The sequence below is a fragment of the Tenacibaculum aquaeponti genome (assembly GCF_057221555.1).
The window spans coordinates 1,574,556-1,689,898 of sequence record NZ_CM170147.1 but is presented as its reverse complement, the minus strand read 5'-3'; the positions used below and the strand labels follow the sequence as shown (position 1 = coordinate 1,689,898).

Below are 115,343 nucleotides of genomic sequence, written 5' to 3'. Positions count from 1 at the left end.
TGTAGTTTTTTTAGGAATAGCCTTAGATAATAAAAATGCGATTAAAGAATTTATTAAAGATTATAAATTTACGTATAATCTAGTTTCAAATGGAACAAAGCTAAGTGAACTTTACGAGGTAAGTGTTTATCCTACACATTATGTAATTGATAAAAAATCTAAGATCAGTTACTTTTCTATAGGAAGTGGTAATAAAGTAATAACAGGAATAGATTCAGCAATTCAAAAATCATTGAATTAAATGTAAAAGTAAAAACCTCGTCATCGACGAGGTTTTTTGTTTTTACTAACTATTAGCAAATTCTATCATAAGTGTCTAAAACTCTATCAGCACCATCTATATTACCATTATCTAAATATCTTTCAGCTCTTCTTAATAAACGATCACATCTTCTTTCAGAAGGTCTTCCTCCATAAATTTCTAATTGTTCTGCTTTGTTTAAAGTTTTTCCTAAGTTTAAAAATTGGTTTTTCATGTTAAAATGTTTTTTCAAGTTCTATTGTTTGGTCACTCTATTGGCGCCAATAAAATATCCCAAGAATAGAAGGTTATTAAATCTATGATTATTTATTTTGAAAGTCATTCATAGCTTTATGACTTATAAAATTTATTGCAATTAATTTTACGCAATATATACAGAATTGAATGAAAATAACACCGTTTTTTGTTAAAAAAATATAAGATTTGTTAAGGTAACATGTAAATAATTGAAAGATAATTTTTAACATGAAAATTAGAAGTTAAAATAAAACTAGATAGATTTTATTACATTTATAACATTCAAATTAATTATACATGAAACCCTTCATAATTTTAAGTGTCTTTTTAATTTTTAGCTCGTGTAACTCACAGAACGATATCAAGAAAGAAGTAATTCCAAAAAAGAAAAAAGTAAAAGTGCTCGATTTACCCAAATTGAATTTGCAACAAGCAAATAAACTAGCAACATTACCAGTTCACTGTATAAATGTTGAATATCCCAATAAATTGAATCAAACTATTGGAAGTGGTAGAGATTTACAATCACCAAAAGAATTGCATCCAGCTTTTTATGGATGTTTCGATTGGCATTCTTCGGTTCATGGACACTGGAGTTTGGTTTCTTTGTTAAAACAATTTCCGGATTTAGATAATGCAGCATCTATCAAACAACAATTACTTCAGAATATTTCAAAAGAAAATATAGAAAGAGAAGTGGCTTATTTCGATGGGAAATACAATAAGAGTTACGAACGAACTTATGGCTGGGCTTGGTTACTTAAACTTGCAGAAGAATTATATACATGGAACGATCCGGTAGCCAAAAAACTAGAACAAAATTTACAACCGTTAACTAATTTAATGGTGAAAAAATATATGGAGTTTTTACCAAAATTAAGATATCCGATTCGAGTAGGAGAGCATACAAATACGGCATTCGGTTTAACTTTTGCTTGGGATTATGCGAATACAGTAAATAATACTGAGTTAAAATTACTAATTGAAACCAGAGCAAAAGAATTTTATTTAAAAGATCAAAATTGTCCGATCTCTTGGGAACCTAGCGGATTTGATTTTTTGTCGCCATGTTTACAAGAAGCGGCAATCATGAAACGAGTTTTATCTAAAGACTTATTTAAAGACTGGTTGAATAAATTTTTACCTCAATTATCAGATGAGAATTTTAAATTTCCAGTTGGAGAAGTTTCAGATAGAAAGGACGGAAAATTAGTGCATTTAGATGGAGTGAATTTCTCAAGAGCTTGGGCATTGTCTACTATAATTAGAGATTTATCAGAATACAATCACTTAAAAGTATTAATTAAAGAGCACATTGATTATTCATTGCCAAACCTTGTAGGTGATAGTTATGAAGGCGGACATTGGTTAGGTAGCTTCGCTATTTATGCTTTAAACTCCGTAAATCATGATTAAAAAATGGTTTAAGAATATTGGTCCTGGTACTTTAGTTGCTGCAGCTTTCATTGGCCCAGGAACAGTTACTTTATGCAGCATAGCTGGAGCAAATTTTGGGTTCAGCTTATTATGGGCCATGGTAATTTCTATTCTAGCAACTATTTTTTTACAAGAAATGGCAGCTCGTTTAGGAATCATTTCTCAAAAAGGATTATCTGAAGTTATTAGAAATGAAATTGAAAATCCTGTTGTAAAAAATATTCTTATAGTTTTAATTCTTGTGGCTATTGTTATAGGGAATTCATTATATGAAGCTGGAAATATTAGTGGAGGCGTACTTGGATTAGAAACAGTTTTAGGGCAATGGAGGTTTTCTAGCGGAACTTTTTCTATTAATTTTATAAGTGTTTTAATTGGTGTAATAGCGTTTATATTGTTATATATTGGAAACTATAAGTTTTTAGAAAAAGCTTTGGTAAGTCTCGTGATATTAATGAGTATTTCTTTTGTTACAACAGCAATAATTACCAAACCTAATGTACTTGAAATTATAAAGGGAATGTTTCTTTTTAAGGTTCCAGACAAAGGTTTACTTACAGTTATAGGTTTAATTGGCACAACTGTAGTTCCTTATAATATTTTTTTACATGCTTCTTTGGTAAAAGAAAAATGGAAAAACAAAGAAGATATTAGAGCTGCTAAAAAAGACACTGTGATTTCTATTTTTTTAGGCGGCTTAGTGTCTATAGCTATTATTATTTCTGCTGCGGCAATTCAATCTAATACAATTACTAATGCTGCTGATTTAGCTAAAGGTTTAGAACCTTTATATGGTAGTTTGGCCAAATACTTTTTAGCGATTGGCTTGTTTGCTGCCGGAATTACTTCTGCAATTACAGCTCCTTTGGCCGCAGCGTATGTAACTAAAGGTTGTTTAGGTTGGAATGTAAATTTAAAATCGAAAGAGTTTAGAGGAGTTTGGATTTTCATTCTAGTATTAGGGATTTTATTTTCTTCTTTAGGGGTAAAACCAATTCAAATTATTAAAGTAGCTCAAGTAGCAAATGGCTTGTTGTTACCGTTAATAGCAGGAATCTTATTATGGGTAATGAATAAAGAAAATATTTTAGGAAAGTTTAAAAACACGAAATTCCAGAATTTTATTGGACTGTGTATTTTAGCTTTTACTATTTTCTTAGGATTGAAGAGTATTTTAAAAGTATTTCAGGTATTTTAAAATGATAGATATTAATTGTGATGTAGGTGAAGGTGTAAATAATGAGGATAAATTAATGCCGTTAATTTCTTCATGTAACATCGCTTGTAATGCTCATGCGGGAAGTATTGAAATTATAGATCATGTAATTGCTTTAGCAAAAAAATATAAAGTAAAAGTTGGAGCACATCCTTCATTTCCTGATAGGGAAAACTTCGGAAGAAAGTTAATGGATATTTCCGAGGAAAAACTTCAAAAAAGTATAGAAGATCAACTTGAATTATTAATTGAAAGATCAAAAAAACAAAGTGTAAAAATTCATCATGTGAAGCCTCATGGAGCTTTATATAATATCGCAGCTAAAGATGAATACTATGCTAATATTGTTTTAAATGCTATAGAAAAAAAATTACCTAAAGCATTTTTGTACGCACCATACAATTCTGTAATTTCAAACTTAGCCGAAGAAAGAAATATTAAGGTAAAATTCGAAGCATTTTTAGATAGAGCTTATAATAACGATTTATCGTTAGTGTCTAGAAATTTACCAGGAGCTTTAATTTCAAACGAACATAAAGCTTGGGAACAGCTACAAAGAATGATTCAAAAAGAGGAGGTAATTTCAATTCAAGAAGAAGTGGTAAATATTAAAGCAGATACTTTTTGTGTGCATGGAGATAACGATCATGCAATTCAAATGTTGATATACATAAATGCTATGTTGAATGAGTTTGAAAGATAATTTAATATTTAAACGACTAGGAGAAAAAGCAATTTTAATTGAATGGAATAGCGAAGTGCAACCTTCTTTGATAGATGAAATCACAAGTTTTAAAAATGAAATTCTCGATAAAAAAATAGATCAAATTCAAGATTTTATCATAGGCTATACTTCTTTAGTTATTAAATACAAAGAAGAAATTATAGGTTTTTCAGATGAAATAGTAGCACTCCAAAAAATCTATTCTGAAAAAGAGGAAGTAAGAAAAGAAACTAAATTTATATGGGAAATTCCCGTGTGTTATCATGTCGATTTCGGATTTGATTTACCAGAAATGAGTAAACAATTAAATGTATCGATTAAAGAATTAATCGATATTCATAGCACAACATTGTATACCGTGCATTTTATTGGTTTTTTACCTGGTTTCTTATATTTAGGAGGATTGAATACTAAACTTTTCATACAACGAAAAGCAACACCTTTACTAAAAGTCCCAAAAGGAGCAGTTGCAATTGGCGGAAAACAAACAGGGATATATCCTGAAGAAAGTGCTGGAGGTTGGCAAATTATAGGAAAAACTCCGATTAACTTTTTTAATGCAAATAAAACGATTCCTTGTTTTGCAAAAGCGGGAGATAAAATTCGTTTTAAATCTATAACGAAAGAAGAATTTATTTCGTTAGCGCAAAGCATATCAGAAGGAAGTTACGAATTACATAAAACCGAATGGTATGCTTAAAGTTTTACATCCAGGTTTTTTTTCTACAATTCAAGATCAAGGAAGATTTGGTTATGCACATTATGGAGTTCCAACTTCTGGAGCAATGGATTTATATGCACATCAATTAGCTAATGCAATTCTAAATAATAATCAGAATGCAAGTACTATTGAAATTACCTTCGGAGGTGCGAAATTTCAATTTTTAAAACGAACTCAAATAAGTATTACAGGAGCAGATTTTAATCCAAAAATCAATGGAAGCTCTATTGAAACAAATAAAAGAATTACAGTTAATGTAGGTGATGTTTTATCTTTCGGAAAAAGAGAATACGGATTGAGAACATATCTTGCTGTTTTAAATGGTTTTGAAGTTGATACAGTTTTGGGAAGTAAAAGTTTTTATAAAGGAATAACCGCGGAAAACGTGTTAAGAAAAGGAAATGAAATTCCATTTTTTGAAAGTGATGAAGGAAACTATGAGACTCATGCCAGAATACATGTAAATACAGCTCATTTTACAAGTCCAATATTGAATTGCTATAAAGGACCTGAATTCGATTTGCTTTCATTAAAACAAAGAGAAAAGCTCTTAGAAAAAGACTTTAAAATATCAGTTAATAATAGTAGAATGGGTTATTTCTTAGAAGAAACAATAGAAAATAATTTTCCACCGATGTTGTCTTCAGGTGTTGTACCAGGAACAGTACAATTAACACCTTCAGGAAAATTAATTGTATTAATGCGCGATTGTCAAGTTACAGGTGGGTATCCGAGAGTTTTACAATTAACATCAGAGGCAATAAACCAACTAGCACAGAAAACTACTCAAGATACAATACGTTTTAAAATAAAAACACCCCATTAAAAATGGAGTGTCAATATTGTATATTTATTAATTGATTAAATTCCGTTCTCAGTAAATAAATCTTTAAGAGCAGGGTCAGAAGGCCTTGGAGCATCAGGACTTACAATATTTCCTTCTGGATCAATTAAGATAAAACGAGGAATATCGTTAATGCGATAAGCATTTGTAAAATCTTTATTCTCATTGGCAAATAATTGAACACCACCTAAGTTTTTCTCTTCAATCATATCACTCCAAGTAAAATAATCGTCTCTTTTATCAACAGAAATACTAACAAACTCAATATTTTTATCTTTATATTCTTCTTCAATTTTGTGTAAAAAAGGAATTTGAGCTAAACAAGGAGGACACCAAGTTGCCCAAACATCTATGTATACATATTTTCCTTTAAAATCATCTAAAGATTTTGGAGTTCTATCAGGTGTTTCATAACCAGTAAATTTAGGTGAAGGTTGTCCTTTTCCTAAAGTTGTTTTAAAATATAGTTTATCACTGTGTATTTTCACAAGTTGTGCTTCTAAATTTTCAATGTTCTTTTTTTGAATACTAACAAAAGCTGTATCTAAAATTTTATTTTCTAATCTAGTATTAAATGCAGAAACGTAAGTATTCAATTTAGAATCAAACTCATTCTTTGGTAATTCTATCATTTCTTTTACTCCTGCATTAAACTCAATCTGATTTTGAGCTGTTATAGATAAGAAGTTACTTTCAGCTGCTCCTTTACCAGCAAATAAAATTGATTTTCTAGGCTCGGCAGCATTAATATTCATTGTGATTTCATCTCCATTTCTAAAATATGCAGTAGCATAATTTGTTCCATCGTAAAGAGAAAAGAAACCGTTGCTTATTTTTAAAGTATCTTTAAAAGTTCCGTCTTCATTTACTTTTATTGTTTTTTGATATCCTTTTTGAGGATTTGCTACTACTAATGAATCAGAGTTTTTATTTTCTATTTTTCCAGAAAAACTAACAAAATCGTTGTTCTTACAAGAAAAAAATAAAGTTGCTGAACACAGTAAGTAAATAACTTTTTTCATGAGATTAGGGCTATAAGTATTTTGGAGTAGTAAAAATAAGAGAAAAACTTTACATATAAGATTTCTTTCAAATCATAGTGAATAAAAATAAAAACCTATTGCTAAAATAAATCGTAAATTTACACTCTAAAAATCACATCAATTTTACGGAATGTATTTAATCTTTGATACAGAAACTACTGGTTTACCTAAGAGTTGGAATGCTCCAATTACAGATACTGATAACTGGCCTAGAGCAATACAAATTGCTTGGCAGTTGCATGATGAAATGGGAAGGTTAATTGAGCACAACGATTTCTTAATTAAAGCAGATGGATTTAATATTCCGTTTGATGCTGAACGTATACATGGTATTTCTACAGAGTTAGCTAATGAACAAGGAATTGGTCTTGCTGAAGGATTAGATTTATTTAATAAAGCCTTAAAAAAGACAAAGTTTGTTGTTGGTCAGAATGTAGGATTCGATGTGAATATTATGGGATGTGAATTCCATCGATTAGGTATTGAAAATAATTTAACAGAATTACCAGTTTTAGATACCTGTACGGAGCTAACAGCTTCCATGTGTCAAATTCCTGGAGGTAGAGGAGGTAAATTTAAATTACCAACCTTAACAGAGTTACATCAACATTTATTTGGTGTCGGATTTAACGAAGCGCACAACGCAACGGCCGATGTTGAGGCAACAACACGTTGTTTCTTAGAATTATTACGTTTAAAACATTATCCGTTAGAAGTATTAGATGTTCCAGAAGATTACTACGCAAAGTATTCTGAAACGAATCCAATGCCAATTCAGCTAATAGGTTTAAAACATTTAAACTTAAAGGCAGAAAGTGATAAAATTAGAAAGCGTCAAGCTGCTGCTTCAAGTGAAGGAAATGCACAATCAACTTCAGAAGGTTTAGCTCAATTAGAAGGAGTTCAGTTTGCGCATTTACATAACCACTCTCAATTCTCTGTATTACAATCTACCATTCAAATTAATGGATTAGTTGCTGCGGCTGCAAAAGATAATATGAGTGCAGTTGCTTTAACAGATACAGGAAATATGATGGCGGCATTCCATTTTACCTCTGCAGTTGCCAATCATAATAAATCTGCTGAAACACCATTAAAGCCTATTGTAGGTTGTGAGTTCTTTATTTGTGAAGATCATAAAGACAAAACAAGAAAAGACAACGGTTATCAGGTTGTTTTATTAGCGAAAAATAAACGAGGGTATCATAACTTAGCTAAAATGTCATCAACGGCTTTCGTCGATGGATTTTATTATGTGCCTAGAATTGATAAAGAGATTGTAAAACAATACAAAGAAGATGTTATTGTTTTAACAGGAAACTTATACGGTGAAGTTCCAAGTAAGATTTTAAATGTTGGTGAAAAACAAGCTGAGGAAGCTTTGTTATGGTGGAAAGAAGAGTTTGGAGATGATCTGTACATAGAGTTAATGCGACACGGACAAGAAGATGAAGATGCCGTGAACCGTACGTTATTAGAGTTTGCTAAAAAACATGAGATTAAAATTGTAGCAACCAATAACACTTATTATTTAGGAAAAGAAGAAGCGAATGCACATGATATTTTATTGTGTGTAAAAGACGGAGAAAAACAAGCAACTCCAAAAGGTAGAGGTAGAGGTTATCGTTATGGTTTGCCTAACGATGAATATTATTTCAAATCTACAGAAGAAATGAAAAAGCTTTTTGCTGATATTCCTGAAGCAATTAGCAACATTCAAGAAATTGTAGATAAAGTAGAAGCATTCACTTTAGCACGTGATGTATTATTACCAGCCTTTGAAATTGGTGAAGAATTTCAAGATGCACAAGATGAAGTCGATGGTGGTAAACGAGGAGAGAATAACTATCTACGTCATTTAACTTACGAAGGAGCTAAAATTCGTTATGGTGAACTTACTGAAAAGATTACAGAACGACTAGATTTTGAGTTAGATGTAATTGCAAAAACAGGATATCCTGGATATTTCTTAATTGTAGAAGATTTTATTCGTGCAGCTCGTGAAATGGGAGTTTCCGTAGGTCCAGGTCGTGGATCTGCTGCCGGTTCCGTAGTTGCATATTGTTTATGGATTACCAATATAGATCCTATTAAGTATGATTTACTTTTTGAGCGTTTCTTAAATCCTGAACGTGTATCCATGCCCGATATCGATATTGATTTTGATGATGAAGGTCGTGGTCGTGTAATGGATTATGTAATCGAAAAGTATGGAGCCAATCAGGTAGCACAAATTATTACTTATGGTACCATGGCGGCGAAATCTTCGTTACGTGATACAGCCAGAGTGTTAGATTTACCATTATTTGAAGCTGATAGAATTGCAAAACTTGTCCCAGGAATTAAGCTGAAAAACATTTTCGGTGAAGATGAAAAAAGTAAAGGAAAAGTAGCAGGTTTACGTGCAGAAGAGAAAGAGAATGTAAATGAGCTAAAAGCCATAGCACAAGGAACAGGATTAGAAGCTAATACAATTAATCAAGCAGTTGTATTAGAAGGTTCGGTTCGTAATACAGGTATTCACGCCTGTGGGGTAATTATTACTCCAGATGATATCACGAAATTCGTTCCAGTATCCTTAGCTAAAGACTCTGATATGTATGTAACACAATTCGATAACTCGGTTGTGGAAAGTGCAGGATTACTAAAAATGGATTTCTTGGGGTTAAAAACATTAACCCTAATTAAAGACACAGTTAAGATTGTAAAAGCACGTCATGGAGTAGAACTCGATCCAGAGAATTTTCCTATTGATGATGAAGAAACATATGCGTTATTCCAAAGAGGAGAAACCGTTGGTATTTTCCAGTACGAATCTCCTGGAATGCAAAAATACATGCGTGAATTAAAGCCTACAGTATTTGCCGATCTTATTGCCATGAATGCATTATATCGTCCAGGGCCGTTAGAATATATTCCTTCTTTTATCCGAAGAAAGCACGGAGATGAAGAAATTGAATATGATCTTCCTGCGATGGAAGAATATTTAGCAGAGACTTACGGAATTACGGTATATCAGGAGCAAGTAATGCTACTGTCGCAAAAACTAGCAGATTTTACCAAAGGTGAAGCCGATGTACTTCGTAAGGCGATGGGTAAAAAGCAGGCGGCGGTTCTAGCGAAGATGAAACCAAAATTTGTAGATCAGGCAAAAGCAAATGGACACGATGAAAAAGCTTTAGAGAAGATTTGGAAAGACTGGGAAGCATTTGCATCGTATGCCTTTAACAAATCGCACTCTACATGTTATGCTTGGATTGCCTATCAAACTGCATATTTAAAAGCACATTATCCTGCAGAATATATGGCTGCGGTACTTTCCAACAATATGAATGATATTAAAACAGTATCGTTTTTTATGGAAGAGTGTAAGCGTATGGGATTAGAAGTATTGGGGCCAGATGTAAATGAATCGTATTCTAAATTCTCTGTAAATAAAGAAGGCGCAGTTCGTTTTGGAATGGCTGCTATTAAAGGAGTAGGAGCTTCAGCGGTAAAAGCAATTATCGATGAACGAAAAGAAAACGGACATTATAATTCAATCTTTGATGTTGCCAAACGAGTAGATTTACGTGTAGCGAATAAAAAAGCATTCGAAGGTTTGGTGTTAGCAGGAGGATTCGATTCGTTTACAAATACACATAGAGCTCAGTATTATGTTAAAGATGAAAAAGAACAAACGTTTTTAGAAAAAGCGATTCGTTTCGGAAATAAATATCAAGAAAATCAGAATTCTTCTCAAGTATCTTTATTTGGAGAAGCAAGTGAAGTAGATTTGCCGGAACCAATTATTCCTGAGTGCGACACTTGGGGAACTATGGAGTTATTAGCGAGAGAAAAAGAAGTTGTAGGAATGTATATTTCTGCACATCCGTTAGATGATTTTAAAAACGAATTAAAGTTTTGCAATGGAAATGTGAGTTACTTTAAAGACTTAGCAAAATATGAAGGTATGGCAATAACCTTCGGTGGTATTCTTACAGATGTTCAGCATCGTATTTCTAAAGCAGGAAAAGGTTGGGCTTCATTTATTATTGAAGATTATAACGATAGTTTTGAGTTTAGAATCTTTGGAGAAGAATATCTACGTTTCAAACACTTTTTAGTACCAAATTCTTTCTTATATGTAAAAACTATGGTAAAGCCAGGTTGGGTGAATAAAGAAGGTGTAAAAGGTGATCCTAGAGTCGGATTTACAGAGTTCTTACTCTTACACGATATCATGGAAAAGATGTGTAAGAAGTTAACCATAAAATTGGCACTGAAAGATGTTAAAGAAGATTTTATAAAAGATTTCCAACATCTATGTGTATTAAATTCTGGTTCACATTCTTTACGTTTTGTAATTTATGATGTAGAAGAAAAATTAGAAATAGATATACCTAGTAGAACTACCAAGATTAACATTACCAGTGAGTTTTTAGCAAAGTTAGATGAAGAGCATATTGATTATAAGTTGAATTAAATGTCTCAAAATTATCAAAATAGTTTAGCCTTATTAAATCAAGTTGTTGATAAGAAGTTATACGAACAATTGATATATCAATTAAATAAAGACTTCCAGCTTGTTGGTTTAGATGTGGTTTTTCATAAAGAAAGTACACCTCTAGCGTTAAAAACTAAACTGCAAGAAACTGTAAAGTATTTATTATTGAATGATTCCGATGGGTATTACAATTTACTGTATCGTATCGATGTTTCTGAAGCTTCATTAAAAGGTATAAACATATCAGAAATTGATTATTATTCAGAAGAAGTAGCTTTTTTAATCCTAAAAAGAGTTAGGAAAAAAGTTTATTTTAAGAATAAATATTCTCACTAAATACTGTTGTTAAATACAAGTAAAAGAATCCGTCAACCTGAACTGTTTCAGGTTCTCATGATATCTATTGTCACTTCGAGTGCGCGTAAGAATGGAGCGTGTATCGGGAAGTGCTTAGGAGTTCTAAATTCGTTCTTGATACAAAATTGTTTTCCTCTTTGTTCTAATCAATTTCACTCGAACTGACAGGTAGGTTTTTTATTGTCACTTCGAGTGCGCGTAAGAATGAAGTGTGTATCGAGAAGTGCTTGGGAGTTCTAAATTCGTTCTCGATACTAATTTGATCTCATTAACATTCATAAATTCACTCGAACTGACAAGTAGGTTTTCTATTGTCACTTCGAGTAAAATAAATCAAAGCATAGCGAAGGATTTGTTTTGTATCGAGAAGTAGTTATAATAAATAGTTCTCGATACTAATTTTACCTCATTAATATTCGTCAAATTCACTCGAACTGACATTTGACGTCTATTTTGAAACAAGCTAAGGACAGGTGAACACAAAGTATTATGTCAATAGCACTATAGAAAATACAAATCATAAAGAATTAAATGTCCTTTAGTTTACAGTATTTTTGCAAACTAAAATGTAAACATTGTATTTTATTATTTTTTAATGTTCATGAAACAAAATAAAAATGGAGTTTGGGTTAGTTGGAATGAAAACTTAAAGTACAACTATAAATCGTTATACACGATTAAAACAGAAGAGGAATTACAAGAGGTTATTGCTAAAAGTGAAAAGATACGTTTTTTTGGAAGTAAACAATCTTCTGCAGATATCGCAGCAGGAACAGAAACCTTAATTGATATTACTGCCTACAACAAGATATTAGAATTTAATGATACTGATAAAACTATCACGGTACAATCTGGAGTATTATTAAAAGATTTATTAGAAGCTGTTGAGGCCAAAGGTTGGTGTATTCCTTGTTTGCCAGATATTAATACTGTAACTGTTGGTGGAGCTTTAGCTACAGGAACACATGGCACAAGCGGAAAATTATTAAGTGAATATGTTACGCAATGTAGATTAATATTAGCTGATGGTTCTGTAAAAGAAATTCATGAAGGAGAAGAGTTAATGGATGCTGTTCGTGTTTCATTAGGAGTTTTAGGCGTATTTTCTACGGTAACTTTTTCTTGTGAAGAAATTTATACGCTTCATGTAAAAGAACATCCAGAAAGTGATGCAGAGTGGTTGCCAAAAATTAAAGAACGTTTAAAACAACACGACTTTTTAAGAGTATTATGGTTACCGCATACAGATAAAGGTTATGTGATTACTGGAGATAAAATCGATCCAAATACAGAAGTACAAGAAGATTTAGGTCCAAAATATTTAAAGCACAGAAGAAAAGCTTCTAAAATTTTATACAAATACACACATCTTTTCCCTTGGTTTACTGCTGTAGCAAATAAACTGTTGTATAGAGGTTTTTTCAGAGCGACAAAAGAACATAAAGGATCGTTGTATCAAGCAACGGTTACTAAATCTCGAGGTTCTACGTTAGAGTTAGCAGAATGGACAATCAGTTTAGATGTTTTTCCAAAGGTATTCGAAGAGTTAAAAAGAGAAATCAATAAATGGTCGAACAAATCTTTTATTCATATTCCTATGGATGTTCGTTTTGTATATAAAGACAAATCTTGGTTGAGTTATGCCTACGGACAAGATACGGTGACTATGGGATGTGTTTCTAGAAATGCAGCCACTGCAGATTCTTACGAAGCGTTTAGAAGTGTAGAAAGAATTTTCTTAAAATATGGAGGAAGACCACATTGGGGAAAGCGTTTTAAAGCAAAAGATACCGAACTTTCTCAAGTGTATGAAAAATGGGATGATTTTAAAACACTACGCAAATCATTTGACCCAACTAATAAATTTTTAAATTCGTATTTAACAGAATTATTTAACGAAAAAGAAGTTGAACATGCCTACGCCTAAAGGAATTTTATTTGATTTTGATGGAGTAGTGGTAGATAGTTTTGAAAGCCATTATTCTGCTTGGTCATCAGCGTTTAAAGAGTTGTTTAATGAAGAAATAGCTCCTTATCCGAAAAGTCATGTTGGTAAATCACCAAAAAAAATAGCGAGATATTTTTGTGAACAAATAGGTAAAGGAGAACAGTTTGAAGATTTGTTTTTTCTGAAGGATAAACATTTAGAACTGTATTTTAAAGTTCCGAATTTATTACCAGGAGTTACTGAGTTTACAGATTATTTATCTACGAATAAAGTGCCTTATGGAATTGCGAGTAATGCAACAAAATTATTCTTGAAACAATCGATAAAACATTTAGATTTAAATTTTCCTGTAGTTTTTGGAGTAGAAGATTATAAGAAACCAAAACCAGCACCAGAAGCTTATATAACTTTAGCTACAGCTTTAGAATTTTCTGAAGAAGAATTTAAAGATTTATGGGTTTTTGAAGATAGTTTAACAGGAATATCAGCAGCAAAATCCGCTGGAATGCAACCGATTGGAATATTATCTAAATATACAGCAGAAGAAATGAAAGCGGCAGGTAGTATACAAGTCTTTAAAAATTTAAAGGAAGCTTTTGATAGTTTGATTTAATGTTTTTAAAGTAGTTTAGCTATGGTGTTTTTATAACTCTCTCCAATAGGAATTTCAAAAACTCCAATTTCTACATCTTGTTTTGTATAAGCTGTAATTTTATCTTTATTAACTATATAAGAACGATGTGTGCGTAAAAAACGGTTATCTAATTGTTTTTCAAAAGCAGTTAAGCTATATTTTACTATATGGCTTTCGTTTTCAGAATGAATTTTAATGTAATCTTTTACACTTTCAATGTATAAAATACGATCAAAAAAAACTTTTACTTGTTTACGATTTTTTCTCACATAAATATAGTTTGGAGAAGAATTGATTGAAGTTAAAGTTGTGTTTGATTTGTGTGTAGCATTATTATGTTGATCTAAAAACTTTTCTACAGCCCTAAAAAATCGTTCAAAAGTAATTGGTTTTAAAAGGTAATCTATAGCATTTAAATCAAAGCCATCTATAGCATAATCTCTATGGGCTGTTGTAAAAATTACTTTAGGTTTTTCAATTAAATTTTTAAAAAAATCTGTGCCTCGTAATACAGGCATTTCTATATCTAAAAAGAGCAGATCAACTTGTTGTTGTTTCAAAACTTTGCTGGCTTCTATGGCATTTTCACATATAGCAACAATTTTAAAATCATTTAATTGATTTAAATGATTTTTAATTAAGTTTCTTGCAAATTCTTCATCGTCAACTATTACGCAGGTATACATGTTATGATTTTAATAGTAAAGTTACAGAATAAAGATTTGGTGTATCTGAGATTTTTATATCGTAATCTTCAGTGTACAATAAATCTAATTGTTTTCTAATATTTATTAAACCTAATTTCTTTTGGTTTGATTTTAGAACTGCATCGGGTTTCGTGTTTTCGACCTTAAATTTAAGAATATCGTTGTTTGCGTATAATTCAATTATAATTTTAGCTTGATGTAATTCTTGTTTAACACCATGTTTAAAAGCATTTTCAATAAAAGTTAAAAAGATTAAAGGAGCTACTTTTGTTGAGGTACTTATTTCTTTGTTAAATGTTATTTCTACTCGTTTTCCATAGCGTAATTTTTCTAAAGCGAGGTAGTTTTCTATGAGTTCAATTTCTTTTTCTAAAGAAACGTATTTGTCATTACATCGATACAAGATATAATCTAAAATATCCGATAGTTTTTCAATAACTAATGGTGTTTTGTCTGATTTTTCAAGAGCAAGCGAATATAAATTATTTAATGTGTTGAATAAAAAATGAGGGTTCAACTGATTTTTTAAAGCATTAAGTTCCGCAATTTTTTTTTGTTCGTTTGAAATAGAAAGTTTCAAATTTTTATCATACCACAGAAAAGGAATTAAAAAAAATGTAGGCTGTATAAATAACCATGTAAGTATAATAAAATCTTTTTTCCAACTTAATACTTGTTCGAAAAAAGAGAGGTGCCCATATTTTGATTTAAACCGAGTATAACAAGTATCACTATCCATAGTATCTATAACTGCATGCCATGTAACATAAATGCTATTAAGAAAAACAAATAGAAGACTTATGAGTATTGCAAATTCTAAAATGTTTTTTCTTTTTTTATATAAAGGGTATATCCCGTAAATTATGGAGTAGGCCGTTATTATTTGAAATAAAAGGTAAACAAATTTAATTTCAAGTAATTTTTGAGTAGAGTTATAATATACTCTGTCAATTGCTAAGTAGAAAGAGAATACAGCTAACCAGAATAAGACGTGTTTGTAAATTGGTTTGTTTAAATATGTAAAAAGTGTATTCATCATAGGCCTTAAAATTACTACTTCTAAGTTTTTAAAAATATTTTTATCTACCAATATCTGTTTTTCGTCTATGAACCCTTAATAATTCTTATTTGGCGAAAAATTTAGTGTACACCTTCTAAAAAAACTAGTTCGTCTACTTTCTATAAATAGCTTTTTAATCTCAGTTACATTCGTGGTAAATATAAAATGAATTATGATGAGAACTTTTGTTTTAAGTTGTTTTGCAGTCTTGTTTTCACTAAGTGGATTAGCTCAAAAAAAAGGAATGCCTAAACTTACATTTCTGTGGGAAACAGAAGCTGTACTTAATGATTTAGAATCTGTGATTTATGATGCAAAACGGAAAGTGTTTTATGTAACTAATATTAATGGGCATTGGCTAAAACCTAATGGAAAAGGATTTATTAGTAAACTAGCTTTAAACGGTGAAATTATTGAACGGAAATGGATTGAAAACATTGATGGTCCTACTGGTACAGCAATGTATAATGATAAGTTATTTGTTGCAGATTTCAATGTGATTTTAGAAATTGATTTAAATGAAGAGAAAATAAAAAAGGTTCATAATATTAAAGGAGCTACACGTATAAATGATTTATGTGTTAGTAAAGAAGGGATTGTTTTTGGAAGTGGAACTAAAAGTGGGAAATTATTTGCTATAGAAAAAGATAAAGTAAGTGTTGTAAAAGAAAATTTAGATTGGCCTAATGGATTGTTATATGAAGAGAATAAGGTGATAATTGGCTTAGGCGATAAAACCGTAAAAAGCTATGATTTAAAAAGTAAAAAACTAACTACTATAACATCTAATATTTCAAATCCAGATGGAATTGTAGCACTTGATAATGGAAGTTATTTAATTTCTAGTTGGGAAGGAATGATTCATTATGTTACTGCTAATGGAGATAAAAAAGTGCTGTTAGATACTAGAAAAGAAAAAATAAATGCTGCGGATATTACATACATTCCAAGTTTACAAATGGTATTGGTACCAGCAATGTTACAACATAAGTTAATGGCATATAAATTAGAGTTGTAGGATGAAAGGTGTTGTTTTCTTATTGTTTTTTTCCATAGTGATACAGGCGCAAGAGTATACCATTCCGTTTTTGAATACTTCTGTAAAAGTAGATGGAAATTTAAAGGAATCTGTTTGGAAGCTAGCTCCTAGTTATTCTGGATTTCATAATTTTTATCCAGATGATGTTGGAAAAGCTAAAAATCAAACAACAGTAAAACTATATCATAATGGAGAGTTTTTGTATGTGGCGGTAGCGTATAAAGAAGAGGAGGATAAAGCTGTTATTAGTTCATTAAAACGAGATGATTATGGAGGGGTAATTGTAGAAAGTGAATGTTTTCAGTTAATAATTGATACCTACAATAAGAAAACGAACGGATATTTATTTGGTGTGAATTCAAGCAACGCACAGTTTGATGCTTTAGTTGGATTTAACGGGAATGGTTTTTCTTTTAATGAAAGTTGGAATACAATATGGAAATCTGCTCAAACTAAGAAAAATGGGATGCAATTTTTTGAAATAGCAATTCCTTTAAAAGCATTCGCATATACTATTAATGATGCCGTTTGGGGAATTAATTTTGTGTATAGAGATATGAATCCAAATAACTGGATGTCTTTCACAGATATGTCTAGAAATTTTATTCAATACGATTTACGAAATACAGTTCCTTTTAAATTAGAAAAATTACCAAAACAAAATAATGCTAAGTTTATTGTAATCCCATCAACGACTTATAACCATCAAAAAAATGTGATGGATAATAAAACAACATCAGAGTTTGTACCAAGCTTAGATGCGCAATATAGTATTACTTCATCATTAAAGTTAGATGCAACTATTCATCCTGATTTTTCACAAGTAGACGTAGATCAGCAAGTAACGAATCTGACTAGATTTGCTGTTAATTTTCCAGAACGTCGTAATTTCTTTATTGAGAATAGTGATCTTTTTTCAAACTTAGGAACTAATGAAGTAAACCCATTTTACTCTAGAAGAATTGGAGCTTCTGGAAATATGCAGTTTGGATTAAAATTATCAGGAAATATTACACCAAAAACTAGATTAGGTTTTTTAAACGTGCAAACCAATAAGAGAGAAGAAAATAAAGCCCAGAATTATGGAGCTTTAGTGATACAGAATCAGTTGACTAAAAGTTTTACGAGCACAGTTTTTATGTTAAATAGACAAGAAACAGATCGATTTAATTTTACAGATAATTTTAATAGAGTTGCAGGAGTAAACATAAATTATAAATCTCAAAATAATAAATGGACAGGAGTCGTTAATTTAGGTAAGAGTTTTACCTCTGACGTTAAAAACAAAAATCAGTTTTATAATTTGGGAGTAGATTATACAACTAAAAAAATTGAAGGTAGTTTTTCTATATCAAAAGTTGATGAGAATTATATTACAGATATAGGTTTTGTGCCTAGATTGTATAATTACGATGCTGTAAATAATGAGGTAATTAGAGAAGGATATTGGTCTGCTAAATCTGAGGTTAGCTTATTAGCTTTTCCCGAAAAATCAAAAAAAATACAAACCATTCGTTATTTCTTTCCTAGTAATACTACTTATTGGAATGAAAAAGGAGAAATAACCCAATCTTTAACATTTGTGAATCAGGCGTTGTTCTTTAGGAATACAGCTTCTGTATTTGTTGATTTTAGCCATCAGTATGTTGATTTACAATATGGTTTTGATCCTCTTAATAATGGAAATTCTATTCAGCCAGATGAGTATAGTTTTGGAGCATTACAATTAGGATACAATTCACCGTTTAACAAACAAGTTTCTTATAGTGTAGGAGTACAATATGGAGATTATTATCAAGGAACAAGAACTCGGTTTTATACTTTTTCTACATTTCGATTGTTGCCTTTCGCTAAAATTGGTGCAGATTATGAGATAAATTATCTTAATTTAAAAGAACTAGGTATTAAACCCTTCCATTTAGCAAGATTTACAGGAGAAGTCTTTTTTAACAATCGATTGAATTGGACTACATATATACAGTATAATACTCAGCAAAATAATTTTAATGTGAATAGTAGAGTTCAATGGGAATATAAGCCATTATCGTATTTCTATTTTGTAATCACCGATAACTTTAATCAATATATCTCTAGAAATAACTGGGGAATTTCTTTAAAAATAAACCATCGATTCGATTTTTAATTAATTATGAAATTAAGAAAGATAATTAGTATAAGTATAGCTATAAGTTTTATGGTGTTATGTATTACTGGGATTTTAATGTATACAAAACCATTTTATAAAATCACAGCATCTATACATACGGTATTTGGATTTTTATTTACCCTAATGGCTATAATTCATATGCGTAATAATATAAAACCATTAAAAATGTATAGTGTAAATAAGAAAAATAATTTTTTAAGTATACCTTTAATTACATCTTTAGTAGTTATGGGAGTTTTAATTACTGGAATACTACTTAATATTTCGGGGTTTAATACAGTTTATGAGTATGGCAATGAATATCGCAATAGTTTAGAAGGCAAAAAGATATTGGCAGATGGAACCGAAAGTATAACTGTAAATGAGGATATAAGTAATGTAAATATTGAGATTGATGTAAAAATAGGAGAAGCCTTTCGATATGCAATGATGGTTATTTGGGTAGAAGATATGGATGGAAATTACATAGAGAGTTTATTTGTACCAAAATCAATAGCAACAAGCGAATATCACAATGGTAAACCTGATAAAAATGGTATTTGGAAACCAGCAATTGTTAGGCGTCCAGAATCATTACCATATTGGGCACATAAAAGAGGTATAAAAGCTTCAGATGGGTTGTATATTCCGTTAGGAAAAGCATACGATATAGATGCGGTATCTGGCGCAACTCCTTCAGATGACTTTATTATTCATTCTAAAGCTAAAAATGTAAATTTAAAGCAGTTTAGAATTTTAATGGAAGTAAATCAATCTTTTAATTGGAATACTTATTATAATAAGAATCGTTTTCCTAATGATAGTATTTATAATGGTTCAGGTAGGGTAGGGCAACCAGCTATTGTATATGCAGTTACTATAGATTTAAAAAAAATAAGAAACTCTAAAAACTATTTATTTGAAGTTATAGGGCATAGTCATCATTCTGGACAAACAGGAGAATTATTTACAGATCTATCTAATATTACAACAGCATTAGATATTATTGATAGAGGAATAGTAAAGGTGAAAAAATAAAAAGCAAATGATAATATTTAAGCTATTGTTTTTCTGTTCTTTTAACTATTATTAGTAACTTTATTGAGTTAACACTTTTGAATATTTATAGTTATGAATGAATTAAAAGTAGTATCTGATATTAATATTGAGAAACTTTCAGAATCACATCAAAATCAATTAGAAGAAATTTTAAATCTTTTTAAAGAAATGAATGCTTCAATAATTGAACCTCATATAGATGAAGATCTAAATGAAGATTATAAAAATGAAGATGGAGAAAAGCTTGGTAAATATGCTGCATTAGCTATTTTAAGAGATTTGTTTTTAGATTTTAAAAAGAGTAATGATACTGCAATTAATTTGGAAGTAGGTAAATGTAAGACAAATTGCTATCCTGATTGTTGTGTGTTTAATTTATCAGGGAATATTTCTAAGAAGAATTTTGCGTTTGTTTTAGATAAACAAGATGGAATTATTAAAACATTGCATTATTGTGGTATGTTTTCAACCAAAGATAATGTTAGAAGAATAGTTGATGTTGATATGTATCTTAATGCTTCTAAAAAGGAAGCTGAATTAAGAGGTAAAGATGTTCAAAACTACAATGATCCAGAGATAAGACAAATAATGAAACAAATTTTAGAAAATTACTAAGACGTTAGTTCTCTAAATAGTGTTTCTAAATTTTTATTTTCAGAATTCAATTCCAAGATTTTTAAACCATATTCTTGAGCAAAATCAAATAATTTTGGACGCATATCTTCTTCTGTTTCAAATGTAAGTGTCCAAGAATTGTCGTAATTATTTTTAATCGTTGTAATATTAGCTAAACGCTGTAAAAATTGCTCTTCAATTTTATAATCGAAACCAACTTTAATAGTTTGTTTGTTACCTTCTTTTAAGTCAACTAGTTTTTTATCAATTACAATTTTTCCATTATTAATAATAACGACACGATCGCAAACAGCTTCTACTTCTTGCATAATATGCGTAGAGAGTAATACAGTTTTATCTTTGCCTAATTCTTTAATTAAAGCTCTAATTTCAATTAATTGATTAGGATCTAAACCTGTTGTAGGTTCATCTAAAATTAATACAGATGGACTGTGTAAAATTGCTGCTGCTAATCCTACACGTTGACGATAACCTTTAGATAATTGACCTATTTTCTTATGTGATTCTTTATCTAATCCAACTTTTGAGATACAATCTGGAATATCATCTTTTGAAATATTATGAATATTTGCATGAAACTGTAAATATTCTTTCACATACATATCCAAATACAGTGGATTATGTTCTGGTAGGTATCCAACTTTTTTTTGAGCATCAATAGGGTTTTTAATTACATCAATATCGTCAACCAAAACCGTTCCTCCATCAGGCTGTAAAAAACCTGTTAAAACTTTCATTGTAGTAGATTTTCCGGCTCCATTAGGCCCCAAAAAACCAACGATTTCTCCTTTTTTTGCTGAAAAAGAAATGTTATCTACTGCTTTTTGTGTTCCGTATGTTTTAGTTATTTCTGAAAGTTGAATTGACATAATTAACTTTTTAATTGAATTTTAATAGCTTTCAATCCTGAAGAATCTAATGTAATATCTTCACAAAAAGTAAAGCCTAATTTTTTATAGAAACCTACTGGAGATTTATATAAAGTACCGTCTATTTTTTTATAATTGTTATTGGTAACCACCCAGCCATTTAAAATTGAATGATCTTGTTTGATCATAGAAATCAGTTTTCTTCCAATTCCTTTTCCTTGAGATTTCTGACTGAGAATCATTAAGAACCAACGTTCTTTTTCTCGTTCGAAATCAGCAAACCAACCAATAATGGTATTGCTATCTTTAATTAGAATATGATTAGCTTTATCTAGTGTGCCTAGATAATTATTAAATTCACTTATAGAATCATGTTGAATACAGCTAGGATATTCAGCATTCCATAATTCTCTTAAAGATTGTATTTCGTTGTATTGTAAAGTGGTAACTTTTATAATTTCCATTACTTTCTTTCGTAAGAAACGAAACTATAATCGTATTTATTTTTTTCGTCTGCTTTAAAATCTTCACGAGATACTTCTTTCCAAATAGAAAGATCTATCTCAGGGAAATAAACATCTGCTTCAAATGTTTCATGAACAATGGTAATATCTAAGCGATCAGCTAATTTTTGCTGTAAAGTCTGTTCATAAATTTGAGCCCCACCAATAATAAAAGCGTCTTTACCTTCGGTTAATTCAATAGCTTTTTCAATACTATCAGCAATTAAACAACCATCTTTAAAATAATCGTTGTTTCTAGTAATAATTACACTAGTTCGGTTAGGAAGAGGTTTTCCAATACTTTCAAAGGTATTTCTACCCATTAAAATATGATGGCCAGAAGTAACTTTTTTAAAACGTTTTAAATCGGCAGGTAAATGCCAAATTAAATCGTTATCTTTTCCTAATTCGTTGTTTTGGCCAATGGCCGCAATTATGGTGATCATAAATGTATAAAGGGTTTACATGTTTTTAACCCATTCTTTAATATAACCAACTAAATCTCTTTTGTCGGTTACATCATTATCTTTTGTATTCGAGTGTATGTTTTGAATGATGGTTTTAATAGCTAATAATACATTTTCATCATCAATTTCTGCCACTATATCGTAAATGTCTTCTTTTATCGTATCGATTTCTGCTATCATTTTTAATAAAACTTAATAGGTTTAGGTTACTAATTTAATCAGATTTTAGAAATCTGAAAGCTTTACACAAATAAAAGAACGTTAAAAAAACTAAACTGCTACAGTTCCTTTAATATGTGGATGAGGATTATAATCTAGTAATTCGAAATCCTCAAATGTAAAGTCTTCTATATTTTTAATAGAAGGATTTAATTTCATTTTAGGTAACGGTCTTGGTTCTCTAGTTAATTGTAATTCTACTTGTTCTCTATGGTTGTTATAAATATGAGCATCTCCAAAAGTGTGAATGAATTCTCCTGCTTCATAACCACAAACTTGTGCCATCATCATAGTGAATAAAGCATAACTAGCAATGTTGAAAGGTACACCCAGAAAAATATCTGCACTTCTTTGGTATAGTTGACAAGAGAGTTTTCCGTCAGCAACATAAAATTGAAAGAAAGCATGACATGGTGGTAAAGCAGCTTTACCATTAGCTACATTTTCTGAAAAAGGAATAGATGTATCTGGCATTACACTAGGATTCCATGCAGAAACTAACATTCTCCTACTATTAGGGTTCTTTTTTAAAGTGTTTATAACTTCTTTAAGTTGATCTATCTCTTCGCTATTCCAGTTTCGCCATTGATGTCCATAAACCGGGCCTAAATCTCCATTTTCATCTGCCCATTCATTCCAAATGCGTACTCCGTTTTCTTGTAGGTATTTTACATTTGTGTCTCCTTTTATAAACCATAATAATTCATAAATGATAGATTTAAGGTGAAGTTTTTTAGTTGTTACCATTGGAAAACCTTCACTTAAATCGAAACGCATTTGATAGCCAAAAACACTTTTAGTTCCTGTTCCTGTTCTATCTCCCTTTTCATTTCCGTTTTCTAAAACGTGTTTAACTAAATCTAAATATTGTTGCATTTATTATATGAATTATACAAGCAAAAATAAAAAAGCATCAACAAAACATGTTGATGCTTTAAAAATTGTTTTCAGCAAGTTATTAACCAACTTAAGAAAGGATTATTGATTAATTTTTTAATTTATTATCGTGGTAAATTATTTTTATCAGAATTAGACTCTATAGAATAATAATTTACTTGTTTAAAGGGATGATAATATATTGAGAGGTTGAATAAATTAAATACATGCCAATGTACAGTGTATATTGTTATGCCCAAATGCATCCACCGCGAACGCAGTACCCGTAGTCACAGAATTCGAAACCATTAACCATAACACAACATTGTCTATTACCTTTGCAATAAGGTCTGTTGTAATTAGCACCACCGATTTCACTTAATTCTTTTTTTGATAATACTTTTAATCCTTTAAGGTTCTTTAAGTTTTTCATAATAAAATGTTTTTGTAAACCTATATCCCATATAAGAATGAAATTTAGGTTTAAAGGTTAATAAAATTGTGTTTGAAAAAAGATTAGAATATATGTTAGTAGAACATACAACCGTAAATGGTACAACGACCTGGCTCACAAAACTCTGTTCCATTAATTATAAAGCAACATCTGTTTGAACCTTTACAGTAAGTTCTTATTGATCCTTTGATTTGTTTTAGTTGTTCTTTGTTTAAAACTTGAACACCATCTAAGTTTAGTAAATTTTTCATTATTTATTTAATTTTTGGTTAATACTCAAAATTGATATATACCTCAGTGATTAAATAAAATAGAAAGAAAAGGGGATAAGATAGATATTACACCAAATTAACTAGTTTGATCTTCGATAAATAAAATGATTAGTTACGAATTATCATAACTTTAAATAGAAAATTTCTAGAGGTAATAATTGAAGTGATTATATCATAAGTTTTGAATAAGTTTTTCTTTTTATTTATTTGATTAATATAGAGGTTGTTTGTAAATATAATAAAAAAACTTATTGTTTTTTGCTTTTTTTGAGGTAAAATAGTTTTTTTTGTGGGGTTAGTTTAAAATCCGGTTGTGAATAAATTTCTAGCTGCTTTCAATCCGCATTTTTGATATTTATGATAAGCTTTGGCTGCATGTTCTTTTATACTGTTTTGACTTGATGAGTTTAGCCAGGCGTTTATAGAAGCGTCTAAAGTATATGCCTCCGGAGCCATTAAATTTGTTGTCCACAGTATTGGATTTGCATTAGCTTTTTGAATGTGTTCTGAAAAATAATTTTTACTAAAACAAGCTAAAATGATAACATCATTTTTAATTTTTGAAGTTTTTTTATAATTAACATCAATCTGAAAATCCATTAACCCATCGTGCCCAATGTAGACTTGTAAATCAGATGCTCCGCCAAAATTCAAAGTTTCATTTTTGAACTTTAAATTTATTTTATTTTGTTGGTTTGAAGCTAATAGAAAATCTTTGATACAGTTTAATATTTTTTCTCCATCGTAAGCATCCGCTAAAAGGTATACATCTTTTGTTTTATGTTTAAAAAGAATTCTTTCAAGAATGTTTGATTGATCCGTTTCTATTTTAGAGATAAATTTCCATTCCTTTGTTTTGTATTTGAAGAAAGATTTTATTCCATAAGCTGCTCCCCAATATAAATTGTTTCTTGGATCTTTTCCATTTCCTAGTATTTTAGGAACAGGAACAATACCTTGAAATTCATTATCACATAAAGCCACAAATACATGAATTGTTTTTGTTTGTGAGTAGGTTTTAAAAACGAATACAGAAAATAATAGTAAGAAAATAACCTTTTTCATAAAGCACACAATATTATAGTTATTATTATAACGATAATTACTTCTGAAAATTTTAAAAGAAAACTAACTATATTATATAAAAGCAATTATTGAAATGGCTCCAACAATTGAAGCTATTACTCCCATTTGAAGTATTAACATGGGAGTGATTTTAACTAGCTCTTTATCTTGATCTGAAATTTTTGCTTTAAAAAGGCGTGCAATTGTAAGTCCTACTGTAGTGTCAAATACACCGATAATAAAACAGCCGATAATTGCGCTAACAAAATTTCCTTGAAGTTTTAAATAGATCGCTATTATTCCATAAATAATAAATGAACCAAAAGCAAACCATACATATTCAAAGTTTAATACTCTAGATAGTACAGAGCAAATGATGTCATAAAAAATAATGACAGCAAATCCAATCAATATTATAAATAGTGATTCCAAACGAGGATTATAAAGGTTAATTTATTACGTTTATCCTATTATCATTCCTGCAATTGTTGCAGACATCAAAGAAGCAATAGTACCTCCAATTAAAGCTTTAATACCAAATTCAGATAGTGTTTTTCTTTGTCCAGGTGCAAGAGAGCCTATTCCACCAATTTGAATACCAATAGAAGCGAAATTTGCAAAACCACATAACATATATGTAGCCATTATAACAGATTTGTTATATGTTAAGTGTGTAGCGTTACTTGCATTTTTTAGTTCAGCTAATTGAATGTAACCGACAAATTCACTAGCCGCTAATTTTATACCTAATAATTGTCCCATTAAAGCAGTGTCTTCACTAGCAACACCAATTAACCACATTAAGGGAGCAAAAATATATCCCAGAATAAATTCAAGAGAAAAGTTTTCATAAGAAGTATTACCTGCAATCCACTCATTTAAACCAGTTATTCCTCCTAAAAGGTATAATCCGTGATTTAACATGGCTATAAAAGCTATAAAAACTAATAACATAGCGGCCACGTTCATCGCTAAATTTAAACCTTCAGTTGTTCCGTTTGCGATAGCATCTAAAATGTTAGAACCTATTTTTTCAGAAGATACTTTTACATCCGTATTAACTTCCTCTGTTTGTGGATATAAAATCTTAGAAATAATAATAGCTCCAGGCGCAGCCATTACAGAAGCTGCTAATAAATGTTTAGCATATAATAAACGTAAAGTTTCGTCATCACCTCCTAAGAAACCAATGTAAGCAGCTAAAACTGCTCCAGCTACAGTAGCCATTCCACCGATCATAACTAATAAAATTTCTGATCGGTTCATTTTCTCTAAATAAGCTTTTATTAATAAAGGGGCTTCTGTTTGTCCTAGAAAAATATTTCCAGCTACAGATAAGCTTTCTGCTCCTGATATTTTTAATACTTTAGAGAGTAACCAAGCTAATCCTTTTACAATCCATTGAATAACACCAAGGTAGAATAATAAAGAAGTTAAAGCTGAAAAGAATATTATTGTTGGTAATACCTGAAAGGCAAAAATAAATCCAAAAGAACTCATGTCAGATACTAATCCGCTAAATAGGAATTCACTACCAGCTCTCGTAAAGTCAAGCACTTTAACAAAAATAGCACCTACAAATTCGAAAGCTTTTTGTACGAAAGATACTTTTAAAACTCCTATTGCTATTATTAATTGAAAAGATAGACCTAAACTAACGGTTTTCCAATCAATAGCTTTACGATTAGAACTAAATAAAAAAGCGATAATAAGTAAAACAATCATACCTAATACTCCTCTCCATAAGCTATTCATAGAAAATCCTTGGCTAGGAATAATTTTACTTTCTTCATCTGTAGAAGTAAGATTTACAGTCTCTAGAGTTTGATTTGGTACTAAAGATTTGGTAGAAAAGTTATATAAAATATCTTTTTCAGAAATCGTTAGTATAGAGTCATTGTGTTTTACAATATTATAATAACGTACAGTATCTTTAGGTGTTTTATAATTAAAGATTAGTAAATTATTCTGATGGATATAGTTTCCATTGGCAACTAAACTATCTTTAGCTGTTAAAAAGTAAGTGAACTCACCATTATTTAATGTGAAATAATCATTTTCATTTATTTCAACTAATGATGTTCCAGAATTGTTTTCTATAGACTTGAACTTCCATGTTTTATTAATATTTTGCGAAAACAACGCAAAAGAAAACACACACAGAAGTAGTGTGATCAATTTTTTCATTCAAAGAATATTATGTTTTTATGAACGCTTGCTAATTTCGTCTCTTATTTTAGCAGCTAATTCGTAATCTTCATTATTTACAGCTTCTTGTAATTGTTCCTCTAATTCACTTAAAGAAAGGTCAGAAAAATCAGCTGTGCTTGTAAACTCAATTTCAGAAGTTAGTTCTATTTCACTAGTGTCATGTTCGTTTGCATCACCTAATTCTTCTTCAGACTTTAAATATATACCTGCTTTATCTAGTATGTTTTCGTAAGTGAAAATTGGTGCTTGAAAGCGTACAGCTAATGCAATAGCATCTGAGGTTCTGGTGTCAATGATTTCTTCTGTACCATCTCTTTCACAAATTAAACTAGAGAAAAAAACTCCATCAACTAATTTATGAATAATTATTTGTTTTACAGTTATGCTGAATCGTTCTGCAAAAGATTTAAATAAATCGTGTGTAAGTGGTCTTGGAGGTCGAATCTCTTTTTCTAATGCTATGGCAATTGATTGTGCTTCGAATGCTCCAATAATAATTGGTAAAGTTCTAGTTCCTTCCATTTCGCTAAGCACTAAAGCATAAGCTCCGCTCTGTGTTTGGCTATATGAAATTCCTTTAATAGTTAGTCTTACTAGGCTCATGTATCTATCTTCATACAAAAAAAGCGGTCTTTAATTAGACAGCCTTTAGGGTGCCACAATTTAATAAAAAATATGACTACGGAAAGATTAAATTTTAAAAAATAAAAACTCTAGAAAAACATTTGATTTCTAGAGTTTTTAAAAATGTATTTTAATGAATTAAGCTTGTTTAAAAGCTTTTAATTTTTCAATTAATTGTGGAACTACTTCAAAAGCATCTCCTACAATACCATAATCAGCAGCTTTAAAGAAAGGAGCTTCAGGGTCGTTATTAATAACTACTTTTACTTTAGAAGCATTAACTCCAGCTAAATGTTGAATAGCTCCAGAGATTCCGATAGCGATATATAAATTAGAGGCTACCGGTTTACCAGTTTGTCCAACGTGTTCGCTATGAGGTCTCCATCCTAAATCAGAAACTGGTTTAGAACAAGCAGTAGCAGCACCTAAAACATCAGCTAACTCTTCTACCATTCCCCAGTTTTCAGGTCCTTTTAAACCACGACCAGCTGATACTACAACATCAGCATCAGCAATAGTAACAGTTCCACTCGCTTTGTCAATAGAAACAGATGATACACCTAATTCAGGTAAAGTAGCGTCAAAACTTTCAGTAGCACCTGAAACTGAACTTTCATGAGCACCATAAGAGTTCTTAGCTACACCTATTACTTTTTTATCTGTTAATATTTCAGTGTTATTAAATCCTTTATTAGAAAAAGCTTTACGTTTAACAACAAATGAACTTGAAGTATCAGGTAAAGCAACTGCATTAGATGCATAACCAGCTTCTAATCCTACAGCTACTAATGGTGCAAGTGTTAAACCATCAACACTAGAATCTATTACAACAACATCTGAAGATTGTGCTTCAGCTACTTGTTTAACCACAGCTGCATAACCTTTAGCGTTAAATGAACTTAAATCGTTCTTAACCTCTATTACTTTATCTGCTCCGTAAGTATATAATTCACTTGCATCTCCACCGTTAATAGTTAAAGTTACAAGATTTGTTCCTAATTGTTCAGCTACTTTTTTTCCGTATGAAACAACTTCAAAAGCTGTTTTTTTAAATTTTCCTTCCGAAGAATCGGCAAAAACTAATACAGACATAATTTTTAATTTTTTAAGTTTTTAAATGGGTGTATGTTTCAACACCCATTAAAAAGATTTGATTTTAAATTTAAATTGCTTTAGCCTCGTTGTGTAAAAGATTAATTAAATCATCTACGTTATCAACTAATTTTACCTCTCCTTTAGGAGCAGGTTTCTCGAAATTCTTTGTGCTTGTAGAGGCATTGCTACCTGTTGCTTCAACAACATTTAAAGGCTTTTTACGAGCCATCATAATACCTCTCATGTTAGGTATTCTTAAATCTTTCTCTTCAACAATACCTTTTTGTCCTGCTACAACTAAAGGTAAAGTAGAGGTTACTTTCTCTTCTCCACCGTCAATCTCTCTTTCTAAAGTGGTATTGTTTCCATCAACTTCTATTCCTACACATCCGTTAACGAAATTGAAATCTAATAACGATGCTAACATACCAGGAACCATTTGTCCATTATAATCAGCAGATTCTTTTCCTGCTAATACTAAATCGAAACCTCCAGATTTTACAACTTCAGCTAATTCTTTAGCTACTAATAAACCATCAGTTGGTTCTACATTAACACGGATTGCCTCATCTGCTCCTATAGCTAATGCTTTACGTAAAGTAGGTTCAGTTTCTGGTCCTCCTACATTTACTACGGTTACAGACGCTCCTTGTTTTTCTTTAAACCACATTGCACGAGTTAAACTGAATTCATCATATGGGTTTATAACAAACTGAACTCCATTTTTGTCAAACTTAGTATCGTTATCAGTGAAGTTAATTTTTGAAGTGGTATCAGGTACATGACTGATACAAACTAATATTTTCATATGGATTGTTTTTTTGTACGCTTATTTTGTGCCACGAATTTACATATTTTTTTTGATTTATTATGCGTGCATAGTAAATTTTATTATTAAAATGTATACATTTTAACATAGTATTAATTTCTTTAGTAAAGAATTTCATACTTTTGCAAATCAATAAACAACAACTACTTAATAAAACACATGAAAACAGTTCAATTTAGAGAAGCAATCTGCGAAGCAATGAGTGAAGAGATGCGTCGTGATGAGAGCATCTATTTAATGGGGGAGGAAGTAGCAGAATATAATGGAGCTTACAAAGCAAGTAAAGGAATGCTAGATGAATTTGGCGCTAAGAGAGTCATAGACACTCCTATTGCAGAATTAGGATTCGGTGGTATTGCTGTAGGTTCTGCGATGAATGGGAACAGGCCTATTGTAGAATATATGACATTTAATTTCTCTTTAGTTGGAATTGATCAAATAATCAATAATGCGGCGAAGATTCGTCAAATGAGTGGAGGTCAGTTTAATTGTCCTATTGTATTTAGAGGACCAACTGCATCTGCAGGTCAATTAGCAGCTACGCATTCACAAGCTTTTGAAAGTTGGTATGCTAACTGTCCAGGATTAAAAGTAATTGTACCATCTAACCCATATGATGCAAAAGGTTTATTAAAAGCTGCTATTAGAGATGATGATCCGGTAATTTTCATGGAATCTGAGCAGATGTATGGAGATAAAATGGAAATTCCTGAAGGAGAATATGTTTTACCAATTGGAGTTGCAGATATTAAAAGAGAAGGTACTGATGTAACTGTTGTTTCTTTTGGGAAAATAATAAAAGAAGCATATAAAGCAGCAGATCAATTAGCAGAAGAAGGAATTTCTGTAGAAGTAATTGATTTGAGAACTGTACGACCAATGGATCACAAAACGATCTTAGAATCGGTTAAAAAAACTAATAGATTAGTAATTTTAGAAGAAGCATGGCCTTTTGGAAGTGTATCTTCCGAAATTACATTCAGAGTACAAGATGAGGCATTTGATTATTTAGATGCTCCAATTAAGAGAATTACAACAGCAGATACACCTGCTCCGTATTCTCCTGTATTATTAGAGAAGTGGTTGCCTAACTCGGGGGATGTTGTGCAGGCAGTTAAAGAAGTATTATACATAAAATAATAATAAACTATATTACAGTTAATTAAATCCTTTCAATACTTAGTGTTGAAAGGATTTTGATGTGTAAAAAAGCCTATGAGATTTAAGTTTTTTATACTATCTATTTTGTTTGGAATAGTCGCAAATGCACAATTGATAGTGAAAGGAAAAGTAGTAGATGAGTTTAATAATCCTATGCCGTTTGTAAATGTATATATTCAAGGTACAACAACAGGAACTACTACCGATGATGAAGGAAGATTTGCTTTTCAAACTAAGAAAAGAAAAGGGGTGTTAGAAATATCTTTTGTAGGTTTTCAAACTCAAACTATTACAATTACTTCTAAAACAAAATATTTAAACATTGTTTTAAAAGAAGGTTCAGATGTTTTAGACGAAGTAATCTTGGTGACTCGTCCTAAAAAGAGATTAAAGAAAAAGGAAAATCCAGCTTATAGGATTTTAAAAGAAGTATGGAAGCGTAAACGACAAAATGGTATTGATTTAGTTGATCATTATCAATATAAAAAGCATACAACCATTGAAATAGGGTTAAATAATTTAGATACGGCTTTTATTAAGCAAATCTTTAAAAAAGATTATGATCAGACGATAAAAGAAGTTGAGTATGATACGGATGGTATTAATTATTATATTCCTATATATATAAATGAACAGATAGCTAAGGTTTATGGTAATAATGAAAGTAATGATGAGCGTGAAGATATAGAAGCTGAAAAATCTGAAGGTTTAGGAGCTCAAGGTTTTGTTTTTGATCGTATGTCTAGAACATTTCAAAATATAGATGTTTTTAAAAATAATATTACTTTATTAAGAAAATCATTTGTAAGTCCGTTATCTACAGATGGTTTTGCTACTTACGATTATGTTTTATACGATAGTGTTGTACAAAATAATACAAAGTTATATAACATATATTTCTTTCCAATTCGAGATCAAGATTTAGCTTTTAAAGGGAATTTTTGGGTTGCTGATAAAGCTTTTACACTTAAAAAGCTTCGAATGGAAGTAGTTAAAGGAGCGAATTTAAATTTTGTAAGAGGATTAACTTTTGAGAAAGAGTTTGAAGTAAGAAATGATAGTATATATATTCCTACAAAAAATGCATATGAGGGCGATTTTACCTTTTTAGATAAAAATGAAGCAAATAAAGGTTTAACGATAAAAAAAACTATAAACTATAGTAATTACGTTTTAGATAAACCACTGGCAGATGAGTTTTATAAAAATCAAATCCAAAAAATTAGACCAGATCAATATTTTCGTTCTGATGAATATTGGAACAAACAGAATATTGAAGATAATAAAAGTACATATAAATTAATAAGTTCAGTTAAAGGTAAAAAACAAATAAAGAGATTAACTGGCTTCATCAACACAATTTCAAGTGGTTATATAAATATGCCATTTTTTAATATGCAAGCTGGGCCTTTTTGGACAGCTTTTGCAAGTAATGAAGTTGAAGGTTTTAGAACTCGATTAGGTTTTAGAACTTTTAACACTAAAGATGATCGATTTAGATTATCTGGACATTTGGCGTATGGATTTCAAGATAAAGAATTAAAATATGGTTTAGAAGCGCAATATTTGTTGTCTTATGAACCTCGAATTTCAACTAGTGTTGCTTATCAAAATGATATTGAGCAATTAGGAAGTGCTTTACTAAATACCACACAATTATTAGGAAGAACTTTTGGTTCTACTGCATTATTTTCAAGAGGGAATAATTTCTTTTTATCTAAAGTTGAAAAATATGCAACAAATTTCGATTATGCAGTACATAATAATTTTCATGTCGGATTTAATTTTTCTCATTCTCGAATAGAGTCAGCTAGTCCTGAAAATTTTTCAGCTAGTTATTTGGATGATCTAGGAAATTTACAATCTAAAGTTGTAGATGTTGCTTCTGATATTTATGTAACTTTTACTCCAGGTCGTTTTGTTTACGGTTTGGGTGTAGAACAGCGTTTTGGAAGAAATGTTTTTCCATCTATAGTGTTGAATTACAGACATGGTTATAAAGGATTTTTGAATGGTACTCATGAGTATGATAAAATTCAAATAAAATATAATCAACCAATTTTATTAGGTAAATTTGGATTATTAGATACTACAATTGAAGGAGGGAAAATTTTTGGAACTGTTCCATCATCTTTATTAAGTGCAATTCCGGCTAATCAATCATTTTCATTGGTGCCTAATACTTTTTCATTATTAAACTATTATGATTTTGTAACTGATGAATATGTTTCTACACATTTTGAACATCATTTTAATGGCTTTATTTTAAATCGTATTCCATTACTTAGGAAATTAAAGTTAAGAAGTTTAGCTACTTTTAGAGCAGCATACGGAACAATTTCAGATGAAAATAAAGCAATTAATGACGGATTGCGTAATACTAGCGGAAATAGAACAGAAAATATCCTCTATAATGCACCAAACCAAGTGTATTATGAGTATGGTTTTGGTATAGAGAATATAGGTTATGGAAATTTACGTTTTCTTAGGATTGATGCGATTTGGAGAAGTGATTACACACCACCATCAAACAGTATAGCTGTACCTACACCAAAGTTTGCAATTAGAATAGGTATACGCCCTGATTTATAAAAGATTATTTAACCTAAAAATAACTTCTAAAATTCGTGCACAAACTGCATTTTATATGTAGTTTTGCTTTCCGATTTTTGAAACGAAGTAAAAGATATGACAGCAAAAGAGAAACAAACTGTTGATGTATTAATTGAAATACCAAAAGGAAGCAGAAATAAATACGAATACGATTTTGATTTAAAGAAAATACGTTTCGATAGAATGTTATTTTCATCAATGATGTATCCAGGGGATTACGGTTTTATACCAGAAACATTAGCTTTAGATGGAGATCCATTAGATGTACTAGTTTTAGGAGCTGAGCCATGTTTTCCAATGTGTATGATGGAAGTAAGACCAATTGGTGTTTTCCATATGGCAGATGAGAAAGGTCCAGATGAAAAAATCGTATGTGTGCCAATTTCAGATCCTATTTGGAACAAATACAAAGATATTTCAGATTTAAATCCTCATAGAAAAGAAGAAATTACACATTTTTTCCAGGTTTATAAAGATTTAGAAAAGAAACAAGTTGATGTTGGAGGATGGGGAAATGCTGATGAAGCATATACAATTCTTGATAAATGTATTGAGCGTTATGAGAACAGTGATCATAAGGCTAACGGAGATTTTAAAGTCTAGTCTTTATATTAAAAATAATTCAAGCTCATTACTTATGTAGTGAGCTTTTTTTATTTAGAGTTTGATTTTGTTATATTTAAGCCAATAAACTAATCAATTAATTAAATATTATGGAATCAAACACAGTGTTTTTACCAGTCATATTGGCTGTGGTAGGCTTGATTTTTATGTTCATTAAAATGTCTTGGGTTAAAAAACAAGATGCAGGTGATGAAAAAATGAAATCAATATCAAAAAGTATAAAAGAAGGAGCTTTAGCATTTTTAAATGCAGAATATAAGCTTCTTTTAATATTTTCGATAATAGCCTCAGTAGCACTTTTTATTATATCACAACTTGTTGATACTACACATTGGATTATCGTCGTAGCATTTATTATTGGAGCTATTTTTTCTGCTTTAGCGGGTAATATAGGTATGCGAATTGCGACTGATGCAAATGCAAGAACTACAGAAGCAGCAAAAACAAGTTTGCCTAAAGCCTTGCAGGTTTCTTTTGGAGGAGGAACTGTTATGGGACTTGGAGTAGCAGGATTAGCGGTTTTGGGTTTAAGTCTTTTCTTTTTCCTTTTCGTTAATATGTTTGTTACAGGTGAAGGTAGTTTTTATAAAGAAATGACAATAGCTTTAGAGGCTTTAGCAGGTTTTTCATTAGGAGCAGAAAGTATTGCTTTATTCGCAAGAGTAGGTGGAGGTATCTATACAAAAGCAGCAGATGTAGGAGCTGATTTAGTGGGGAAGGTTGAAGCTGGTATTCCAGAAGATGATCCTAGAAATCCTGCAACAATTGCAGATAATGTAGGAGATAATGTGGGAGATGTTGCAGGAATGGGAGCAGATTTATTTGGTAGTTATGTAGCTACAGTTTTAGCAGCAATGGTCCTAGGAAACTATGTAGTACGAGATATGTCTACAACTACACAGTTTACAGATGATTTTAATGGAATGGGACCTATTTTATTACCATTAGTAATTGCGGGTGTTGGTATCATAGCTTCTATTATTGGAACTTTCTTAGTAAAAATTAAAGATAATTCTGCAAAAGAAGCAGAAGTACAGAAAGCTTTAGATTTAGGAAATTGGGCATCTATATTTATTACTTTAGTCGCAAGTTGGTTCTTAATTAAATGGATGTTACCTGAAACATTAAAAATGAGTTTTTTTGGAGAAGGAATCCAAGAAATACCTTCTCGTCATGTATTTTATTCAGGAATGATTGGTTTAGCCGTAGGGGCTTTAATTTCTACAGTAACGGCATATTATACTAGTTTAGGTAAAAAACCAGTTTTAGATATAGTTCAAAACAGCTCTACAGGAGCAGCAACAAATATTATTGCTGGTTTAGCTGTAGGTATGAAATCTACTTTTTTATCGGTGATTTTATTTGCTGCCGCAATTTATGGATCTTATGCTTTAGCAGGTTTTTATGGTGTTGCTTTAGCTGCTTCAGCAATGATGGCGACTACAGCAATGCAATTAGCAATTGATGCTTTTGGTCCAATTGCAGATAATGCTGGAGGTGTTGCTGAAATGAGTGAATTAGAAGATCATGTTCGTGAGCGTACAGATATTTTAGATTCTGTAGGAAATACTACTGCAGCAGTAGGGAAAGGTTTTGCAATTGCTTCTGCAGCATTAACGGCTCTAGCTTTATTCGCAGCTTATGTTACGTTTACGGGAATAGATGGGATTAATATTTTTAAGGCAGATGTTTTAGCAATGCTATTTGTTGGTGGAATGATTCCTGTAATTTTTTCTGCGTTAGCAATGGAATCTGTTGGAAAAGCGGCGATGGAAATGGTACAAGAAGTGCGTCGCCAGTTTAAAGAAATTCCAGGAATTATGGAAGGAACTGGAACTCCAGATTATGCGAAGTGTGTTGATATTTCTACAAAAGCTGCATTGAAAGAAATGATTCTTCCTGGTTTAATAACAATTATTACTCCTATTATTATTGGTTTATTATTCGGAGCTGAGCCTTTAGGAGGTTACATGGCAGGAGTTTGTGTAAGTGGTGTAATGTGGGCAATTTTCCAGAATAATGCTGGAGGAGCTTGGGATAATGCAAAAAAGTCTTTTGAGGCTGGTGTAGAAATTAATGGAGAAATGACTTTTAAAGGTTCAGATGCACATAAAGCAGCGGTTACAGGAGATACAGTTGGAGATCCATTTAAAGATACTTCTGGACCGTCAATGAATATTTTAATTAAACTTACATGTTTAGTAGGTTTGGTTATTGCTCCAATTTTAGGCGGACATTCATCCGAATCTCATGCTCAAAATGAAGTTAGAAAAGAAATTAAAGTTAAAAAAGAAATCAAAGAAGATAAACAAGCTGTTGCAACAATAACTACTACAGTTGTTAAAGATGGTAAGAAAGAATCTGAAATAATTAAAGTTGAAGGAACAAAAGAAGAAGTAGAAAAAGAAATTAAAAAATATGAGAAATAACTTTATTCTTATAAGTTTTGAGTCGTCCTAAAATTGGTTGACAGATTTATAATTTTTTTTTAAAAAAAACCTTTGAAGTTAACTTCAAAGGTTTTTTGTTGTGTTTAAAATTAGGTGTTTTATATCGATATTTTAGAAGAATTCTTTATAGCTCCAATAGTAAAAGAGCTTTGTGTACTACCAATATGTTTTATAGATGTAAGTTTGTTTACCATAAATTCACGATATTCTTCCATGTCTTTTACATAAATTTTTAAAATATAATCGTAATCACCACTAATATGAAAACATTCGGCAACTTCATCTAATTTTAATATTTCACTTTCAAAAATTGATAAATATTCTCTAGAATGCTGGATTAGTTTTACTTGACAGAAAACCAAGAATGATTTGTCAATTTTTTTAGGATCAATTCTAGCTACATAGTTCGTTATAATTAGTTCTTTTTCTAGTTTTTTTATCCTTTCATATACAGCAGTAACAGATAAATTTAATAATAAAGAAAGTTTTTTATTTGTACGTTTACTATCTTCTTGTAATAGATTAATCAGTTTAATGTCGATATGATCTAATTTCATTTTGAAAAAATTTCTATAAATTTAAGATATTTCAAGGTATCTTAGATTATTTTGTTGTAATTATTGTTATTAAGTGAATTTTAATCTTAAATTTTTAAAAACTATTGAATATTGTTATGGTTTTGTTTTTTTTTGAGTAAATAAAAACAAACAACATGAAATTTAAACCAGCTAATAAAATTCAAGATTTACAATATTTCGGAGAATTTGGAGGAGTAAATCCGTCTATTTCAGATTCATCAACATATACGTTTCTTTCTGCAAAAACAATGTTCGATACATTCGAAGGAAATGCAGATGGATGTTATTTGTACTCAAGGCATACATCACCATCAAATTTATATTTAGGTGAAGCATTAGCAGAAATGGAAGGAACAGAAACTGCTACAGTAACAGCTTCTGGAATGGGAGCAATTACTCCAGTTTTATTGCAGTTATGTAGTGCAGGAGATCATGTAGTGTCGAGTAGAACTATTTATGGAGGTACATATGCATTCTTAAAGAATTTTACACCAAAATTAAATATTCAAACAACATTTGTAGATATCACTAAATTAGATGTTGTTGAAGCAGCTATTACAGATAACACTAAAGTTTTATACTGTGAAACAGTGAGTAATCCGTTGTTAGAAGTCGCAGATATAGAAGGTTTGGCAGCTTTAGCTAAAAAATATAATTTAAAGTTAGTGGTAGATAATACATTTTCACCATTATCAGTGTCACCAGCACAGTTAGGAGCAGACGTTGTAATTCACAGTTTAACTAAATTTATTAATGGATCTTCTGACACAGTAGGAGGAGTAATTTGTGGAACACAAGAGTTTATTGATAACTTAAGAAACGTAAATGATGGGGCTTGTATGTTACTAGGTTCTACTATGGACAGTTTAAGAGCTTCTTCAATATTAAAAAATTTAAGAACCTTACATATTCGTATTCAACAGCATAGCAAAAATGCAATGTATTTAGCGAATAAGTTTGAAGCAGACGGATTAAAAACTGTATATCCAGGATTAGCTTCCCATCCTTCTCATGAATTATTTTCTTCAATGTTAAATAAAGAATATGGTTTCGGAGGAATGTTAACTATAGATGTTGGTTCATTGGAAAAAGCAAATCAATTAATGGAATTAATGCAACATAAAAACTTAGGATACTTAGCCGTAAGTTTAGGTTTTTATAAAACATTATTCTCTGCTCCTGGAACATCAACATCTTCGGAAATCCCAGAAGACGAACAAGCAGAAATGGGCTTAACAGACGGATTAATTCGTTTCTCTATTGGTTTAGATAATGACATCGAAAGAACTTATCAAATGATGTCTGAGTGTATGAAAGAAGTAGGGGTTCTATAAGTTGATATAAATGAATGAAGTAGTGTCTTTTGGTATTTTATCTTTTACATCATTTTTTACATTGATAAATCCTTTGGGTACAATGCCTATTTTTATGACTATGACTGCAGATTTAGATTCTATTCATAGAACTAAAACAGCACAAAAAGCATCAGTTGTAAGCTTTGTAACGATTATCATTTTTGCTTTTTCTGGTCAGTTATTATTTAATTTTTTTGGAATCTCAGTTAATAGTTTTAGAGTTGTAGGAGGTGTGATTTTCTTTTTAATGGGAATGGATATGTTACAAGCTAGATTAGGAAAAGTTAAATTGAAAGATTCAGAAGTGAAATCCTATGTAAATGACATCTCTGTTACTCCTTTAGCTATTCCAATGATTTGCGGTCCAGGAGCGTTAACAAATGCTATTGTAATGATGGAAGATGCTAATTCATTGAATAAGAAAATAGTTTTAATTATTGCTGTTTTTGTAGTGCTAATTATAACTTATATAATACTTTATAGTTCTTCAAGAATAATTAAAATTCTAGGAGAAACAGGTATTAATGTAATGATGAGACTTATGGGATTAATAGTAATGGTTATTGCTGTTGAATTCTTTTTTAGCGGTTTAAAACCAATACTTCTAGATATTTTGAACTCTTAATAGGAAAAACTCGCTTAATGCGAGTTTTTTTATTTTCCTTTCATTCGTTTCCAAATATCTTTAATTATTTCTATAAACGAGGTGTTTTTAAAGCGTTCAGGATCATCTTTATATTCCCAACGGTTTCCATTTTGATATAAACGAAATTCAAAAATATAATTATAAGTGCCATTTTTTTCAATAACAGGATAACGCATGTCATAATATTTAATAATTCCATTTTCATCTCGAGATAAAGAGTAGAAATCATTACTAAACCAGACAAGCTTTTTTAAATCACTATTGTTATTGAGAGATAATACCTGATGATTTTTTGGGAAACTTATAAAGTTATTTGTAGGTTTTTTTTTATCAAAATGAGAATAAAAACTCACTTTATAATCTTCTTTAGTTTCTACTATAGCATACCAAAGTATATTATTGAAAATTGTTGGTTGAGCAGAATATCTCTGATACTCAATTTTAGATTCTGAAAGTGCATTTTTAAAAATACGATCGATGTATATTTTATTTCCAACAGTAAAAATTAAATATGTAGAACTTAAATATATACCAGTTTTTAACCAAAAATTACGTTTAGGGTTTGTTCTCTTATAGAACATTAAAAGGATCAATGAGATTAAAAATGGGACTGTATATAATGGATCTACGACAGCAATTGTGTTAAAAGCTACGCGGTAATTAGAAAAAGGTAAGAACAGTTGTGTTCCATAAGGTGTAAAACTATCTAGTAATGGATGAGTGAAAATTGATAAAAAAAATAACCAAATCCAATCTCTAGAGATTGTTGTTCCAATTCTTTTTTTTGTGTTATATAATTTGAAAGCTCCGTATCCAAACACATAAGCTCCTAAAAATGCAAACACAATAGAGTGCATAAAGCCTCTGTGAAAAATAAGCTTGTCAATTGAATTTGAATAGAATAAACTTCCTATAAAAACATCTAAATCAGGAATTGTACCTCCAATAGCTCCAAATAATAAAGCTTTATTTCCAATCTTTTTACCTAGTGCAATTTCACCACATGCAGCACCTAAAACTATTTGTGTTAACGAGTCCATATGTTAGCAAATGTAGTAAACGCTTTTTACTTGCGTAAGTCTTAACAAAATCGTAACATTACAAACCAAAAAAATCTACCAATGCAAGAAACTAACAACGGTTCAGAGATAAAAATCCAAGATCAAAAATTACAACAAAATAAAGAATTGAATATATGGGAAGCTTTAATTCCTGTAGTTGTTTTAATGTTGTTATTAGCTTATAATATCTTTTTTAAAGATGGAGCTTGGTTAGGAGATTATTCTAATCAATATATTTTGTTGATGGGAGGTTTGGTTGCCTCAATAGTTGGTTTTTTGAATAAAACAACTATAAAAAAAATGTACCTTGAAGTGTGGGAGAATTGGAAAAGTGTTTTTGTTCCGATATTAATTTTATTATTAGTTGGAGCTCTAGCTGGTACTTGGTTGATTAGTGGAATAATTCCAGCAATGGTATATTATGGCCTACAGGTATTGAGTCCTGCAATTTTTTTGCCTGCGTCAGTTATAATTGCAGCTATTATTTCGATAGCAACTGGTAGTTCTTGGACAACTTCTGCTACTGTTGGTATTGCTTTGGTAGGTATTGGAACAGCTTTAGGAATCCCAACAGGAATGATAGCAGGAGCTGTAATTTCTGGAGCGTATTTTGGAGATAAAATGTCACCATTGTCTGATACTACTAATTTGGCACCAGCAATGGCTGGAACAGACTTATTTACACATATTAAATATATGGCCTACACTACAGTGCCAACAATAATTGTAACATTAATTGTTTTTACAATACTAAGTTTTACTATAGATACTTCAGGAAATTCAGATGTAACTAGTTTATTAAGTTCAATTGATAAGTCATTTAATATTACACCGTGGTTGTTTATTGTACCATTGGTTGTAGTGGCTTTAATTTTATTAAAAACAAAACCATTAATAGCGCTTGGAACAGGAATTGTTTTAGCAGCTATTTTCGCATTTATTTTTCAAACAGATGTTTTGATAAGTTTATCTGATTCGAAATTTCAGTCAGTTGTAAATGCTGTACTCTTTGATACTCAAATTACAACTGATAATGATAAGTTAACGGAATTATTTAGTGCTGGAGGAATGAATGGAATGAAGTGGACAATTTTATTGATTATTTGTGCTATGGTTTTTGGAGGGATTATGGATGGAATTGGAGCATTAGCAAAAATTACTAAAGAGTTGTTGTCTTTGGCTAAATCAACTTTCAGTTTATTTTTGACTACAGTTTTTGGATGTTTAGGATTAAATATAGCAGCATCAGATCAGTATTTAGCAATAGTTATTCCAGGAAAAATGTTTAAAGATGCTTTTAGTGATAAAGGTTTGGCTCCTGAAAACTTAAGTAGAACTTTAGAGGATTCTGGAACAGTTACATCTGTGTTAATTCCATGGAATACTTGTGGAGCTTATCAAAGTACGGTTTTAGGAGTAGGAGTTGGTGAATATTTTTTATTCGCTATTTTTAACTGGTTAAGCCCGATTATGACATTAATCTTTGCTGCTTTTAGAATTAAAATAAGACAGCTAGCCAGCAAATAATTAAGCTTATTTTTTTGAGAAATGTTTTTTATCTTTAAAATTAAGATATTAACCTCACAATTTTAATCATGAAAAAACAGATTTCAAACTTAGGAACAACATTAAAAAATGATCAATTAAAAAATATAACAGGAGGACTTTCTCGTTTAGAATTTTGTAGAGAAGTATGTTCTCGAAATAGATATTATCCAGATCATTATTTTGTAAGATGTGGATGCGCTTAAGCAAAAAGAATAAAAAATAGCCTTATTGAAAAATAAGGCTATTTTTTAATGATTTTTTATATTATATAAACCAGTTCCAAACTAATCCGAAACGGATAGACATGTCTCTATATGGGTAATTTGGAGCAGAGAAAAAGTTTCTACTTGGTAAAAAGTTAGAACTGATATTGTCTATTTTAAAGAAAATACGTGTCCTTTTAACTCGTGCGTTAAAAAATAAATCTAAAGAAGGGAAACCAATTTCTGAATCATTTTGAACAGTAAATTCATTAATCACGGGATTAAATGCATTGGCTTTGTATTTGGTAAAGAAATTAAAAGTTCCACCAATTTGAACTTTTATTGGTTTTCCTTTAAACCATTCTCCGGTGTAATATAATGTGTTTCTTGTTACAAATTCTGGAACTCTAAAAACAGCATTACCACTAGATACGTTTTGATACATTAAAGTATTATCAAAAGCAAAATTTCTAAAGAATTTAAACTCTTTATTTACCTTTACTTTTAAATAGGTTATCGATTCGTCAAATTGTTTCGGTAAATTATCTGAATCAAAATAAACATAATCTTCAATATTCGTAAAATCTAAACTAGCATTTCCCCATTTAGAATTAAAAGAAAAACCAATATTTCTAGTATCAATATTCTTAAAATTATTATCCCAATTATAATCATTGTATGTGCTTTGAAATAATTGAGTGTTAAATCTTGGAGCTTTAGAAACTAAAAGTAAACTTCCTTTAACGGTAAACAAACTATCTTTTTTATACATTGCTTCTCCGCTAAAATGATTACCAGCTAAGTAACCACTTCCGGGAGTAAGATTTGCACTAGCATTTACTTTAAAGTTTTTTATACGGCCATTCCAATCTGCACCAAGTGTAACAGCATCACCATTTAATCGACTTCTGTTTATTAATATATTACCATTGTATATGGTATCATAGCCATAATTAACTGTTGTATAATTTGCTTTTACTTTAAATTTTCCTAGAATGTATTTTGAATTAAATTCTAAATAACCTTGGTTGTTAATTAATTTATAATCTACTCTTTCATCTATTCCTCCTGATGCTTTACTAGCTTCTCCTAAAAAGTCGGTAGTTAAACTAGATTGCCCAAATCTATATTCTTTATTTTCATAATGCAGAATATGTCCAACTTTTAAGTTTGTGAAGTTTTTGGTATTGGTAGAGTCTTTTTTGCTAGAAAAAAGCTTAAAGTTTTGATCAGCATAAATACGAACACCTTCAAAATTACTTTCAGCATCATTTAAATTAACATCTAGTCGAGATCTGTTACTAAAGTTTGGATCTTCAGATATATAGTTTTCTAAAGCTTGAGTTGTTAATCCTCCGTTTTCTTGATTAACAAAGTCTTGTGTTGTTACTTGAGCGCGGATACGATATTGATCTTTTCTGGTTCGATACGATAAAGTTGATCTAAAATTACCGGAACTAGAAAGTGAACGTCTGTACTGACCTAAGGAACGTAATCCTCGGTAAGCAAAACTTAAATTTAAACGTTTAGAAAGGTTAAATGTAAATAAAGCATCTAGAACTTGACCCTGTTCTTGTCCAGTTCTATACATAATAATTGTAGTTGGAGTAGGAACTTGATAGTAATCAATATCCTCAATTTTCATGTAGTTAAATTGCTTTGCGTTAAAACCAATATCAGGATATTGAGAAATACTTCTAAATGAATAGCCTAGGTTATTGAAAGTTTGTCCTTGATTTTGAAAAGGTAATAACTCGAAATTATCTTTTCTTCTGAAATTAAATTTATATTCTTTTCTTATCGTTAATGTAGTATCTACATAACTTGTGTCTTTTTTAAAACTAATAATTTTATAATCTGTGAATTTTGTTTTCCCACTTAATTTCACATTGATTTCATCGTTAGAAATTGTGTCTAATCGATTAATTCCCCTATTAACTCCTCCTAAACCACTTCCTAATGATCTTATTTGAGCATTTATAGTAAAAGAACTAATAACGAAAAGAATACCAATGATATATTTCATAAGGGCAAATGTAAAATAATTAAACGAAAATTTATGTGAATAATATCTATGAAAACTGTTAATTTGTTTTATGTTACAAATGAATTTTAGTGGTTTTGTTTTAGAAGCAGGAACAGATGAAGCGGGTAGAGGTTGTTTGGCTGGACCTGTTGTAGCAGCTGCAGTTATTTTACCAGAAGATTTTCATCATGAATTATTAAATGATTCAAAACAGATTTCTGAGAAAAAGAGAAATATTTTACGTCCTTTTATAGAAGAGAATGCAATTGCTTATGCTGTTTGTTTTATCGATAACGAAGAGGTAGATAAATTAAATGTTTTACAATCTTCTATTGTTGGAATGCATCGATCTTTAGAGAGATTAAAAACACAGCCGGAGTTTATTATTATCGATGGAAATAAATTCAAACCTTACAAAGAGATTCCTTATGAAACTATTGTAAAAGGTGATGCTAAATTTATGAGTATAGCGGCAGCTTCTGTGTTAGCTAAAACTTATCGTGACGATTTTATGGAGAAAATTCATAAAGAATTTCCAGAGTATAATTGGAAGAAGAATAAAGGATATCCTACTAAAGAACACCGAGAAGCAATAAGGAATTTTGGAGCAACAAAGTACCATAGAAAATCATTTCGTTTGTTACCAGAGCAAATAAAAATTGATTTTGAAAAGTAACTTTTTGTTAACCTAAAATAATTATATTGATTACTTATAGTAGTTAGTTTTACGTTGTAATTGGTCCATAAGTTAAGTCCCCTTTTTTCCTCAAAAAGTGCGAAGAATTAAATAAATTCAATCGCACTTTTTTGTTTTTATTTAGATTTTACACCAACAAAATTGTCTGATTTTAATTTAAATAACACATTAAAAGTGGTTAAACTTCCATAGATTCTTGTAATGTATTGCTGTAAATCAATTTTATCTTGATCGTCTAATGTTTTACTAGAGTTAATCTTTTGTTCCATAACACGAATTCTATCACGTACCATTACGATTTTATGAAAAAAAGTATCGATTGGAATTTCTTTAGAAGCCAAGTTAGCGTCAGCAGGTTCAATAATAAGTTTACCACCTTTAAACTTATCAGCAATAGGCACTACTTCAGAAACATCACTCCATTTTTTTAAAATGTCTCTAAGTGTACTTTCTACCTCATAAAAACTTATGGTATCTACTTCGTCTTCTACGGCTTCAATAACTTCAAAATCTGAGTCTAATTCTATAGTTTCTAATCCATTTTCCTGAAAAGTTACCCAATATTGTTTACTGTCTACATTAGTAACAACTCCAAAACCGTATTCAGAATGGTTAATTCTAGATCCAATTCCTAATAATTTCATATTTCAATTATTTTAAACGACACTAAAATACGTATTTTTGTGATCTAATTTTTTTGAAAAATGATTAAAAGAACTCGTGCAGAACTAACAAAATGTATTATTCACAAGGTGGCTAATAAATACAATAGTGGTAAAAACTCATTATCAGAAAGTTTAGTTCGTTTTGATGAAGAAAGTTATGAATTGTTAATGCCTTTTTTATTAAAACCTTTTGGAACTGTAACACAGAGTTATCGTTTTAATCATCATGCAGATGTTCGATTAAATGAAATTAACAACTATGTTTCTAAGATTTTCGAAGACGAAGAAACTTTTATAGAGCATTCAAAAAACATTGTTAATCATTTGTACGAGCAGTCAAATTCAGCACAAATTAAAACAGGAGATGTTTTAGTGGTATTATTTGAAGGTTTAGAATATAAAGATGTATTAACAGAAGCTGTTGGAGTTTTTAAAATTGAAAATAAAGTTGATTTCTTTCAAACGTATTTAGATGATGATAGTTTTGATGTGGTTGTACAGAAAGGAATTTCTACTAAAAAATTAGATAAAGGTTGTTTAATCTTAAATTCTTCAGATACAGAAGGAACAGTCGTGTTATCTGTAGATAATAATAATTATGATGCACAATATTGGATTAAGAATTTCTTGAATGTAAAATATGCCGATGATAGAAATTTACATACACAGCATTATTTAGAGTTATGTAGAGATTTTTCTGAGGAGATAATAAAACCTGAATATGGTAAACATGAACAAGGAAACTTTTTAGCCAATACAGTCGATTATTTTAAAGAACATGAAAGTGTAGATTATCACACTTTTAAAGATGAAGTTTTCGAAGATGAAAAGCATAAAGATATGTTCGAAGATTATAAAAAACACTTCGAGAAATTAAATGATGTATTAGTAAGAAATAACTTCGAAGTTTCTGATATTGTATTAAAGAAAGAAAAAGGAAAGCTTAAAACAGAAATTAAGTTAGATACTAATATTCAAATTAAAATAGATATTGATGCGCCAGATGCAGCTTCAGAATATTTAGAAAGAGGTTACGATGAGGATAAAAAAATGAAGTTTTACAAAGTATATTATAACGCAGAGAAATAATAAAAAAAAACAGCTGTTAAAGCTGTTTTTTTATGAGTTATATTCTTTTATTTCGTTTTCTAATTCTGTTTTTAAATCACTTAACTTTTTTAATTCTTTGTTGTTTTGATATTTTGAGTTAAAATGAAATAATAAAAAAAAAGACAGTGTATACTAAAGCACAAATTATTACCAATGTGATGTAATTATAATCTCCTTTTTCTAAAAGAGAATCTTTTCTTCTGTGTAAAGCATCACTTCCTCCATATGTTGGAGCCCAGAAAGAAAATACAATTCCTAAAACAATTATTTTCCACAAGTGTTTTAATATAAAGTTCTGTTCTCTTTTTACGTTTTCAATTTTGTAAATTGTTGCTTGTAAGTGTTTTTCTTTTTGATGTTTAGACATTTTATAGCTTTTTCACATACTTAGTTACGATTACAATATTTTGTCCGTCAACTTTTCCTTCAATATATTCTGCGTTTTCAACATCAAGAGAAATTCTTCTAACGGCAGTACCTTGTTTACAAACCATACTAGATCCTTTAACTTTTAAATCTTTAATTAATACTACAGAATCTCCAGCTTGTAAAATTGCTCCATTACTATCTCTATGAATTACCTTTTCACTTTCATCTAAATGCTCGCCAGTCGCTTCGGCGAATCGAAGTTCATCAGCTTCTAAATACATCATGTCAAGTAAATCTTGAGGCCAACCTTCTTTTTTTAGACGATTTAACATTCTCCAAGCGACAACTTTTACAGCAGAAAATTCACTCCACATACTATCGTTTAAACAGCGCCAATGATCTGGGTTAGTTGTTTCTGGATTGTTAATTTGAGATATGCAGTGTGAACAAGCCAAAATACTTCCATCTACACCACCAGTAGAAATTGGTGGAACCTCATAAATATTTAAATCAGTTGTAGTCGCGCATAATTCACATTTATGTTCGCTTCTATCTTGTAATTCTTGTAGTAAACTCATCGATTTGCTTTATGTTTGCGAAAGTAAACTTTAATTTGAATAAGTTAGCATGAAGTATCAGCAATAATCTTCCATTCTCCTTTTATTTTTTTGAAAATTACCATAAATATTCCGTCTAATTTTCCTGTTTCTCGAGTTAAATTATATTCGCCCATTACATAGTAGCTATTACTTTCAATCTTAGAAATAGTTCTAATTTTAAATTTCAACTTACCTGAATCTTCTGCATATGGATAACTTTTTTTATACTTTTCCAATGTTTTTTTCCAGCCGTAAGTGATTCCATTTCTACCTTGAAACTTTAAAGAATCTGACTTCCAGTATCCTAACATGAAACAATCTAAATCATGCCTCGACCAATCTGATGCTTGATGTTTCATAAGAGCTCTAATCTCTTTTTTATCTTGTTCTTCATTAGAAGTAGTACAAGAACAAATAATTACGGTAAAAATTAGGAGTAGTTTTTTCATGGTAAAAATATTAGATCTATAAGATATAACCTTTTTTTAAAATCGTAATATTGAAAAAAATAAAAAAATGATATTAGAAAGTGAACGATTAATTATTAAAGAAGTTGAAGTAAGTGAAGCTCCATTTTATTTTGAACTATTTAACGATCCTGATTGGATTAAGTATATTAATGATAAAGGATTAAAATCTGTAGAAGAAACTGAAATATACTTGAAAGATATTTTAGTAAAGAACGAAAAATTAAATGGATTAGGTTTCTTTTCAGTATTGTTGAAAGAAACGAATGAATTCATTGGAATGTCTTCTGCTTTACAGCGAGAAAAATTAGATTTTGTTGATGTAGGTTATGCATTTTTACCTAAAGCAAGAGGAAAGGGATATGCTAGTGAAGCTACTTTGTTAATGATGGATTATATAAAGGAAAAGTTTCAACAAGAAAAAGTACTAGCTTTTACCGTTCCAGAGAATGAAAAATCACAACAATTATTAAAGAGGTTAGGTTTTAAATATGTTGGATTAGAAACTGTTTTTGAAGGAGAGAAAGATTGTGTTTATGAATATAAATTTTGATTATGAAAATTGAGCGTTTACATCATATAGCTATTATTTGTTCTGATTATGAGGTGTCTAAGCATTTTTACACAGAGGTATTAGGTTTTACAATTCAGCAAGAAATATATAGAGAAGAACGAAAATCATATAAATTAGATTTAGCTCTAAATAGTGTATACTTGATAGAGTTATTTTCTTTTCCAGATCCTCCGAGTCGACCTTCATTTCCTGAGGCAACCGGACTACGACATATCGCATTTGCGGTAAAAGATTTAGAAAATTGGAAGTTGTATTTAGAAAACAAAAACATAAATGTTCAAGATATACGAGTAGATGAGTTTACAGGAAAACACTTTCTCTTTTTTAATGATCCTGATTATTTACCTATTGAATTGTATGAAGTTTAAATAAAAAGACGATGAAAATAAGCGAAAATTTTATTCTTGGAGTAATAATATCATGTGTTTTATTATTCTTCATTTTTTGGATGGTAGAAATACAAACAAAAAAAGAAAAGGAAGATATAACGGATAAAGTGATTTCTGAAAAAGTGTTGAAAAGATCTATATCTAGAGGTAGAACTTTGTTTATTCAAGAAGATTGTTATAGTTGCCATAAACCAGATAAAAAAGATGGTTTTTTTCGTGTGGTTATTGATAGAGTTTCAAAGGAATGGCTGTATAAATTTATTAGAGATGAAAAAAGTTTAATAGAAGATAAGGATTCGGTAGTATTGTATTTGAGACAACGATTTAATCAGTCCAATGGAAGGCATGACAAAAAACATTTAACTGATGATCAGTTAAATGATATTTTAAGTTACTTAAATAGTTTTAAAGTGAATTAATTCATAAAGTTGTGAAATATGAAGTTATCTGGGAATATAATTTTAGGTAGTATAATATCAGTTGTCTTAGTATTAATGATCGCTTGGGTAGTACAAATTGAAACAGCGATTGATGATAGTAATATAAACAATTTTACCTCTAAAAAAGAAGAAGTAGTTAGTGTTTCTAATTCTTTAAAACAATCAAAGGAAAAAGGGAAGAAATTATGGAGGGAAAATAGTTGTACTAATTGTCATAAAATCCATGCTCGTGATGGTCATCCTTTACCAGGGGTAAAAGACAGATATCCAAAAGAATGGTTAATTCAGTATATAAAAGATGAACAAGTATTAATTGAACAAAAAGATCCGGATGTTTTAGCTTTAAATGCTGAATGGAATTCTAACAAATCAGAGCATAAAAATTCTCATCTTGACGAACAAGATATATTAGATATTTTAAATTATATAAATAGAAGAAAATAAAAGGAAAACTAAATTGAATTAATAGTTATTCAGCTAAATACAAATCAATAAGTCCTTCTGGAGTTTCTACTGCTATAGTTTTATTTTCGCGATCTACTTTAATAATAAAATCGTCAATCATTGGAATAAATATTTCTATTCCATCTCTGTCAATTTCAAATAAAGGCTGTGCAGCTGAATCATTAATGTTTGTAATTGTTCCTACGTCACCGAAATTTTTATCGGTAATAGTAAAACCAATCACTTCATGATAATAAAATTTATTTCCAGTAAGTTTTGGAAGTAAAGTTAGAGGTAAATAAATCCCAGCTTTCATAATCGCATCTGCATCAGCTTCAGAATCTACATCTTCAAATTTTACACGAAACATCGTGCTTTTACTTAAAGATGATTTTTCTATAAAAAAAGGAACCAGATTATTGCCTAATTCGACAAAAACTGATTCCAAATTTTTATAAAGATGAGGTTCATCAGTATCTAACTTTATAATCACCTCGCCTTTAAAACTGTGTTTTTTAACGATTCTACCAAGATAAAAACAATCTTTAGTTTGCATTATCGTTATACTTTTTTACTCTTCGCTATCTCCACCTTCTTCAGTAGCAGCATCTTCGCTATCTACTACAGGAGCTTTTGCAGCAATACGAGCTTCGTTAACAGCTTTTTCAGCTTCTAAAGCTTTAGCTTTAGCATCTTCTTTAGCTTTCGCTAAACCATCAGCTTTACCAGCAATTTTACCAGATTTTTCCTCTAACCAAGCGTTATACTTAGCTTCAGCTTGCTCTTCTGTTAAAGCACCTTTTCTAACACCTCCAGCTAAGTGGTTCTTTAATAAAGCACCTTTGTAAGATAAAAGAGCTTTTGCAGTGTCAGTTGGTTGAGCTCCATTTTGTAACCACTTTACAGCAGCATCAACATCTAAGTTAATTGTTGCAGGGTTAGTGTTTGGGTTGTAAGTTCCAATCTTTTCTAAGAAACGACCGTCTCTTTTTGCTCTAGAATCAGCAGCTACTACCCAATAAAATGGCTTTCCTTTTTTACCATGTCTTTGTAAACGAATTTTTACAGGCATACTTGTTAAATTTTAAGGTACACGACCTTGATTATTAAACTATTAATTTTTAACTCGAAGATATTTCGAATTTTAAGTGTGCAAATTTATAAAACTTATTTGAATAAAATGCTCATTCACAGTTTTATTTACACAAAAAAGCACCTGAAAAAACAGATGCTTTTTAAAAATTAAATGTTGTTATATATTAAATTACTCTAACACTTACAGCGTTTAATCCTTTTTTTCCTTCTTTAAGTTCGAACTCAACTTCATCACCTTGTCTGATTTCATCTATTAGTCCTGAGATATGTACAAAATACTCTGTTCCTGAATTTGACTCTGTAATAAATCCAAAACCTTTAGATTCATTAAAGAACTTTACCGTTCCTTGTTTCATTATAAAAAAATGTATTAAATATTAAAGCCGCAATTTAAGATTTAATTCTCAGTAAATCAGAGTTTTTTTGACTTTATTTTTTAACTATCTTACAATAAACGTTTTTGGTTTTCAAAAAAGGAATCTGCTTGCAATTTCATTAGGTTTTGAGCCATTTTTTGTTTGTAGTTGTAAAGTTCTTCTTCCGATTTTAAATCGTTATAAATTTCGGTGTTGATATGTGTATCAGTATCCATTATTTTTTGTCTCTGATCTATCTGCTGTTGAATCCAAGTTCTTATCTCTGAAGTTCTATTTTCTAATTTATAATCATATTCACTTTTGCTACTGATAAGTTTTGTGAAAATCGGAGATGTTTCTATAGCTAAAAACAATAAGAAAATAAATAAAGAAGGCATCCATGGAAGTTGATCTAAAGCATTTACTCGAGCCATTAATCCATCATAATTTGCAATAATTGGCTGAGAATTTGTTTCAGAGTCTTTTTGTTTTTGAATTAAAGAAGCGATTTCTGATTCTTTAGTATTGATTTTTTCTTGGTTATTCTTTTTCAATTCAGAAAGTTGTGCCAATGAAGCATCATGTTTTTCTCTTTTTTCTTTATATACAGGACCTTTACCTTTTAGTTTGGTTCCCTTTCTTCCTTCAGCTTCAGCTATATATGTTTCGTAAAGTTGATTGGTTTCTTGTTCTTTTAAATTAATTTCTTCTTTTAAATCAGAAATTTCAGTTTGAAGCTTTGTTATTTCAGGAGTAAACTGAGCTGCAATTTGATTTTTATTATCTAAGGTCATTTGATTCTTTTCTGTCAATAATACCTGATTGATTTCTTTTTCAAAAATCTTTAACTCCAGAGGTTTAGAAATTACAATTGCAATTATTACAGCTAATAAAAGTCTTGGGAAAGCTTGTGCGAATTCTTTAATAAAACTGTCTTTTTTTATCAGTGTAGAAACAATGTATCGATCTAAATTAAAGATGAGCAATCCCCAAATGATTCCGAAGAATACGGAAGTATACATATTGTTAAATACGGTATATAAGGCATAACTACTAGCTATTGTAGCCATTAAAGCAGTAAAAAATACTGTAGCTCCAATACCAGCATATTTATTTTGTTCACCATTAGAGCAATTTTGTATCAGGTCGAGATCTACACCTGAACATAAAAGAAAGAAACGTTTCATACTATTAATAACGATCTAGCTTGGTGTTTGTTACAAAAAAAAGCCTCTTTTAAGAGGCTTTTAACAAGAATTATTTTTTGCTTACTACGTAAATGGATCTATTACTATTGTTGTTTTTTACGACATGTAATGTTTCAATTTGAGTATGTTTTATGGAGAAAAAGTCTTCTTTACTAATCTCTTTTTTATCTAAATAATACTTTGTTATTTCACCATTATCTTTTAAAGGTGAATTATCTGAGTTAAAAAGATTTTTAATTTGTTCGCTAGATAATTTATTTTTTGTTTTTACTGTTCTTCTTGCTACATAATTTCCATTTGTTGGTTTTGGTGGTGGAGGAATATTGCTTTTTTCACCTTTTTTAACTTTAGGATATGTTCTTTTTGGAGGAGGTGGAATATTGGTTGAATCACCTTTTCTAACTACTGCACCATGAGGTGATGAACTCTTTTCCGATGTAATTAATTCTCCAGATTTAGTTACTTCTTGTCCGAAACGATTATAGTATTTTATTCCGTTCTCGTTTTTTACAAAAAACAATTTTTCTCCGTTAGCATCATAAACTTCTTCTTTCTTTTTTGGTTTAGGAGGAGGTGGAATATTTGTTTGATCTCCTTTTCTTACAGTTGGGTAATTTTTAGTGTTCCCTTTAGTAATTAAATAGAATTGATACGGCTGAGGAAATTTTTTATTTCTAGCGTTTTTCTTTATGTAACCTCCTGAATAATGTTTGAAATCTGTTGATTTATAGTTTTTTAATACCGAGTTTTCAGCAACTTTCCCATCTATCCAAATAGCATATTTCTTAGTGTTTTGTAATTCTTTTAGCAATTTAGTACTCACTTTGTTTTTCGAAATTTTCATCGGAGGTGGAGGAGGTGGTAACATTTTTCTCTCTTCTGGAGTTAACTCTGAAAATTTTTTAGTTATTCGTTTTCCTTCTTTAGTTGAGTAGGTAAGTGTCTTCTTTTTTTGATTAACAATTCGTTTTTTTGGGATAGAATCTTTGTCTTCCCATATTTTTATAGTTTCTCCATTAGGAAGTTTACCATGTAATGTATCGTTTTTTTGCTCTTTGAAATCAAGATTAAGATCATTAATTTTTTTTAATTCTTTATCAAGATGTTTTTCAACAGAAGCTTCATCGTAAGGAATTATTCCGTTTTGATTTAGGTATTGTTTTTTACCGTTCAGCAGTGGAAATTTAAGGTTTATCCAAGCAGTGTTTTTCAATCCAGAAAATGTAATATCATTCTCAGTTGCTTTTATAGAAAAAGCATATTCACTTCCTGATACGCGGTTTTTATTTGTAAAACCGAAATCAGTAATAATATGTTCTTCATTTAAAGGTATAGCTAGTTTTGCCCATCTTTCACAGTTATAGCATTTTAGTTTAATTTCATTGCCATTTTTTTCAACGGAAGCAAGAAAAAGTTCTGAGTTTGTTTTCTCTTTTGTTTCAATTTCAGTAGGGTTGTTATAAGCTTCAGCCCGTTCAGCAAGTGAAAATAAAAGTCCGCATAGCAATGGAATAACACTCATCTTTTTTAGCAAAATTGCTTTGCCAGATTTTTGTTTAGTCATCATAAGTAATCTTTTTTTAGTTAAAATAAAATTCAAATTACTGGCCAAGTAATATTCTTTTGAATCAGAACTTCTCTTTAATAAAAGCTCTTGATATGTAATAGTATTGTTGTAAGTATCGATAACAGATGCGTCTGCTAAAAACTCATGATTTAATCTTATGGCTTTTTTTAGGTAAATAAAAAGCGGATTAAACCAAAAAATAGCATGTAAAAGTTCTATAAGAATAATATCGAAAGTGTGATTTTGTGTAACATGAGTAAGCTCATGCGTAAAAAGTTCTTTTTCTATAGTTTCATTATGGTATTCGTCTTTATTAATGAAAATGTAGTTCCAAAAAGTATGCGGAGCTATTTCATCTTCAACCAATACAAGTTTGGCATTGTAATAGCTAATGATTTTGTTGTTTTTAATTCGGCTAAAAATATTATAAAGATTCTTTGAGAATCGAAATAGCAAAACACCAACTATAATAATGTATATCGTTTGTAAAAGTAAATTGAAATCAAAGTAATTAGTTTCTGTATCAATTTTACTTGTGGTAGCACTAACTGATTCTTCGAATGTTTGAGGAATTATAAGTTCAGTAGTTAATGTAGGCTCTACATAAATTGTATACTCAGGAACCAGAAAAGAAAACAATAAACCTCCAATTAAAAAGAAACGATTGAAGTTGTGCATCTTTTCTTTTTGTAATACAAAATGATAAAAGATCAAAAGTATTCCAAGACAAATCGTAAACTTTAGAAGGTAATTAATCATTGTTTTGTTCTTTAATTTGATGATCTATAATCTTTCTCAATTCTTTTAATTCATCAACAGACAAATCGGTTTCTTTAGTGAAAAATGAAGCAAACTGACTGGCAGAATCATTAAAAAAGTTTTTAATCAAACCATTTACATGTTTAGAGAAATAATCTGTTTTCTTTACCAAAGGAAAATATTCTCTAGATTTTCCATAAAGCTTATAATCAATAAAACCTTTGTCTTTCATACGCTTTAAAAGCGTAGCTAAAGTCGTGTTTGCAGGTTTTGGATCAGGAAATTCCAATAACAAATCTTTCATAAAAGCTTTGTTTAGTTTCCATAAATATTGCATTACTTGCTCTTCAGATTTTGATAATTTCATTTCTACAGAATTAGAACTTGTTCTACAAATGTAGAAAATAAATTTTATTCTACAAGTGTAGAATGTGTTTTTTTGTAACAACTTTCTATTTTTGCAATATGAAATTAGTTGTTTTAATAAGCTTGTTTACTTGTTTTATAATGAGTTCTCAGTATAAATATGAGCGAGAATTTAGGTTAAATGTAGAAGAAGTTCCAATATCTGCTGTTCAATTTCTTAAGCAGTTTCAGTTTGAAAAGAAAGTAAAATGGTATGGAGAAGAAAGTCAAGACGGAAAAACTTTTGAGGCAAAAACGTATTACAATGCTAAAAAATATAGTTTAGAGTTTGATGCTAAAGGGAAAATATTAGATGTTGAAATAAAAGTAAGGTTAAATAGTTTGAGCAAACCTGACCAAGAAATGATTAAAAAGGGATTACAAACGGTTTTTTCAAAATATAAGATTAAGAAATTGCAACTTCAGTTTTCAGGAAAAGAGTTATTATCAAGAATTAAAGCGTTTGAAACAAAAGGGAATTACAGTACTTGTTTTTTTGAACTTGTGGTTTCTGGTAAAATAGGAAAGGAGCGAAAACTATTCGAAATCTTAATGAATGGCAAAGGAGAGATTGTTAAAAAACTTGAATTTAAAGTTTTGAATTCAGATAATTTAGAATTTTAATGCGTAGTATTTTTATTTTCTTTTTTGTCTTGTTTGTAGGGGAGATTACGAGTCAAACTAATTTTTCTGCGGGAGTTTTACCTAAAGTTGTTACTTCATTTAAAATGTCGCCTAAAATAAAATGGGTGAATAGTATAGAATCTAGAGAGTTTTTTTATGATAAAGAATTTGAACTGACGCATAGTTTGGTTGATGTCTCAACTATTTTTTCACTAAAAACAGAAATGAATAACAAGTTAAATTTTGGATTCATTTTTCGATTTAAAGATGGTGAAGTTGAGTACAGATCGTTACAACATTATAATATTATTCATGGTCTTGAGCAATTTCAAATGGGACATCGATTTGCTTTTGAACAGTTTTACGATGATGTGATTAATTTAAGAGGACGATATCGATTTACAATCCAACGCGCTTTGAATGGAGATAAAATTGATGTTTTTGAATGGTATTTAAAACTGTCTAATGAATATTTATGGCAATTTAATGGTGAGAATTTAGAAATAAGATTAGCGCCAAATTTAGGGTATCGATTAAGCAAACGTAATAAGATAGAATTTGGAGTAGAGTATAGAGCTGCAGATTTTGTCAGAGAATTAAATAAAAATCAATTATGGATGCGTTGTACAATGTACATTTCATTATAAAAAAAATCCGCTTTTCAGCGGATTTTTAATTTCTTTTTAACTCGATGTAACTTCCATGAATATTAATAATATTGTTATAGAATTCTTTTAAATAATGATATTCTTGTTGATTGTAAATAGCTTTGTTCAAAAAGAATTTTGAATATATCTTTATTTTATTTTCTGTGCTTTTTACATTTAATACAACTCTTCCTCCTTTATTTGGTAAAGAAATACCTTTACTTTCTGGCAGTTTGCTAATGCTATATCCGTCTGGTACATCTATATTAATCATGTAGGAGCGTGTAAAAGCATAACCAAAATCTACAGGGTAATTTCTTTCGTTTAATTTAAAAGGATTTTCTGTTATTTGATCAACTACAAAAGGAACGAAGCGAATAATATCTTCTTTTTCAACATCAGGAATACTAACAGATAAAAAAGTTTTAAAAGTTTCTTTCCCTTCTTGTGTAGGAATGTTGTTGAAGTCGTCAACTTCTAAAAAAGGATTCTTAGTTTCAAAATCTTCAATGTATTTATCTTCAGATTTAGAAGAAAGTTTCATACGTTCACTGTAGGAATAATAGCCTCTTCGAGAAGTTACTATCTTACCTTTTAAACCACCTTCTTCAAAACTAAGGTTAATGTTATGAGAAATAAAAGATTTAAATTTCGGTTTTATGAGTTCCCAATAACTTCCTTTGTCGAAATCTAAAACGCGTCCTTCACCGTTTAAACAGCGGAAAGGAATTTCACCAAATAATAAATCTTTATCTGTGGCGTCTAAAAAATAAACTTCATTGTTAATTACAGTTTTTACTAGCACATAATTAAACTCAGAAACAGATGGATGAAGTTTAGTTACAATTCCATTTTTTCTTGTTGATAAAACAACTAAGTAACTTTCAATTTTTGCAGCTTTAAGCGCGTTGTATAGTGAAAGATTTATACCATCTACACTTCCAGTTTTGTCTTCGTAAACATTTCTAATTTTGATTTTATCACTAGACCATAGTTTACCATCCCAATTTAATTCTGATTGAATATGCTTGTAAATAGCTTTGGCTCTTTCTAAATCGTTTCGATTGGTAAAAAGATTTTTAGGTAGATTTCTTTTAAAGTAACTTTTCTTAGATGTTTGTCCGTCAAAGAAATTATTTTTTAAAGTTTTATCTGCGTCTTTCCAAGTTTTTGTGTACTTCTTTACTCTTCCGTCTATAGTTGTATATGAAATAGGTTCAAAGATGATTTTAGATTTAAAATTCTCTTCGGAAAGCATGTAATCTTCTCCTTTAAAAGCAGGGACATTATCAAAACCAAATTCATAAATTAAACAGTCACCACTTAAACCATTAGAAAGTCGAACGCAGTCTTTTTCCACGTGATTACTCTTGCGATCTAATGGTTTATTAGCTCGCAAACGAATGTTGTATTTCCAATTTCCTAAAATCGTTGCAGTAAAATCACTTTTTATTTTAGGAATGTCAGATTGAAATTCCCAATCATCTAGTTTAGAATATGGAGAAATAAGACTATAGGTGTATTCAATTACTGAACCTTTTTTTACATTAGGTAATGTAAAGCTTGTTTGAGTCCAGTTTTCTGAAAGTTTCTTTTCGTAAATATGTTGGTCTGAAAGAAAAATCTTTTTTAGTAGTCCATCTACAGAAGTATAAGAAATGGCTTTAATATTTAAAACTTTTTCTTTCTTGTACGAATTGATAGAAATGGTAGCTCTATCTACTTCAGATTGATCAAAAATTTTAACTCTTTTGTATACATCGCGTCTAAAATAGTAGTCATTTTCTTGATCAATGTATTCGTGACCTTTTTCTTCTAGAACAAGAGCTTTGGCAGTAGAATCTTTTTGATAAAAAGACATTTCTACTTCTTTTAAATCTGTTAAACCCAATTTTTGAATATCACCAGTTTGGGAATTAGCATATAGACTTAAAAAAAGTAGAAATAATCTTGATATATATTTCATGAAAATATCTATTGCTTTGAAATGATGATTTTCTCGTTTTGTTTCGCTACTAATTGTTTAAAGAAGTCTTTAACTGTAGGGTAGTAAGTTGGTGAAATCACAGCACTGTTAAATTGTAATTTAGAATTTACTTGTATGGTTTTCCCGTCTTCTGTTACCATAAATTTAAAAAAGCCAAGATCATCAGGAATACCAATAGCTAATTGTTCTGGTATAAATTCTACTTTGTATCCTTCTGGTATTTTGATAGAAATTTTATTAGAATCACTCCAAGGTGTAGCAAAATCAATTGGAAAATTTCTTTCGTCACTCTTAAATGGGTTTTGTTCCATTGTTAAGAATAAAAGTGGATTAATATACAGTTTACCATTAATTTTTTCTACTAAGTCTTCGGAAGAAAACTTAAACATTCTGCTCAATGGCTTTCCAATATTTTTTTCATTTCTACTTTTAAAGTCATCGATTTCTATATTGTAATTTTCTTCAAACTTAGAAATTAGTTCATCTTCTTTTAAGTGGTTATAACGTTTTCTACTTTGCATAGCGCTTAGTTTTGTTTTCGATTGTATTACAAAACCAGAGCAAGTTCCATCGTCTTCGATAGTTAATTTTACTTTGTTTTCTTCAGTAGAATGAGAAGAAGAACTTAATTTTACCCATGAAGAAGTTCCATTCTGTAGTACTTTTCTACCATTCCAATTTAAAGCTCTTACAGGTAAAGAATTTGGTAAAGAATAAGGTTCTGTAGCATCTAAAAGAGCATATTTTCCATTAGCAAATTCTACCATGCTAATTACATAGTTAAAGCCATCTAAAGTAGGGAAAATAGGAACTCCATTAGAACGAGAACTCACTAAAACAGGATTAGCATTTAATCCAGCGCTTCTTAACATTGAAGTTAACATTAAGTTGATGTCAGCAGCGTTCCCTACTCCATCTTTATAAGCTTTTTTAACTCCTAATTCTGTGTATTTATTATAGTTCCCATTCCATTTAACTTTTGATTTTACAAGTTGGAAAATAGCTCCAAGTTTTTCGTATTCGTTTTTAGCTGTACCAAGTGCAGCAGCTAATTCATCCTTATAGTAGCTAGATTTATTTAATTCGTTTCCAAAACTGCTGTATGAATAAATTTTCTTACTTACATCTTCCCAACTTGTTGCATAATATTTAGGAGAGCTATCGGGCATTCTTACAAAAGATAATTCGTATTTAATACCACCTCTGTAGTTGTTAATATTAGAAACAAAAGGTTCAGAATCTTTTAATGCTGGAATATCTTTAGCATTATAATGGTCTACATTTTTCGTGTAATCAATAGAAGAGTTGCTAAAACTCGTTCTAACAATTCCTTCAGATCTAGATTTTGACGTAATGTTAATTTTTCCTCTTTTACGAGACGACTGTACAGGAACTGCGTAATATCCTTTAGAAGCTTTTCTAAAATTGAAGTATTCTGGAGTTTCTATAGAAACATCTAAAAGATCAACAGGAATGTCATATTGAAAATTCACAGGATCGATACTTGTGATAAAAGGAGAAGTAACCGTATACATTAAGTCGATAACAGTTCCTTCTTTTACATCTGGGAATACAATTTTTACAGAAGTGAAATTATCATTTATTTTTTCTTTAAATTGGTGAGAACTTTTCAATTTTGTTTTTACAATTTTTCCGTTTTCATTGTTAAAAGCGTATCCCTTTATTTTAATGATTTTTTCTCTTGTACTTCCATTATTATAAAGAGTAATTAAAAAAGTACCTTTCTCTAAAGCATCTTTAGAGTACACTTTTATTCTTTTGTGAATATCAGTAGTCATCATAAAACCATTGTTTTGATCGTACAAATAAGCGGTTCTTCTTTTGTTGTAAAGATAAGCTGCTGTAGCTGTAGAGTCTTTCTGGTGTTCTTTTTGTAGAATGACTTCTTTAGAGACTTTTCCAAATTTTATTTCTTGGGCAAAATTTTTACTTGTAAAAGCTATTAAAAATAGCGTAGATAAAATTAAGTTTTTCATAGTATTGATAAGTTAGTTTTTGTAAATAGCAATTCTCGCATTTTCTAATTTTGTGATACTTTTTCTGAATTTCCTATATAATTTATAATCTTCTTTAGGATAAGTTCCTTCTTTTATTAAAATCGATTTATTGTATTCTAAGGTTTTATCATCGATCTTTTTTATTGATGTTTTATATTCTCCAAATTTATTACTGATAGTTTTTTCTTCAGGAAGTTGTTGTATGCTAAAACCTTCAGGAATTGTTATAGTGTATTTATCTGTGTCTTTAAAACCTCTTTCTATTTGTAAAGGAAGTTTTCTGTTTCTATATCGTTTTGGGATGTAAGAGTTTCTGTTGAAAACATTAACTCTAAATAAAAATTCATTTCCGTTCAAAGTAGCATAATCATTAATGGCGACATCTAATTTTTCATTAAAAACAATATTGTCTTTATCGTTATTGATGTCGATTTTATTTATGCTCATGTTATTGTTGTAATCCCAAAGATTAGATAAGTAATACTTTTCTAAATCACTTTTAGATTTCTTATCTAGAGCTTGTTTACTGTCATATTGAATTCCTTTCGATGTGATATCAATTTTACCAGATAAACTTCCATTAGAATTTAAAATAATATTAGCAGAAGTGTGTTGTGAATTAAAATCATTTTTATAAGCAGGAGTTCTTTTAATAACACCGCCTTCTGTAGTAATTACTAAAACATCACGATCATCTGTAAAATCACCTAAAAAACCAAACGGCATAGTTTGACTAGTACATTCTAACCAAATATCTTCTCCATTGTTATTAGGAATATTTAAAATTACATGATTACCTTGCATAGATGTAAAGTCTTTATCAATGTCTCTACGTTCTTTAGCATAAACAACACTATAATTAGCTTCAACACCTACAGCATTCAGTAAAGCTTTGGTGTAATTAGTTAAGCCTTTACAATCTCCATAACCTAATTTATCTACTTCTTCAGCAGAAATAGGTTCCCATCCACCAATTCCAACTTGTACACTAATATATCTAGTTTTGTTCTGCATATAGTTGTAAATGGCTTTGGCTTTATCGATGTCATTATCAAAACCTTTAATAAGGTCCTTAGCTTTTGCAATGGTAGCAGGAGTAAGAACTATTTTATCATTTAAAAGTTTGCTGTCCATCCATTTCCCAAATTCATTCCAGTTAGATCCGCCACCTGAAACACCTTTTAAAGTAAATTGATCTAAAGCAACCATTAATGAAGGAAACAGATCAGAAAAACCAACTGTACTTCTTTCATATTCAGTAGCAGGTTGGTTTGCTATTTTATAGTGGATTTGGTTTTCTGAAACTTTTTCTATTGGGTAGCCAGAAAAATTCTTCTCTTTTTTTCTTAAGGTTAAGTTTTTAGGATTGTTAATTTTATATTCAGCTTTTTGAATAGCAGTGTAAAATGAACCTATTGGATACCATCTTGGAATAAAACCTGTAGAAGATGTCGAATATTCAGATTCAAAAACAACAGTGTATGGATATTGAATAGGGGTGTAGTTGATGTATTTCATACGAGCATCAGAGTATAAAGTTCCTCCATCAACAGCACTTATGTCTATAAACTTTCCTTTACTGTATTTTTTTATTTCTTTTCCGAATTTATCATAAACTTTAGCAGAAAGTTTAGTGATTTTTGTGTCGTCATCATAATTTGCATAAGTGTCAATTTCGCTATTTCCTTCTTTGTTTAAAACAGTAACAACCCTTTTTTTGTATACAGTCATTCTGTTTGAATTTTCAATGTTAACTTCAATGTAGTTTTCACGTATTACAGCATTAGCATCTTTTGTTAATTCAGCAGGTATAGTTAGTATCGATAATTCAGTATCTTGTGCTGTTATACTTAATTGTAAAAAGCAGATTATAAGAAGAGTAAGTTTTTTCATAGTGTTTTTTGGGTGCGAATTTAATAAAAAAAATAAAACCCCAAAAAGGGGTTTTAAATGCTATTTGTGTAATTCGCTGAAATATTTGTAAAAATAAGGTATAGTTTCAATACCTTTTAGATAATTCCATATTCCAAAATGTTCATTAGGAGAGTGAATTGCATCGGAGTTTAATCCGAATCCCATTAAAATAGTTTTGCTTTTTAATTCCTGCTCAAATAAAGCTACAATTGGAATGCTTCCTCCACTTCGTTGAGGTATTGGAGTAACTCCAAAAGTTTCTTGATATGCTTTACTTGCTGCTTGGTAACCAATACTATCTATAGGAGTAACATAGCCTTGCCCTCCATGATGAGGAGTTACTTTTACTTTAACACTGTCTGGGGCGATACTTTCAAAGTGAGACTTAAATAATGTTGTTATTTCTTCCCAATCTTGATTAGGAACTAAACGCATAGATATTTTAGCATAAGCTTTAGAAGCGATAACCGTTTTTGCTCCTTCACCAATATAACCTCCCCAAATTCCATTAACATCTAAAGTTGGTCTTATAGAGTTTCTTTCATTGGTAGTATATCCTTTTTCTCCATATACATCATCTATGTTTAAAGCATTTTTATATTCTTCTAAAGAGAAAGGAGCTTTGGCCATTTCATTTCTTTCCTCTTGAGAAAGTTCTTCAACTTTATCGTAAAACCCAGGTATAGTAATATGATTGTTTTCATCATGTAATGAAGCAATCATTTTAGTTAAAATATTGATAGGATTAGCTACAGCACCACCATATAAACCAGAATGTAAATCACGATTTGGCCCAGTTATTTCAACTTCCACATAACTAAGTCCTCTTAATCCAGTAGTTATAGAAGGTATATCGTTAGCTATCATTCCAGTATCAGAAATCAAGATGACATCATTGGCTAGTTTTTCAACATTTCTAGGAACAAACCAAGCTAAACTTTCAGAACCAACTTCTTCTTCACCTTCAATCATAAATTTAACATTACAAGGTAAATTTCCTTCAGAAGTCATGTATTCTAATGCTTTTACATGCATGTACATTTGACCCTTGTCATCACAAGCTCCTCTGGCAAAAATTGCTCCTTCTGGATGAAGTTCTGTTTTCTTGATAACTGGCTCAAAAGGAGGAGAATCCCATAACTCTAATGGATCTGCTGGTTGAACATCATAATGTCCGTAAACTAAAACTGTAGGTAAATTAGTATCAATTATTTTTTCACCATAAATAATAGGGTATCCAGGTGTTTCACATAATTCTACTTTATCGCATCCAGCTTCCTTAAGAGACTTCATAATAGAATCAGCAGTGTTTAAAACATCCTGAGAAAAAGCTGTGTCAGCACTTATAGAAGGGATTTTTAAAAGATCAATAAGTTCATCAATAAAACGTTTCTTATTTTTTTCAATATATTCTTTAACGGTGTGCATTATGTCTTTAATTATTTATGCTAAGTTACTTTTTTTCTAGAAAAAATAATTAAGAACAAGTTTGTAAAAGAGTAAATTACTAGAATAAAAAAAGAAAATTTTAGAAATACGCGTTTTTAAGTTTGAGATTTGAATAGTTTGTGTATATTTGCACACCAAATTTTAGTATTAGCGGGTGTGGTGGAATTGGTAGACACGCTAGACTTAGGATCTAGTGCCGAAAGGCGTGGGGGTTCGACTCCCTTCACCCGTACAAATGAAAAACGCAAATAAGACTACGATAAGTAAGCTTACTTTGCGTTTTTTTTTTATTTTTTAAGTTAGTGTATTAAAAATTAAAATAGTAGTAGTTGGGGGAAGTTAAGAACATACTATTTTTTTTGTTACTTATATTGGTGCATATTGGTTGTAACGATTCTAAGATTCAAAAAAAGAACATAATTGGATTTTCACAGTTTTCTTCTAGTGAAAATAGGAAAAATGCTGTTGTTCAGTCAATGAATATAGAAACAGGTTTTCATAAAAACATTGTTTTAAGTGTATCAGATTCTAAAGCTGATGTAGACAAGCAAATTTCGGATATCGAAAATTTTATAAAAGAAAAGGTTGATGTTATTATAGTGTCACCAATTGCTCCAAAACCTCTAAAGCCAATTATTAAAAAAGCTGTAAAAAGTAAGATACCTGTAATTGTTTTAGATAGAAAAATTGATGTTTATGATTCTTTTATTGGAGTAGATAATTATGAAGTTGGAGTTAATGCAGCAAAATACTTGAAATCATTAAAGAAAAAAATTAAAATTTTAGAAATTAAAGGCTGGGCAGGAACAACTCCAACAAAACATATTAGTTTAGGATTTAGAAAAAAAATTAAAGATGATGATGATTTAGAATTTGTAGGTTCTGTTCAAGATAGTTATGATGGGTCTGGGATTGAAGAAAAGCTAGAGAATTTGTTAAATGAAATCGAACAGATTGATTATGTTTTTGCACACTCTGATGATTTAGCACTTAAGGCTTATAATATTTTTAAATCATCAAAACACAAAGATGTAAAGTTTATTGGAGTCGGAGGTTTAAACTCCGAAAATGAAGGACTAGATTTAGTTAAAAGAGAGATTTTTGAAGCAACAATTTTAAGTCCAACAGGAGGGAAAGAGGCTATACAAGTCGCAATGAACTTTATAAGAGGTGTTGAAGTGAAATCTGAATTATTATTACCATCTGTTATAGTTGATGCAACCAATGTAGAATTGTTAAGTAGACAATTAAGTCTTATTAAAGATCATGAGTCAGATATAGAAAGACAACAGTTAAAAATTAATGAACAAATTAAACTGTATAATTCTCAACGTGATTTTTTAATAGCGACATTAATTTTCTTAGCAATAATAATAACGTTATTGGTTATTTCATTATTGGCAAGAAAAAAACTGATACAGCAAAAAAGATTATTGGTGAAATTAATTGATCAAATAGACAAACAGAAAAAAGAAATTGAGAAAATAGCAGAAGACTTAAGAATAACCAATGAAACTACAAATAACTTTTTTATGGGGGTTTCACATGATTTTAAAACTCCTATTTCATTAATATTATCTTCTACAGAATCATTAATAGGGTCAGAAAGTCAGCAAAAATCTAATGAGTTCAATTTGATTTATAATAACTCTAGAAGACTTTTAAGAATGATAAATCAATTATTAGATTTTAGAAGAGTAGAAAGTAGAAGTTTTAAGCTAAAAGCTTCTAAAACTAATATAGAATCTTTTGTTACTTCAATATTTTCAGAATTTAACAGTGAAGCAAACAAAAAAAAGATAGATTTTTCATTAAAAGTAAAAATTAATGAATCAGAGGTTTTTATTGATAGAGATTTATTTGATAATATATTGTTCAATTTACTTTCAAATGCGTTTAAATTTACTCCTATAGGAGGTAAAATAGAAGTTGGTATTGAAGACACAATTAATAAATTCTTTATTTCTATTAAGGATACAGGTATTGGGATACCTAGTACTGAAAAAGAAAAAATATTTAATCAGTTTTATCAAGGTACCAATAATCAAAAGTCTAGTTCCGGAATAGGTTTGTTTTTAACAAAAGAATATATAAAACTCCATAAAGGAGATGTCAGGGTGATTTCAGATAAGGATAAAGGAGCTGAATTTGTTATTTCTATTCCAAAAGGAAAAACACATTTGAAAAAGGAAGAAGTAGTTAATTTAGATTTAAAAGAAATTCAAGTACAAAAAAAAGATTTTATAGAAGTAGTTGATTTTAATTTAAAGAAATCAAGCGCAGAAAAAGAGAGGTTGTTAATAATTGAAGATAATAATGATTTAAGAGAGTTTTTAAAAGATAAATTATCTGAATTTTATGAGGTTTATGATTCCGATGGTATAAGGGTTAAAGATAAAATATTGGAAACTATTCCAGATGTGATTATAAGTGATGTGAATTTACCAGAGATAAATGGTTTTGAAATCTGTGAAATGGTAAAGAAAGATGAAAGAACATCACATATTCCAGTTTTAATTTTAACGGCGTTAAAAACAGATGAAGCACATTTAAGAGGCTTAAAATCTGGTGTAGATATGTTTTTAACTAAGCCATTTAATTTATCAGTATTATTTCAATCAGTAGAAACATTATTATATAATCGTAAAAAACTTCAAAAGTATTTTAAAGAAAATACAAAGAATTTAAAAGAAGAAAAAACTAAAGAACAAAAAAGAAAAATAAAAGACAAAGAGTCTGATTTTATAAATAAAATAGATAATTTAATCGAATCAAATATAGATGATTCTTCTTTTACTGTTGAAGTTCTAGCAGATGAATTAAATATTTCTAGAGTACAATTATATAGAAAGATTAAAGCTTTGTTAGGAATTACAATTAGCGATTATATTCAGAATATTAGATTAGAAAAAGGAAAAGAAATGTTGTTAACAGATAATTCGTTAAGTATAGCAGATATAGCTTATTCAGTAGGGTTTTCTTCTCCAAATTACTTTTCTACAGCATTTAAAGCTAAGTATGGAGACACGCCTAAAAAATATAAAAAGGGAAAAACTAACTAGAATTATACTTTTTTTGTAACATTTTTAAAGTAATTAGGGTTAAGTTTTTGTTTTTTAAAGGCTTGTGTGTTTTTTTTAAAATTGTAACATTATTGAAGTTAATAAGAACAAAAGTAACTTAACTTTGTGTATATAATCTAATATTTGTGATTTCTTACGGGAAAAACTAGTAAAAGAATTGGGGGATTATTTTACACTTTATCCAAATAAAGATTATAAAATTAAAGCGCGATTATATCGCGCTTTTTTTTTGTGTAAATTAAGTATTTGCTGGTTTAAAAGAAAATTATTTTCTTTATCTAAAATTGTTAAAGAAAAAAATATGCTAGTTAAAGTTTTTGGATCAGCTCTGTTCGGAGTTGATGCTACCACTATTACCGTTGAAGTAAATATAGATAAAGGAATAGGTTATCATTTGGTAGGCTTACCTGATAATGCTATTAAAGAAAGTAATTTTAGAATTGCAGCAGCATTACAAAATATAGGTTACAAAATCCCTGGTAAAAAAATTACAATTAATATGGCGCCTGCAGATCTTAGAAAAGAAGGTTCTGCTTATGATTTAACTTTAGCTATAGGTATTTTAGCTGCGTCAAATCAAATAAAAGCAGATAAGATTAGCGATTATCTAATAATGGGAGAGTTGTCTCTAGATGGAAGTTTACAACCTATTAAAGGAGTTTTACCAATTGCTATAAAAGCCAAAGAAGAAGGTTTTAAAGGTTTCATTCTACCATTACAAAATGCAAAAGAAGCGGCTGTTGTTAATGGGTTGAATATTTATGGTGTTCAGAATATGAAAGAAGTTATCGGTTTTTTTGATAAAGAGAATGAACTTACAGAGACTTTAATTGACATAGAAAAAGAATACAGCGATCAATTAGAAAACCCTGAGTTTGATTTTGCTGATGTTAAAGGTCAGGAAAGTATTAAACGTTGTATGGAAATAGCAGCAGCTGGAGGACACAATATAATATTGATAGGTCCGCCAGGTTCAGGTAAAACAATGTTAAGTAAAAGACTATCATCTATTCTTCCTCCTATGACTTTGGATGAAGCTTTAGAGACTACTAAAATTCATTCTGTAGTAGGTAAAGTGGTTAATTCTGGCTTAATGTTAGATCGCCCTTTTAGAAATCCTCATCATACGATTTCAGATGTTGCTTTAGTAGGTGGAGGTTCTTATCCTCAACCAGGAGAAATTTCATTGTCTCATAATGGTGTGCTATTTTTAGATGAATTACCAGAATTTAAAAGAAGTGTTTTAGAAGTAATGCGTCAACCACTTGAAGATCGAGAAGTAACAATTTCTAGAGCTAGATTTACAGTGACTTATCCTTCTTCTTTTATGTTGGTTGCAAGTATGAATCCTAGTCCTGGTGGTTACTTTAATGATACTGACAATGTAATACATTCTTCACCTCTTGAAATGCAACGATATTTAAGTAAAATTTCTGGTCCTTTATTAGATCGAATAGATTTACATATTGAAGTAAACCCAGTCCCTTTCGAAAAACTTTCAGACACCAAAAGAGGTGAATCTTCACTAATCATAAGAGAAAGAGTCACAGCAGCTAGAGCAATCCAAACAAAGAGATTTCAATCTTTAGAAAATGTACATTATAACGCTCAAATGAATACAAAACAAATACGAGAGTATTGCAAATTGAATGAAAGTTCAAAAAAATTATTAAAAACAGCTATGGAACAATTAAATTTATCTGCTAGAGCTTACGATCGTATTTTAAAAGTAGCTAGAACAATTGCTGATTTAGATAATTCTGTAGATGTAATTGAAAATCATATTGCTGAAGCCATTCAGTACAGAAGCTTAGATAGAGAAGGATGGTTAGGTTAAAAAATGTAATGAAATAATAATTCTCATTTACTATTTTTGTCCAATGTTTTTGAGAACTGAACATACCTTTTTCCTTGAAAATATAGAAGATTTCAAGAAAAAACTGTTAAAATGGGGGCAAACCCATGAAACTGTCGTTTTTTTAGATAGCAATAATTACAAGCAACAATACTCGAGTTTTGATTGTGTATTGGCTGTAGAAGAATTTACATCTATAAAAACAGATTATTATAATGCTTTAGAGAAGTTAAAAGAATATCAATCTTATAGTAAAGATTATTTGTTTGGATATTTGTCGTATGATGTTAAGAATGATGTAGAGAAACTGTATTCAAATAATTATGATGGTTTAGCTTTTCCAGATATTTATTTCTTTCAACCTCAAAAGATTATTTCAATAAAAGGAAATGAGGCTAAGTTTTTATATTTGAATGCTTTTGATGATGAAATAGAAGATGATTTTGAAAGTATTTTAGGGGCTAGTTTATCGGTAAAATCGGATCAGTCAAAAGATGAAAAATCACCAGTAAAAATTAAGCTTCGAATTCATAAAGATGAATATTTTTCAAAATTAGATCAGATATTAAAACATATACATAGGGGAGATATTTATGAAGCAAATTTTTGTCAAGAATTTTATGCTGAAAATGTGAATATCGATCCATATTCGATTTACAGAAATTTGAATACAATTTCCGAACCACCCTTTGCAACATTTTTTAAACATGAAGAATTGTTTTTATTGTCTGCTTCTCCTGAACGTTATTTGAGAAAAGAAGGAAGTAAAATTATTTCTCAACCTATAAAAGGAACAGCTAAAAGAATGGTTAATTCTATCGAAGATGATAAAATAGCTTTTGATTTGGCTAGAGATGAAAAAGAACGATCGGAAAATATTATGATTGTCGATTTGGTTAGAAATGATTTATCAAGATTGGCTAAAAAAGGATCAGTAAAAGTTGAAGAACTCTGTAAAGTATATTCTTTTAAACAAGTACATCAATTAATATCAACTGTTGTTTCAGAAATTAATAAAGATGTTCATCCTGTAGATATAATTAAAGAGACTTTTCCAATGGGAAGTATGACAGGCGCGCCCAAAATTTCTGCCATGGAAATTATAGAAAAGTTAGAAGAAACAAAAAGAGGATTATACTCCGGAGCTTTTGGGTATTTTACTCCAGAAGGTGATTTCGATTTTAATGTGGTGATACGCAGTATTTTATATAATTCTGATAAAAAATATGTATCTTATTCCGTAGGAGGAGCTATTACAGCGAAGTCTGTACCAGAAAAAGAATATGAAGAATGTCTGTTAAAGGCAAAAGCAATGAAACAAGTATTAACACAAAATACCAATAGTAATTAAGAATGCATAGTACAATTCAATTTAAGCACAACGAAACCGAGTTTTTTGGCCAATACTGGAAACCTCAGAATTATAAAGCATCAGTTATTATTCTTCACGGATTAGGTGAACACTCGGGAAGGTTTTCTCATGTTGCAGAAGAATTGATAAAGTATGATTTTGCTGTTATTGCTTTCGATCATTATGGCCATGGAAAAACAAAAGGTAAGAGAGGTCATAATCCAGGTTATAATGCAGTTATGAATAGTATCACAGCATTTATAAAGAAAACGGAAGAGGTATTAGGCGATTATCCTATGTTTCTTTATGGCCATTCAATGGGAGGGAATGCAGTTTTAAACTACATGATTTCTTCTACAAATAATATTAAAGGAGTTGTTGCAACTAGTCCGTTTTTAAAGCTAGCATTTGAGCCTCCAAAATGGAAATTGTCTTTAGGAAAATTAGTTCAAAAGATAGCACCTTCATTAACTTTAGATAATGAGGTAGATCCTAATTTTATATCTAGAGATATTAAAGAAGTAAAACGGTATAAAGACGATCCTTTAGTGCATTCTAGAGTAAGTCCTAATTTTTCTTTAGCTTTTATAGAAAAAGGAATTTATGCAATTGAAAATGCATCTAAGTTAAAAAAGCCTGCTTTATTGCTTCACGGAAAAGAGGATAAGTTAATTAGTTATCTGGGAAGTGAAGAGTTTTCAAAGAATAATACAATAGTCTCTTTAAAATTATATGAAGAAGCTTATCATGAATTGCATAATGATTTTTGTAAAGATCAAGTAATTCAAGATATTATTACTTGGTTAAAAACTCAGGTGTAATTTATTTAAAATAAGTGTTACAAGATTTTAAACTTCATATAGAAGATAACTTTTCTTTTTTAAAAGAGAAACGTTTTTTAATAGCAGTATCAGGAGGAATAGATAGTGTTGTTTTATGTTATCTATTTCATGCTTTAAAATATAGTTTTGCTATTGCGCATTGTAATTTCAAATTAAGAGGAGAGGAAAGTGATGAAGATGAAGATTTTGTCAAAACTCTTGGAAGTACCTTACAAGTTGAAGTTTTTACAGAATCTTTCAAAACAGAAAACTATTCTAAAGAACAAAAAACATCAATTCAAATTGCAGCAAGAGAACTTCGTTACAATTGGTTTAATAAATTAATTAAAAAAAGAAACTTTTCTTATGTATTAACAGCACATCATGCAGATGATAATCTGGAAACTTTTTTTATAAATTTAACTAGAGGCTCAGGTATAGATGGGTTAATTGGTATTCCTAAAAAGAATGAGAATATACTGAGACCATTATTAAAGTTTTCTAGGGAGGAAATAGAAAAATATGCATTAAAAAAAGAGATAAGATGGAGAGAAGATGCTAGTAATGCAGAACAAAAATACTTGAGAAATAAAATTAGACATAGCCTTATTCCAGTTTTAAAAGAGATAGAACCTAATATTTTAAACACTTTTGGGAAAGTATCAAAAAATTTATCAGAGAGTAAAAGTATAATTGACGATAAAATAAGAGAAGTTTCAGAAGATTTAATAGAGAAAGATGGCGATTTTATAAAAATTAACATATCAAAAGTGTTAAATTTGTCAAATCCAAAAACTTATTTATATCATTTATTAAAGGAATTTAATTTCACAGAATGGAATAATGTTAAGGACTTGTTAAAATCTCAGACTGGGAAAGTTATTTCTTCTAAAACCCATGAAATACTTAGGGATAGAGATTTTTTATTACTCCAAAAACGCAAGTTAAATAAAGATTCAAAAAGAAGTTATGAAATAAATTTAGGAACATATAAAGTCAATAATGAGTTTTCTATAAGCGTTGAAAAAAACACGAAAAATGAAGCTGTAAATAAAAAATCTATTTTAGTTAACAAAAATTTAGTAACTTTCCCGATGATAATAAGGAAATGGGAAGTTGGAGATTTTTTCTACCCTACAGGGATGAAAGGGAAGAAAAAAGTAAGTAAGTTTTTTAAAGATGAAAAGTTGTCAAAGTTTGAGAAAGAGAGAATTTGGCTGCTTTGTAATCAGAAAAATGAGATCGTTTGGATTGTTGGAAAAAGGCAAGACAGAAGATTTGTTCCTTCAATTTCTTCAAAAGATGTATTAAAAATAAGTATTTAAAATAACCCCAATGACAATGAAAAGAGTTTTTACCCTATTTTTATTTATTCTAGGATTCTCATTTGCGTCTTTTGCACAAGATGATCCCCTAGAAGTAGAAACCTCTGTAAAAAAAATCTCAGATACTGAGTACGATTTAATTTTCACTATTTTTATTGAAGATGATTGGCACCTTTATTCGCAGTACAATCCAAAGGATGCATCATTACCAATGACGATAAAACCGTCAGTAGGTGATGAAGGATATACTTTAGTTGGTAAAGCTGTTGAAAGTGAGACAATAACAGAGTATAGCGAAATATGGGGAGTAGACGAAATCTTTTTTGCAGAAGAAGCTACTCTTACACAACGCATAAAGTTAGATGATACATCTTTAACTCAAGTATCACTTAATATAGATGCGCAAGTTTGTAAAGAGTTCTGTTTACCTTATGATAATGATTTTACTTTTTCTTTGAATGGAGGTAAAGTTGTTGAAACAGTTGCCACTGTTGATGATAATAGTAAAGCTTTAACAAATTCATTAACTTTAGATTTAAAGAATAAAGAGTTGTTAAATACAGACATCTCAAATGGAACTACGGATGAAGGGAAAGGAAATTTGTTAAATATTTTCTTATTAGGTTTCTTAGGAGGACTAATAGCTTTCTTAACACCTTGTGTATTTCCATTAATACCTTTAACTGTTTCTTTCTTTACAAAACAAGCTGAGAAAAAAGCTAAAGGAGTTACAAACTCAATTTTATATGGTTTCTTTATTGTAGCTATTTATGTAGCTTTAAGTTTACCATTCCACTTCGCAGATAGTTTAGATCCAGAAATATTAAATACGATTTCTACAAATATGTGGTTGAACATATTTTTCTTTATCGTTTTAGTATTTTTTGCAGGTTCTTTCTTTGGGTTTTATTCAATTACATTACCAAGTTCATGGGGAAATAAAGCAGATAGTGCTTCTGGTATAGGTGGTATTATTGGTATTTTCTTCATGGCTGTTACTTTGGCAATTGTATCGTTCTCTTGTACTGGGCCGATTTTAGGTTCTTTATTAGCAGGTTCTTTAACTTCAGATGGAGGTCCAATGCAATTGACAGCAGGTATGGGAGGATTTGGTTTAGCTTTAGCTTTACCTTTTGCATTCTTTGCTCTTTTCCCGAAATTATTAAGTGCACTACCTAAATCTGGTTTTTGGATGAAGGCTATTACTGTAATGTTAGGATTTATAGAATTAGCTTTAGCATTTAAATTCTTATCAAACGCAGATTTAGTAGGTCAGTGGAATTTCTTAAAAAGAGAAATATTTATCGGAATCTGGATTTTAATTACTGTTTTAGCAGCATTATTTATGTTTGGAGTAATTAAATTCCCTGGAGGAGAAAAAGTAAGAAGAGTATCAGGTTTACGAATTATTTTAGGTTTAGCAGTTTTAGGTTTTGCTGTTTATATGGCACCAGGTGTTACACAAAAACCAGTATGGAATCAAAATTTATTAAGTGGATTTGCTCCTCCGCAATTTTATAGTATTTACGAATTACAAGACAATAAATGTCCTTTAGCTTTAAATTGTTTTAAAGATTTTGATGAGGGAATGGCTTATGCAAAATCCGTAAACAAACCTGTATTATTAGACTTCACAGGTTGGGCTTGTGTGAACTGTCGTAAGATGGAAGAAAATGTTTGGAGTGAAACTAATATTTACAATACTTTAAAAGATGATTATGTTTTAATTTCTTTATATGTAGATGATAACGAAAATACTTTACCAGCAGATCAACAGTTTGATTTTGTTAAACCTAATGGGAAAATTAAGAAAATTAGAACTTATGGTGAAAAATGGGCAACATTACAAACAGTAAACTTTAAAAATGCTTCACAACCATTTTATGTTCAGTTAAGTCCAGATTTAGAAGTGTTAAACTCACCACAGCAGTATACTGATAAATTAAGTTATTACAATTGGTTAAAAGAAGGAGTAAAAAACTTTAAAAAATAATATTATATTTTTTATAATTTTAGATAAACAAAAAGGATTCGCAATTGCGAATCCTTTTTGTTTATCTAAAAGACCATTTTTTATAATTAGTATTACTTTCTAATTGTTTTTCAATTTTGTCGGGTAATTCAGGAAAAAAATCAATTCCTGTTTTTTCTTCTAATTCATCAATAGAGATTACAAAACTATATAAAGGTTTAGAAGTTTCTTTATGAGGAATTAAAAATGCAATTGCTTTAATTTCAGGTTCAGTATAATCTAAAATTACCTTATAAAAAGAATTAGGAATGGTTACATTTTCTTTACCTATAGTTTTTGTAAGAGTATCATTAAGAAGTCCACCAGTTATAACATATATATGCTTGTATTTTTTAGACCAGTAGCGAACTTTTTGTTCTAATCTATTCCAAATGCCAGCGTTGAAATCATGTTTTTGGGGAGAAATATTTGATGTGTAAAATGTCTCGGTAAATAATTTTTTAGAAGTTTTTCTATCACCAGCAGGACATAAATGTCCTTTATCATAACCAGATTTCTTATAATTTCTCCAATCTGCAGATTTGGTTTTTACCTTAGGATCTTGAATAAAAAAAGGTCTTTTAAAATTAGTGTATGCAATATCTCTTTTATCCAAAGAATATGCAACCCATTCTGCTTGTTCATGTTTTTCACTGTAAGAGAATGAATATCCGTTATGATGAATAATTTGTCCAGTTGTAGAGCTAGGCAAATACTTGAAATCTGTATTGTTTTTAGTGTTGTTCTCTTCAATAGAAACACTTTCTTCAAATTTATGTTTTTCCTTTTTTTCAGTGTAATAATATGCTATAGCAACAATTATAATTAATAAAACACTAAAAATATCTTTTTTACGCTTCACTTTTTAATGGAATTTCTTTAAAATCTTCTGTTCTTTCTGCTTCACTAAAAATTTCTTGGAATTTTACTGGAGGAACTGTTAGTTTTCTTTTTTCTAAATCTAACCAAGCTCCATAAACATTAATTACAGCGGAAAGTTTTCCATTGCTATTAAATACTTCATGTTGAATTTTCCATCGTTCACCTTTATCTGAAAGTCCTGTAATCTTCAAATTCACAGAAATATCCTCTCCTAAATGTATCTCTTTTAAAAACCTTGTGTTTTCTTCAAATAAGATTGGGCCTACTTTCTCTTTTGTGAAATCATGAATTGTTATTCCATACTGGTTAAAATAACGCAATCTAGATTCAGCAGCATAATCATTATATGCTGTATGTCTCATGTGAATGTTGGCATCAAAATCTGCCCATTTAGTTGTAAAGTTTACAATAAAGCTCATGTGTATGTTTTAATTTGTACGAGCTAAATTACAAACTTAACTTTTTACATCCAATGCATCACGTAATGCATTTCCTAGCAACATAAAAGCCATAACTAAACTCATAATTGCGAATCCTGGAATTAACGCTAAATAGGGTTTTCCTAATATAATGTAATTGTAATGATTTTTAATTATTGCTCCCCAAGATGGTGTAGGAGGTTGTGCACCAATACCTAAGAAACTTAACCCGCTTTCTATTAAAATAGCAGCGGCAAAGTTAGCTGCTGAAATAACAATAATAGGAGCCATAATATTAGGAAGAATGTGTTTGAAAATAATTCTAAAATTAGAAAAACCTAAAGCTTTAGCAGCTTCTACATATTGTTCTTGTTTTGCGCTAATTATTTGTCCACGAACTATTCTAGCTACTTCAACCCACATGGTTAAACCTACAGCAATAAAAACTTGCCAATAGCCTTTTCCCATAACTAAAATAAAAGCAACTACTAAAAGTAATGTAGGAATTGACCATGTTACATTTATAACCCACATAACAAATGCATCTATTTTTTGACCGTAGTAGCCAGCAATTGCACCTATTGGTATTCCTATAGTCAAAGAGATAAAAACGGCGATAAAACCAATAAAAAAGGATATTCTAGTACCAATTAGTATTCGACTTAATAAGTCTCTTCCGTATTTATCTGTTCCAAATACAAAAGTATTTGTACTGATGAACTTTTTAGGCTCGTTATTAAAGATAGATAAAGGATAAGATTTTTGAAGTTGATCTGAGTATTTTATAACTTTTAAAGTATTATTATCTATAGTGTAAGATGAAATTGGTAATTCTTTGAAATTATTTTTATGTCCTTGTATTAGTGTGTTTAACCAAGATGTTTTTTCTTGTTGTTGATTAGGTATTTTAAGCATTAAAACATTAAAACCAGGAGGTTTTGAATGAATTTCTAAATGCATTTGATTTGCTGAATTAGAATTGTCAGGAGCTAGAACGTAGCAAAATATAGCTATAAATCCACAAAAAATAATATAACTTAAACTAAAAACCCCCAGTTTGTTTTTTTTGAATTTTCGAAGGGCGAGCTGATGTAAAGAATTTGAATTACTTTTCATCAGAATTAATTTTCAAATTGGTAATATCTAGGCTAGAAGGGTTTTCATAAACTTCTAAATCAAAGAAAGAAACACTTGCGAATATATGGTCAAAAATATCGGCCATAATTCGTTCATAAATAATCCATTCTTTTTCACTACTAAAAGCATATATTTCCAAAGGAACTCCATTAGAAGTTGGAGCTAACTGTCTACTCATAAAGAGTAAATCTTGATTTATTTTCGGATGATTTTTTAAATACATATCAATATACTTTCTAAACATTCCGAAGTTAGTTAAGTTTCTTCCATTAATTAATAAAGACTTGTCAATATTATTAGATGAGTTGTAAAGGTTAACCTCATTTGATTTTTCAGTAACATAATCTTTAATTAATTCAATTTTTTTGAAGTGTTCAATTTCACTTTCAGAAAGAAAATGAATGCTATTAATTTTAATTTGAATAGCTCTTTTTATTCGTCTTCCACCAGAGTGATTCATTGCTCTCCAGTTTTTAAAAGAGTCAGAAATTAAAGAGTAGGTAGGAATACTTGTAATTGTATTATCAAAATTCTTCACAATTACTGAAGTTAAATTGATTTCAATCACATTTCCATCAGCACCAAATTTTTCCATAGTAATCCAATCTTGAAGACGAACAGTATCGTAAACAGAGATTTGAATACTAGCGACAAAACCAAGAATTGTATCTTTAAAAATTAAAAGTAATACAGCAGAAAAAGCTCCCAGAGCAGTAAAGAAACGTAATAAAGGTTTTCCTGTAATGATAGAAAAAGAAACTACAAAAGCTATAATCCATAAAAGAATCATGAATATTTGTACATAACTTTCTAAAGGTTTGTCTTTAAAAGCATCGAGTGTTCTTAAGAAATCTTTTATACTTTGAAGTATACTTTTAACTAGAGAAACAAAACTTAATACAATTAAAAGATTTACAAATCGTTTAGAATATTCTAAAAAATGAGGAAAATCGATTAATATATATTGTAAACTTCCATAGGTAATAAGTAGTACTAATACACGAGCAAAATTTAAAAAAAATGAATTTTTAATAAGTATATCATCAAATTCAGTTTTCGTTTTATTAGCAAGCTTTTTTATGAATTTACTACCATAGTATCGTAATATTTTAAAAAATACATAACCTAATACAGCAATAAATAATAGATTAAAAAATACATTAAAATAAGTTGCTAGATTATGATTGAGACTTAGTTTATCTCTTAAAAAATGATAAAAAAATTTATTCACTATTTTTTAAATTTAAATATCGGTTATTTCTTGACCTGGAGCTAAATTAAATTGTTTTCTGAAATAATATACAACTCCATATAAAATAGGGGTGTCTAAAGCAGCTATTAATACTTTAAAAACAACGCCACTAATTAGTAAACCTAAAAACTTTTCCCAAGGAATAATTCCGAAAGAACAAAGTAATATAAGTACCGTTATAGTGTCTATAAATTGAGAAGAAAAAGTTGAAAAATTATTTCTTAGCCATAAATGTTTACCATTAGTATAGTTTTTCCAAAAATGATAAACTCTAATGTCAACGAATTGAGCAAATAAATAAGCTAACATAGAAGCTAAAACAGCCAATGGAGCTGCTCCAAATACAAGGTTAAAAGTGTTATCATTTACAGGAGACCATGGAGTAGCAGAAGTCCATTTTCCAACATAAATTATTAATAAAGAAAATAGAGATGCGAAAATTCCAGCAATAACAACCTGGTTGGCTTTTTTCTTTCCATACACTTCAGATAAAATATCAGTGATTAAAAAAGTAATAGGATAAGGTAATAAACCGACAGAAACTTCAAATAATTTTACACCAAATACTTCTAACTCGAAAGGATACCAATAAAAGAATTTTTGAAAAATTAAATTTGAAGCTACTAACGAAGCAATAAACAAGGCTGCTAAAATTAAAAATATATTTTGAGCAAGTAGTTTGTTTTTCTCAGTCATATAGCGAAAATAACAAAATTAAAATTGATTATGTTTGCATTATAAAACAAATGACAAAAAGAAATTTATGAAGGCATATGTTTTTCCTGGACAAGGAGCACAATTTACAGGAATGGGTTTAGATTTATATGAAAAATCACCTATCGCTCAAGAGCTTTTCGAAAAAGCAAATTCTATTTTAGGTTTTAGTATTACCGACGTAATGTTTGAAGGTAGTGCGGATGAATTAAAACAAACGAAAGTAACTCAACCAGCTATATTTTTACATTCAGTTATTCTTGCTAAAGTATTAGGTGAAGAGTTTAAACCTGATATGGTTGCAGGACATTCTTTAGGAGAATTATCTGCTTTAGTTGCAAATGGTGTATTATCTTTTGAAGATGGTTTAACTTTAGTTTCTAAAAGAGCTTTAGCAATGCAAAAAGCTTGTGAAGCTCAAGAATCTACTATGGCTGCTGTTTTAGGTTTAGAAGATACAGTTGTAGAAGAAGTTTGCGAATCTATTGATGGAGTAGTAGTAGCTGCAAATTATAATTGTCCTGGACAATTAGTAATTTCTGGAGAAATCGAAGCTATTAATAAGGCTTGTGAGGTTTTAAAAGAAAAAGGAGCTAAAAGAGCTTTAGTATTACCGGTTGGTGGAGCTTTTCATTCGCCACTTATGGAGCCAGCTAGAGAAGAGTTAGCAAAGGCTATCGAAGAAACTACTTTTAATACACCAAATTGCCCAGTGTATCAAAACGTAGCTGCAAAAGCAATTACAGATCCTAACGAGATTAAAGAAAATTTAATTGCGCAATTGACTGCACCTGTAAAATGGACACAGTGTGTTCAAGCAATGATTGCCGATGGAGCAACTGAAGTGATTGAAGTTGGTCCTGGAAAAGTTTTACAAGGTTTAATGCGTAAGATTGATAGAAGTGTAGCTGCTAGTGGAGCAAGCTTCGGAGAATAATAAAAAATAAGGCTGATTAAAAATTTAATTTGCGTCGACCTGAACTTGTTTCAGGTTCTCATTATAATCGTACGATTACTTTTGAGTGAGATTCTTAAATAAATTCAGAATGACGATTGAAACTAATTTTAATCAGCCTTTTTTTATTGTTACTGTTTTACTTTTTCTTCAAGTTTATTTAAAAGCACAGGTTCTCCAAAACCTAATTCTTTCATTCTTTTTAGTTGTGTTTCTGCATCTCCAACAACTAACCAAATCATTTTATTCGGATCTACATATTGATTTGCTAATTCTTGAATTCTAGGAATAGTCATTTCAGAAACTATTTTTTCTCTATCCTTCATATAATTATTAGTTAAATTATATGTGCTAATATTTTCTAACATTCTCAGTTTAGCTCCCATAGTTTCAAAAGCTCTCGCATTACTTTTAATTAAGAAACCTTTAGTTGTAGCTAAATCTTTTTCAGAATAATTTTGAGCATAGTTTTCTAAAATTTGCTTTACTAATTGAGAAGCTTCTAAAGTAACATTACTGCGAACTCCACTACCAATAGTAAATGCACCTTTATCTTTTCCTCCAGAAAAACCAGATCTTACTCCGTAAGTGTATCCTTTTCCTTCTCGTAATTGTTGTGTTAATTGAGAAGCAAATCCACCACCACCTAAAATATAATTCATAACAGTAGCAGGATAATAATCCGCATCATTAAAAGCTAAAGCTGGTGCTCCAAAACGTAATTGAGATTGCTTAGCATTTGGAATATCATAGAAATATACTGTAGATTTTTCAGGAGCTTCAGGAGTTTTAAAACTTGGAATAGTAACTTCTTTAGCAGCCCAGTTTGTATCAAGTTCTTGTAAAGAAGCCATAATATTTTCTTTATCAATATCACCAACTACATGCATTGTAGTTATTGAAGGAGAAAAGAAATTATTGTAATAGGCTTTTAAATCATCGATTGTAATAGACTCAACAGATTTTACATCTCCTAATACATTTTTAGATCGGATATTATCTTTTCCATAAATAAGTGCATTATATTGATTAGAAGCTATTGAAGTCGGACTAGCTTCTTGTGATCTTAAATTTGTAATTGCACCTTTTTTTAATAACTCGAATTCAGCTTCATCCCATCTTGGTTCCAAAAGCATTTCTTGAACTAAAGCTAATGTTTGCTTGTAATTACGTTTTAAGGTATTACCAAAAACTCGAATGTTGTTTTTAGTAGCAAAAATACTTACAGATGCTCCTAATTGAGCTAATTCATCTTCTAACTGACTTACATCTTTATTTTTAGTTCCTTTTTCTAATAAACTAGCTGTTAAATTTGCAACACCTAATTTGTCCATATTTTCAAGTAATTGTCCACCTTCAATAACAAAATTAAATTGTACTAATGGAACTTCATCACTTTGAATTCCAAATACTTTTAATCCGTTTTTTAATTCATCTTTCCAAACATTTGGAGTTTTTGATTCTGGAGCTTTTCCATATGGAGGCTCAATAGAACGATCAAAAGATGAAGGTGTTTTTTCATAAGTTGCTGCTATTGATGAATCGAATGATTCTTCTGCACCGGTAACTATTTTTTCTTCAATTACATTAGCTTCTACCGAGTTTGATAAAGCTAATTCTTGTTGAGTTTTTGGAACAAAACTAGTAGCGATATAGTTTTTGTCTTTTATATATTTGTTGTAAACAGCCATTACATCTGCAGTAGTAACAGCTAATGTTTCATTCAATTCTTTCGTCACATATCCTGGATCTCCGGTATATGTATTGTAAGAAGCTAAACGAGAACCTTTACCAAGAACGCTAGATAAACTGTTATAAAAATCTGTTTCTAAACCAGCTTTAATACGATCTAAATCTTTTTGAGGAATTCCATTTTGTTCAAAATCAGCAAATGCTGTATAAATTCCTTTTTGAACTTTATTTAATTTTGTGTTAGAGAAAGCTCTAACAATCAATTGAGTTTGGCCTGCAATTTCAGAATTGAAATTGAACATTGTTGTTCCTGATGTTAATTTTAAATCATCAACCAAAACTTTATTTAAAGGAGCTTTTTTTCCATTACTTAAATAGTCGGCTAAAATATCTAAAGCATATGCATCTTCATGGTATTGTTCTACAGTTGGCCATGTTAACGTTAATTCTGGTAAACGAGCAAAATTATCTTCATAAACTAAATGTTTAGTTTCCTTAACAATTCCAGGTCTTTTTTGAATCGGAGCAATTGTTTCACCTTTAGGAATTTCATCAAAATATTTATGAACCCATTTTTTAGCTTGAGTAACATCTAAATCACCAGATAAAACTAAGGTAGCATTATTAGGAACATACCATTTTTTAAAGAAGTTTTTTACATCTTGTAAAGTAGCATTCTGTAAATCTTCTAAAGAACCAATAACTTGCCAATTGTATGGATGATCTTTTGGATACAAATTCTTTCCAATTACATACTGTCTATGTCCATAAGGTCTATTATCAACACTTTGTCTTTTTTCGTTTTTTACAACTTGTTTTTCTTTCGCTAAAACAGGATCTGTAACTGTATTAATAAACCAGCCTAATTTATCAGCTTCTGCCCAAATCATTTTTTCTAAAGCATCGCTTGGAACAGTTTGCAAATAATTTGTTCTATCCCTTGAAGTAGATCCATTAGCACCAGAACCACCAATTCGTGCACTCATTTTATCAAGTCCACCTTTACCTAAATTTTCCGATTCTAAGAATAATAAGTGTTCAAAAAGGTGAGCAAAACCAGTTCTACCTTCTATTTCTCTTGCAGAACCAACATGAACCATAAGTTCTACGGCAACAACAGGATCAGATTTGTCTACATGAAAAATAACATCTAAACCATTATCTAATGTTATTTTCTCATAATCTATTTTTAAATCGACTTTTTGAGGCTTTTGTTCAGAAGAAGTGCAGCCTATTAAAATGCAAAATAGGAATCCCCAAGTTAATTTTTTTATCATGATTACATTTCTAAATTAAGGCTTAAAGATACAAAATGAAGTATGGGCTAAATTCCCTAAAGTTTGTTAAAAGTTTAAGAGACGATTATTATTAATCGTCTCTTTTTATTGCTAATCAAGTTTTTTTATCTACATGAATTTTTTAAAAGGTTCATCTACTTCAGTATTTGCAATATGGTTTACATAATTACTAATTACTTTTTGTGAAAGTCCTAAGATAATTTCTAAAACATGTCTTTCCGTATAACCAGCTTCATAAAATTTATCTAATTCTGGTTTAGAGATGTTTCCTCTGTTTCTTAAGATAATAAGTGTTGTATCGTATAATGCTTGTAATTTAGCATTCGGCATAGCACTTTTATTTCTTAACGAATCTATTAATTCAGGATTAACTTTCATCATATGTGCAATAGCTGTATGTGCTGGAACACAATAATGACATTCATGCTCTACATTTATAGTTTGCCAAACTACAGTTAATTCTTCAGCGTCAAAAGCTGTTTGTGTAGAGAATAAATGGTGTAATGTTTTATATCCTTCTAAAATAGCAGGAGATTCTGCTAATACACCATGTAAGTTTGGTAACATACCAAATGCTTTTACAGATTCTTCTAATTGTCCTTTACTTTTTTCAGGAGCAGTTTCGATAGTGTGAACAGTTAATGTACTCATATTAAAATTGATTTTTATAACTAAACAATCGGTTAGTTATTGGTTAAAAAAATTATGTGTTGTTAAAAATGTTTTCTATAAAAATGTCTAATTGGTGTCTATTAAATACTCTAGAAGCTGAAGATAAACCGAACATAGAAACAATATAATAATCTGACTGTTCTTGAATTTGTACTTCGGTAAAACCAGTTTCTTGTCGAATATTATTTTCGAATAAACTTCTTATTTCTTTAGTGAAGTTTGATAATTGATTTTTAATTACCGGATCAGAATCTTCGTTTAGTTCATTAGCAGCATTGGTAACTAAACATCCTTTTATAAAGTCATTATTATCTTTTGCAAATTCTAAAAAATCATAGAAATATTCTTTGATTCCTACGATACCATTATTTGAATCTTTTAATTTATCTGTAATAGCTAAAAGCTTTTTTCTATAAGATTTCACACATTCTAGAAAAACACCTTTCTTACTTCCGAAACTAGAATAAATAGAAAATTTATTAATGCCCATTTGTTTCTCAAGCATTTGCATAGAAGTAGTTTCGTAACCATTCTTCCAGAATAGTTCCATTGCTTTATCGATTACTTCAGATTCTATGTATTCTTTTTTTCGGGCCATTTACTTTACAAAACTAAACAATTGGTTAGAAATAACAAACTAGTTAACAAAAGTTTAATATTTTCTCTAAATTTTAAGATTGAGTATTCTGCCATTTCCAAGCAGATAACAGAGCTTCTTCTAAACTTTTCTCTGTTTTCCAATTCAGTTTCTCGTTAGCAATATTTGTGTCGGCATAAGCCGCTGTAATATCTCCAGCTCTACGCTCAACTATTTTGTAGTTTAAATTTTGATTGGTAGCTTTCTCAAAAGCTTTAACAATTTCTAAAACAGAACTACCTTTTCCTGTTCCTACATTAAAGACTTCAAAAGCTGTTTCATTTTTCTGATGTAGTAAACGATTTAAAGCAGCAATGTGTGCTTTAGCTAAATCAACAACATGAATATAATCGCGAATGGCAGTTCCATCAGGAGTATCATAATCATCACCAAAAATTGATAATTGTTCTCTAATTCCAGCGGCAGTTTGTGTTACATATGGAATTAAATTTTGAGGAACACCTAAAGGAAGCTCTCCAATTTTAGCGCTTTCATGAGCACCAATCGGATTGAAATATCGTAAAGCAATGGCATTTAAGCCATTTGCTTTACAACTATCTTGTATAATTTCTTCTCCAACCTGTTTGGTATTTCCGTAAGGAGATTCTGCAGGTTTAATTGGAGCATTTTCAGTTATTGGTAGTTCATCTGCTTGTCCATATACTGTACAAGAAGAACTAAAAATGAAATTATTTAAATTTCTATCTCTCATTTCCTGAAGAATGTATACCAAACTACCAATATTATTCTCGTAATAATCTAAAGGTTTTTGTACACTTTCCCCAACTGCTTTGTAAGCAGCAAAATGGATAATACCATCTACATGAACTTTCTCAAAAAAATCTGTTACTTCTGCTTTCTTTTTTAGATCTAGTTGAAAAAACTCTGGAACTTTACCTGTGATTTTTCCGATATTTTCTAATACTTCTATTCTGGCATTCGATAAATCATCGATTATAATAACATCAAAGCCTGAATTTTGTAATTCAACAGCAGTATGGGAACCTATAAAACCTAAGCCGCCAGTAACAAGAATCTTTTTCATTTTATTTTAGAAAATCGTTTACAGTTTTTGTGATGAATGCTAATTGTTCTTCATCTAATTCTGTATGCATAGGAAGCGAAATAACTGTATCTATTAATTTATTTGTTACCGTGAAATCTTCTTCATTATAGCGTTCGTCTGCATATGCTTTTTGCTTGTGTAATGGGACAGGATAATAAATTGCATTTGGAATATTATTATCTAACAAATGCTGATGTAATTCATTTCTTTTTCCATTTGTAATTTGTAAAGTATATTGATGAAAAACATGACAATCGCATGTATCACAGATACTTCCACAAGATGAAGAGGTAGGGGTGATGATATTTTCATTACTAGCAAACGCATTGTTATAATATCTAGCAGCATCTCTCCTTGCGTTGCAATACGCATCTAAATTTGGAAGTTTAGCTTTTAAAACAGCCGCTTGAATACTGTCTAAACGAGAGTTTACACCAACCACATCATGATAATAACGTTTGTACATTCCATGATTTACAATTCCTCTGATGATATGAGCTAAATCGTCATCATTTGTAAATATTGCACCTCCGTCACCATAACAACCTAAGTTTTTAGATGGGAAAAAAGAAGTTGTACCAACATCACCTATAGTACCAGCTTTTTGCTTTGTTCCGTCTTTAAAAGTATAATTAGCTCCAATCGCTTGAGCGTTATCTTCAATAACAAATAAATTATGTTCTTTGGCAATTTCTAAAATAGCTTCCATGTTCGCTACTTGTCCAAATAAATGTACAGGAACAATAGCTTTTGTTTTAGGAGTAATTGCTTTTTTTAGTGCTTCAATGTCTATATTGAAAGAATCTGGTTCAACGTCAACTAGAACAGGAGTTAAGTTTAATAAACCAATAACTTCTACTGTTGCAGCAAAGGTGAAATCAGCAGTGATAACTTCGTCCCCTGGTTGTAATCCAAGTCCCATCATTGCAATTTGTAGCGCATCAGTTCCGTTTGCACAAGGAATTACGTGTTTAACGTCAAGATATTTTTCTAAGTCAGCTTGAAATTCTTTTACATAAGGACCATTCACATAAGCTGAAGAATTTAATACTTCTTGAATTGAAGTATCTACAATATCTTTAATTTTTTGATACTGACTTTGTAAGTCAACCATTTGAATTTTTTTCATCTAGACGTTTGTTTATGTATTCAAAAGTACAAATTTAAAACCTTTATATTTGATAAAAAACTAGCACAAATGAAAGTACTTAAAAAACTTGTTTTTTTTCTTTTAATAATCACATCCTTACTTGTTTTAGGGTATTTTATTTTTAGTAATCTTCAAAAACCTACTTACCAAGGAGAAGTTTCTGTTGAAGGTTTAAAAGACAAAGTAACTGTATTTTATGATGAAGCAGGAGTACCTCACATTAACGCTCAGAATCAAGAAGATGCTTACCAAGTTTTTGGTTATGTACATGCTCAAGATCGATTATGGCAAATGGAAGTTATTCGAAGAATTGCTGCTGGACGATTAAGTGAAATTTTTGGCAAAGAATTAATAAGAGCAGATAAGTTTTTTGGAAGTTTAGGTATTGAAGAAGCTGCAGTTAAAACGATTCATAATTTAGATAAGAATTCTAAAGCTTATCAATTAGCATTAGCTTATTTAAAAGGAATTAATCAATTTATAAAAGAAGGAACTACTCCGTTAGAATTTCATTTAGTGGGTGTTGAAAAAGAAGAATATACATTAAAAGACATGTATAATGTTTTTGGCTACATGGCTTTTAGTTTCGCTGCAGCACATAAAACAGATCCGTTATTAAATGAAATTAAACAGAATTTAGGAGTTGATTATTTGGCTGAACTAGGCATTCAAACGGAACATGGTCAGTTAATAAAAAATGCGAGAAAACCAGTTGTACAAGCTCAAATGACTGCGGCAATTAATAAAATTTATGAAAAGTTACCTGTGCCTAGTTTTATAGGAAGTAATTCATGGGTTTTAGGACCGAAGAAAACTAAAAATGGGAAAGTTATTTTTGCTAACGACCCACACATTAACTTTTCTCAACCTTCTGTATGGTATCAAAGTCATATTAAAACACCTGACTTTGAATTGTATGGATTCAATTTAGCATTAACTCCTTTTCCTTTGTTAGGACATAATAGAAATTTTGCTTACGGATTAACAATGTTAGAAAATGATGATGTTGATTTTTATATAGAAAAAGATCATCCGGAGAATCAAAATCAATATAAAACTGTTGATGGATATAAAAATTACAAAACGTATTCAAGAACAATAAAAGTTAAGGAAGAGAAGGATAGTACTTTTCAAGTTAGAGTAAGTCAACATGGACCTATCATGAATGATATTGTAGAACAAATTCAAGATGAACGTCCAATAGCAATGAAGTGGATTTATACACATTTACCTAATCAGTTGTTAGATGTGTGTTACGAAATGTCTCATGCGAATTCTTTAAGTGAATTTAAAAGAGGAGTTTCTAAAATTCATGCTCCAGGTTTAAATGTAATGTACGGAGATGCAAAAGATAACGTCGCTTGGTTTGGAGCCGCTAAATTATATCAGTTTAGAGATAGTTTAAATACCAAAGTTTATTTAGATGGAACTACAGGAAAAGACGAGATTATTAATTTCTTGAATTTTGGAGAAAATCCGCAAGCAATAAATCCAGATTGGGGTTATGTATATTCTGCAAATAATCAGCCAGATTCTGTAGCAGGAAAATTATATCCAGGATATTATTTACCTGAAGATAGAGCAAAACGTATTGTAACTTATATTGAAGAAAAAGAGAAATTTACAAAAGAAGACGTATCAAGAATGATGAATAATGTTAACTCTCTAGTTGTTAAAGAAGTTATTCATAAAGCATTAAAAAGTATTTCTGAAAACGATTTAAATACCAAAGAAAAAGAAGCGGTTCAATTTTTAACAGCTTGGGATGGTAATTATTATAAAGAAAGTGTGGCTCCAACAATTTATACAAAGTTTATTTATCAGTTTTTAGAAAACACATATGAAGATGAATTAGGAGAAAAAGCTTTTTTACAGTTTTTAGACGGCGCACCATTACAAAAGAAAATGATTGCTATTCAGATGAATAGAGAAGCTTCGGTTTGGTGGGATAACATAAATACAAAAGAAATAAAAGAAGATAAGAAACAGATTGTAACAGCATCGTTAAAAGAAGCGGTTGCCTTTTTAGAGAAACAATTAGGAACAGATCTTAATACTTGGAAATGGAAACGAGTTTTATCTGTAGAACATAAACATCCTATAGGAAAAGCTGGAGGTTTATTACGTGAGTTTTTTAATGTTGGTCCATTTGAAACTAATGGAGGAAACGAGGTAATTAATAATCATATTTTTAGGTTAAATGCTTCAGGTATATATAAAGTAATTGGAGGTCCATCAACTCGAAGAGTTATTGATTTTTCAGATATTGAAAATAGTATTTCAATCTTACCAACAGGACAGAGTGGAAATAGATTTAGTCCTTATTATAAAGATCAAGCACAGAAATATTTAGAAGGAAAGTATATCAAAATGAAATTGAATCAAGAAGAGATTCAAAAATCAAAAAACAAATTAGAATTTTTACCAAAGTAAGTTTATAGTTTTATTTTAATTATTGGGGAATTAGTTTTTTCAAAAATGTTATGTTGTAACTTTTACTTTCTGAAACAAGTGTTTATGTTATTGTTTTTTAGATGAGAAATGATATTAAAAAACTGTATTGTTGAAATTAAATTACTGTTTCAAAAAAATAATTTCAATTGATCTCCTTCAGAAATGGCTTCCCATTGAGTACATAAATGATCAAATTCTATTTTTAACTCTTCAATGATTTTAAGATTTAATTCAGGTATTTGAACATTATTTAAATTATTTGCTTCCCAAGTAACTAAAGAAATATAGTCATCAATTTTAGCGGCACCAGAACCGATAGCTTGTAAATTTCTTGTCATGATTTCAGCTAATAAAGCTTCTTGCTCTAAGTTTTTAATAATTTCTTTATCAGATAATTCTTCAATAGACATTCCTGATTTTATATTACCGTAAAAACCTTTATTGAATTGAAACTTTTTTTCGATGACATAATGAGCTATATCATGATTTGGAAGATTCGGACCTAAATTATAGCTTGTAAAAGTCTTATTTTCTCTTTGACATGTTAAGGTATTTCGATCTCTTCCTTTTGTAATAATTATTTCCATAACAGTTTAATTATGATAAATATAATTAATTACTGAGATAAATTATAAATACATTGTTCTCGTATTTTCCAAACGGTTTCAAAATCAAAAGGTATATTATTCTTTTTAACCCAGTTTTTCATATACTCTTTATGAAACTGAACTTTGTATTCTGCAACTTGATTTGGAGTAATTTCAATTTCTGAAAGAATATCATTCTCAATCCTTGTAATTGAAGATGAGCTAGATGTGAAATCAAAACGTTTTTCTTGTATAGATAAATAACAGTGTGCTTCAGGTACAAAGTCTAGATTATTTTCTGCTAATACATTTCCAATACCAGGAGTATTTTTATGATTCATTTTATAAATTCCTAGGATCAAACTAACATTAGGAATCTGATTTACATCTGCTAAAGCTTTTAAAAGTGCATGTTTAGAACTACAACTTCCTTTTTTTTCAGATAAAACTAAAGAAAAATCATGTCTATTTTCATTTCTACCATAGGGTAAATTTGCAATAAACGAGGTTAATTCATTCCAAGAATGAATATTGAATTCTTTAGCTAAAAGCGTTAATTTATCAGTAGAGTTTAATGTATGATTTTTATGTAGAGTCACTTTTTAAGTAATTTAATTCAGAAATTTATAGTGATCTTTTTTAGTTTGATGTAAAGCAAGAATCTCAAAATGTTTTTTGTACATCATATCTTCTCTTTTAATTTCTTTTAAAGTATCTAAAGATTCAAAATTCTCGATAGAGAAAATAAGATAACCATGATTAGATAAAGTATTAAAAAGATCGTCTCTTTCTTCTCTATCTAAATATCGATAACATTCTACCATTAATGCAGGTTTATAGGTATTTAAAATATCTGGAATAGTTTTTAAAATTTCTTTGTCGTAACCTTCTGCATCAATTTTGATTAGACTTAATTGTTGAAGTTCAGTAGTATATTTTTGGGTTAAATAATTGTATAGATTTTTTCCTTTAACTTCTAATGTATAGTTATGTTTGTGTTCTTTTTTCTGTATCTGAGACAAAAAACCGCCATTACAAAAAGAAGCATCACTATAGTTAAAAACGAATGTGCCTTCTTTTTCTGTAACAGCAAAACATTCGGGAATTATGGTTGTTAATTGAGGATTGAGTTCAGTATTCTTTTTTAAAATTTTAAATACATAAGGATTAGGTTCTATAGCTAAAACTTTTCCTTGTTTACCAACGGCTAAACTCATAGGAATTGTTGTATCTCCGGTATGAGCACCAATATCTATAATAAAACTGTTTTTAGTTGTGATAGATTTATAAAAGTTAATATTTTCTATCGAAATCTTTTTAGGTTTTTCTAAAGGATGTAACCATTGTGCATATTGAATATGATCCAAAGGAGATACAAGAAAATCTTTTATTTCATAACCGTATTCTTTAAAAGTTTTCTTTATCGATTTCTTCTTTAATTTTCTTTTGATATAGTTAAATAAACTCACTATAACTATGCTTTCTTTTTAGGATTGTAAATGTAATTAAAATGATAAACCTGAGAGTTACTTATGTTTAAGTAATACTTCTGAAAAAATACTTATTGAATTAAGCCGTATGGAAAAATCGTATAATTATTGTCCATTAAACGTTTGTACTTTTTTTGAAGCTTATTAAGATTTAATTGTTCACAAACTGCTTCCATGTAATTAAATAAAATGTATTTATGAACAGAGGTAACATTTGTGCTGTCAAATTCTTTATCTATAGCTATTACTTTATCATGAGCAAAATTGTAAACATTAGCATTGTATTTTTTGAAATAGTTATCATCCATAATAATTGAATCCATAATAAATTTTAGTTCTACTATAGATCGAATTAAGAAATGATCTGGTAAATTTTCATAAAAATTTAATAAATCTTCTACATCACCACCCCATTTTGGCTGAATGAATTCTGTATAATGTAAATAAGGCCAAATTAATTCTGGATTACTTTTTGAAACTTTATGAAAAGCATTGGTTGCAGAATGACTATTGTTTAAACTCATATATAAGCGAATTTCTCTAGCGTTTAATTCTGGAGTAAAAAATGAGTTTTCAGGAATTTCACTAAAGATTTCTTTAGCTTCTATTAAATATTCGAAAAAACTTTCTGCATTTTTTTCAGAAACATCTTTAGCTAATTTATGACTTCTAGCAATCCAAGCTAAGTGTAAGTAAAAAACACCTAAAGTAAGTTTAGAAAAATCGGTATCCTCACTAGTATGCCAAGTTGTAATATCTTCTTCATTAAGCGATAAAGCTAAATGATCTACGATTTGAGTAATATCATTCAATGCTTGATTTCGAATATGATTTTCTATTTTATCATAGCTTTTGTTTTTTATCCAATTTTCAATTTCTTCAGCAGATTGTAAACCTAAAGAGTATTTTCGTCGATGCTTTTTTTTATTTTTTAAAAATGTAGCAATTACAAAATAAATTAGAATGATAGCACAAAGTATAACTATAGGATTATTCATTTTTAGTTGAATTTTTTGATAAAAATACTAAGATTAGTTTTTTTACTAAAGCTTTGTTTATTACATAACAATTTCAGTTTAAATTAACCTACCCTGTCTATCATCGACATAGTATTTAAAATACAATGTGCAATAATTAAAGGCCATAAATTTCTTCCGAACTTAACATAAGCAATTCCCATTATCAACCCAATTATAGCTACTCTTATAGATCGATCTGATATGTCATAAGAATGTCTGAAGCCAAAAATTAATGCTTGAAGAAGAACGGCTAAAATTGTAGTTACAGTAGTTTTTGAAAATAAACGTTCGAACCAATTAATTAAAAAACCTCGGTCTAATAACTCTTCTAGCATAGATTCCACTAATACAGCTGGAATAATCGTAAAAAATAGTACCCAGTTTCCTTTCAAATTTCCAAATTTGGAAGCGGAATTTTCACCATAGTTTTTTTCTTCAATAGAAAATGGAAGATGATCTTTAATAAGTTCAAAAACCATTATAGATATTACAATGCTAATTAAAATACCAATGGTAACGAAAATAGTTTTTTGAATACTTTCAGGTTTTTTAAGTCCTATGTCAGACCAAGAAATATTACGAACTCTCATTCGCCAAATAGCGATTGCCAAAGTAGAAAAACTCCAGAATAATCCATTAACAATAAAACTAACTTTTTCAAAGTATATTTCTCTTATCAAGAACATTACACTCAGGTAAATAATTAAGTCAAAAAGGAAATAGCGATAATTAGAAGTTTTTTCGTTAGCAGAAGTCATAGTCTAGCAATTAATGTTTTTTGTATGACGCTTTAATTTTTAGCTTGTTACAGTTTTTTAATTAGCTTTTTATCATTTAAATCAAGTGTTTTTCATAAAGAGTATTTGTAGATAAGGCCACTTTTTTAGTTCCTACATTTTTGAAACCTAAATTTTCATAATAACTACAGAGTTTACTATTATTACTATCAGCATCTAAACGGAGGTAATTATAGTTTTCTTTTTTAGCTTGATCACTAATTTGTTGAATAATTATAGCACCTAATCCTTTACCATTATATTTTTCTCTAATTACTAATGAGTGAATGTATTTAGCAGGAGCTTCTTGTTCACCCCAATACAAAATATCTTTAGTCATAATTCTAACCATTCCCATATTTTCATCTCCATTTTCAATGAAAAAGAATTCTTTATTTTGAATTCCTTCTTTCACCCAATTAATTTTTTCAATAGGTGGGTTTTTCCAGTATTGCCAGTGATTTATATTCTTTTGATGAATCTTTTCAGCTGTTTCTTTAAATAGCTTTAAAACAGAATTTATTTGTTGAGGTATAATTAGTTTGAAAGAAATATTCATTCAGTAGGTTTTAGAAATATAAAAGTAATTAAAATAGATATTATTAATTATTATTGAGATGTGTTAATCTTTCTTTTTTTGTTCAATTCTGTGTTTATTTCCATAAATCATTTTATCCTCATCGTGCATAGCGTTAGCCATGCCTAACATGAATGCAGTTATAATTAAAGCTATTCTTCTTTTAATTCGATGAATTAATGAATTGTTTTTTCTTACGTTTTTTTTATTTTTTGAGTTATACATTTTTTCAGGATAAAAGGTTAGAAATTTATTTTATCACCGATGCAATGAGATTGCATATTGCATAGAAACTAGAAGTCTGCTATGCTATGTATAAACTTGAAATTTGATGGTTAGATATAAACTTTTTGATTAGAAAAGTTTGCTTATAAATTGCATGACTAATTTTTAGAAATTCAAAATGTTGTACATCTAAAATCTTCTTAGTTGAAAAGTTATGAATCTCTTTGAAATTAAGATAAATAAGAAATTTTTCAAGGAAATAATCTACTAATAATTGCTTATTATTAGTATTGTATTTAGCATATTCATAAGTTAATTTCTTTTGCTTTTTTGCGAAAGAAATTTGAAAATAACTAGGATTATTATTTGGAGTAGATATAGAAGAACATTCTGTTACCGTCAGACTGAAAATCAGAAGGAAGGAAATAAGAAATTTTATATGTTTTTCTATTTTTTTCAATTTCAATATTTAAGATTCGTAAATCTTACGCTACAATTTATATTATATTTATGTCTCGTCCTGAAATAAGTTTGACACAAATTTGACTTATTTTATCAATTTTTATTTTTCAAACATACATATTTATTTTTAATCCACTTCATTATAGCGATCTCCACGAGTTGTTGGTTGAGAGATTACGATGAATTCTAAATTTTTATTTTGTTGATTCAAAATTCTATGTTTTACGTTTGCCGGTATATGAATTCCCTCTCCACTTTCAACTATAATAATGGAACTTTCAATTTCAAAAGTTGCTATTCCTTTTAAAATTCTAAAGAACTGCTGCGCTTTTTTGTGATGATGTTTTTGTTCTTTAGTATTCGGAGGCATGAGTTCTTCAATAATGCTTAAATTTTTAGACTTTACTAAATGCCATCCGCTGCATTGATCACCCCAATAATAATGTTCGCTGTTTTTCTTTTGTTGATTTTTTTAAAGTGTTTTTTTCGTAATCCATTTTTCTACTGTTGGAGCTTTATAAGTTTTCATTTTGCTAAGTAGATCATCAACATCATTACTAACTAAAACCATATTTCTATTTACTTCTTTTAAAAGCCCTTTTGTAACCATAGTATCTAAAAAAGAGATAAGCTCATTGTAATATCCGTTACTATTAAGTATTCCGATAGGTTTTTTATGAAGACCTAATTGCCCCCAAGTTAACATTTCAAAAAGTTCTTCTAGAGTTCCAAAACCACCAGGTAAAGCAATTACTCCGTCGCAAAGATCATTCATCTTTGTTTTTCTTTCGTGCATAGATTCCACCAAAATAAGCTGAGTTAATTCGGTATGCGCAATTTCTTTTGTTGCTAAAAACTTAGGTAAAACGCCAATTACTTTTCCTTTGTTTTCTAAAGTTCCGTTGGCTACTTCACCCATTAATCCAACATTTGCTCCGCCGTAAACAAGTTCGATGTTTTCAAGAGCTAATTGATTACCAAGCTTTCTTGCTTGAATTTTAAATTCAGTATCGGTTCCAAAACTTGAACCGCAAAAAACTGTAATTCTATTCATAATAATTTAATATTCGATTGTTATTGGTGCATTTGTAACTTCATATCTAATGTTTAGTATACTGGCATTAATAAAATTTACACCAAATTTTTTAGTAGTTCCGTAAGCTTCATGTATATGTCCAGCTAAATGAACTTTAGGTTTAATTTTTTTAATTGTGTTCAGTAAGTTTTCACAGCCGACTGTTTCATCTTTATTGGTTAAATCAAGAACTCCGTAGGCAGGACCGTGAGTTATTAAAATATCTGTTTCTTCTGGAATTTTATCCCAGTGTTTTTGAATTTCTTCACCTCTTTGTCGGTTAAAAGCCCAATCGTAAAACCAAGGTTGGATAGGCGATCCCCAAATATTGATTCCTTCGATAGTTATACCAGAATCATTAAGATAAATAATACTGGAAGGTATAAGTTCTTCAATTTCTTCAGGACTCGCTTTTTCAAAGAAAAAATCATGATTACCAGCGATAAATATTTTGTGTTTAAAATCAAGCGCTTTAAACCAATTCAGAAAATCTAGAACTTCATGCTTTTCTCCACGGTTGCTTACATCACCAGCATGAATAATCATGTCACCTTTTGGTAATGATACCGATTTGTGAAGTCCGTGCGTATCTGAAATACAAACTATTTTCATGAATTAAACTTTAATAAACCAACAAATTACAGTTTTAGTTTCAACTGAAAGATGATAAATCATTTTATTTTAAAGGCAGTTTTGCAATAACATTTCCTTTAGAATCGAAAAATGAACCATTTTTACAACTCATTTTTTCTTCCATTGGCATTTTAGATAATTTTTCGACGAAATCTCTAGTGAACTTTTTGAATTCTTCACTAGGGTTATTTATTCCATCTTCATGCATCTTTTTCCTCATTTGATAAACTCCTAAAAAATGAGCAACATTTAGTTTAGTCATTAGAAAAAGTAATTTTAATTCTTATCCCAATTCTTTTCAAAATACTCGATGTATTGCATATAATTCGAGTCTTTTTTAGCATACTTTTTTGTCAGCTTAGCCCATTCATCAAACTTTGTTCTATTTTTTAATTTAAAAAAAGCTTGTGCCATATTTATAGCCATTTCACTTTTTTCAAAATCGTTATCTGATGCTGAAATTCCTTTTAAATATATTTCTTCAGCTTTTTTTACTTGATCAAGATTGACATAAGAAAAACCTAATTCTCTATAAAAATAGAAGTTTTTAGGATTGTTTTTAATTGCTTTATCTAAAATAGGAATTGCTTTTTTGTACTGTTTCAAATGATTGTAAGCGTAAGATAATTCAAACTCAAGACCTTCGAAATGAGGCTTTATTTTATAGGCTTTTAATAAAGGTAATAAAGCGCGTTCACAAGCTCCAGCATGATTATAATGGTATCCTTCGTTTTTTAAATAACCAACGTTTTCAGATCCTTGTTTATAAACCGATAACCATTCTGGTGTATCAGGTAAATTCAAATCTTCAATTTGTTCTTTTGTTAAAATTGAAACCGGATTAGCATTTGTATCGATGCGATATTTTACAGCACCAGTTTGTAAGTTATTTCCTACTTTTTTTAAAGTTCCGTTTTCAATTTTAAATCGATCTTCATAATTGAAAGTGAAACCAGCTTGGTTGTCCAAATAAATAAATCCATAAGCAAAAGAAGAATCGATATCTTTATTAGGAAATGCCACCCATTTATCAACAGCATCAAAATATTTAGTAGTAAAGTTTAAGTCCGTGCGTTTATTTTGTGAAAATCCAAGATTGGATATTAAGACTAAAGCTAAAATTAATATTCTCATAGTTTTATTGGTTGTTTTGTTTCGAAGCTTATTTGTATAAATGTATTGAATTATTGTTATAACAAGATGTTTTAATTCTCAATTATATACTTTGAAATATTGTTGTTAATGCCTCTGTTTTCTTTATTTGAATTTTTCCTTTTGTTGGAATCATATTTTTCCAAACCCAATTGTAATGATCTATTACTTGTTTAGCAGTTAGTTGAGGTCTTTCTCCAGTTGTATGTCCATCTTCAATTACAGTAATATGATAATCTTTTGTAAGTGCCGATTGAATCGTAGATTCTACACAGAAATCAGTTGCGCAACCTGTAATGATTAATTCATTAATCTTATGAAAATTCAAAGTGTTTAGCTAAATAGAAATTTAATTTATTTTGTGTTCTATTGCTTGTAAGTGGTTTTTTATGAGTGTTGTAGGTCTGTTTCAGTAAAACTTGGGTTGTATAATAATATTTTCACTATAATCAATTTACTTGTAGTGTGAAAAAGAAAATGTAAGTCATTATAAAAATGAATCGATTTAAGAAAATTATCAAATATTTCGGAATTTTAATTATTCTCTTAGTCTTGTTTCGTGGATTTCTATATCGAACTTTTGTTAATTATTCAAAAATTGAAGTTCGAAACAGTATTACTTTGACGAACCAAAATTTGATTAATGAAATTGATAACCAAATAGAAGGAAAAAAACTGAGTATTGAAGAAATAATTGCATTGAGTAATAGAATAACGAGTGAAAAACTAAAATTTACATTTAAAAAGGTTTCAAGTGATCCGAATTTGGTTTCTGAATTTGGAAAAGCCAATTGTATTGGATATTCTTCTTTATTTAACTCAATTGGAAATTATGTAATTATAAAGCAAAAATTGACTGATAAGTACGAGTGTATTCATTTAGTTGGAGAATTGGATGTTTTCGGATTTAACGTGCACGACTTATTTGATAGCCAGTTTTTTAAAAATCATGATTTTAATAAAATAGAAATCAAAGAAACTGGTGAAAAGAGATTTGTTGACCCAAGTTTAAGAGATTATTTAAGAATTGAATCTGTTATGTCTGAATAAAAGCCTTACAAAAAGGGATAAAAATAATAAGGGTAACATATTAATAAAGTCCGCAAAATTTAAAATTTTAAAGTATGAAAAGATCATGATAAAATTGACACTATCCCAAAAAGTGTGTAAGTTCAAAATATCAGGGTTAAGGTTTTAAATCTTAATCCTGTCTTCAAATATAGCCAAAAACTGGTTAAGAATAATCCCCCAGTTTCTAACGGGCATTGTCCATTTTTTTGTACTCTGTCTTAAAGCCAAGAACACAGATTTAATTACAGCTTCATCTGTTGGGTATGAGAGTTTATTTTTGGTGTATTTTCTAATTTTCCCATTTAGATTTTCGATTAGGTTTGTGGTATAAATTATAGTTCTAATTTCAACAGGGAAGTCAAAGAACACCGTAAGTTCATCCCAGTTATTTTCCCAGCTTTTTATGGCATAAGAGTACTTTGAGTTCCATTTGATTTTAAAGTCTTCTAAAGCTGCTTTAGCGGCTTCTTTAGTGGGCGCTGTGTAGATTTGCTTCATGTCAAGAGTAAAAGCTTTTTTATCTCTCCACACGACATATCTACAAGAATTTCTAATTTGATGAACTACACATATTTGAGTAGTAGAATTAGGGAAAACTGTTTTTATAGTATCAGTAAAGCCATTTAAATTATCGGTAGCTGTTATCAATATATCCTGAGTTCCTCTAGCTTTAATGTCGGTTAATACGGTCATCCAAAAAGCAGACGATTCATTTTTACCCAACCATAAGCCTAGCACTTCTTTCTTACCATCTGTTCTTAAGCCTACTGCCATATAGATGGTTTTATTGATAACCTTAGAGTTTTCTCTAACTTTAAAAACAATACCATCCATCCAAACAATTAAATAAGTAGCTTCTAATGGTCTATTCTTCCAAGCTATTATATCATTGGTGATTTTATCTGTAATTCGAGATATAGTAGAACTAGAGATATTAAAACCGTAAAGTTCTTTTATTTGATCTTCAATGTCACTAGTACTCATTCCCTTGGCATATAGGGATATGATGATATTCTCAACTCCATCAGAGGTACTTTCTCTTTTCTTGACAAGCATAGGGTTAAAACTGCCTTCTCTGTCTCTAGGAACTTGTATCTCTGTTTCGCCTAGTGAGGTTTTTAATTTCTTTTTAGAATATCCGTTGCGAACATTCCCAGTGCTACTTTTCTTATGTTTTTCATAGTCTAAATGAGCATCTAATTCTCCTTCTAGAATCTTTTCTATACCACGTTTATGAAGCTCTTCTAGAAAACTAGTTAATTCTGAACCGTTACTGAATTGTTTTAAAAAGTCATCGTTTAATAAATCTTCTGGTTTCATCTTTGCGTAAAATTTTAAAATTAATTATTTAAAAAAAATATCGGGGTTGAATTCAACCCCGATATTTTTAAAACTTACACAGTTTATGAGATACTACCATAAAATTGTAATTATGGCTAAATACTAAACCTAATAATAGCTGATTTTTAATTCCTTATTATTCTTATATGAGACTTTTCAAGTTTTTTAGTTATTTTTTGATTTAAGAACACGATTTTTAAACTATAAAAGCGATTCGAGTTTATATTCAAATCGCAATTTATGTTTTGCTTGGTTAAATTTTACCTCTTATAATATGCAATAATACTAGCTTTTGCCAATGTTTGATTCCAAAGATAAAAACCAACTACAGCAGGGTTTGTGTTCTCATTAAGTCCTAAAGTGTCAGTTTTTAATGCGTAAATAGTAATGATATATTGGTGAAACCCATGTCCTTTCGGTGGACAAGGACCACCAAAGCCTTTAATTCCGTAATCTGTAATACTTTGAATTGCTTTTTTAGGCGCTAACTTAAGAGAAGTTATTCCTGCGTTTGTTACCAATTCATTTACATCGGCAGGAATATCAAACATTACCCAATGCCAAAATCCGCTACCAGTTGGAGCGTCAGGATCGTACATTGTTATAGCAAAGCTTTTTGTGCCTTCTGGAGCGTTTTTCCATGATAATTGTGGTGATTGGTTTTCTCCTGAACACCCGAATCCATTAAATTCTTGAGCTTTAGTAGCCTCACCACCTAAATCATCACTAGATAGGGTAAAGGTTTTTTGAGCATAGGTTGTTGTTGAAATTAGAAAAAATAATACTACGAATAAATTTATTGTTTTCATCTAATTGTTTTTTAAATTACAAAGACAAAATTAAATTTATAATCTCTTTTTTAATTTAGAGAAACGTTCAAAAAGTGTTGACAAAAGTTCAATTATTTTGATGTTGTTTAGGAGTGACCCCATACTTGGATTTATATGCTTGTATAAAACTTGATAAAGTTTCATAACCAACTTCATTAAAAATTACAGATGGATTTTTGCGTTTTTTATGAAGTAAGTAATTAGCGTGTTCTAATCTTTTATTTTGAAACCATTTAATAGGTGACTCTGAATAATGTTTTTCAAATTCTCTTTTAAATGTAGATATACTCATGTTACATAAAAAAGCTAACTCTTTTAATGTTAATTTGTTTAGTTTGTTACTTTCTACAGTTTTCATGAATTTTTGAGTGATATTATCGCTATTTATGGTCAGAGAAAATAGAAAATCTGTACCATATATTTCAGTTAGATATACTAAGATTTCTTCTAGTTTTAGTTGAAGTAATTTATTTTTTACAGGATTAGAAAGTTTTGAAATATCTTCTAGGTTTTTTACGAAACTTCGAATAAAATCATCGTATTTAAAAGAATAGACAGACTTTTGTTTTGAAAACCTTTTAGGATCAATGTTATTTTTGTGAATGAAATTCAAGAGTATTTCATTTGAAAAAAATAAAAGTAAACTCCTATAATTTTTAACTTCAGAAAGTTTTTCTGTCATTAAGCAATGCCCCGATTTCATAATTAAGAATTCTGATTTATTAATTGATAAAGTAGTATTATCAAAAAACACTTCCTTGATTCCATCTAATAAAAAACTAAAAGTATTTTGATTTAAAATAATTTCTTGTTTTAATATTTCTTGAGAATTCTGATAATCAAAAATCTGAATAGATTGTGAGTTTTCAGATTGAAATTCATCAGGTAATGTAATTGTCGTCATTTTTCGTTATGTTATAAGCTCAAAATGGATTTCATTTTTGTTAATTATCTTTAACTGATATAATTTCTTTTATATCATTATCATATTTAACAATAAATAGAGGATTAGAAGCAAATCCAAAATTTTCATTTACTAATGCTATAGAAATATTCTTTAATGTATCTTCAGGGAAAAAGGATTTTTGTACAATACTAAAACTGATATCTATTTTCATTCCTGTTTTTTTTAAAGAATCTATTCTCTTTTCATGATTTTTAAATTTTTCTAAAGTAGTTAACTTACTAATAAAATCTGTATCAGAATTTAACTTAGCTTCTTTTTTGCATGAAATAAATGTAACTATAATAAGAGTATAAATAACTTTGTTTAATAGTTTCATGATACGTTCAGATGTTTTCAATGGTGTTTTTCAATATAAATTTATTAATAAGTTTTTCTGCTAATACAAAAAAATAGAAACTATCTTTTTTTTAAAGCATAGATGTTATTTAAAGTTTTAATATTCTAATAGCTCCTCTTATTACTAAAGTAAAAATTATAATTCCAATAATTAAATCAGGTTTATTAGAGTTAAGCCAGTAAACTAAAAAGCCAGCAGAAATAACTCCTAAGTTTATTATTACGTCATTTGAGGTGAAAATAAGACTTGCTTTAATATGTATTTCTTCTTTACTTTTAGATTTTTGCAAGAGGTAGAGACAAATTCCATTTGCAATTAAAGAGAAACAAGAAATAATTATCATTGTGGTATAATTAGGGTAATTTGTTGCTTCTGAAAACCTTCTTAAAACCTCTACGAGTCCAATAAAGGCAAGAATGATTTGAAAATATCCAGCAACTTTGGCAATGAATCTTTTTCTTAGTATACTTTTACCAATAGCAAGTAAGCTGATTCCGTAAACAAAACTATCGGCAAGCATATCTAAACTATCTGCTATTAATCCTATTGATTTAGAGATTATTCCTGATGTCATTTCAATTAGAAAAAAAATAAAATTTATCCCAAGAATTGTAAAGAGTAGCTTTCGTTGACTTGATTTTTTTTTAAACGTTATCTGATTTGTTTGTTCAGTAGAAATTTTTTTCCCGCCAAGTTTAAGTTCAATAATAGACTTTTCAATGAGGTCAGTTTTTTCATTATGGAAAACAGTTAGTTTTCTGTCTTTTAAATCAAATTCTAAGTTGACAATACCAGATATATGATTTAATTTTAATCGGATTAGATTTTCTTCTGACGGACAATCCATTTTAGCTATTTTAAAAACTGTTTTATACATTTCAATAGCTTTTATATTTTAATTCCAGCTTTAGTGAAAATAATATGCAAATCTTCATCAATTGGAAATGATTGTAATGCTGAAACATTTGAACCTCCAGGGTTACCAATTGGGATTTTACCAACAAATGATTTGATACCTCCAAAAATTAAACGAAAAATTTGTCCTTTAATCTCTTTTAAACTTTTAATCTTAAAGCCGAATTCTAACATTTTCCAATGAACATAAGTATGTTGAAAAGGGAATTTTTGGCCTATTATATGAGCTCTTTCTAAATGAAACCAAGCTTTTTCTAAATGATTATTAGAATACTCGATTTTATATTTTTTTATTTCATTATTAAAATATGGTTTTAATTTTTTAGGAATGGAAGTGTAAAATTTCATAATATAGTTTTAAAATATATTACAAATGTATCTTGCTTTTCGTGCAACTCCATTGCAAAGTTTTTATTAACTACACTTGTCGCAAAAACCTTTTATAACCATATTAGCTTGCGTTTGTTTAAAGTTTTTAGGGAGATTTATTTTTGGTATTGGAATTTCAAAAAGGCAAAAAGCTTTATCACAGTTTAAACAATAAAAATGGTAATGTAAATCTTCAAGTTCACAGTTGCATCCTTCAGCACAAACAGCGTATTTTATTGTGCCCGAACCATCTTCAATACTATGTATTATAGCGTTTTTTTGAAAAGTTTTTAAAGTTCGAAAGATAGAACTTCTGTCTGTATGTATTAAAGCAGTTTCTATGTCTTTTAAAGATTGTGCTTTTTGCTGATTTAATAGATGTTTTAATACAATAGAACGAACAGCTGTATTTTTTACTTTTTTGAGTTTTAAAATTTCTTCAACAGTTTGCATTTCCTTTTTTTAGTTTTTATCATAAGATTTAGGAATTTTATTTTCGTTTGTTTCCTTATCAAAAACCCAAGAGATGATCCACCATCTTTCATTTTCATAAATTAATTGTATACTATTTATGCCTCTTCTTTCAACAGGGCCATCAACTTTAAACTTTGTTTCATAAGTACTCCAAACATGAGCAATATTTCCAAATATTTTAACTTCTCTATTTATTTCATATTCAATGAAATCAGATTTTATCACCAATTCTTGAGTTTCTTTATGAAAATCACTAACAGAAATGGTTAATTGTGAACCATCATTGTTTTTATAAGAGTAAATAGCTTTTGGGTGATGTAATGAAATATCTCTTTCCCATTGCCTTTTTTCTCCTTTAAGTCCAGAAACTACTTCGTAAGTAGCATTGATTAATCCAGAAATTGTTGAAACATCTTTCTGTAAAGGATACTTTGTTTGCGCATTTATTGTGTTATTTGACATTGTAAGAAGTGAAATTAAAATTATTAATTGAATAACAGGTTTCATACTTTTATTTTTTTATTAAACAATAGTTCAAAAAAAGTTACTCTTCTTTTTAATAACAATATTTCTATTTCTTTGTATGTACTTTTTATTTAGAAGTAGTATTTTGTTATGTTTATAATAAAAGTTTTTCTATAGTTTCTTTTAAACATTCACGATACGATTTTCCTACTGAAATTTTGAACTCTCCAATAACAATTTGATTGTCTTGATATGAATCAATTGTAACGAGATTTACTATATAAGAATTTTGAATCCTTAAAAATTCATTAGGTAGGTTTTCTATAAGTTCTTTTAATGACTTATAATATATGTACTTTTGTTTGTTAATCGTTACGATTTCGACATAGTTGCCTAACCCTTTTATGTAAGCAATTTCTTCAAATTTTATTTTGATGAATTTTCTATTTGTTTTTATAAATGTGAAATCGTTTTTCATTATTTTTTATCTAGTAGATTTGTTTATTTTTATTCCGGTGTAATATTTTATAGTTTTTCCATCGTATAACCAAATTCCATTTCCTCCACCTATATATAAATTCCCTTTTTTGTCGTCTACTATACCGAAAAGCATTTTTTCTGATTTGAAAATATCGATTAGTTTTAATTTTTGACCTGTAATAGAATTGATCTCTGTTTTTTTTAGGCTAGAAGCTCCTTTTTCAGGCATACCAGTAAACCAAAAATGACCTTTAATATCTTCATAAATTTTCCATACATCAGATAATTCATAATTGAAAGAGTTGTTGTTGTACTTCCATAAACCACTACTATCTACTAACCAAATATTTTTAGAATTATCTTCAATTATAGACCATACATTAAAAAAAGGTTTTCCTTCATTATTTATTATTTCGGAAAAAGTATTGCCATCATAAAATCCTGCATTTCCTCTAGTACCAAACCAAATATTTCCTTTAGTATCTTCTAAAATAGTATTGATATCATTATGAGGTAAACCATCTTCAGTTGTAAAATTTACAAAGCGACTCCCATCGTATTTACTTAAACCTCCTTGTCCGCCTATCCATATATTTCCTGCTTTATCTTCATAAATACACATGTTCCTCAAATGCCCAAGACCATTTTTCGTTGTAAAATTAGTTACAGTTCCTGTTTTAGAATCTATACGAAATGCTCCTAATTGATCACTTGCAATCCAAATGTTTTTTTTACGATCTTCTAAAACATCAAAAGCATACCAACTTTCTAATTTTTTTGGCTTTTTCAATCGAGTAAAAGACTTACCATTATATCTAATGATATCGTCGTAAGCAGCAATTAAAAGATTTCCTTCATGATCTAATTTGATATTTCTTGTTATTCTTTTAGGTGCATTAGAATTAAAAACTGTGTCAATTTTTGAAATAAAAGATATATATTTTTCAGTATTTATATCTGAAATGATTTCATTGTTCTTAGTTGTTACCTTGTGCTTCTCTGTTTTACATGAAATTGTAAAAATTAAGATTAAGCATGTGTATATAAATCTTAGCATTTTCTGTTTTTAGTTACTATAAGTACTTTTATAGATGTATTTTGAGAAAGTTACTGATTTATTTTCGATTAAATTTTAATATACTAAAGTAGGAGGTAAGTCCAAATAATATCTTATTAGTTACTTGTTATAATTTTTTAGTTAGTTTTTAGAGGTTGCCTTTTTAGTAAGATAATAACTGAAATTAATATTAAGAAACATAAAGCAATAAATGAATCTCCTATTTTCGAGTAAATAGTTTTTACTCCTTTTGTTGGTAGTTGAGTTATTAATATTTTTTTATTATCAGTGAAATGATCCATTTGACTAATTACTTTTCCTGTATAGTCAGTTCCTATTGATAAACCATTACTAGTTTGTCGTATTAAGTTAAACCCTTGTTCAATGGCTCTAAATTTTGCCATATCTGTATGAATAGGATCTATTTCTCTATAATCGTTACTTGGAGCTAAGAAAATATCTGAACCTTTAGCTTGTTTTAAGTAATTAGGAAAATCTAGGTCAAAACAAATTGCTCCACCGATGATCCCATATTCTGTTTCTATTTTTTGTATTCCTGTATATTTATTGTCACTAATAGGGGCTTCAGCTCCAGGAACAGAAATGCCTTTCCAATAATCAATAACCTTTTCTCCATTTGGGTTAAAAACAACAAATTTATTTTCAAGAAATTTCGCTTTAGTATGATTGATAACTGCAAGACCTAATCCTAAATAAATTTTCTTATCAGAAGCTACTAAACTTGCTTTTTTGTAGAGATTTTGTTCGTCTTCTTTTAATATAACAGCATTACCTTCAGCCCAAAAAACTATTTTGGCTCCAGCTTCAGCTTCTTCAATACTTTTGTCGAATAAATATTGATTTAATTTTGTGGTTTGTTTTTTAGCTTCAGTTCTAGTTTCATGTTTTGTTTCTTGTTTTTTAAATCCGCCTATATCAAAACTAACTGCGAGATTATCTAATGCAGAAATAGATGCTATTTTTACAGTTTTATTGTTGCTTGATTGAAAATTTGTACGATAACCGCCATATATAAAGGTTATACTAATAACTAAACTATATATTAGGATTCCTTTTTTTACGTTTTCTTTTTTGCTTCTTTGCTCATATATCCAATTGCTAACTGATGCAAACCACATAATTAGAAAAGTAATGTATCCCATTCCTAAAATAGAAATAGATTGTAGTAGAATATGTTGTGATTGTTGAGAATATGCGAAATGTCCCCAAGTTCCATATTGATTAATTTTATGATACAAATATTCTAATATAACTACAGATGTAGGAAATATTAATGTACTTAAAAAAGAATCTCTCTTTTTAGAAAAAAAGGAATCAATTAAATAAGGTAAACTAGCAAAAACACTAAAAATAATAGAAATAATAAGTGATATTGTAACAGGTAAAAAAGGAACTACATCAAATCCAATATAATAACCTGAACCTATAACTAAAAAAGCGAGTAAAAAACCTTGCCATCTATTTAATTTTCTAACAGCAAAGAGTAATAGAGCTGTAAAAAACCATATGGCGAAAAAGACAGCATATTGTCCATTAGAAACTATAGACAATATCAATAAAATTAAGACTAATAAGGCTTTTTGAATAATATTTGATTTCACTTTAATTGTATTTAATATTTGATACTTCAAAAATGAAAATTAATTTTAATTTGAACCTGACACATAAGTGTCATAATTATTTTTTTGAAAGTTTGCTGCGTATTCTAGTTAATGATTGTCTTTTTATACCTAGAAAAGAAGCCAAATGAGTTAGGCTAATCCTATTAATGATATCTTTATTTTTGTTAATGAAATTTAAATAACGTTCTTCAGCTGTTTCGAATAAGAAACTTTCAACTCTATCAATTTCTCTTATTAAAACTTGTTCTGCAACAAGCCTTCCATACATCTCGCTATCTTTATATTTAGAATAAGCTTCTTGAAGTTTCTCATAAGATAAGACTACTAGAATAGATGGCTCTAAACATTCTATGTAATATTTTGTTTTTATTTGTCTAATAAAAGAAGGGTAATCTATAGCGTATTCTTTCTCGTTTATAAATCCTGTTGTTATTTTATTTCCTTTATCATCTATATAATATTTTCTAGCAAGGCCATTGCATATAAAACCTATTTCTTTTTGTACATCACCATTTTTATAAACAAAATCTTTTTTGTCATATTTTTTTATTTTTAAAATTGAACGAGTGAATTTTCTTGCTTCTAAACTCATATGTGGGAATTGCAGCATGAACATGTCAAAATAGTATTCTATTTCCTTTTTCATTAAATAAGTATTCTATTGATTTTTAATTTTATCAATATTAGAGAAAAGATATTATTTAACAATTAATTTTTAATAATATATTATTAGCTTGTATTAAATGTCTTTCATTATGGTATATAAGAACTCTAAATGTATCTCCGATTTTTAATTTGATTAAATTTGATATACTTATTGCTGTTTTTATCTTATTTAAATCGATTTTTTTTGATTTATTTAGAAGTTTTAATATTTGTTCTTGTTGTAAAATGAAACGTTCTATAGTATGATTATTTAATTCATTCCCAATAGGATTTTTATCTTTAAAAGTTTTCATTTTATTAAGTTCCTCTTTTGGTTGCAAGCTTTTTGCAAAATAATTACCTAAAATTCCAGATTTAAAATTCTCTTTAGGTTTAGTTGTCGAGCTATCAATTTTTTTTTGAATTTCAGGGATATAAAAATCTCCATATAAATTTAAATGTTCAAAACATTCTAAAATACTCCAACTATTTTTATCGAATCTCCAGTTTAATTTTTCGATATGAAGATTGTTGAATTTTTCGGCAGTTTTGATGTTTTTTTTAGTTTTTCCTATTAAATCTGTGATTAATTTTTCAGAGTTTATTACCATTGTTTTTTTCTCAAAAATCATTATTTCTATTTATGAAAACATTGATTTAAATTAAGATTTTTTTATTCTAGATAATGTTTCTGGTGTCATTCTTAGGTAAGAAGCTATATGTTTATTAGGGATTTCTTGAAATAATTGTGGACTTCTGGCTAAAACTCTTTTGTATCTTTCTTTTGGAGAAGAAGTTAAAATGTCTCTTTCTCGTTCCATGAGTTGTAATATTAAATCTTGAAGTATTAAGTGCCACGTTTTTGTGTTTTCTGTAGAGCTTTCAATAAAGCTCATGAATGTAGTTTTTTTAATTACTTTCAGTTCTGTTTTTTTTATTGCTTGAATGTATAAATCTGAAGGTTTTTCATTAATAAAAGAATCTAAAGAGGCAATAAAATTATTTGTATAACCAAACCTAATTATATTTTCCTCAAATTCTTCTACTACATATATTTTTAAACTTCCACTGACAATAAAATATAGGTTTGTATCTATACTACCTTTAACTTTTAAATATTCATTACGGTTTAATACCAATTCATTGTCCCATAAATTTTGTTGATCTATTTTTTTTATAAAATTTGTTACTAGATTCATTTTTGCTTTTGTAGACAATAATTTTGAGTTAATTAGATGTTTTTATTTAAAAAACAGATATAGAGTTTATTTAATTTCAATTTTTAATTCTTTGGTACTTTTCAATATTATAATAGTTTATACCTAACTCTTCAATTTTTTCAATTCCTTGTGTTACCAATGTGTCAACATTTATTGTATACTCAAATTCAAAAGTATTTCCTTCCCATTCTCTTATATTAAAATATTGAAGATTTTCGATGTACTTTTTACCTTTAATAGAATATTTCCCTCCACCTGCAACGAATATCGCAGTACTATCTTTTCCTTTTTTTAAATCATGCCTTAAAAAAGTAAAATGTGTTTTATTTATGATTTTTATCATTTCTTGTCCCTTAGTATAATCTGTTACTATGGTATCTTTACCTTTTATTGTTGTTCCTGAAATTAATTTCCAAGTTCCTTGTATTGAGGCTGTCTTATTTGCTGGCGATGATTCTTTAGTACTTTTTTCTTTGGGGTTACAACAAGTTATACAAAGTGATATTAATGATAAAAAAAATAATGTTATTGTTTTTTTAATTCTCATTTTTAAGATTTTGTTTTTTCTATGTTACTTTTTTAATATGATTTATTATATAAATTTAATAGTAATGCCTGAAATTAGAATCGTTTCTAAATGAATTGTAGTTAGCTCTGTAAATATAAAGTTATAGTTTCTTTATTATTAAGATTTTTTTTGAAATTAAGTTAATAGGCTCTTTTAAAGGTAATTAAAGTTATTACTTAGGTTTTATGTTATTTATAATTCAATTTTCGAATTGAAAGACTATCATCTCATTTAGAATTTTGTTTTATGATATACGGATTTATGAAACTATTATAATTTTTAATTCGTTTCCAGTATAAAATTAAAATAAGAGCTATTATATCTAATAGAACAAATATGATGCTCCCTTCTGGTCCAAAAATTCCTCCTGTTAGTAAATTGTTAGGCATTTCTACGCTAATTATTGAGGCTTTAGCAATATTACCACTAATAGCAAAGCCAAAAATAACGCCTTGTAGAAGATTCCATGAAAAATGCATGCCAATAGACATACCTAATCTTCCTGTTATTAAGAATGGTAAACACATTATTATTGCATCAAGTCCAAGGTTTATAGTTGAGATTGTAGTTGCACCTTCATTTTCAATATGTGCAAGACCAAACAAAGGAGCAATAGCAAAGAGTATTATAAAAGCTCTTTTAAAAGGATCTTTTTTAATCGTTTGTAATGCTTCATAAAAGATATAAAATAGAAAAGCTCTAAAAAATATTTCTTCTACGCTACTTCCAATAATTAAACCAAATATTTCAGAAAATATTCCCTCCCAAAAAGAAAAATCAAAAGAATATTCAGATGAGTTAGTAGTGAAAAAATCGATAATTTTTAAATTACCAGTACTATACATTAGTAAAGAAAATATAGATAATTGGATTAAAGGAATCACGATTCCTATTAAAAATTCTTGTATCCATATTTTATTAATATTTAAACCGTATTTCTTAAATGAAGATTTATCAAGAAATTTTATTTGTATAAATAAGCTGAATAAAATGCATACTAAATATATTGAGGCTGATAAATAACCTCTTAAAAGACTTTGGTTTAAAATTTTTTGAAGCCCTATTTGTAAAGGAATATTCATTAAAAAAACAACAAGCAAAAAAATAAATAAACGCCATATCGGTCGTATTTTACCCTTTGAGTTAAAGAAGATGTTTCGCATACTTATATTGATATTAAATTAATTGATGAAAAATTTAATTGCAAAATAAGTCTCTTGTTTTTTTTAAAATAGAATGAAATTAGCCTCTTTTTTAAAAACTAAAATTTCCGAATACTTTTAGGGTTATATCCGGTGTATAATTTAAATATCCTAATCATATGACTATGATCTGAAAAGCCACATTTAAAAGCTATTTCTGTAATAGACATGTTGGTGTGAAATAAATAATGCAGTGCTTTTTTAACCTTGATTTTTCTCATGTAGTCTCCTAAAGAACCATTGTAGTATTTTTTAAAATATTTAGAAATTGTTACTGGATGTACATTTAAAATCAGAGCAAGTTCATTTAAGGGAATAAATTCATTCCAACGATCTTCAATTATTTCTTTCAGATATTTTATCCAATCGGGTTTTTTGGGAGATGTTTTTTTATTAGAAAATATAGATTTTAAGGATAGTTTAATTGAATCTATAGTATACTCATCATTTACATGTAACTCGTTATAGATTTTTATTAATTCAAGATAGGCTTCAACATTTTTGTTGTCTAATAATTTTAAATCATTAAAATTTAAATCATTTTTAGAAAAAAAACTATTCTCAAATTCTAAATTAAGATTTTTTGAAGGGAATGCGGTAAATCTATTTCTATGAATTTCCCCCTCATTATAAGCTATTATTTTTCCTGAAGAAACTTGAGATTCATTTTGTTTTCGAGATTCTAAATTCCCTCCCTGTAGAATTAATGATAAGTGTATGTTTTCATGAGAGTGCCATTCTTCTGAAACAGGTTTGTTATAATTAACTATAGATACAGAACAAAAATCTAAATGGAATTTTTCATTTGTTGTTCCTAAGAATGTATTATATTTTAATTTCAAGTTGTTTGTAATTTTTATCTCAAATATTGATCTGTTTTATTGAACTTTTCTTATTGGTTATATTGTGAATTTTTCAAATGTTTTATTATTGAATTTGAATGCTCCATTTTTGTATGTTCCTAACCAAAGATCTCCTTTTCTATCCTTATAAATTGAGAATAAAGTAATGTTTTTTCATCATATTTATAAATCCCTTTGTCTCAACTACCAAACCAATAAATATTCTTCTTATCTTGATAAATAACCATTATGTTATTTCCAAACTGAGAGGCTATATTACCTTTTTTAATTTAGCTTGTGTTTTCTTGTTTTTCATCTATTTGTTCATAACAAGAGATAAATAAAACTAGCGTGTTTAAAAAAATGAGAAAGTTTAATTTTATAGTCATTTACTTGAAGTTTTATTTCCATTGTATGATTACAACGATTAAATATAAGATTTGTAACTAACAAGTAAATAAGGGAGAGAGAAATTATAAGCTTTATAATTTATGAGTTAAAATTTCTCAACTCCGCTCATATTAATTTAAGTTTTTTATTTGTATTTCTACTTTTTCACTGAGATATTCATTTTTCCTGAGTAAATATCAAAAAAAGAATTATTTGTATAATATTGTTTTATTTCCAATAATTATTTGCTGCAGAAACAGTTTGAAAATTTAGAGCAATAACTTGCGAGGCAGTTGTTAAACCTAAAGCATCATTTGCATATTTCGGTCTTAAACTTTTTAATATTTCTATATTAGGTTGAGTAGATTTTACACCCATTCTTGAAAGTTTAATAGCTAATTCAAATCCTTCTTGAGGTGTACTTGTTTTTAGAGTATTAAGCCAAACTTCTTTTTGATCTAACATGTTGTAGTGTTTTAAAATTATAGTTAACAAAAGTATTAGTGTAGTATTTTTAAAACAGTGATATATGTTACTTTATAAAATTTTTAATTGTCTTCCTTCTTGCTTTATGAAGTTAGAGAGTTTATGATTTTTTAATAAGCGAGAAATAACTTCTCTAGAAGTTCCTAAATCATTAGCGATATCTTGATGAGAAATATTCAAAAGTTTAGTTTTAGATATTCCGGATTTTTCCCTTAAATAATTTAGTAATCTATCTTCTAAATTAAAACATATAATTTGTTTTGTTGAATCTAAGAGTTTTTGATAGTGTTTTTGGTAATTGTTAAGAATAATATTGTTTAGGGAATGAAATTTCTTAATCCAAAGTCTAACTCTTTCAATAGGGAGTAATAATAAAGTGCTATCTAGTTCAGCAATTGCTGAAAAATCAGCTTTAGAATTATTGTTTACATGAGCAAAACTGTAAATACAAGATTCTCCAGATTCTATGAAATAAAGTAAAAATTCTTTTGTTTCTTCATAGCAATATACTTTAATACATCCATTTTTAATTATAGGTAAATATTTTATGTATTGTCCTTGTTTTACAATAAATTCATTAACCTTAAAGGTTTTCAATTGAGCATACTTTTCAATTTCTTGAAGAAGTTCTTTTTCAAATTGAGGATAACAGTCGGTTAAAAAATCTGTTTTCATTTTCAAAATTCATCAAAAGATTTTTAGTTCTTGTTTTGCAAATAGTCTATTTTATCTTTTAATTCTTCAATTTGGTTAACTAGCTTATTTACATTTTTGTGTGTGGAGTAAATCTGATAAATAATTACAATTATCATTCCTCCCAAAATAATTTTTTCCATTAGTTATTTTTTAAGTTTTTTTAATATTAAGAGTTTTGTTTATGAATTTTTTGTTGATTAAAATACAAAACTTGTAAATAGATGACAAACTGAGAAATTAAAATTAACTAAGAAGTAGGTGAATAAATATAATAGTAACAATAATTAATTTCAAAAGTGTTTTTAGATCAGTTTTTTATCTTTCATTTTCAATCAACCATTCAAAACTTTGATCAAAATATTTTTTCATTGATTTATTCAAATATTGGCTGTAATCGGTTTTTTCATTTCTATTTTTCGATAACCAAGCCATTGAATAGGCGATTATCTGTTGAGGTAAATATCCTTGGCTACTTGATTGCCATCCAAATCCTCCATTCGTACTAAATGACGAAAAATTAAATTGAGAATTTCCAATAAAGATTCCAAACCCATAAACAATGGCGGTAAGGTCAGTTAAGTATTCGTCATTCTCTTCAATTCGTTTTTCGCCAAGTAAAATTTGATGAGCTAATTCATGAGAAATTGTTGCAATTAAAGAAATAGGGTTTTTTAACTGTCTTATTTCAATTGAAATTATAGTTCCGTTTTCTGTTTGTTCATAAGTTCCACTTGCGCTTTCCCAACTTCCGTCCAAATCTGCTGGTGTTGTTAAAATAGTTCCATCAGCCATTTCTATAGGTGAGTCAGAAAAAAACTCTAGATTTATATCCACATTTTGGATATTCATTAATTCCATTGTACGTTCAAGGATAAATTCAGCATCTTTTTCTGTCCCATCAAAAGTTCGTTCGTAAAAATCCTTTGTTGGAGTAATTGTTCGGATTTCCATAAAATGATCGTGACCAAATTCTGTTTTTAACCAATTTAAGTCTTCATCAACCCAAATTTTGTCTTCCTCAGTAATAGGTAATTTTTTCTTTTTATTCCAGAACATTAATACTTAGGTTAAATTTTTTACAACGTTTTGTGTATGATTAGATGCGATTTTTACCAAAAGGAACTTAAAATTATTAATATTTATTTTTTTCGATGAATTTCTAGAGTGAACCAAACCTGATAATTAATTATACATTTTGTTACAAATTATTACTCCATCCTTATAAATTCTCTATAATTTATAGAATTAGAAGTTTCATTGTCACAAGGGGAAGAACTAGAACCAATTGTTAAAAAATTAATAGATATTTTAAAATAATCGACCTTTTCAGGTGTCATATTTTCATTTGTTATGTACAGATTTCCATCTATAATTTCCCATTTTCCTTTATATATGCCGTCTGTCTCACAAACATTATTATAAAAAATGTACGGCTCATCAATATATGTTCCATCCTCCTTAAATGTGATCGTTCCCTTTTGTTGACATACTGAGTATTCATTTACATTTTCGCTACCTGAAGAACATATTTTACCATATTTAAACCTTTTCCATTTCCCTATCAATAATTCTTGATTTGAACTATATTCGTTTTCCTCAGTTGAACAAGATAGAGTTCCTATCATTATAATTAGCATTAACATAAAGTTATATTTCTTCATTTGATTTGTTTGTAATGTTTTATATGTATGTTTTTTCGAGAAAAGGACGAGAGTTCTTTTCCGTTGATGTGGAAAGATAATTAATAAGATTGAATTTCTGTTGAGGAAATTTAATCTTATTAATTACACACCGTGTTGTGTGTTCGTTTTATTTTTTCAGTCTAAGGAATTTCCAAACATTAAATTTAGAGTTTTCCACTTGTCTATTTTGTTTTTCGTACTGTTCTTCCAATTCTTCAAAAGACTTAATATTTACTTTTTCTCTATCAGTTACTACAATTCCAAAATGGTTTTCAACATTTGAGCTTATTCGTTCAAATTTGCCGAGTGCAATCATTTTCTCGTTTATTCTAACTCCATCAGCATAATCTTCATAAATCTCAACAGGTAAAGGCTTGTAGTTAGGCGTGGATTTAATATATTTTGTAAAAAAGTATGGATCTAAATCTCCAAATTCTAATCCGAAAACTAACGGGACCTCTATAATTTGTTTTGTCGTTTTATTTTCAAATCCACAATGAAACCCGTGTATAAAGTATTTCCAATTTTCTACTTTTCCTATTTGTTTTTTTCCAGATTTTAGTACGTTAAAAGTGTCTAAAGGAAAATCTTCATTCAATTTTAATTTAAGCTTATTAATTAGTTTAAAAAGTAAATCTTTTCCTAATTCTCTATAATCTTTTGCGCATTGTTCGAAGAAGTCTTGGTTACTTATAATTTCCTCGTCTGTTATTAGTTTAACTATATTTATTTCAGGCTCGATAGTATGAATACTAACTTGAAATCCTAAAAGTTCTTTTTTTAGATTTTCTCCAATTTTTTCTCT

At 29.2% G+C, this 115,343-nt stretch carries 119 protein-coding genes and 1 tRNA gene (2 of these 120 cut by a window edge); 40 read left to right on the top strand and 80 right to left on the bottom strand.

Annotated features, from left to right (window positions below; translation table 11 throughout):
* Window positions 1–241: the 3' portion of a TlpA family protein disulfide reductase gene (locus tag AC2TEO_RS07480; RefSeq protein WP_442267508.1), read on the top strand. It extends 701 nt beyond the left edge of the window; 241 of the gene's 942 nt are visible here — the last part of the coding sequence; the start codon falls outside the window, past its left edge; its stop codon occupies window positions 239–241.
* Between the two features lie 52 nt (window positions 242–293).
* Here the strand turns inward: AC2TEO_RS07480 and AC2TEO_RS07475 are convergent, their stop codons facing one another.
* Window positions 294–476, bottom strand: a complete 183-nt coding sequence (locus AC2TEO_RS07475; RefSeq protein WP_442267507.1) for a hypothetical protein — start codon at window positions 474–476, stop codon at window positions 294–296.
* A gap of 320 nt (window positions 477–796) precedes the next feature.
* On the opposite strand from AC2TEO_RS07475, the gene AC2TEO_RS07470 reads away from it, so the two are divergent.
* The 5 genes from AC2TEO_RS07470 to AC2TEO_RS07450 are packed head-to-tail and all read left to right on the top strand — an operon-like array spanning window position 797 to window position 5,423.
* Window positions 797–1,915 carry a DUF2891 domain-containing protein gene (locus AC2TEO_RS07470; protein WP_442267506.1) on the top strand — a complete coding sequence of 373 codons (1,119 nt, stop codon included), beginning with the start codon at window positions 797–799 and terminating at the stop codon, window positions 1,913–1,915.
* Complete coding sequence (locus tag AC2TEO_RS07465) at window positions 1,908–3,134, top strand: Nramp family divalent metal transporter (RefSeq protein ID WP_442267505.1); 1,227 nt, start codon at window positions 1,908–1,910, stop codon at window positions 3,132–3,134. Before AC2TEO_RS07470 ends, AC2TEO_RS07465 begins: the two co-directional genes overlap by 8 nt.
* 1 nt (window position 3,135) lies before the next feature.
* Window positions 3,136–3,855 carry a 5-oxoprolinase subunit PxpA gene (pxpA, locus tag AC2TEO_RS07460; protein WP_442267504.1) on the top strand — a complete coding sequence of 240 codons (720 nt, stop codon included), beginning with the start codon at window positions 3,136–3,138 and terminating at the stop codon, window positions 3,853–3,855.
* Entirely contained in the window at window positions 3,839–4,576 is a 738-nt protein-coding gene (pxpB, locus tag AC2TEO_RS07455) for a 5-oxoprolinase subunit PxpB (RefSeq protein ID WP_442267503.1), read from the top strand. The genes pxpA and pxpB overlap by 17 nt, the downstream gene beginning before the upstream one ends.
* Window positions 4,569–5,423, top strand: a complete 855-nt coding sequence (locus tag AC2TEO_RS07450) for a 5-oxoprolinase subunit C family protein (RefSeq protein WP_442267502.1) — start codon at window positions 4,569–4,571, stop codon at window positions 5,421–5,423. Before pxpB ends, AC2TEO_RS07450 begins: the two co-directional genes overlap by 8 nt.
* A 35-nt stretch (window positions 5,424–5,458) precedes the next feature.
* On the opposite strand, the gene AC2TEO_RS07445 is transcribed toward AC2TEO_RS07450, so the two are convergent.
* Window positions 5,459–6,463 carry a TlpA family protein disulfide reductase gene (locus tag AC2TEO_RS07445; RefSeq protein WP_442267501.1) on the bottom strand — a complete coding sequence of 335 codons (1,005 nt, stop codon included), beginning with the start codon at window positions 6,461–6,463 and terminating at the stop codon, window positions 5,459–5,461.
* Between the two features lie 151 nt (window positions 6,464–6,614).
* On the opposite strand from AC2TEO_RS07445, the gene dnaE reads away from it, so the two are divergent.
* The 4 genes from dnaE (at window position 6,615) to AC2TEO_RS07425 (ending at window position 13,888) form a co-directional block, all read left to right on the top strand.
* Window positions 6,615–10,949, top strand: coding sequence for a DNA polymerase III subunit alpha (gene dnaE / locus AC2TEO_RS07440; protein ID WP_442267500.1), 4,335 nt, complete (start codon window positions 6,615–6,617; stop codon window positions 10,947–10,949).
* On the top strand, window positions 10,950–11,306 hold the full coding sequence (locus tag AC2TEO_RS07435) for a hypothetical protein (protein WP_442267499.1): 357 nt from the start codon (window positions 10,950–10,952) through the stop codon (window positions 11,304–11,306).
* Window positions 11,307–11,928: 622 nt separating this feature from the next.
* A complete protein-coding gene (locus AC2TEO_RS07430) occupies window positions 11,929–13,254 on the top strand; it encodes a D-arabinono-1,4-lactone oxidase (RefSeq protein WP_442267498.1) in 1,326 nt (441 codons plus the stop codon).
* Complete coding sequence (locus AC2TEO_RS07425) at window positions 13,241–13,888, top strand: HAD family hydrolase (RefSeq protein ID WP_442267497.1); 648 nt, start codon at window positions 13,241–13,243, stop codon at window positions 13,886–13,888. The genes AC2TEO_RS07430 and AC2TEO_RS07425 overlap by 14 nt, the downstream gene beginning before the upstream one ends.
* A 5-nt stretch (window positions 13,889–13,893) precedes the next feature.
* Here AC2TEO_RS07425 and AC2TEO_RS07420 read toward each other — a convergent pair whose 3' ends face one another.
* The gene (locus tag AC2TEO_RS07420; RefSeq protein WP_442267496.1) at window positions 13,894–14,595 is read right to left on the bottom strand and encodes a LytR/AlgR family response regulator transcription factor; all 702 of its coding nucleotides are present in this window, start codon (window positions 14,593–14,595) and stop codon (window positions 13,894–13,896) included.
* 1 nt (window position 14,596) lies between these two features.
* Window positions 14,597–15,706: a sensor histidine kinase gene (locus AC2TEO_RS07415; RefSeq protein ID WP_442267495.1), complete on the bottom strand. Its 1,110-nt coding sequence runs from the start codon at window positions 15,704–15,706 to the stop codon at window positions 14,597–14,599.
* Window positions 15,707–15,848: 142 nt separating this feature from the next.
* On the opposite strand from AC2TEO_RS07415, the gene AC2TEO_RS07410 reads away from it, so the two are divergent.
* The 4 genes from AC2TEO_RS07410 to AC2TEO_RS07395 all read left to right on the top strand — a co-directional run bounded on the left by AC2TEO_RS07410 (window position 15,849) and on the right by AC2TEO_RS07395 (window position 20,535).
* Window positions 15,849–16,694, top strand: a complete 846-nt coding sequence (locus tag AC2TEO_RS07410; protein ID WP_442267494.1) for an SMP-30/gluconolactonase/LRE family protein — start codon at window positions 15,849–15,851, stop codon at window positions 16,692–16,694.
* Between the two features lies 1 nt (window position 16,695).
* Window positions 16,696–18,858 (top strand): DUF5916 domain-containing protein, encoded by a 2,163-nt coding sequence (locus AC2TEO_RS07405; protein ID WP_442267493.1) that lies wholly within the window; start codon window positions 16,696–16,698, stop codon window positions 18,856–18,858.
* A gap of 6 nt (window positions 18,859–18,864) precedes the next feature.
* Window positions 18,865–19,899: a DUF4405 domain-containing protein gene (locus AC2TEO_RS07400; RefSeq protein WP_442267492.1), complete on the top strand. Its 1,035-nt coding sequence runs from the start codon at window positions 18,865–18,867 to the stop codon at window positions 19,897–19,899.
* Between the two features lie 93 nt (window positions 19,900–19,992).
* On the top strand, window positions 19,993–20,535 hold the full coding sequence (locus AC2TEO_RS07395; protein ID WP_442267491.1) for a hypothetical protein: 543 nt from the start codon (window positions 19,993–19,995) through the stop codon (window positions 20,533–20,535).
* Here AC2TEO_RS07395 and gldA read toward each other — a convergent pair.
* The 12 genes from gldA to AC2TEO_RS07335 form a co-directional block, all read right to left on the bottom strand.
* The gene (gene gldA, locus AC2TEO_RS07390; RefSeq protein ID WP_442267490.1) at window positions 20,532–21,425 is read right to left on the bottom strand and encodes a gliding motility-associated ABC transporter ATP-binding subunit GldA; all 894 of its coding nucleotides are present in this window, start codon (window positions 21,423–21,425) and stop codon (window positions 20,532–20,534) included. The two genes, AC2TEO_RS07395 and gldA, sit on opposite strands and share 4 nt — an antisense overlap.
* A 2-nt stretch (window positions 21,426–21,427) precedes the next feature.
* On the bottom strand, window positions 21,428–21,889 hold the full coding sequence (locus AC2TEO_RS07385; RefSeq protein WP_442267489.1) for a GNAT family N-acetyltransferase: 462 nt from the start codon (window positions 21,887–21,889) through the stop codon (window positions 21,428–21,430).
* The gene (locus tag AC2TEO_RS07380; RefSeq protein ID WP_442267488.1) at window positions 21,889–22,374 is read right to left on the bottom strand and encodes a dihydrofolate reductase; all 486 of its coding nucleotides are present in this window, start codon (window positions 22,372–22,374) and stop codon (window positions 21,889–21,891) included. Before AC2TEO_RS07380 ends, AC2TEO_RS07385 begins: the two co-directional genes overlap by 1 nt.
* Before the next feature lie 15 nt (window positions 22,375–22,389).
* Entirely contained in the window at window positions 22,390–22,575 is a 186-nt protein-coding gene (locus AC2TEO_RS07375) for a hypothetical protein (protein ID WP_095069702.1), read from the bottom strand.
* A gap of 90 nt (window positions 22,576–22,665) precedes the next feature.
* Window positions 22,666–23,490 (bottom strand): thymidylate synthase, encoded by an 825-nt coding sequence (locus tag AC2TEO_RS07370; protein ID WP_442267487.1) that lies wholly within the window; start codon window positions 23,488–23,490, stop codon window positions 22,666–22,668.
* Between the two features lie 528 nt (window positions 23,491–24,018).
* The gene (locus tag AC2TEO_RS07365) at window positions 24,019–24,195 is read right to left on the bottom strand and encodes a hypothetical protein (RefSeq protein WP_442267486.1); all 177 of its coding nucleotides are present in this window, start codon (window positions 24,193–24,195) and stop codon (window positions 24,019–24,021) included.
* A gap of 321 nt (window positions 24,196–24,516) precedes the next feature.
* A complete protein-coding gene (locus AC2TEO_RS07360; protein ID WP_442267485.1) occupies window positions 24,517–25,281 on the bottom strand; it encodes a hypothetical protein in 765 nt (254 codons plus the stop codon).
* A 72-nt stretch (window positions 25,282–25,353) separates the two neighbouring features.
* Window positions 25,354–25,713 (bottom strand): hypothetical protein, encoded by a 360-nt coding sequence (locus AC2TEO_RS07355; RefSeq protein ID WP_442267484.1) that lies wholly within the window; start codon window positions 25,711–25,713, stop codon window positions 25,354–25,356.
* Between the two features lie 30 nt (window positions 25,714–25,743).
* Window positions 25,744–27,468, bottom strand: coding sequence for a NupC/NupG family nucleoside CNT transporter (locus AC2TEO_RS07350; protein WP_442267483.1), 1,725 nt, complete (start codon window positions 27,466–27,468; stop codon window positions 25,744–25,746).
* An 18-nt stretch (window positions 27,469–27,486) separates the two neighbouring features.
* Window positions 27,487–28,095 carry a bifunctional nuclease family protein gene (locus tag AC2TEO_RS07345; RefSeq protein WP_442267482.1) on the bottom strand — a complete coding sequence of 203 codons (609 nt, stop codon included), beginning with the start codon at window positions 28,093–28,095 and terminating at the stop codon, window positions 27,487–27,489.
* 159 nt (window positions 28,096–28,254) lie between these two features.
* Complete coding sequence (locus AC2TEO_RS07340; protein ID WP_442267481.1) at window positions 28,255–29,208, bottom strand: electron transfer flavoprotein subunit alpha/FixB family protein; 954 nt, start codon at window positions 29,206–29,208, stop codon at window positions 28,255–28,257.
* A 70-nt stretch (window positions 29,209–29,278) separates the two neighbouring features.
* Window positions 29,279–30,019: an electron transfer flavoprotein subunit beta/FixA family protein gene (locus tag AC2TEO_RS07335; RefSeq protein ID WP_442267480.1), complete on the bottom strand. Its 741-nt coding sequence runs from the start codon at window positions 30,017–30,019 to the stop codon at window positions 29,279–29,281.
* A gap of 180 nt (window positions 30,020–30,199) precedes the next feature.
* On the opposite strand from AC2TEO_RS07335, the gene AC2TEO_RS07330 reads away from it, so the two are divergent.
* The 4 genes from AC2TEO_RS07330 (at window position 30,200) to AC2TEO_RS07315 (ending at window position 36,867) form a co-directional block, all read left to right on the top strand.
* Entirely contained in the window at window positions 30,200–31,180 is a 981-nt protein-coding gene (locus AC2TEO_RS07330) for a pyruvate dehydrogenase complex E1 component subunit beta (protein ID WP_442267479.1), read from the top strand.
* Window positions 31,181–31,255: 75 nt separating this feature from the next.
* Window positions 31,256–33,793, top strand: coding sequence for a DUF5686 family protein (locus AC2TEO_RS07325; RefSeq protein WP_442267478.1), 2,538 nt, complete (start codon window positions 31,256–31,258; stop codon window positions 33,791–33,793).
* Window positions 33,794–33,889: 96 nt separating this feature from the next.
* Complete coding sequence (locus tag AC2TEO_RS07320; protein WP_442267477.1) at window positions 33,890–34,417, top strand: inorganic diphosphatase; 528 nt, start codon at window positions 33,890–33,892, stop codon at window positions 34,415–34,417.
* A 110-nt stretch (window positions 34,418–34,527) separates the two neighbouring features.
* Entirely contained in the window at window positions 34,528–36,867 is a 2,340-nt protein-coding gene (locus tag AC2TEO_RS07315; RefSeq protein ID WP_442267476.1) for a sodium-translocating pyrophosphatase, read from the top strand.
* Window positions 36,868–36,986: 119 nt separating this feature from the next.
* On the opposite strand, the gene AC2TEO_RS07310 is transcribed toward AC2TEO_RS07315, so the two are convergent.
* The gene (locus tag AC2TEO_RS07310; protein ID WP_442267475.1) at window positions 36,987–37,445 is read right to left on the bottom strand and encodes an Lrp/AsnC family transcriptional regulator; all 459 of its coding nucleotides are present in this window, start codon (window positions 37,443–37,445) and stop codon (window positions 36,987–36,989) included.
* A gap of 155 nt (window positions 37,446–37,600) precedes the next feature.
* Between AC2TEO_RS07310 and AC2TEO_RS07305 the strand changes: the two genes are divergently transcribed.
* On the top strand, window positions 37,601–38,800 hold the full coding sequence (locus tag AC2TEO_RS07305) for an aminotransferase class I/II-fold pyridoxal phosphate-dependent enzyme (RefSeq protein WP_442267474.1): 1,200 nt from the start codon (window positions 37,601–37,603) through the stop codon (window positions 38,798–38,800).
* Between the two features lie 10 nt (window positions 38,801–38,810).
* Window positions 38,811–39,446, top strand: coding sequence for a MarC family protein (locus AC2TEO_RS07300; RefSeq protein WP_442267473.1), 636 nt, complete (start codon window positions 38,811–38,813; stop codon window positions 39,444–39,446).
* A gap of 29 nt (window positions 39,447–39,475) precedes the next feature.
* On the opposite strand, the gene AC2TEO_RS07295 is transcribed toward AC2TEO_RS07300, so the two are convergent.
* A complete protein-coding gene (locus tag AC2TEO_RS07295) occupies window positions 39,476–40,507 on the bottom strand; it encodes a metal-dependent hydrolase (RefSeq protein ID WP_442267472.1) in 1,032 nt (343 codons plus the stop codon).
* 81 nt (window positions 40,508–40,588) lie between these two features.
* On the opposite strand from AC2TEO_RS07295, the gene nhaC reads away from it, so the two are divergent.
* Both nhaC and AC2TEO_RS07285 read left to right on the top strand, forming a co-directional pair.
* Entirely contained in the window at window positions 40,589–42,055 is a 1,467-nt protein-coding gene (gene nhaC, locus AC2TEO_RS07290; protein ID WP_442267471.1) for a Na+/H+ antiporter NhaC, read from the top strand.
* A gap of 68 nt (window positions 42,056–42,123) precedes the next feature.
* Window positions 42,124–42,279 (top strand): hypothetical protein, encoded by a 156-nt coding sequence (locus AC2TEO_RS07285; RefSeq protein WP_442267470.1) that lies wholly within the window; start codon window positions 42,124–42,126, stop codon window positions 42,277–42,279.
* Window positions 42,280–42,340: 61 nt separating this feature from the next.
* On the opposite strand, the gene AC2TEO_RS07280 is transcribed toward AC2TEO_RS07285, so the two are convergent.
* The gene (locus AC2TEO_RS07280) at window positions 42,341–44,305 is read right to left on the bottom strand and encodes a putative porin (RefSeq protein ID WP_442267469.1); all 1,965 of its coding nucleotides are present in this window, start codon (window positions 44,303–44,305) and stop codon (window positions 42,341–42,343) included.
* 70 nt (window positions 44,306–44,375) lie between these two features.
* On the opposite strand from AC2TEO_RS07280, the gene rnhB reads away from it, so the two are divergent.
* The gene (gene rnhB / locus AC2TEO_RS07275) at window positions 44,376–44,981 is read left to right on the top strand and encodes a ribonuclease HII (protein WP_442267468.1); all 606 of its coding nucleotides are present in this window, start codon (window positions 44,376–44,378) and stop codon (window positions 44,979–44,981) included.
* 137 nt (window positions 44,982–45,118) lie between these two features.
* Here the strand turns inward: rnhB and AC2TEO_RS07270 are convergent, their stop codons facing one another.
* A complete protein-coding gene (locus tag AC2TEO_RS07270; RefSeq protein WP_442267467.1) occupies window positions 45,119–45,646 on the bottom strand; it encodes a DUF8685 domain-containing protein in 528 nt (175 codons plus the stop codon).
* A gap of 60 nt (window positions 45,647–45,706) precedes the next feature.
* On the opposite strand from AC2TEO_RS07270, the gene AC2TEO_RS07265 reads away from it, so the two are divergent.
* Window positions 45,707–46,756: a nucleoid-associated protein gene (locus tag AC2TEO_RS07265; RefSeq protein ID WP_442267466.1), complete on the top strand. Its 1,050-nt coding sequence runs from the start codon at window positions 45,707–45,709 to the stop codon at window positions 46,754–46,756.
* Window positions 46,757–46,874: 118 nt separating this feature from the next.
* Here AC2TEO_RS07265 and AC2TEO_RS07260 read toward each other — a convergent pair whose 3' ends face one another.
* From AC2TEO_RS07260 to AC2TEO_RS07250, 3 genes are read right to left on the bottom strand one after another with little or no spacing between them, the layout of a single operon-like run.
* Complete coding sequence (locus AC2TEO_RS07260; RefSeq protein WP_442267465.1) at window positions 46,875–47,144, bottom strand: hypothetical protein; 270 nt, start codon at window positions 47,142–47,144, stop codon at window positions 46,875–46,877.
* 1 nt (window position 47,145) lies between these two features.
* The gene (locus AC2TEO_RS07255; protein ID WP_442267464.1) at window positions 47,146–47,724 is read right to left on the bottom strand and encodes a PhnA domain-containing protein; all 579 of its coding nucleotides are present in this window, start codon (window positions 47,722–47,724) and stop codon (window positions 47,146–47,148) included.
* Between the two features lie 44 nt (window positions 47,725–47,768).
* A complete protein-coding gene (locus tag AC2TEO_RS07250; RefSeq protein WP_442267463.1) occupies window positions 47,769–48,194 on the bottom strand; it encodes a YybH family protein in 426 nt (141 codons plus the stop codon).
* Between the two features lie 67 nt (window positions 48,195–48,261).
* On the opposite strand from AC2TEO_RS07250, the gene AC2TEO_RS07245 reads away from it, so the two are divergent.
* From AC2TEO_RS07245 to AC2TEO_RS07230, 4 genes are read left to right on the top strand one after another with little or no spacing between them, the layout of a single operon-like run.
* Complete coding sequence (locus AC2TEO_RS07245; protein WP_442267462.1) at window positions 48,262–48,765, top strand: GNAT family N-acetyltransferase; 504 nt, start codon at window positions 48,262–48,264, stop codon at window positions 48,763–48,765.
* A gap of 2 nt (window positions 48,766–48,767) precedes the next feature.
* Window positions 48,768–49,154, top strand: a complete 387-nt coding sequence (gene gloA2 / locus AC2TEO_RS07240) for an SMU1112c/YaeR family gloxylase I-like metalloprotein (RefSeq protein ID WP_442267461.1) — start codon at window positions 48,768–48,770, stop codon at window positions 49,152–49,154.
* Between the two features lie 11 nt (window positions 49,155–49,165).
* Window positions 49,166–49,594, top strand: coding sequence for a c-type cytochrome (locus AC2TEO_RS07235; RefSeq protein ID WP_442267460.1), 429 nt, complete (start codon window positions 49,166–49,168; stop codon window positions 49,592–49,594).
* A gap of 18 nt (window positions 49,595–49,612) precedes the next feature.
* Window positions 49,613–50,059: a c-type cytochrome gene (locus AC2TEO_RS07230; RefSeq protein WP_442267459.1), complete on the top strand. Its 447-nt coding sequence runs from the start codon at window positions 49,613–49,615 to the stop codon at window positions 50,057–50,059.
* Window positions 50,060–50,084: 25 nt separating this feature from the next.
* Here AC2TEO_RS07230 and rimM read toward each other — a convergent pair whose 3' ends face one another.
* From rimM to AC2TEO_RS07200, 6 genes are all read right to left on the bottom strand, one after another.
* The gene (rimM, locus tag AC2TEO_RS07225) at window positions 50,085–50,615 is read right to left on the bottom strand and encodes a ribosome maturation factor RimM (RefSeq protein WP_442267458.1); all 531 of its coding nucleotides are present in this window, start codon (window positions 50,613–50,615) and stop codon (window positions 50,085–50,087) included.
* Between the two features lie 15 nt (window positions 50,616–50,630).
* On the bottom strand, window positions 50,631–51,131 hold the full coding sequence (locus AC2TEO_RS07220; RefSeq protein ID WP_442267457.1) for a 30S ribosomal protein S16: 501 nt from the start codon (window positions 51,129–51,131) through the stop codon (window positions 50,631–50,633).
* 187 nt (window positions 51,132–51,318) lie between these two features.
* Window positions 51,319–51,510, bottom strand: coding sequence for a cold-shock protein (locus AC2TEO_RS07215; protein WP_442267456.1), 192 nt, complete (start codon window positions 51,508–51,510; stop codon window positions 51,319–51,321).
* 89 nt (window positions 51,511–51,599) lie between these two features.
* The gene (locus tag AC2TEO_RS07210; protein WP_442267455.1) at window positions 51,600–52,697 is read right to left on the bottom strand and encodes a DUF4407 domain-containing protein; all 1,098 of its coding nucleotides are present in this window, start codon (window positions 52,695–52,697) and stop codon (window positions 51,600–51,602) included.
* A 70-nt stretch (window positions 52,698–52,767) separates the two neighbouring features.
* Window positions 52,768–54,963, bottom strand: a complete 2,196-nt coding sequence (locus AC2TEO_RS07205; protein WP_442267454.1) for a M56 family metallopeptidase — start codon at window positions 54,961–54,963, stop codon at window positions 52,768–52,770.
* A 73-nt stretch (window positions 54,964–55,036) separates the two neighbouring features.
* Entirely contained in the window at window positions 55,037–55,411 is a 375-nt protein-coding gene (locus AC2TEO_RS07200) for a BlaI/MecI/CopY family transcriptional regulator (protein WP_095069754.1), read from the bottom strand.
* 140 nt (window positions 55,412–55,551) lie between these two features.
* Here AC2TEO_RS07200 and AC2TEO_RS07195 point away from each other — a divergent pair, with 140 nt between their 5' ends.
* Both AC2TEO_RS07195 and AC2TEO_RS07190 read left to right on the top strand, forming a co-directional pair.
* On the top strand, window positions 55,552–56,073 hold the full coding sequence (locus AC2TEO_RS07195; protein ID WP_442267453.1) for a hypothetical protein: 522 nt from the start codon (window positions 55,552–55,554) through the stop codon (window positions 56,071–56,073).
* Window positions 56,073–56,720, top strand: a complete 648-nt coding sequence (locus AC2TEO_RS07190; RefSeq protein WP_442267452.1) for a DUF2490 domain-containing protein — start codon at window positions 56,073–56,075, stop codon at window positions 56,718–56,720. Before AC2TEO_RS07195 ends, AC2TEO_RS07190 begins: the two co-directional genes overlap by 1 nt.
* A gap of 25 nt (window positions 56,721–56,745) precedes the next feature.
* Here the strand turns inward: AC2TEO_RS07190 and AC2TEO_RS07185 are convergent, their stop codons facing one another.
* From AC2TEO_RS07185 to AC2TEO_RS07170, 4 genes are read right to left on the bottom strand one after another with little or no spacing between them, the layout of a single operon-like run.
* The gene (locus tag AC2TEO_RS07185; protein WP_442267451.1) at window positions 56,746–58,686 is read right to left on the bottom strand and encodes a DUF3858 domain-containing protein; all 1,941 of its coding nucleotides are present in this window, start codon (window positions 58,684–58,686) and stop codon (window positions 56,746–56,748) included.
* Between the two features lie 8 nt (window positions 58,687–58,694).
* Window positions 58,695–60,704 (bottom strand): DUF3858 domain-containing protein, encoded by a 2,010-nt coding sequence (locus AC2TEO_RS07180; RefSeq protein ID WP_442267450.1) that lies wholly within the window; start codon window positions 60,702–60,704, stop codon window positions 58,695–58,697.
* Between the two features lie 12 nt (window positions 60,705–60,716).
* On the bottom strand, window positions 60,717–62,618 hold the full coding sequence (locus tag AC2TEO_RS07175; protein WP_442267449.1) for a DUF3858 domain-containing protein: 1,902 nt from the start codon (window positions 62,616–62,618) through the stop codon (window positions 60,717–60,719).
* Window positions 62,619–62,678: 60 nt separating this feature from the next.
* Window positions 62,679–64,067, bottom strand: coding sequence for a dipeptidase (locus AC2TEO_RS07170; RefSeq protein WP_442267448.1), 1,389 nt, complete (start codon window positions 64,065–64,067; stop codon window positions 62,679–62,681).
* Window positions 64,068–64,238: 171 nt separating this feature from the next.
* Here AC2TEO_RS07170 and AC2TEO_RS07165 point away from each other — a divergent pair.
* From AC2TEO_RS07165 to AC2TEO_RS07135, 7 genes are all read left to right on the top strand, one after another.
* A tRNA-Leu gene (locus AC2TEO_RS07165) sits at window positions 64,239–64,320 on the top strand.
* A 127-nt stretch (window positions 64,321–64,447) separates the two neighbouring features.
* Window positions 64,448–67,150, top strand: coding sequence for a hybrid sensor histidine kinase/response regulator transcription factor (locus AC2TEO_RS07160; protein ID WP_442267447.1), 2,703 nt, complete (start codon window positions 64,448–64,450; stop codon window positions 67,148–67,150).
* A gap of 322 nt (window positions 67,151–67,472) precedes the next feature.
* Window positions 67,473–69,008, top strand: coding sequence for a YifB family Mg chelatase-like AAA ATPase (locus AC2TEO_RS07155; RefSeq protein ID WP_442267446.1), 1,536 nt, complete (start codon window positions 67,473–67,475; stop codon window positions 69,006–69,008).
* 43 nt (window positions 69,009–69,051) lie between these two features.
* Window positions 69,052–70,377 (top strand): aminodeoxychorismate synthase component I, encoded by a 1,326-nt coding sequence (gene pabB / locus AC2TEO_RS07150; RefSeq protein WP_442267445.1) that lies wholly within the window; start codon window positions 69,052–69,054, stop codon window positions 70,375–70,377.
* Between the two features lie 2 nt (window positions 70,378–70,379).
* Window positions 70,380–71,198, top strand: a complete 819-nt coding sequence (locus tag AC2TEO_RS07145) for an alpha/beta hydrolase (RefSeq protein ID WP_442267444.1) — start codon at window positions 70,380–70,382, stop codon at window positions 71,196–71,198.
* Between the two features lie 14 nt (window positions 71,199–71,212).
* Window positions 71,213–72,523, top strand: a complete 1,311-nt coding sequence (tilS, locus tag AC2TEO_RS07140) for a tRNA lysidine(34) synthetase TilS (RefSeq protein WP_442267443.1) — start codon at window positions 71,213–71,215, stop codon at window positions 72,521–72,523.
* A gap of 16 nt (window positions 72,524–72,539) precedes the next feature.
* On the top strand, window positions 72,540–74,516 hold the full coding sequence (locus AC2TEO_RS07135; RefSeq protein WP_442267442.1) for a protein-disulfide reductase DsbD family protein: 1,977 nt from the start codon (window positions 72,540–72,542) through the stop codon (window positions 74,514–74,516).
* A gap of 61 nt (window positions 74,517–74,577) precedes the next feature.
* Here the strand turns inward: AC2TEO_RS07135 and AC2TEO_RS07130 are convergent, their stop codons facing one another.
* The 5 genes from AC2TEO_RS07130 to AC2TEO_RS07110 are packed head-to-tail and all read right to left on the bottom strand — an operon-like array spanning window position 74,578 to window position 78,920.
* Window positions 74,578–75,396 (bottom strand): DNA/RNA non-specific endonuclease, encoded by an 819-nt coding sequence (locus AC2TEO_RS07130; protein WP_442267441.1) that lies wholly within the window; start codon window positions 75,394–75,396, stop codon window positions 74,578–74,580.
* Window positions 75,386–75,835, bottom strand: coding sequence for an acyl-CoA thioesterase (locus AC2TEO_RS07125; RefSeq protein ID WP_442267440.1), 450 nt, complete (start codon window positions 75,833–75,835; stop codon window positions 75,386–75,388). The genes AC2TEO_RS07130 and AC2TEO_RS07125 overlap by 11 nt, the downstream gene beginning before the upstream one ends.
* 36 nt (window positions 75,836–75,871) lie before the next feature.
* Window positions 75,872–76,951 (bottom strand): ABC transporter permease, encoded by a 1,080-nt coding sequence (locus AC2TEO_RS07120; protein WP_442267439.1) that lies wholly within the window; start codon window positions 76,949–76,951, stop codon window positions 75,872–75,874.
* Window positions 76,941–78,203, bottom strand: a complete 1,263-nt coding sequence (locus AC2TEO_RS07115) for a mechanosensitive ion channel family protein (RefSeq protein ID WP_442267438.1) — start codon at window positions 78,201–78,203, stop codon at window positions 76,941–76,943. Before AC2TEO_RS07115 ends, AC2TEO_RS07120 begins: the two co-directional genes overlap by 11 nt.
* Window positions 78,204–78,215: 12 nt before the next feature.
* On the bottom strand, window positions 78,216–78,920 hold the full coding sequence (locus AC2TEO_RS07110) for a queuosine precursor transporter (protein WP_442267437.1): 705 nt from the start codon (window positions 78,918–78,920) through the stop codon (window positions 78,216–78,218).
* Window positions 78,921–78,987: 67 nt separating this feature from the next.
* Here AC2TEO_RS07110 and fabD point away from each other — a divergent pair, with 67 nt between their 5' ends.
* The gene (gene fabD / locus AC2TEO_RS07105; protein WP_442267436.1) at window positions 78,988–79,875 is read left to right on the top strand and encodes an ACP S-malonyltransferase; all 888 of its coding nucleotides are present in this window, start codon (window positions 78,988–78,990) and stop codon (window positions 79,873–79,875) included.
* A gap of 149 nt (window positions 79,876–80,024) precedes the next feature.
* On the opposite strand, the gene AC2TEO_RS07100 is transcribed toward fabD, so the two are convergent.
* The 5 genes from AC2TEO_RS07100 to AC2TEO_RS07080 form a co-directional block, all read right to left on the bottom strand.
* Window positions 80,025–82,862, bottom strand: a complete 2,838-nt coding sequence (locus AC2TEO_RS07100; protein ID WP_442267435.1) for a M16 family metallopeptidase — start codon at window positions 82,860–82,862, stop codon at window positions 80,025–80,027.
* Between the two features lie 129 nt (window positions 82,863–82,991).
* Entirely contained in the window at window positions 82,992–83,534 is a 543-nt protein-coding gene (locus AC2TEO_RS07095) for a carboxymuconolactone decarboxylase family protein (RefSeq protein WP_442267434.1), read from the bottom strand.
* Window positions 83,535–83,586: 52 nt separating this feature from the next.
* The gene (locus AC2TEO_RS07090; protein ID WP_442267433.1) at window positions 83,587–84,153 is read right to left on the bottom strand and encodes a TetR/AcrR family transcriptional regulator; all 567 of its coding nucleotides are present in this window, start codon (window positions 84,151–84,153) and stop codon (window positions 83,587–83,589) included.
* A 73-nt stretch (window positions 84,154–84,226) separates the two neighbouring features.
* Window positions 84,227–85,237: a UDP-glucose 4-epimerase GalE gene (gene galE, locus AC2TEO_RS07085; RefSeq protein ID WP_442267432.1), complete on the bottom strand. Its 1,011-nt coding sequence runs from the start codon at window positions 85,235–85,237 to the stop codon at window positions 84,227–84,229.
* Between the two features lies 1 nt (window position 85,238).
* Window positions 85,239–86,387: a DegT/DnrJ/EryC1/StrS family aminotransferase gene (locus AC2TEO_RS07080; RefSeq protein WP_442267431.1), complete on the bottom strand. Its 1,149-nt coding sequence runs from the start codon at window positions 86,385–86,387 to the stop codon at window positions 85,239–85,241.
* A 69-nt stretch (window positions 86,388–86,456) separates the two neighbouring features.
* Between AC2TEO_RS07080 and AC2TEO_RS07075 the strand changes: the two genes are divergently transcribed.
* Complete coding sequence (locus AC2TEO_RS07075; protein ID WP_442267430.1) at window positions 86,457–88,841, top strand: penicillin acylase family protein; 2,385 nt, start codon at window positions 86,457–86,459, stop codon at window positions 88,839–88,841.
* Window positions 88,842–88,990: 149 nt separating this feature from the next.
* Here the strand turns inward: AC2TEO_RS07075 and AC2TEO_RS07070 are convergent, their stop codons facing one another.
* The 14 genes from AC2TEO_RS07070 to AC2TEO_RS07005 form a co-directional block, all read right to left on the bottom strand.
* Window positions 88,991–89,449, bottom strand: a complete 459-nt coding sequence (locus AC2TEO_RS07070) for a hypothetical protein (protein WP_442267429.1) — start codon at window positions 89,447–89,449, stop codon at window positions 88,991–88,993.
* A 29-nt stretch (window positions 89,450–89,478) separates the two neighbouring features.
* A complete protein-coding gene (locus AC2TEO_RS07065; protein ID WP_442267428.1) occupies window positions 89,479–90,048 on the bottom strand; it encodes a hypothetical protein in 570 nt (189 codons plus the stop codon).
* 12 nt (window positions 90,049–90,060) lie between these two features.
* Window positions 90,061–90,918: an FkbM family methyltransferase gene (locus AC2TEO_RS07060; protein ID WP_442267427.1), complete on the bottom strand. Its 858-nt coding sequence runs from the start codon at window positions 90,916–90,918 to the stop codon at window positions 90,061–90,063.
* A 92-nt stretch (window positions 90,919–91,010) separates the two neighbouring features.
* Window positions 91,011–91,937, bottom strand: coding sequence for a hypothetical protein (locus tag AC2TEO_RS07055; RefSeq protein ID WP_442267426.1), 927 nt, complete (start codon window positions 91,935–91,937; stop codon window positions 91,011–91,013).
* Between the two features lie 83 nt (window positions 91,938–92,020).
* Complete coding sequence (locus AC2TEO_RS07050; RefSeq protein ID WP_442267425.1) at window positions 92,021–92,716, bottom strand: CPBP family intramembrane glutamic endopeptidase; 696 nt, start codon at window positions 92,714–92,716, stop codon at window positions 92,021–92,023.
* A 76-nt stretch (window positions 92,717–92,792) separates the two neighbouring features.
* Window positions 92,793–93,293, bottom strand: coding sequence for a GNAT family N-acetyltransferase (locus AC2TEO_RS07045; protein WP_442267424.1), 501 nt, complete (start codon window positions 93,291–93,293; stop codon window positions 92,793–92,795).
* 63 nt (window positions 93,294–93,356) lie between these two features.
* Window positions 93,357–93,536 carry a hypothetical protein gene (locus AC2TEO_RS07040; protein ID WP_442267423.1) on the bottom strand — a complete coding sequence of 60 codons (180 nt, stop codon included), beginning with the start codon at window positions 93,534–93,536 and terminating at the stop codon, window positions 93,357–93,359.
* 79 nt (window positions 93,537–93,615) lie between these two features.
* Window positions 93,616–93,996: a hypothetical protein gene (locus AC2TEO_RS07035; RefSeq protein ID WP_442267422.1), complete on the bottom strand. Its 381-nt coding sequence runs from the start codon at window positions 93,994–93,996 to the stop codon at window positions 93,616–93,618.
* 129 nt (window positions 93,997–94,125) lie between these two features.
* Entirely contained in the window at window positions 94,126–94,368 is a 243-nt protein-coding gene (locus tag AC2TEO_RS07030) for a cupin domain-containing protein (protein WP_442267421.1), read from the bottom strand.
* A gap of 102 nt (window positions 94,369–94,470) precedes the next feature.
* A complete protein-coding gene (locus AC2TEO_RS07025; RefSeq protein WP_442267420.1) occupies window positions 94,471–95,052 on the bottom strand; it encodes an LOG family protein in 582 nt (193 codons plus the stop codon).
* Between the two features lie 6 nt (window positions 95,053–95,058).
* On the bottom strand, window positions 95,059–95,685 hold the full coding sequence (locus tag AC2TEO_RS07020; RefSeq protein WP_442267419.1) for a metallophosphatase domain-containing protein: 627 nt from the start codon (window positions 95,683–95,685) through the stop codon (window positions 95,059–95,061).
* Window positions 95,686–95,749: 64 nt separating this feature from the next.
* Entirely contained in the window at window positions 95,750–95,968 is a 219-nt protein-coding gene (locus tag AC2TEO_RS07015; RefSeq protein ID WP_442267418.1) for a hypothetical protein, read from the bottom strand.
* Between the two features lie 14 nt (window positions 95,969–95,982).
* Window positions 95,983–96,840: a tetratricopeptide repeat protein gene (locus AC2TEO_RS07010; RefSeq protein WP_442267417.1), complete on the bottom strand. Its 858-nt coding sequence runs from the start codon at window positions 96,838–96,840 to the stop codon at window positions 95,983–95,985.
* An 82-nt stretch (window positions 96,841–96,922) separates the two neighbouring features.
* A complete protein-coding gene (locus AC2TEO_RS07005) occupies window positions 96,923–97,186 on the bottom strand; it encodes a cysteine hydrolase family protein (RefSeq protein ID WP_442267416.1) in 264 nt (87 codons plus the stop codon).
* A gap of 293 nt (window positions 97,187–97,479) precedes the next feature.
* Here AC2TEO_RS07005 and AC2TEO_RS07000 point away from each other — a divergent pair, with 293 nt between their 5' ends.
* The gene (locus AC2TEO_RS07000) at window positions 97,480–97,908 is read left to right on the top strand and encodes a hypothetical protein (protein ID WP_442267415.1); all 429 of its coding nucleotides are present in this window, start codon (window positions 97,480–97,482) and stop codon (window positions 97,906–97,908) included.
* A 144-nt stretch (window positions 97,909–98,052) separates the two neighbouring features.
* Here AC2TEO_RS07000 and AC2TEO_RS06995 read toward each other — a convergent pair whose 3' ends face one another.
* From AC2TEO_RS06995 to AC2TEO_RS06885, 23 genes are all read right to left on the bottom strand, one after another.
* On the bottom strand, window positions 98,053–99,249 hold the full coding sequence (locus AC2TEO_RS06995; protein ID WP_442265948.1) for an IS256 family transposase: 1,197 nt from the start codon (window positions 99,247–99,249) through the stop codon (window positions 98,053–98,055).
* Window positions 99,250–99,530: 281 nt separating this feature from the next.
* A complete protein-coding gene (locus AC2TEO_RS06990; protein ID WP_442267414.1) occupies window positions 99,531–100,079 on the bottom strand; it encodes a YbhB/YbcL family Raf kinase inhibitor-like protein in 549 nt (182 codons plus the stop codon).
* 88 nt (window positions 100,080–100,167) lie between these two features.
* Complete coding sequence (locus AC2TEO_RS06985; protein WP_442267413.1) at window positions 100,168–101,004, bottom strand: helix-turn-helix domain-containing protein; 837 nt, start codon at window positions 101,002–101,004, stop codon at window positions 100,168–100,170.
* A 40-nt stretch (window positions 101,005–101,044) separates the two neighbouring features.
* A complete protein-coding gene (locus AC2TEO_RS06980) occupies window positions 101,045–101,383 on the bottom strand; it encodes a hypothetical protein (RefSeq protein WP_442267412.1) in 339 nt (112 codons plus the stop codon).
* A 109-nt stretch (window positions 101,384–101,492) separates the two neighbouring features.
* A complete protein-coding gene (locus AC2TEO_RS06975; RefSeq protein ID WP_442267411.1) occupies window positions 101,493–102,281 on the bottom strand; it encodes a cation efflux transmembrane domain-containing protein in 789 nt (262 codons plus the stop codon).
* Between the two features lie 11 nt (window positions 102,282–102,292).
* Complete coding sequence (locus AC2TEO_RS06970; protein WP_442267410.1) at window positions 102,293–102,667, bottom strand: DUF3703 domain-containing protein; 375 nt, start codon at window positions 102,665–102,667, stop codon at window positions 102,293–102,295.
* Window positions 102,668–102,733: 66 nt separating this feature from the next.
* Window positions 102,734–103,141 (bottom strand): Fur family transcriptional regulator, encoded by a 408-nt coding sequence (locus tag AC2TEO_RS06965; protein WP_442267409.1) that lies wholly within the window; start codon window positions 103,139–103,141, stop codon window positions 102,734–102,736.
* Window positions 103,142–103,150: 9 nt separating this feature from the next.
* On the bottom strand, window positions 103,151–103,669 hold the full coding sequence (locus AC2TEO_RS06960; RefSeq protein ID WP_442267408.1) for a hypothetical protein: 519 nt from the start codon (window positions 103,667–103,669) through the stop codon (window positions 103,151–103,153).
* Between the two features lie 112 nt (window positions 103,670–103,781).
* Window positions 103,782–104,105, bottom strand: a complete 324-nt coding sequence (locus AC2TEO_RS06955) for a LytR/AlgR family response regulator transcription factor (RefSeq protein WP_442267407.1) — start codon at window positions 104,103–104,105, stop codon at window positions 103,782–103,784.
* Window positions 104,106–104,111: 6 nt separating this feature from the next.
* The gene (locus AC2TEO_RS06950) at window positions 104,112–105,164 is read right to left on the bottom strand and encodes a ligand-binding sensor domain-containing protein (protein WP_442267406.1); all 1,053 of its coding nucleotides are present in this window, start codon (window positions 105,162–105,164) and stop codon (window positions 104,112–104,114) included.
* A 137-nt stretch (window positions 105,165–105,301) separates the two neighbouring features.
* Entirely contained in the window at window positions 105,302–106,786 is a 1,485-nt protein-coding gene (locus tag AC2TEO_RS06945; protein WP_442267405.1) for a nitrilase-related carbon-nitrogen hydrolase, read from the bottom strand.
* Window positions 106,787–106,862: 76 nt separating this feature from the next.
* On the bottom strand, window positions 106,863–107,453 hold the full coding sequence (locus tag AC2TEO_RS06940) for a Crp/Fnr family transcriptional regulator (protein ID WP_442267404.1): 591 nt from the start codon (window positions 107,451–107,453) through the stop codon (window positions 106,863–106,865).
* 55 nt (window positions 107,454–107,508) lie between these two features.
* Window positions 107,509–108,084, bottom strand: coding sequence for a DinB family protein (locus tag AC2TEO_RS06935; RefSeq protein ID WP_442267403.1), 576 nt, complete (start codon window positions 108,082–108,084; stop codon window positions 107,509–107,511).
* Between the two features lie 30 nt (window positions 108,085–108,114).
* Window positions 108,115–108,651 carry a Crp/Fnr family transcriptional regulator gene (locus AC2TEO_RS06930; protein WP_442267402.1) on the bottom strand — a complete coding sequence of 179 codons (537 nt, stop codon included), beginning with the start codon at window positions 108,649–108,651 and terminating at the stop codon, window positions 108,115–108,117.
* A gap of 76 nt (window positions 108,652–108,727) precedes the next feature.
* Window positions 108,728–109,219 (bottom strand): hypothetical protein, encoded by a 492-nt coding sequence (locus tag AC2TEO_RS06925; RefSeq protein WP_442267401.1) that lies wholly within the window; start codon window positions 109,217–109,219, stop codon window positions 108,728–108,730.
* 248 nt (window positions 109,220–109,467) lie between these two features.
* Window positions 109,468–110,124 (bottom strand): CPBP family intramembrane glutamic endopeptidase, encoded by a 657-nt coding sequence (locus AC2TEO_RS06920; protein WP_442267400.1) that lies wholly within the window; start codon window positions 110,122–110,124, stop codon window positions 109,468–109,470.
* Window positions 110,125–110,501: 377 nt separating this feature from the next.
* Window positions 110,502–111,284, bottom strand: coding sequence for a helix-turn-helix domain-containing protein (locus AC2TEO_RS06915; RefSeq protein ID WP_442267399.1), 783 nt, complete (start codon window positions 111,282–111,284; stop codon window positions 110,502–110,504).
* Window positions 111,285–111,341: 57 nt separating this feature from the next.
* Window positions 111,342–111,452 carry a two-component regulator propeller domain-containing protein gene (locus AC2TEO_RS06910; RefSeq protein ID WP_442267752.1) on the bottom strand — a complete coding sequence of 37 codons (111 nt, stop codon included), beginning with the start codon at window positions 111,450–111,452 and terminating at the stop codon, window positions 111,342–111,344.
* Between the two features lie 450 nt (window positions 111,453–111,902).
* Window positions 111,903–112,139, bottom strand: coding sequence for a hexameric tyrosine-coordinated heme protein (locus AC2TEO_RS06905; protein ID WP_442267398.1), 237 nt, complete (start codon window positions 112,137–112,139; stop codon window positions 111,903–111,905).
* A 72-nt stretch (window positions 112,140–112,211) separates the two neighbouring features.
* Window positions 112,212–112,835, bottom strand: a complete 624-nt coding sequence (locus AC2TEO_RS06900) for a Crp/Fnr family transcriptional regulator (protein WP_442267397.1) — start codon at window positions 112,833–112,835, stop codon at window positions 112,212–112,214.
* Between the two features lie 336 nt (window positions 112,836–113,171).
* Window positions 113,172–113,912, bottom strand: coding sequence for a hypothetical protein (locus tag AC2TEO_RS06895; protein ID WP_442267396.1), 741 nt, complete (start codon window positions 113,910–113,912; stop codon window positions 113,172–113,174).
* 152 nt (window positions 113,913–114,064) lie between these two features.
* Entirely contained in the window at window positions 114,065–114,517 is a 453-nt protein-coding gene (locus AC2TEO_RS06890; protein WP_442267395.1) for a lipocalin-like domain-containing protein, read from the bottom strand.
* Window positions 114,518–114,665: 148 nt separating this feature from the next.
* Window positions 114,666–115,343 carry the 3' portion of a DUF6896 domain-containing protein gene (locus AC2TEO_RS06885; protein ID WP_442267394.1) on the bottom strand. Its footprint extends 126 nt past the window's final position, so 678 of the gene's 804 nt are visible here — the last part of the coding sequence; its start codon lies beyond the right edge, outside the window; the stop codon is at window positions 114,666–114,668.

Coding starts and splice junctions, on each gene's coding strand:
- AC2TEO_RS07475 (WP_442267507.1), bottom strand. CDS start 476: ATGAAAAACCAATTTTTAAACTTAGGAAAAACTTTAAACAAAGCAGAA.
- AC2TEO_RS07470 (WP_442267506.1), top strand. CDS start 797: ATGAAACCCTTCATAATTTTAAGTGTCTTTTTAATTTTTAGCTCGTGT.
- AC2TEO_RS07465 (WP_442267505.1), top strand. CDS start 1,908: ATGATTAAAAAATGGTTTAAGAATATTGGTCCTGGTACTTTAGTTGCT.
- pxpA (WP_442267504.1), top strand. CDS start 3,136: ATGATAGATATTAATTGTGATGTAGGTGAAGGTGTAAATAATGAGGAT.
- pxpB (WP_442267503.1), top strand. CDS start 3,839: ATGAGTTTGAAAGATAATTTAATATTTAAACGACTAGGAGAAAAAGCA.
- AC2TEO_RS07450 (WP_442267502.1), top strand. CDS start 4,569: ATGCTTAAAGTTTTACATCCAGGTTTTTTTTCTACAATTCAAGATCAA.
- AC2TEO_RS07445 (WP_442267501.1), bottom strand. CDS start 6,463: ATGAAAAAAGTTATTTACTTACTGTGTTCAGCAACTTTATTTTTTTCT.
- dnaE (WP_442267500.1), top strand. CDS start 6,615: ATGTATTTAATCTTTGATACAGAAACTACTGGTTTACCTAAGAGTTGG.
- AC2TEO_RS07435 (WP_442267499.1), top strand. CDS start 10,950: ATGTCTCAAAATTATCAAAATAGTTTAGCCTTATTAAATCAAGTTGTT.
- AC2TEO_RS07430 (WP_442267498.1), top strand. CDS start 11,929: ATGAAACAAAATAAAAATGGAGTTTGGGTTAGTTGGAATGAAAACTTA.
- AC2TEO_RS07425 (WP_442267497.1), top strand. CDS start 13,241: ATGCCTACGCCTAAAGGAATTTTATTTGATTTTGATGGAGTAGTGGTA.
- AC2TEO_RS07420 (WP_442267496.1), bottom strand. CDS start 14,595: ATGTATACCTGCGTAATAGTTGACGATGAAGAATTTGCAAGAAACTTA.
- AC2TEO_RS07410 (WP_442267494.1), top strand. CDS start 15,849: ATGATGAGAACTTTTGTTTTAAGTTGTTTTGCAGTCTTGTTTTCACTA.
- AC2TEO_RS07405 (WP_442267493.1), top strand. CDS start 16,696: ATGAAAGGTGTTGTTTTCTTATTGTTTTTTTCCATAGTGATACAGGCG.
- AC2TEO_RS07400 (WP_442267492.1), top strand. CDS start 18,865: ATGAAATTAAGAAAGATAATTAGTATAAGTATAGCTATAAGTTTTATG.
- AC2TEO_RS07395 (WP_442267491.1), top strand. CDS start 19,993: ATGAATGAATTAAAAGTAGTATCTGATATTAATATTGAGAAACTTTCA.
- gldA (WP_442267490.1), bottom strand. CDS start 21,425: ATGTCAATTCAACTTTCAGAAATAACTAAAACATACGGAACACAAAAA.
- AC2TEO_RS07385 (WP_442267489.1), bottom strand. CDS start 21,889: ATGGAAATTATAAAAGTTACCACTTTACAATACAACGAAATACAATCT.
- AC2TEO_RS07380 (WP_442267488.1), bottom strand. CDS start 22,374: ATGATCACCATAATTGCGGCCATTGGCCAAAACAACGAATTAGGAAAA.
- AC2TEO_RS07375 (WP_095069702.1), bottom strand. CDS start 22,575: ATGATAGCAGAAATCGATACGATAAAAGAAGACATTTACGATATAGTG.
- AC2TEO_RS07370 (WP_442267487.1), bottom strand. CDS start 23,490: ATGCAACAATATTTAGATTTAGTTAAACACGTTTTAGAAAACGGAAAT.
- AC2TEO_RS07365 (WP_442267486.1), bottom strand. CDS start 24,195: ATGAAAAATTTACTAAACTTAGATGGTGTTCAAGTTTTAAACAAAGAA.
- AC2TEO_RS07360 (WP_442267485.1), bottom strand. CDS start 25,281: ATGAAAAAGGTTATTTTCTTACTATTATTTTCTGTATTCGTTTTTAAA.
- AC2TEO_RS07350 (WP_442267483.1), bottom strand. CDS start 27,468: ATGAAAAAATTGATCACACTACTTCTGTGTGTGTTTTCTTTTGCGTTG.
- AC2TEO_RS07345 (WP_442267482.1), bottom strand. CDS start 28,095: ATGAGCCTAGTAAGACTAACTATTAAAGGAATTTCATATAGCCAAACA.
- AC2TEO_RS07340 (WP_442267481.1), bottom strand. CDS start 29,208: ATGTCTGTATTAGTTTTTGCCGATTCTTCGGAAGGAAAATTTAAAAAA.
- AC2TEO_RS07335 (WP_442267480.1), bottom strand. CDS start 30,019: ATGAAAATATTAGTTTGTATCAGTCATGTACCTGATACCACTTCAAAA.
- AC2TEO_RS07330 (WP_442267479.1), top strand. CDS start 30,200: ATGAAAACAGTTCAATTTAGAGAAGCAATCTGCGAAGCAATGAGTGAA.
- AC2TEO_RS07325 (WP_442267478.1), top strand. CDS start 31,256: ATGAGATTTAAGTTTTTTATACTATCTATTTTGTTTGGAATAGTCGCA.
- AC2TEO_RS07320 (WP_442267477.1), top strand. CDS start 33,890: ATGACAGCAAAAGAGAAACAAACTGTTGATGTATTAATTGAAATACCA.
- AC2TEO_RS07315 (WP_442267476.1), top strand. CDS start 34,528: ATGGAATCAAACACAGTGTTTTTACCAGTCATATTGGCTGTGGTAGGC.
- AC2TEO_RS07310 (WP_442267475.1), bottom strand. CDS start 37,445: ATGAAATTAGATCATATCGACATTAAACTGATTAATCTATTACAAGAA.
- AC2TEO_RS07305 (WP_442267474.1), top strand. CDS start 37,601: ATGAAATTTAAACCAGCTAATAAAATTCAAGATTTACAATATTTCGGA.
- AC2TEO_RS07300 (WP_442267473.1), top strand. CDS start 38,811: ATGAATGAAGTAGTGTCTTTTGGTATTTTATCTTTTACATCATTTTTT.
- AC2TEO_RS07295 (WP_442267472.1), bottom strand. CDS start 40,507: ATGGACTCGTTAACACAAATAGTTTTAGGTGCTGCATGTGGTGAAATT.
- nhaC (WP_442267471.1), top strand. CDS start 40,589: ATGCAAGAAACTAACAACGGTTCAGAGATAAAAATCCAAGATCAAAAA.
- AC2TEO_RS07285 (WP_442267470.1), top strand. CDS start 42,124: ATGAAAAAACAGATTTCAAACTTAGGAACAACATTAAAAAATGATCAA.
- AC2TEO_RS07280 (WP_442267469.1), bottom strand. CDS start 44,305: ATGAAATATATCATTGGTATTCTTTTCGTTATTAGTTCTTTTACTATA.
- rnhB (WP_442267468.1), top strand. CDS start 44,376: ATGTTACAAATGAATTTTAGTGGTTTTGTTTTAGAAGCAGGAACAGAT.
- AC2TEO_RS07270 (WP_442267467.1), bottom strand. CDS start 45,646: ATGAAATTATTAGGAATTGGATCTAGAATTAACCATTCTGAATACGGT.
- AC2TEO_RS07265 (WP_442267466.1), top strand. CDS start 45,707: ATGATTAAAAGAACTCGTGCAGAACTAACAAAATGTATTATTCACAAG.
- AC2TEO_RS07260 (WP_442267465.1), bottom strand. CDS start 47,144: ATGTCTAAACATCAAAAAGAAAAACACTTACAAGCAACAATTTACAAA.
- AC2TEO_RS07255 (WP_442267464.1), bottom strand. CDS start 47,724: ATGAGTTTACTACAAGAATTACAAGATAGAAGCGAACATAAATGTGAA.
- AC2TEO_RS07250 (WP_442267463.1), bottom strand. CDS start 48,194: ATGAAAAAACTACTCCTAATTTTTACCGTAATTATTTGTTCTTGTACT.
- AC2TEO_RS07245 (WP_442267462.1), top strand. CDS start 48,262: ATGATATTAGAAAGTGAACGATTAATTATTAAAGAAGTTGAAGTAAGT.
- gloA2 (WP_442267461.1), top strand. CDS start 48,768: ATGAAAATTGAGCGTTTACATCATATAGCTATTATTTGTTCTGATTAT.
- AC2TEO_RS07235 (WP_442267460.1), top strand. CDS start 49,166: ATGAAAATAAGCGAAAATTTTATTCTTGGAGTAATAATATCATGTGTT.
- AC2TEO_RS07230 (WP_442267459.1), top strand. CDS start 49,613: ATGAAGTTATCTGGGAATATAATTTTAGGTAGTATAATATCAGTTGTC.
- rimM (WP_442267458.1), bottom strand. CDS start 50,615: ATGCAAACTAAAGATTGTTTTTATCTTGGTAGAATCGTTAAAAAACAC.
- AC2TEO_RS07220 (WP_442267457.1), bottom strand. CDS start 51,131: ATGCCTGTAAAAATTCGTTTACAAAGACATGGTAAAAAAGGAAAGCCA.
- AC2TEO_RS07215 (WP_442267456.1), bottom strand. CDS start 51,510: ATGAAACAAGGAACGGTAAAGTTCTTTAATGAATCTAAAGGTTTTGGA.
- AC2TEO_RS07210 (WP_442267455.1), bottom strand. CDS start 52,697: ATGAAACGTTTCTTTCTTTTATGTTCAGGTGTAGATCTCGACCTGATA.
- AC2TEO_RS07205 (WP_442267454.1), bottom strand. CDS start 54,963: ATGCACAACTTCAATCGTTTCTTTTTAATTGGAGGTTTATTGTTTTCT.
- AC2TEO_RS07200 (WP_095069754.1), bottom strand. CDS start 55,411: ATGAAATTATCAAAATCTGAAGAGCAAGTAATGCAATATTTATGGAAA.
- AC2TEO_RS07195 (WP_442267453.1), top strand. CDS start 55,552: ATGAGTTCTCAGTATAAATATGAGCGAGAATTTAGGTTAAATGTAGAA.
- AC2TEO_RS07190 (WP_442267452.1), top strand. CDS start 56,073: ATGCGTAGTATTTTTATTTTCTTTTTTGTCTTGTTTGTAGGGGAGATT.
- AC2TEO_RS07185 (WP_442267451.1), bottom strand. CDS start 58,686: ATGAAATATATATCAAGATTATTTCTACTTTTTTTAAGTCTATATGCT.
- AC2TEO_RS07180 (WP_442267450.1), bottom strand. CDS start 60,704: ATGAAAAACTTAATTTTATCTACGCTATTTTTAATAGCTTTTACAAGT.
- AC2TEO_RS07175 (WP_442267449.1), bottom strand. CDS start 62,618: ATGAAAAAACTTACTCTTCTTATAATCTGCTTTTTACAATTAAGTATA.
- AC2TEO_RS07170 (WP_442267448.1), bottom strand. CDS start 64,067: ATGCACACCGTTAAAGAATATATTGAAAAAAATAAGAAACGTTTTATT.
- AC2TEO_RS07155 (WP_442267446.1), top strand. CDS start 67,473: ATGCTAGTTAAAGTTTTTGGATCAGCTCTGTTCGGAGTTGATGCTACC.
- pabB (WP_442267445.1), top strand. CDS start 69,052: ATGTTTTTGAGAACTGAACATACCTTTTTCCTTGAAAATATAGAAGAT.
- AC2TEO_RS07145 (WP_442267444.1), top strand. CDS start 70,380: ATGCATAGTACAATTCAATTTAAGCACAACGAAACCGAGTTTTTTGGC.
- AC2TEO_RS07135 (WP_442267442.1), top strand. CDS start 72,540: ATGAAAAGAGTTTTTACCCTATTTTTATTTATTCTAGGATTCTCATTT.
- AC2TEO_RS07125 (WP_442267440.1), bottom strand. CDS start 75,835: ATGAGCTTTATTGTAAACTTTACAACTAAATGGGCAGATTTTGATGCC.
- AC2TEO_RS07120 (WP_442267439.1), bottom strand. CDS start 76,951: ATGAAAAGTAATTCAAATTCTTTACATCAGCTCGCCCTTCGAAAATTC.
- AC2TEO_RS07110 (WP_442267437.1), bottom strand. CDS start 78,920: ATGACTGAGAAAAACAAACTACTTGCTCAAAATATATTTTTAATTTTA.
- fabD (WP_442267436.1), top strand. CDS start 78,988: ATGAAGGCATATGTTTTTCCTGGACAAGGAGCACAATTTACAGGAATG.
- AC2TEO_RS07100 (WP_442267435.1), bottom strand. CDS start 82,862: ATGATAAAAAAATTAACTTGGGGATTCCTATTTTGCATTTTAATAGGC.
- AC2TEO_RS07095 (WP_442267434.1), bottom strand. CDS start 83,534: ATGAGTACATTAACTGTTCACACTATCGAAACTGCTCCTGAAAAAAGT.
- AC2TEO_RS07090 (WP_442267433.1), bottom strand. CDS start 84,153: ATGGCCCGAAAAAAAGAATACATAGAATCTGAAGTAATCGATAAAGCA.
- galE (WP_442267432.1), bottom strand. CDS start 85,237: ATGAAAAAGATTCTTGTTACTGGCGGCTTAGGTTTTATAGGTTCCCAT.
- AC2TEO_RS07080 (WP_442267431.1), bottom strand. CDS start 86,387: ATGAAAAAAATTCAAATGGTTGACTTACAAAGTCAGTATCAAAAAATT.
- AC2TEO_RS07075 (WP_442267430.1), top strand. CDS start 86,457: ATGAAAGTACTTAAAAAACTTGTTTTTTTTCTTTTAATAATCACATCC.
- AC2TEO_RS07070 (WP_442267429.1), bottom strand. CDS start 89,449: ATGGAAATAATTATTACAAAAGGAAGAGATCGAAATACCTTAACATGT.
- AC2TEO_RS07055 (WP_442267426.1), bottom strand. CDS start 91,937: ATGAATAATCCTATAGTTATACTTTGTGCTATCATTCTAATTTATTTT.
- AC2TEO_RS07050 (WP_442267425.1), bottom strand. CDS start 92,716: ATGACTTCTGCTAACGAAAAAACTTCTAATTATCGCTATTTCCTTTTT.
- AC2TEO_RS07045 (WP_442267424.1), bottom strand. CDS start 93,293: ATGAATATTTCTTTCAAACTAATTATACCTCAACAAATAAATTCTGTT.
- AC2TEO_RS07040 (WP_442267423.1), bottom strand. CDS start 93,536: ATGTATAACTCAAAAAATAAAAAAAACGTAAGAAAAAACAATTCATTA.
- AC2TEO_RS07030 (WP_442267421.1), bottom strand. CDS start 94,368: ATGCCTCCGAATACTAAAGAACAAAAACATCATCACAAAAAAGCGCAG.
- AC2TEO_RS07025 (WP_442267420.1), bottom strand. CDS start 95,052: ATGAATAGAATTACAGTTTTTTGCGGTTCAAGTTTTGGAACCGATACT.
- AC2TEO_RS07020 (WP_442267419.1), bottom strand. CDS start 95,685: ATGAAAATAGTTTGTATTTCAGATACGCACGGACTTCACAAATCGGTA.
- AC2TEO_RS07015 (WP_442267418.1), bottom strand. CDS start 95,968: ATGACTAAACTAAATGTTGCTCATTTTTTAGGAGTTTATCAAATGAGG.
- AC2TEO_RS07010 (WP_442267417.1), bottom strand. CDS start 96,840: ATGAGAATATTAATTTTAGCTTTAGTCTTAATATCCAATCTTGGATTT.
- AC2TEO_RS06995 (WP_442265948.1), bottom strand. CDS start 99,249: ATGAAACCAGAAGATTTATTAAACGATGACTTTTTAAAACAATTCAGT.
- AC2TEO_RS06990 (WP_442267414.1), bottom strand. CDS start 100,079: ATGAAAACAATAAATTTATTCGTAGTATTATTTTTTCTAATTTCAACA.
- AC2TEO_RS06985 (WP_442267413.1), bottom strand. CDS start 101,004: ATGACGACAATTACATTACCTGATGAATTTCAATCTGAAAACTCACAA.
- AC2TEO_RS06980 (WP_442267412.1), bottom strand. CDS start 101,383: ATGAAACTATTAAACAAAGTTATTTATACTCTTATTATAGTTACATTT.
- AC2TEO_RS06975 (WP_442267411.1), bottom strand. CDS start 102,281: ATGTATAAAACAGTTTTTAAAATAGCTAAAATGGATTGTCCGTCAGAA.
- AC2TEO_RS06970 (WP_442267410.1), bottom strand. CDS start 102,667: ATGAAATTTTACACTTCCATTCCTAAAAAATTAAAACCATATTTTAAT.
- AC2TEO_RS06965 (WP_442267409.1), bottom strand. CDS start 103,141: ATGCAAACTGTTGAAGAAATTTTAAAACTCAAAAAAGTAAAAAATACA.
- AC2TEO_RS06960 (WP_442267408.1), bottom strand. CDS start 103,669: ATGAAACCTGTTATTCAATTAATAATTTTAATTTCACTTCTTACAATG.
- AC2TEO_RS06955 (WP_442267407.1), bottom strand. CDS start 104,105: ATGAAAAACGATTTCACATTTATAAAAACAAATAGAAAATTCATCAAA.
- AC2TEO_RS06950 (WP_442267406.1), bottom strand. CDS start 105,164: ATGCTAAGATTTATATACACATGCTTAATCTTAATTTTTACAATTTCA.
- AC2TEO_RS06940 (WP_442267404.1), bottom strand. CDS start 107,453: ATGAAAAAGGAAATAGAATACTATTTTGACATGTTCATGCTGCAATTC.
- AC2TEO_RS06935 (WP_442267403.1), bottom strand. CDS start 108,084: ATGATTTTTGAGAAAAAAACAATGGTAATAAACTCTGAAAAATTAATC.
- AC2TEO_RS06930 (WP_442267402.1), bottom strand. CDS start 108,651: ATGAATCTAGTAACAAATTTTATAAAAAAAATAGATCAACAAAATTTA.
- AC2TEO_RS06925 (WP_442267401.1), bottom strand. CDS start 109,219: ATGAGAATTAAAAAAACAATAACATTATTTTTTTTATCATTAATATCA.
- AC2TEO_RS06905 (WP_442267398.1), bottom strand. CDS start 112,139: ATGTTAGATCAAAAAGAAGTTTGGCTTAATACTCTAAAAACAAGTACA.
- AC2TEO_RS06900 (WP_442267397.1), bottom strand. CDS start 112,835: ATGAAAACAGATTTTTTAACCGACTGTTATCCTCAATTTGAAAAAGAA.
- AC2TEO_RS06895 (WP_442267396.1), bottom strand. CDS start 113,912: ATGTTCTGGAATAAAAAGAAAAAATTACCTATTACTGAGGAAGACAAA.
- AC2TEO_RS06890 (WP_442267395.1), bottom strand. CDS start 114,517: ATGAAGAAATATAACTTTATGTTAATGCTAATTATAATGATAGGAACT.